This is a genomic window from Balneolaceae bacterium (assembly GCA_034521495.1).
Classification (GTDB): domain Bacteria; phylum Bacteroidota; class Rhodothermia; order Balneolales; family Balneolaceae; genus Rhodohalobacter.
In genome coordinates this window covers 1-91,055 of sequence record JAXHMK010000011.1, presented here as the reverse complement: position 1 = coordinate 91,055, position 91,055 = coordinate 1, and the positions used below count along the sequence as shown (strand labels likewise).

The 91,055-nt window shown below is 42.0% G+C and carries 84 protein-coding genes, 2 tRNA genes and 1 pseudogene; 35 read left to right on the top strand and 52 right to left on the bottom strand.

All coding sequences use genetic code 11. The features are described 5' to 3' along the window. From U5K72_13190 to U5K72_13180, 3 genes are all read right to left on the bottom strand, one after another. A partial coding sequence (locus U5K72_13190) for a TPM domain-containing protein (GenBank protein ID MDZ7719764.1) occupies window positions 1-742 on the bottom strand: 742 nt, incomplete at its 3' end. Further along, window positions 705-1,157, bottom strand: coding sequence for a TPM domain-containing protein (locus U5K72_13185; protein MDZ7719763.1), 453 nt, complete (start codon window positions 1,155-1,157; stop codon window positions 705-707). The genes U5K72_13185 and U5K72_13190, both read right to left, overlap by 38 nt. 12 nt (window positions 1,158-1,169) lie before the next feature. Then, complete coding sequence (locus tag U5K72_13180) at window positions 1,170-1,757, bottom strand: LemA family protein (GenBank protein MDZ7719762.1); 588 nt, start codon at window positions 1,755-1,757, stop codon at window positions 1,170-1,172. Between the two features lie 262 nt (window positions 1,758-2,019). Here U5K72_13180 and U5K72_13175 point away from each other — a divergent pair, with 262 nt between their 5' ends. Next, window positions 2,020-2,715: a YjjG family noncanonical pyrimidine nucleotidase gene (locus U5K72_13175; protein ID MDZ7719761.1), complete on the top strand. Its 696-nt coding sequence runs from the start codon at window positions 2,020-2,022 to the stop codon at window positions 2,713-2,715. On the opposite strand, the gene U5K72_13170 is transcribed toward U5K72_13175, so the two are convergent. The 9 genes from U5K72_13170 to U5K72_13130 form a co-directional block, all read right to left on the bottom strand. Next, window positions 2,716-3,384, bottom strand: a complete 669-nt coding sequence (locus tag U5K72_13170; GenBank protein ID MDZ7719760.1) for a sulfite exporter TauE/SafE family protein — start codon at window positions 3,382-3,384, stop codon at window positions 2,716-2,718. A 5-nt stretch (window positions 3,385-3,389) separates the two neighbouring features. Further along, a complete protein-coding gene (locus U5K72_13165) occupies window positions 3,390-3,839 on the bottom strand; it encodes a FixH family protein (protein ID MDZ7719759.1) in 450 nt (149 codons plus the stop codon). A gap of 4 nt (window positions 3,840-3,843) precedes the next feature. Further along, window positions 3,844-5,316, bottom strand: coding sequence for a cytochrome c oxidase accessory protein CcoG (gene ccoG, locus U5K72_13160; protein ID MDZ7719758.1), 1,473 nt, complete (start codon window positions 5,314-5,316; stop codon window positions 3,844-3,846). Between the two features lie 80 nt (window positions 5,317-5,396). Further along, on the bottom strand, window positions 5,397-6,002 hold the full coding sequence (locus tag U5K72_13155; protein ID MDZ7719757.1) for a cbb3-type cytochrome c oxidase N-terminal domain-containing protein: 606 nt from the start codon (window positions 6,000-6,002) through the stop codon (window positions 5,397-5,399). Continuing rightward, complete coding sequence (locus U5K72_13150; GenBank protein MDZ7719756.1) at window positions 5,999-6,187, bottom strand: cbb3-type cytochrome c oxidase subunit 3; 189 nt, start codon at window positions 6,185-6,187, stop codon at window positions 5,999-6,001. The genes U5K72_13155 and U5K72_13150 overlap by 4 nt, the downstream gene beginning before the upstream one ends. 3 nt (window positions 6,188-6,190) lie before the next feature. Then, window positions 6,191-8,389 (bottom strand): cytochrome-c oxidase, cbb3-type subunit I, encoded by a 2,199-nt coding sequence (gene ccoN / locus U5K72_13145; GenBank protein MDZ7719755.1) that lies wholly within the window; start codon window positions 8,387-8,389, stop codon window positions 6,191-6,193. After that, a complete protein-coding gene (gene ccoS / locus U5K72_13140; protein MDZ7719754.1) occupies window positions 8,389-8,559 on the bottom strand; it encodes a cbb3-type cytochrome oxidase assembly protein CcoS in 171 nt (56 codons plus the stop codon). The genes ccoN and ccoS overlap by 1 nt, the downstream gene beginning before the upstream one ends. A gap of 5 nt (window positions 8,560-8,564) precedes the next feature. Then, window positions 8,565-11,027 carry a heavy metal translocating P-type ATPase metal-binding domain-containing protein gene (locus U5K72_13135; protein MDZ7719753.1) on the bottom strand — a complete coding sequence of 821 codons (2,463 nt, stop codon included), beginning with the start codon at window positions 11,025-11,027 and terminating at the stop codon, window positions 8,565-8,567. After that, on the bottom strand, window positions 11,027-11,491 hold the full coding sequence (locus tag U5K72_13130; protein MDZ7719752.1) for an Rrf2 family transcriptional regulator: 465 nt from the start codon (window positions 11,489-11,491) through the stop codon (window positions 11,027-11,029). Before U5K72_13130 ends, U5K72_13135 begins: the two co-directional genes overlap by 1 nt. A gap of 224 nt (window positions 11,492-11,715) precedes the next feature. Between U5K72_13130 and purL the strand changes: the two genes are divergently transcribed. Beyond that, window positions 11,716-13,953 (top strand): phosphoribosylformylglycinamidine synthase subunit PurL, encoded by a 2,238-nt coding sequence (gene purL / locus U5K72_13125; protein MDZ7719751.1) that lies wholly within the window; start codon window positions 11,716-11,718, stop codon window positions 13,951-13,953. 7 nt (window positions 13,954-13,960) lie between these two features. On the opposite strand, the gene U5K72_13120 is transcribed toward purL, so the two are convergent. From U5K72_13120 to rocD, 5 genes are all read right to left on the bottom strand, one after another. Next, a complete protein-coding gene (locus U5K72_13120) occupies window positions 13,961-14,173 on the bottom strand; it encodes an AraC family transcriptional regulator (GenBank protein MDZ7719750.1) in 213 nt (70 codons plus the stop codon). A gap of 223 nt (window positions 14,174-14,396) precedes the next feature. Further along, complete coding sequence (locus tag U5K72_13115) at window positions 14,397-15,296, bottom strand: cytochrome c (GenBank protein ID MDZ7719749.1); 900 nt, start codon at window positions 15,294-15,296, stop codon at window positions 14,397-14,399. A 107-nt stretch (window positions 15,297-15,403) separates the two neighbouring features. After that, the gene (locus tag U5K72_13110; GenBank protein ID MDZ7719748.1) at window positions 15,404-15,790 is read right to left on the bottom strand and encodes a hypothetical protein; all 387 of its coding nucleotides are present in this window, start codon (window positions 15,788-15,790) and stop codon (window positions 15,404-15,406) included. Window positions 15,791-16,377: 587 nt separating this feature from the next. Beyond that, a complete protein-coding gene (lat, locus tag U5K72_13105) occupies window positions 16,378-17,703 on the bottom strand; it encodes an L-lysine 6-transaminase (protein MDZ7719747.1) in 1,326 nt (441 codons plus the stop codon). A 217-nt stretch (window positions 17,704-17,920) separates the two neighbouring features. Then, window positions 17,921-19,198, bottom strand: coding sequence for an ornithine--oxo-acid transaminase (gene rocD, locus U5K72_13100; protein ID MDZ7719746.1), 1,278 nt, complete (start codon window positions 19,196-19,198; stop codon window positions 17,921-17,923). 460 nt (window positions 19,199-19,658) lie between these two features. Here rocD and U5K72_13095 point away from each other — a divergent pair, with 460 nt between their 5' ends. From U5K72_13095 to U5K72_13060, 8 genes are all read left to right on the top strand, one after another. Further along, window positions 19,659-20,615: a sugar phosphate isomerase/epimerase family protein gene (locus tag U5K72_13095; GenBank protein ID MDZ7719745.1), complete on the top strand. Its 957-nt coding sequence runs from the start codon at window positions 19,659-19,661 to the stop codon at window positions 20,613-20,615. Window positions 20,616-20,728: 113 nt separating this feature from the next. Further along, a tRNA-Met gene (locus U5K72_13090) sits at window positions 20,729-20,801 on the top strand. A gap of 70 nt (window positions 20,802-20,871) precedes the next feature. Continuing rightward, window positions 20,872-21,135, top strand: coding sequence for a GIY-YIG nuclease family protein (locus U5K72_13085; protein ID MDZ7719744.1), 264 nt, complete (start codon window positions 20,872-20,874; stop codon window positions 21,133-21,135). A gap of 407 nt (window positions 21,136-21,542) precedes the next feature. Continuing rightward, complete coding sequence (locus tag U5K72_13080; protein ID MDZ7719743.1) at window positions 21,543-22,001, top strand: hypothetical protein; 459 nt, start codon at window positions 21,543-21,545, stop codon at window positions 21,999-22,001. Window positions 22,002-22,301: 300 nt separating this feature from the next. Further along, window positions 22,302-23,042 carry a hypothetical protein gene (locus U5K72_13075; GenBank protein MDZ7719742.1) on the top strand — a complete coding sequence of 247 codons (741 nt, stop codon included), beginning with the start codon at window positions 22,302-22,304 and terminating at the stop codon, window positions 23,040-23,042. A gap of 398 nt (window positions 23,043-23,440) precedes the next feature. Continuing rightward, window positions 23,441-23,905: a mobile mystery protein A gene (locus U5K72_13070; protein MDZ7719741.1), complete on the top strand. Its 465-nt coding sequence runs from the start codon at window positions 23,441-23,443 to the stop codon at window positions 23,903-23,905. Then, the gene (locus U5K72_13065; GenBank protein MDZ7719740.1) at window positions 23,906-24,487 is read left to right on the top strand and encodes a mobile mystery protein B; all 582 of its coding nucleotides are present in this window, start codon (window positions 23,906-23,908) and stop codon (window positions 24,485-24,487) included. 90 nt (window positions 24,488-24,577) lie between these two features. Continuing rightward, window positions 24,578-25,753 carry a hypothetical protein gene (locus tag U5K72_13060; protein MDZ7719739.1) on the top strand — a complete coding sequence of 392 codons (1,176 nt, stop codon included), beginning with the start codon at window positions 24,578-24,580 and terminating at the stop codon, window positions 25,751-25,753. 376 nt (window positions 25,754-26,129) lie between these two features. On the opposite strand, the gene U5K72_13055 is transcribed toward U5K72_13060, so the two are convergent. The 3 genes from U5K72_13055 to U5K72_13045 form a co-directional block, all read right to left on the bottom strand. Further along, on the bottom strand, window positions 26,130-26,738 hold the full coding sequence (locus tag U5K72_13055) for a DUF3365 domain-containing protein (protein MDZ7719738.1): 609 nt from the start codon (window positions 26,736-26,738) through the stop codon (window positions 26,130-26,132). A 207-nt stretch (window positions 26,739-26,945) separates the two neighbouring features. After that, window positions 26,946-27,824, bottom strand: a complete 879-nt coding sequence (locus tag U5K72_13050) for a TIM barrel protein (GenBank protein ID MDZ7719737.1) — start codon at window positions 27,822-27,824, stop codon at window positions 26,946-26,948. A gap of 292 nt (window positions 27,825-28,116) precedes the next feature. Next, window positions 28,117-31,143 carry a PVC-type heme-binding CxxCH protein gene (locus tag U5K72_13045; GenBank protein MDZ7719736.1) on the bottom strand — a complete coding sequence of 1,009 codons (3,027 nt, stop codon included), beginning with the start codon at window positions 31,141-31,143 and terminating at the stop codon, window positions 28,117-28,119. 212 nt (window positions 31,144-31,355) lie between these two features. On the opposite strand from U5K72_13045, the gene U5K72_13040 reads away from it, so the two are divergent. Continuing rightward, window positions 31,356-31,886, top strand: a complete 531-nt coding sequence (locus U5K72_13040; protein MDZ7719735.1) for a septal ring lytic transglycosylase RlpA family protein — start codon at window positions 31,356-31,358, stop codon at window positions 31,884-31,886. 648 nt (window positions 31,887-32,534) lie between these two features. On the opposite strand, the pseudogene U5K72_13035 reads toward U5K72_13040, so the two are convergent. After that, window positions 32,535-33,536, bottom strand: a pseudogene (locus U5K72_13035) (MBL fold metallo-hydrolase). Between the two features lie 275 nt (window positions 33,537-33,811). Between U5K72_13035 and U5K72_13030 the strand changes: the two are divergent. Next, window positions 33,812-34,081 carry a hypothetical protein gene (locus U5K72_13030; GenBank protein ID MDZ7719734.1) on the top strand — a complete coding sequence of 90 codons (270 nt, stop codon included), beginning with the start codon at window positions 33,812-33,814 and terminating at the stop codon, window positions 34,079-34,081. A gap of 54 nt (window positions 34,082-34,135) precedes the next feature. On the opposite strand, the gene U5K72_13025 is transcribed toward U5K72_13030, so the two are convergent. The 5 genes from U5K72_13025 to U5K72_13005 form a co-directional block, all read right to left on the bottom strand. Further along, a complete protein-coding gene (locus U5K72_13025) occupies window positions 34,136-36,118 on the bottom strand; it encodes an alpha/beta fold hydrolase (protein MDZ7719733.1) in 1,983 nt (660 codons plus the stop codon). 498 nt (window positions 36,119-36,616) lie between these two features. Further along, complete coding sequence (locus U5K72_13020; protein MDZ7719732.1) at window positions 36,617-37,687, bottom strand: serine hydrolase; 1,071 nt, start codon at window positions 37,685-37,687, stop codon at window positions 36,617-36,619. A gap of 93 nt (window positions 37,688-37,780) precedes the next feature. Beyond that, window positions 37,781-39,010 carry a pyridoxal phosphate-dependent aminotransferase family protein gene (locus U5K72_13015; GenBank protein MDZ7719731.1) on the bottom strand — a complete coding sequence of 410 codons (1,230 nt, stop codon included), beginning with the start codon at window positions 39,008-39,010 and terminating at the stop codon, window positions 37,781-37,783. 143 nt (window positions 39,011-39,153) lie between these two features. Further along, complete coding sequence (locus U5K72_13010; GenBank protein MDZ7719730.1) at window positions 39,154-40,071, bottom strand: aldo/keto reductase; 918 nt, start codon at window positions 40,069-40,071, stop codon at window positions 39,154-39,156. Next, window positions 40,068-41,369, bottom strand: a complete 1,302-nt coding sequence (locus U5K72_13005) for a choice-of-anchor B family protein (GenBank protein ID MDZ7719729.1) — start codon at window positions 41,367-41,369, stop codon at window positions 40,068-40,070. The genes U5K72_13010 and U5K72_13005 overlap by 4 nt, the downstream gene beginning before the upstream one ends. Before the next feature lie 117 nt (window positions 41,370-41,486). Between U5K72_13005 and U5K72_13000 the strand changes: the two genes are divergently transcribed. After that, on the top strand, window positions 41,487-41,687 hold the full coding sequence (locus U5K72_13000) for a hypothetical protein (GenBank protein MDZ7719728.1): 201 nt from the start codon (window positions 41,487-41,489) through the stop codon (window positions 41,685-41,687). 2 nt (window positions 41,688-41,689) lie between these two features. On the opposite strand, the gene U5K72_12995 is transcribed toward U5K72_13000, so the two are convergent. The 7 genes from U5K72_12995 to U5K72_12965 all read right to left on the bottom strand — a co-directional run bounded on the left by U5K72_12995 (window position 41,690) and on the right by U5K72_12965 (window position 48,428). Then, entirely contained in the window at window positions 41,690-42,586 is an 897-nt protein-coding gene (locus U5K72_12995; protein MDZ7719727.1) for a diacylglycerol kinase family protein, read from the bottom strand. Window positions 42,587-42,636: 50 nt separating this feature from the next. Continuing rightward, window positions 42,637-43,284: a DsbA family protein gene (locus U5K72_12990; GenBank protein MDZ7719726.1), complete on the bottom strand. Its 648-nt coding sequence runs from the start codon at window positions 43,282-43,284 to the stop codon at window positions 42,637-42,639. Beyond that, window positions 43,281-44,831 carry a cation:proton antiporter family protein gene (locus tag U5K72_12985; GenBank protein ID MDZ7719725.1) on the bottom strand — a complete coding sequence of 517 codons (1,551 nt, stop codon included), beginning with the start codon at window positions 44,829-44,831 and terminating at the stop codon, window positions 43,281-43,283. The genes U5K72_12990 and U5K72_12985 overlap by 4 nt, the downstream gene beginning before the upstream one ends. Before the next feature lie 455 nt (window positions 44,832-45,286). Then, window positions 45,287-45,814 carry a hypothetical protein gene (locus U5K72_12980; GenBank protein MDZ7719724.1) on the bottom strand — a complete coding sequence of 176 codons (528 nt, stop codon included), beginning with the start codon at window positions 45,812-45,814 and terminating at the stop codon, window positions 45,287-45,289. Window positions 45,815-46,116: 302 nt separating this feature from the next. After that, a complete protein-coding gene (locus U5K72_12975; GenBank protein MDZ7719723.1) occupies window positions 46,117-46,488 on the bottom strand; it encodes a hypothetical protein in 372 nt (123 codons plus the stop codon). 53 nt (window positions 46,489-46,541) lie between these two features. Further along, a complete protein-coding gene (locus U5K72_12970) occupies window positions 46,542-47,198 on the bottom strand; it encodes a dienelactone hydrolase family protein (GenBank protein MDZ7719722.1) in 657 nt (218 codons plus the stop codon). A 297-nt stretch (window positions 47,199-47,495) separates the two neighbouring features. Further along, complete coding sequence (locus U5K72_12965) at window positions 47,496-48,428, bottom strand: ring-cleaving dioxygenase (GenBank protein ID MDZ7719721.1); 933 nt, start codon at window positions 48,426-48,428, stop codon at window positions 47,496-47,498. Window positions 48,429-48,626: 198 nt separating this feature from the next. Between U5K72_12965 and U5K72_12960 the strand changes: the two genes are divergently transcribed. Together U5K72_12960 and U5K72_12955 are read left to right on the top strand one after the other, a co-directional pair. After that, on the top strand, window positions 48,627-49,859 hold the full coding sequence (locus U5K72_12960; GenBank protein MDZ7719720.1) for a M48 family metallopeptidase: 1,233 nt from the start codon (window positions 48,627-48,629) through the stop codon (window positions 49,857-49,859). Window positions 49,860-49,903: 44 nt separating this feature from the next. Further along, window positions 49,904-50,086: a hypothetical protein gene (locus tag U5K72_12955; protein ID MDZ7719719.1), complete on the top strand. Its 183-nt coding sequence runs from the start codon at window positions 49,904-49,906 to the stop codon at window positions 50,084-50,086. Window positions 50,087-50,467: 381 nt separating this feature from the next. Here U5K72_12955 and U5K72_12950 read toward each other — a convergent pair whose 3' ends face one another. Both U5K72_12950 and cutA read right to left on the bottom strand, forming a co-directional pair. Next, window positions 50,468-51,211, bottom strand: coding sequence for an enoyl-CoA hydratase/isomerase family protein (locus tag U5K72_12950; GenBank protein MDZ7719718.1), 744 nt, complete (start codon window positions 51,209-51,211; stop codon window positions 50,468-50,470). Window positions 51,212-51,213: 2 nt separating this feature from the next. Continuing rightward, the gene (gene cutA / locus U5K72_12945) at window positions 51,214-51,576 is read right to left on the bottom strand and encodes a divalent-cation tolerance protein CutA (protein ID MDZ7719717.1); all 363 of its coding nucleotides are present in this window, start codon (window positions 51,574-51,576) and stop codon (window positions 51,214-51,216) included. A gap of 196 nt (window positions 51,577-51,772) precedes the next feature. On the opposite strand from cutA, the gene U5K72_12940 reads away from it, so the two are divergent. From U5K72_12940 to U5K72_12920, 5 genes are all read left to right on the top strand, one after another. Beyond that, window positions 51,773-51,859, top strand: a tRNA-Leu gene (locus U5K72_12940). Window positions 51,860-51,898: 39 nt separating this feature from the next. Continuing rightward, complete coding sequence (gene tig / locus U5K72_12935) at window positions 51,899-53,206, top strand: trigger factor (GenBank protein ID MDZ7719716.1); 1,308 nt, start codon at window positions 51,899-51,901, stop codon at window positions 53,204-53,206. Between the two features lie 6 nt (window positions 53,207-53,212). Continuing rightward, window positions 53,213-53,857 (top strand): ATP-dependent Clp endopeptidase proteolytic subunit ClpP, encoded by a 645-nt coding sequence (gene clpP / locus U5K72_12930; protein ID MDZ7719715.1) that lies wholly within the window; start codon window positions 53,213-53,215, stop codon window positions 53,855-53,857. A gap of 136 nt (window positions 53,858-53,993) precedes the next feature. Then, window positions 53,994-55,247: an ATP-dependent Clp protease ATP-binding subunit ClpX gene (gene clpX / locus U5K72_12925; protein ID MDZ7719714.1), complete on the top strand. Its 1,254-nt coding sequence runs from the start codon at window positions 53,994-53,996 to the stop codon at window positions 55,245-55,247. Between the two features lie 82 nt (window positions 55,248-55,329). Then, window positions 55,330-56,610 carry a HAMP domain-containing sensor histidine kinase gene (locus U5K72_12920; protein ID MDZ7719713.1) on the top strand — a complete coding sequence of 427 codons (1,281 nt, stop codon included), beginning with the start codon at window positions 55,330-55,332 and terminating at the stop codon, window positions 56,608-56,610. On the opposite strand, the gene U5K72_12915 is transcribed toward U5K72_12920, so the two are convergent. The 5 genes from U5K72_12915 to aroC form a co-directional block, all read right to left on the bottom strand. Beyond that, window positions 56,607-57,182, bottom strand: a complete 576-nt coding sequence (locus U5K72_12915) for a sigma-70 family RNA polymerase sigma factor (GenBank protein ID MDZ7719712.1) — start codon at window positions 57,180-57,182, stop codon at window positions 56,607-56,609. The genes U5K72_12920 and U5K72_12915 overlap by 4 nt on opposite strands. A 182-nt stretch (window positions 57,183-57,364) precedes the next feature. Then, on the bottom strand, window positions 57,365-58,084 hold the full coding sequence (locus tag U5K72_12910; GenBank protein MDZ7719711.1) for a CPBP family intramembrane glutamic endopeptidase: 720 nt from the start codon (window positions 58,082-58,084) through the stop codon (window positions 57,365-57,367). Between the two features lie 2 nt (window positions 58,085-58,086). Beyond that, entirely contained in the window at window positions 58,087-59,262 is a 1,176-nt protein-coding gene (locus U5K72_12905) for a LysM peptidoglycan-binding domain-containing protein (protein ID MDZ7719710.1), read from the bottom strand. Further along, window positions 59,243-59,590 carry a tetratricopeptide repeat protein gene (locus tag U5K72_12900; protein ID MDZ7719709.1) on the bottom strand — a complete coding sequence of 116 codons (348 nt, stop codon included), beginning with the start codon at window positions 59,588-59,590 and terminating at the stop codon, window positions 59,243-59,245. Before U5K72_12900 ends, U5K72_12905 begins: the two co-directional genes overlap by 20 nt. Further along, window positions 59,580-60,761: a chorismate synthase gene (gene aroC, locus U5K72_12895; GenBank protein ID MDZ7719708.1), complete on the bottom strand. Its 1,182-nt coding sequence runs from the start codon at window positions 60,759-60,761 to the stop codon at window positions 59,580-59,582. The genes U5K72_12900 and aroC overlap by 11 nt, the downstream gene beginning before the upstream one ends. Window positions 60,762-61,039: 278 nt before the next feature. Here aroC and U5K72_12890 point away from each other — a divergent pair, with 278 nt between their 5' ends. The 6 genes from U5K72_12890 to U5K72_12865 all read left to right on the top strand — a co-directional run bounded on the left by U5K72_12890 (window position 61,040) and on the right by U5K72_12865 (window position 67,180). Continuing rightward, window positions 61,040-61,777 carry an ABC transporter permease gene (locus U5K72_12890; GenBank protein MDZ7719707.1) on the top strand — a complete coding sequence of 246 codons (738 nt, stop codon included), beginning with the start codon at window positions 61,040-61,042 and terminating at the stop codon, window positions 61,775-61,777. Beyond that, window positions 61,774-62,514 (top strand): ATP-binding cassette domain-containing protein, encoded by a 741-nt coding sequence (locus U5K72_12885; protein MDZ7719706.1) that lies wholly within the window; start codon window positions 61,774-61,776, stop codon window positions 62,512-62,514. Before U5K72_12890 ends, U5K72_12885 begins: the two co-directional genes overlap by 4 nt. 5 nt (window positions 62,515-62,519) lie before the next feature. Beyond that, window positions 62,520-63,449 carry an MlaD family protein gene (locus tag U5K72_12880; protein MDZ7719705.1) on the top strand — a complete coding sequence of 310 codons (930 nt, stop codon included), beginning with the start codon at window positions 62,520-62,522 and terminating at the stop codon, window positions 63,447-63,449. Window positions 63,450-63,591: 142 nt separating this feature from the next. Next, window positions 63,592-65,346, top strand: coding sequence for a peptidylprolyl isomerase (locus tag U5K72_12875; GenBank protein ID MDZ7719704.1), 1,755 nt, complete (start codon window positions 63,592-63,594; stop codon window positions 65,344-65,346). A 115-nt stretch (window positions 65,347-65,461) separates the two neighbouring features. Next, on the top strand, window positions 65,462-66,580 hold the full coding sequence (ribD, locus tag U5K72_12870; GenBank protein ID MDZ7719703.1) for a bifunctional diaminohydroxyphosphoribosylaminopyrimidine deaminase/5-amino-6-(5-phosphoribosylamino)uracil reductase RibD: 1,119 nt from the start codon (window positions 65,462-65,464) through the stop codon (window positions 66,578-66,580). 3 nt (window positions 66,581-66,583) lie between these two features. After that, a complete protein-coding gene (locus U5K72_12865) occupies window positions 66,584-67,180 on the top strand; it encodes a riboflavin synthase (protein ID MDZ7719702.1) in 597 nt (198 codons plus the stop codon). 128 nt (window positions 67,181-67,308) lie between these two features. On the opposite strand, the gene mce is transcribed toward U5K72_12865, so the two are convergent. Next, window positions 67,309-67,707 (bottom strand): methylmalonyl-CoA epimerase, encoded by a 399-nt coding sequence (gene mce / locus U5K72_12860; GenBank protein ID MDZ7719701.1) that lies wholly within the window; start codon window positions 67,705-67,707, stop codon window positions 67,309-67,311. Between the two features lie 219 nt (window positions 67,708-67,926). Here mce and U5K72_12855 point away from each other — a divergent pair, with 219 nt between their 5' ends. After that, on the top strand, window positions 67,927-68,727 hold the full coding sequence (locus U5K72_12855; GenBank protein ID MDZ7719700.1) for a carbon-nitrogen hydrolase family protein: 801 nt from the start codon (window positions 67,927-67,929) through the stop codon (window positions 68,725-68,727). Between the two features lie 49 nt (window positions 68,728-68,776). Here U5K72_12855 and U5K72_12850 read toward each other — a convergent pair whose 3' ends face one another. The 4 genes from U5K72_12850 to U5K72_12835 form a co-directional block, all read right to left on the bottom strand. Then, a complete protein-coding gene (locus U5K72_12850) occupies window positions 68,777-69,826 on the bottom strand; it encodes a tetratricopeptide repeat protein (GenBank protein ID MDZ7719699.1) in 1,050 nt (349 codons plus the stop codon). Between the two features lie 57 nt (window positions 69,827-69,883). Continuing rightward, a complete protein-coding gene (locus tag U5K72_12845) occupies window positions 69,884-70,039 on the bottom strand; it encodes a hypothetical protein (GenBank protein ID MDZ7719698.1) in 156 nt (51 codons plus the stop codon). Between the two features lie 600 nt (window positions 70,040-70,639). Further along, complete coding sequence (locus U5K72_12840; protein MDZ7719697.1) at window positions 70,640-70,780, bottom strand: hypothetical protein; 141 nt, start codon at window positions 70,778-70,780, stop codon at window positions 70,640-70,642. A 98-nt stretch (window positions 70,781-70,878) separates the two neighbouring features. Further along, window positions 70,879-71,955 carry a Gfo/Idh/MocA family oxidoreductase gene (locus tag U5K72_12835; GenBank protein ID MDZ7719696.1) on the bottom strand — a complete coding sequence of 359 codons (1,077 nt, stop codon included), beginning with the start codon at window positions 71,953-71,955 and terminating at the stop codon, window positions 70,879-70,881. A gap of 142 nt (window positions 71,956-72,097) precedes the next feature. Here U5K72_12835 and U5K72_12830 point away from each other — a divergent pair, with 142 nt between their 5' ends. Next, on the top strand, window positions 72,098-72,316 hold the full coding sequence (locus U5K72_12830; protein ID MDZ7719695.1) for a hypothetical protein: 219 nt from the start codon (window positions 72,098-72,100) through the stop codon (window positions 72,314-72,316). Window positions 72,317-72,456: 140 nt separating this feature from the next. Here U5K72_12830 and U5K72_12825 read toward each other — a convergent pair whose 3' ends face one another. From U5K72_12825 to U5K72_12795, 7 genes are all read right to left on the bottom strand, one after another. Then, window positions 72,457-73,503, bottom strand: a complete 1,047-nt coding sequence (locus tag U5K72_12825) for a VOC family protein (GenBank protein MDZ7719694.1) — start codon at window positions 73,501-73,503, stop codon at window positions 72,457-72,459. A gap of 74 nt (window positions 73,504-73,577) precedes the next feature. Further along, window positions 73,578-75,311, bottom strand: coding sequence for an ATP-dependent DNA ligase (locus U5K72_12820; GenBank protein MDZ7719693.1), 1,734 nt, complete (start codon window positions 75,309-75,311; stop codon window positions 73,578-73,580). 161 nt (window positions 75,312-75,472) lie between these two features. Continuing rightward, window positions 75,473-76,300, bottom strand: coding sequence for an ATP-binding cassette domain-containing protein (locus U5K72_12815; GenBank protein ID MDZ7719692.1), 828 nt, complete (start codon window positions 76,298-76,300; stop codon window positions 75,473-75,475). A 12-nt stretch (window positions 76,301-76,312) separates the two neighbouring features. After that, window positions 76,313-77,296 carry a hypothetical protein gene (locus U5K72_12810; GenBank protein MDZ7719691.1) on the bottom strand — a complete coding sequence of 328 codons (984 nt, stop codon included), beginning with the start codon at window positions 77,294-77,296 and terminating at the stop codon, window positions 76,313-76,315. A 43-nt stretch (window positions 77,297-77,339) separates the two neighbouring features. Next, entirely contained in the window at window positions 77,340-77,774 is a 435-nt protein-coding gene (locus U5K72_12805; protein ID MDZ7719690.1) for a hypothetical protein, read from the bottom strand. 158 nt (window positions 77,775-77,932) lie between these two features. Further along, window positions 77,933-78,877 (bottom strand): TerC family protein, encoded by a 945-nt coding sequence (locus U5K72_12800; GenBank protein ID MDZ7719689.1) that lies wholly within the window; start codon window positions 78,875-78,877, stop codon window positions 77,933-77,935. A gap of 280 nt (window positions 78,878-79,157) precedes the next feature. Continuing rightward, window positions 79,158-80,093 (bottom strand): LysR substrate-binding domain-containing protein, encoded by a 936-nt coding sequence (locus U5K72_12795; GenBank protein ID MDZ7719688.1) that lies wholly within the window; start codon window positions 80,091-80,093, stop codon window positions 79,158-79,160. A gap of 226 nt (window positions 80,094-80,319) precedes the next feature. Here U5K72_12795 and U5K72_12790 point away from each other — a divergent pair, with 226 nt between their 5' ends. The 7 genes from U5K72_12790 to U5K72_12760 all read left to right on the top strand — a co-directional run. Beyond that, window positions 80,320-80,601 (top strand): acylphosphatase, encoded by a 282-nt coding sequence (locus U5K72_12790; GenBank protein MDZ7719687.1) that lies wholly within the window; start codon window positions 80,320-80,322, stop codon window positions 80,599-80,601. After that, the gene (gene thpR / locus U5K72_12785; GenBank protein MDZ7719686.1) at window positions 80,598-81,125 is read left to right on the top strand and encodes an RNA 2',3'-cyclic phosphodiesterase; all 528 of its coding nucleotides are present in this window, start codon (window positions 80,598-80,600) and stop codon (window positions 81,123-81,125) included. The genes U5K72_12790 and thpR overlap by 4 nt, the downstream gene beginning before the upstream one ends. Before the next feature lie 138 nt (window positions 81,126-81,263). Further along, entirely contained in the window at window positions 81,264-82,016 is a 753-nt protein-coding gene (locus U5K72_12780; protein ID MDZ7719685.1) for an alpha/beta hydrolase, read from the top strand. Between the two features lie 175 nt (window positions 82,017-82,191). Then, entirely contained in the window at window positions 82,192-86,415 is a 4,224-nt protein-coding gene (gene dnaE / locus U5K72_12775) for a DNA polymerase III subunit alpha (protein ID MDZ7719684.1), read from the top strand. A gap of 132 nt (window positions 86,416-86,547) precedes the next feature. Then, window positions 86,548-86,874 carry a thioredoxin gene (gene trxA / locus U5K72_12770; GenBank protein MDZ7719683.1) on the top strand — a complete coding sequence of 109 codons (327 nt, stop codon included), beginning with the start codon at window positions 86,548-86,550 and terminating at the stop codon, window positions 86,872-86,874. 232 nt (window positions 86,875-87,106) lie between these two features. Next, the gene (locus U5K72_12765) at window positions 87,107-88,186 is read left to right on the top strand and encodes an efflux RND transporter periplasmic adaptor subunit (GenBank protein ID MDZ7719682.1); all 1,080 of its coding nucleotides are present in this window, start codon (window positions 87,107-87,109) and stop codon (window positions 88,184-88,186) included. Continuing rightward, window positions 88,183-91,055 (top strand): efflux RND transporter permease subunit (locus U5K72_12760; GenBank protein ID MDZ7719681.1); only part of this gene is annotated, 2,873 nt, incomplete at its 3' end. The genes U5K72_12765 and U5K72_12760, both read left to right, overlap by 4 nt.

Below are 91,055 nucleotides of genomic sequence, written 5' to 3'. Positions count from 1 at the left end.
CTCCGCCGCTGAAGCCGCCAAATCCTCCGCCGCCGGAGCTGCCACCACTGAATCCACCGCCACCCCAGACAACTCCGCCTGAGCCGAGTGTATGCCGGCTTCTTTTACCGCCTCCTCCGCCACCAGAACTTGCACGAACCAGTGTGTAGATAACGATGAAAATGATGATCAATACAATGAAGCTGAAATTACCGGAATCTTCGGTGGCTCTGTCAACAGCATCATATTCGCCGGCACCAAGCTGCATTAAAACGGTTGTTGCGCGTTGCAAACCGGTGTAGAAATTACCCTCCTGGAAATTGGGTCGCATGATCTCATCCACAATGCGCCCGGCCTGCAGATCGGTTATAGCACCTTCAAGGCCATAGCCAACTTCAATCTGCATCTCCCGTTCGTTGGGGGCCACTAAAATCAACACCCCATTTTGGCGATCGCCTTCCCACATTCGCCATTCATTAAAGATGGTGGTGGCAACTTCTTGACGCGGCAATCCCTGCAAGCTTTCTACGATGGCGATAGCAATTACGTTGGAGGTGGTATCGCGATAGGTTTGTAGTTTGCTTTCAAGATTTTGAACTTCTCGCTGCTCTAAAAGATTTGCGAAATCGTTCACATGCCCGGTCGGCGAAGGGAAATCCTGAGCAGAGATTGGTGTTGCAATGAGAAGTGTAAGAAGAACTATTTTTAGGCGGGTCAACATGGGTTTATTCATCATCCCTGTTATCCTTGTATGTAATTTCATTATCCAATTCATTAGGGTCGGCTCCGTCGCTTGGGAAGAATTTCTTTAATTTATCGCCGATATCCCTGACAACAGATTCGATGCCTTGCTCAAAATTTCCCTGTTTAAATTCACCGATCAGTTTATCGATTTCATCATGCCAAAAATTATCCTCGACCTGACGGCTGATCCCCTCATCACCAAAAATAGAAACTTTTCGATCTTTCGTGGCGATGTACAGAATCACCCCATTTCGGGCATCGGTTTCATGCATATCAAGCTTCCCGAAGATAGTTTTAGCACGCTCAACAGGATCTTTTTTACATTTGGCTTCGATATGGACCCGAATCTCACCGGTGGTGTACTCTTCGGCGTCGGCAATTGCCTTTACAATGTTCTCTTCGTCTTGCTCTGATAAAAATGTTCTGGCTGGCATAATCAGTTTTGTTTAATCAAATGAAACTTCCGGTGCATTTTCGGCACCCTCGGTGGCTTCAAAATAATATTTACGTTCAAAACCCAACATACCGGCAACTACGCTGGTAGGGAAACGCCTGAGTGAAGTATTGTACTGCTGTGCGGCTTGGTTGAACCGCATCCGTTCGGTGGCAATTCGGTTTTCCGTACCTTCCAGCTGGTTCTGAAGATCCCTGAAATTTTGTGTGGCTGTCAACTCAGGATAGCGTTCAACACTTACCAAGAGCCTGGAAAGTGCATTGCCAAGTTGTCCCTGAACTTGTTCAAATTGGCGTATCGTTGATTCATTACTCAACTGACTGGGGTCCACATTGATCGATGTGGCACGACTTCTTGCCTCAATTACATTGGTCAGAGTTTCTTGTTCAAAATTAGCGGCACCCTGAACGGTATTAACCAGGTTCGGAACTAAATCCGCTCGTCGCTGATATTGGTTTTCGACCTGTGCCCAGGCTTGGTTTACCTCCTCTTCCTGTTCAACCAGGCTGTTATTTACACTGATACCATACAGGGCAAGAAGAATGGCTACCCCGATTGCAATCCATACTTTTACATTCATAGAATTAAATTTTTTTGATGATTAAAAACGTCCCAAATATACGAAAGATCCCACAGAAGGGTTCAATTCCAATTATCCGGGAAACATTAATATCTTGTAAAGATGATCGAAGATAACATCAATATCAAAGAAATCCCTTTAGATTTTTTCTGATAATTGAGTGTATAACATGTATCATTAGGGATCTCACGATGACCGAATTATTGTTGAATACTATTATCCTAAACACACGTTAAATTACTTTTTAAAGAAACATCAGTAAATGAATCCAAAATTTGTATTTTTTGATCTTGATAACACACTTCTCAATCACGATTCAGCAGAGTCGGGTGCTCACAACGATCTGTATGAATCAACACCTGAACTCCGGAAAGTCTCGCTGGATGACTGGCTGAGTACTTATAAATCGATTAACCATAAGCTCTGGCTACAGTACCAGGAAGGTGAAATTGACCGGCATCAGCTTCAGCATTTGCGTTTTCATGATTCAATGGTTGAGCTTGAACTTCCGACGGATCGAAGCGAAGAGATCGGGACTGACTATATGGAGTTTTATCGAAATCACTGGAGTTGGGTGAATGGTGCAAAAGAGGCTTTGGACAGGGTTAGCAAGGATTATCCATTAGGGATTGTAACGAACGGGTTTCTTGAAACACAACAGATGAAAATTGATAAAATGGGTCTCGATCAATACACAAATCTTTTTGTGATTACGGAAGAGATCGGGGTGATGAAACCTCATCAAAGAGTGTTTGATGTTGCTACAGAGAGAGCAGGGGTTGATCGCGAATCAATTTTGTATGTAGGTGATTCGTACACATCAGATATTATCGGCGGAAGGAATGCCGGTTGGACAACGGCTTGGTTTACGGCTTTGAATGGGGATATTGAAGAGGGGCAAACGGCCGATTTTATCTTTGATAATTTTGATGAACTATTGAAACAGATGGACCTTTAGCTATCCGTGCATCATCATGTGTCCACCGCTCATCATGGAGTATCCTCGCCAAATGAGTATCAACCCGATGATGATAGCAAAATAGGTAGAAAATGGCCGTAACTTAGATCGCAGTTTAGGTGTGATAAATCCGGGAGCCATATTCAGCATTAACATCACTGGCAGAGTCCCCAATCCAAATAAAGCCATATAAGCGGCACTGTGAAAAATGGATGATGTGATTAAAGCTGCAGCCAACGCGGTAACAACAAATCCACAAGGCAGGAACCCATTTAATAATCCAATAAAAAAAGACGAAAAATTGGATTTTGCTTTATAGAGTCCGGAAATAGTTTTGGTAAGCTTTTGGGTAAAAGTAGTGTACAAAGAATTTACTTTACCGGGCAGTTTTATATGCGGGAAAAGAGCAAACACAATGATTAAAACTCCAAGAGTGATGGACAGAATGTGTTGATAACCGGCAATGGTTGCCCCCATTCCCAAAAGTCCAAAGATGGCTCCAATGCCTGCATATGTAAAAATACGGCCAAAGTTATATAAAACTCCCCTTAAGAAGAGAGCCTCCGGAGATCGGTTATCCCCCGGAATGGCCAGGGCAATGGGGCCGCACATGCCAACGCAGTGGAAGCTGCCCAGCAGGCCTAATGTAAATCCGGTCCAGAGTTCCATAGCAGTTAAATGAATATATTTTTCTCTTCAAGATAGGTAAGCGAATCAGCTTCCCATTCAACAGATAATCTCCAGCGCCCTTTTTCAAAATCACCCACCGGAATGGTTTGTAGTCCTTCTGTATTCAGGCTCAGATTATATTTTTTATCCAGGTTTGGGTTATTGGGGCGATAAAAGGTGATGTTGCCGGAAAGGGAGTCGCCAAGAACCTCATCGGGAAAAATTAGTTTGATGGAGGTGGTTCCTTCGTCAAATAGAACAATCACAGGATTCTCAAGATTTGCTGCCCGAGTCTTGTTATCAATGGTTTCCTGGTATTTTACACCCTCTTCATAATGATTATTTGAAACGAGGTAAAAATCAAGCGAGATGATGTAACTAACAACACTGAGTGTAGCAATTATAAAAAGGGTGACGGCCAAAAAAATTCCGTTTCCCCAGTTAAACTTTTTCATAAGCTTACTGACTACTATTATTATTCGAGGGACCTAAAAATCCCGATGTTATTGTTTCAATTTTCTCGCCATTTGAATAAACCCCAAAGGTAAGTTCTGTTTGTGCCCCGGAAAGATTTTGTTCTGAGAGTTTGATTAATAAGCGGCCTTCCGCCGAATTTTGTGCTGGAACACTTTCTACATCTCCAAGCGAGACGACCTCACCTTCAGGATGCTCCAGTTTGAGTTCAAAACTGATATCTTCGAACGTTTTATTCAGAACTTTCAGGTTATAAATATTACTGTACATATTATCAGGAAGTTCCTGGTATAATGTGCCGGGTTCCCTGAGAATGGTTGTCTCCGTATCAGGCCGGAGAGTGAGCATGGTTACAAATGTAATTAAGAGAATCAGCAAAATACTGGAGTAGCCTGCTACGCGCGGAGTCAGAATTTTTTGCTTTTCATCCCGTATAGCATTTTCAGAGGAGTAGCGAATTAAGCCGCGAGGTTTATTGATTTTCTCCATGACATCATCACAGGCATCAATACAGGCAGTACAGTGCACACATTCGAGCTGGGTTCCATTTCTGATGTCAATTCCCATCGGGCAAACTTTTACGCATTGATAGCAATCAATGCAATCTCCAAACGATTCATCTGCACTGAACCCTAAATCTTCGAGGGTGGCTTTACGGTTTTTAAGTTTGTATCGGTCCTTTACACTGGCTCGTGTTTCTCCGCGTTTGTAATCATACATTACATTTATAGAGTTATTGTCCAGCATCACGGATTGCATCCGTCCATAGGGACAAACAAAATGACAAACCTGCTCCCTCATAAAGGCAAATACACCGTAGAAAACCCCGCTGAATACAATCATCGCAGAAAGGCCGGCCAGATGTTCGGATGGGGGATCTGTTATTATCTGAAATAGCTGATCTTTCCCGATGATATACGCCAGGAAGAGATTCGAAATCACAAAAGCCATTGCGAAGAAAACGCCGTGTTTTGTAGTCTTTTTCCAGATCTTTTCAAAATTCCAGGGCTTTCTGTTGAGCCGGATTTGAGCAGCTGCATCTCCTTCAATCCAATATTCAATCCGCCTGAAAACCATCTCCATAAAAATGGTTTGAGGACAGGCCCAGCCACAGAAAAGTCTTCCAAAAATAGCCGTAAATACAACGATAAAAAGAATGAATGCCAGCATGCCAAAAACCAACAAATGCAAATCCTGAGGCCAAAAGGCAACACCAAATATGATAAACTTACGGTTCAGTATGTCAATTAATAACAGAGGATTCCCGTTGATGGTGATAAAAGGGCCTGCGAAGAAAAAAGCCAGCAATAGAACTGCCACAAAGTTACGTGCTTTATAGTATCTGCCGCTTGGCTTTTTAGGATAGATCCAGTTCCGTTTACCCTCTTCATTTACAGTCGAGAGATGATCACGGAACTGTTTCTTATTGATTCTTTTGTCTTCTTCTATGGATGCCATGATCTGTAGCTCTTGATTTAGATCTCTACAACAGTAATAAACGAATATTTATTGCAGTAACTTTCGTTTTAAAACTTCTTTTATTCAATAGTACAAGGTTCTGCCCGGTCCATCTCAGGAGCCTTAGCACCTGAAGGTTCAGTTCCCTGGAGAGATGCAACATAGCTGATTAAACTTTGCACTTGTTCATTAGGCAGAGGAGTGCCGTTCCCATAGGGCAGCATTCCTCTGTCAGGAAATCCCTGGGAGATACTATTGGCTATCTCTTGGGGTGAACAACCATGAATCCAAAGATTATCGGTAAGATTAGGGCCTACGAGCCCCTCTCCGTTATTCCCGTGGCAGGTAAAACAGAGATTTGTAGAGCTCATGTAGATCTCCTTTCCTTCGGCAATTCGCTCTTCATCATCGAGATAGGCCCATGTAAAGTTGGCTGCTTCTTCAGAGGGTGCGCCACCGGCCTCGTCCAGATTATACTGTTCTTCGGCCGCTGCCATTTCCATTTCATATAGCTCTTCTTGTGATGGGCCACCCAGCATATAGTAATATACCATGTATCCGGCTCCCCAGGCTATGGTAAAGTAAAACAGCCAGAGCCACCAACCAGGCATGTGGTTATCAAGTTCTTTGATTCCGTCGTACTCATGATCGAGTAGCAGATCCTTCTCGTCGTCTAATACTTTCATTGATCCGATTGATTATAGTTCATCTTGTCGTCTTCCAGGGGAAGTTGTGCTGCATCATCCCAGTAATGTTTTCCCTTTTTGATCAGGTAAATCACCATGATTACAAAAAAGGTAAAAAACAGGATCAGCGAGATACTTGGATAGATTCCAATATCTTCAATTGCGCGTAATACATTTTTATACATGGCTTACTTCTCCTGTTGTGTTTTATAGTTCGCCTGAAGCTGATTGCTTGAAGGAAGATCTTCCCAGGGGTTGTTCTCTCCCTTAATGTCGATACCCAGCCGTTGCATATATGCAATTATGGCAATGATTTTCGAATCAGATGTGATCTGTATTCCATCAATCTCATCGAACCCATTTTCGCGAAGTCCCTGTGTGATCTGTTCAGCTTGAGCTTCAAGATCCCGGATGGCAATATCTTCATACCCTTCAGCGTAGGGTACTCCCACAGTTCTTAAAGCATTAATTCGGTTTGGAATACTTTCTTTATCCATATCCTGAGTATATAACCAGGTATAGGCCGGCATAATGGAACCGGGAGATGTGGATGTTGGATCGTACATATGCCGTACGTGCCATGAATCGGGATATTTACCGCCGATTCGATGAAGGTCGGGACCGGTACGTTTCGAGCCCCAAAGGAATGGGTGATCGTACACAAACTCTCCCGCTTTTGAATATTCACCATATCGTTCGGTTTCAGAACGGAAGGGGCGTATCATCTGAGAGTGGCAGTTGTTACATCCTTCAGCGATGTAGATGTCGCGTCCCTCAATTTCCAGTGGTGTATAAGGCTTCACGCTTTCAATAGTCGGAACATTCGATTCAACCAATGTAGTTGGCACATATTCGATAATTCCTCCAATCAGGATAACCACCAGTACAATCGCTGAGAATTGCACGGGACGAGATTCCAGGCGCCTGTGCCAAGATTCATTGTGTCCCTCTGCAGGATTAATCATAGGTTGTGCTTCGTCCGCTTGCAGCTTCACAAGTGATCCCTGCCGTGAGGTCTTAAAGATGTTGTAACTGCCAATGACCGCGCCGATAATAAAGAGAGTCCCGCCGACTGCCCGGAGAGCATACATCGGGATGATCTGGGTTACAGTTTCAAGAAAGTTAGGATACTGAAGAAGTCCTTCAGTAGTGAACTCTTTCCACATCAAACTTTGTGTAATACCGCCCCAGTACATGGGAATTACATAAAAGATGGCTCCAAGCGTAGCAAACCAAAAGTGAACGTTTGCCAATTTTATTGAGTAGAGCTTGGTCTTATAAATCTTCGGTGTGATGTAATAGAGCATTGCAAAAGTGAGACCACCATTCCAAAGCAGTGCGCCATTATGTACGTGGCCAATAATGTAATCGGAATAATGTGCAACGGCATTTACATTAGCAAGAGAGAGCATCGGCCCCTCAAACGTTACCATACCGTATGCGGTTACTCCGACAACTAAAAATTTCAATACGGGATCTTCCCGAACCCGGTCCCATGCTCCACGCAGGGTTAACAACCCATTTAACATACCACCCCAGCTTGGCGCGATCAGCATGATACTGAATACGGTTCCCAGCGCCTGAGCCCATCCCGGAAGAGATGTATACAACAAGTGATGAGGACCCGCCCAGATATAGATAAAGATCAGCGACCAGAAGTGAACGATGGATAAACGATAGGAGAAAATCGGGCGATTTGCCGCTTTGGGAATGAAATAGTACATGATTCCCAGGAAGGGAGTGGTCAGGAAGAACGCAACGGCATTATGGCCATACCACCACTGTACCAAAGCATCCTGCACCCCGGCATAAATAGGATAACTCTTCAGAAGTGTAGCGGGTACTTCAAAAGAGTTAACAATATGAAGAACGGCAACGGTGACGAATGTAGCAATGTAAAACCAAATGGCTACATAAATGTGCTTTTCACGACGCTTCATGATCGTCATGATCATGTTCACACCGAATGCAACCCAGATCAAAGCAATAGCAATATCAATGGGCCATTCCAGCTCAGCATATTCTTTGCTTGTGTTGAACCCAAAGGGAAGGGTTAACACAGCAGAGGTAATAATTGCCTGCCAGCCCCAGAAGTGGATCTTGCTGAGTGTTTCATTCCACATGGGTGTTTTACAAAGTCGTGGAAGTGAATAATAAACTCCGTAGAAAATGGCATTACCGGCAAAAGCAAAGATTACTGCATTGGTATGCAGGGGGCGAAGCCGCCCGTAAGAAAGCTCCGGTATAAAGCCGAGAAACTCCGGAAATATTAATTTTAGTGCGATTGTAAGTCCAACGATAAATCCGATCATCCCCCAAAGGAGAGTGGCTATCCCAAATTTTCGGACTATCTCGTTATCGTAATGAAAGGTATCTAATGATGACATTACTCATCCCGATTTTTGTTGTTAGTTGTTTGTTTTTGTTCAGAATTCTTTTCGTCGAAAAGTATTCGTATGGAGGGAGTGTATTGGTCATCGAACTGACCGCTCCGTACTGCCCAGAAAAAAAGCAGCAGGAATACAATTGCGACGAATAAACTGAAACCGATAAGCATAAAAATTACTTCCATATGGCAAGGTCCAGTTTGTTTGCTTTATAGCGAGTCGTTAAAAATGTAAAAACCATCACGCTGACAGAGCTAAGCGGCATTAAAATCGCCGCAACTAATGGCGACAAATGACCGGTTATAGCAAATCCCAGTCCAATGGTATTATACAATAGTGATAGCACAAAACTTGCAATAATGATGTTCATACAAGCCTGCGAAAATGAGATAAACTCACTCAATTTCTTTAATGAATCACCCTCTAAAATGGCATCACAGGCAGGGGAGAAGGAGCTGATATCATCGGAAAGAGCAATTCCAAAATCACTCTGTTTCAGAGCTCCTGCATCATTTAAGCCGTCCCCGACCATTACAATTTTTTGATTATCCTTCTGTAATTGGTTGATAAATTCCAGTTTCTCCTCAGGAGATTTATTAAAAAGAAGTGATTCCTGCATTCCAAAAAGTCCGGCAAATTCATCACGCTGACTTTCATTATCACCAGAGATCAGGAACGTTTGAAATTTACTCTTCATAGACTTTAGCAGACTGGCAATTCCATCCCGAAGTCCGGCTTTGAAACAGAAATAGCCAAAATACTTGCCATCAATTGCAAGGTGTGCGGTGGTGCCATCGAACTCAGGTATCGGAATATCCGAAATGGATATATTCGTCTGTTCTGAAATAAATTTTCGTGAACCGATGCAGATCATGCTGTTATCAAATGCAGCAAAAATTCCCTTGCCGGATGCCTCAAAAAAACTATCGGGTTGGGTTGTATCTTTAATTTCATCGATCAGGGACTCAACAATTCTTCGGCTTACAGGGTGAATGGATTGTTGGCACGCAGAAAGAATGTTTCTTTTTTGCTCTTCTGAGAGTTCATCGCCTTTATATTCAATTTTTTTATCCTGCCTGTTGGTCAGTGTCCCGGTTTTATCGAACACAACAGAGGTAGCTTTAGACAGGTTTTCCAACAGCAGATGATTCTTCACAAACAGGCCATTCATCGACAGGATATTCAGGGCAGAACCAAGTGTGAATGGGGTAGAAAGCGCGAGTGCACAGGGACACGCAATAATCAAAACGGCGGTAAAAACGGATAAGGCCATCTCCATCCCCGCAGCCGAAAGCCAGTACATCCCGGCAAGTGCAGATATTCCCAAAACCGAAACCGTAAAATAGGGGCTGATACGATCTGCAAAACTGGTAAGCTTCAGTTCCTTATCTGTATTGGTGAACGCTTCATGATTCCAAAGTTTAGTCAGATAACTGTTTTCAACCTCTTCTTCAGTTCGAAGAGCTGCGGATGTTCCCGTAAGACGAGCACCGGCAAATACTGTTTCCCCTTTATTTACTTGCTGAGGATCGGATTCTCCCGTAATAAAGCTGTAATCAACAAAGGCTTTTTCAGAGAGGAGCACAGAATCGCAGGGAACCAACTCCTGATTTCGTAAGCGAATTTCAAAACCGGGTTTTAATTTATCCAGGGAGACAGATTTTTCGGTTCCGAATGAATCAATTGAGTTAACTGCAATCGGCAGATACGATCTATAATCACGATCGAATGAGAGGCGATTGAATGTTTTCTTTTGAATGAGTTTTCCAATCAGCAGAAAGAATATCAGCCCGGTAAAAGAGTCCATATATCCTGTTCCAATGCCGGTCACAATCTCATATACACTTCTGCTGAACAGAGCCACAATACCAATCGAAATAGGCACATCGAGATTGACTCCGCGCTGACTCAATGCCGCAAATGCTGACTTCAGATAATCAATACTGCTGTACAACAAAACCGGCAGGGCCAGGATGATATTGAGTGCGCCGAAGAAAATCTGAAAATTATTTCCCACTCCACTGCCGGAAAGATCCAAATAATCAGGAAAGCTGAACAACATGATATTGCCAAAAGCAAAACCGGCAACCCCCAGCTTTAACCATAACGATCGGTTTTGATGAGATTTGGATGTTTTTGCATCCAGTTTGTCGAGCCGAATTTCAGGCTCATAGCCAATGGTAGTGAGTTGCTCAACAACATTTCTGAGAGATGTATCTTCCGTATCAATGAGAAGTGAAAGTTCTCTTCTCATAAAGTTTACCGTTGTTTGAAGGACACCCTCATCCAGTTTTTGTAAATTTTCAAGCAGCCATACACAAGAGGTACAGTGAATATTTGGAATGTAGAGTGTAACGGATAGCTGTGTCTTGTTTTGAAAATCGGATATGCGTTCTATCACTTCCTGATCTTCGAGGTAATCAAACCGGGCCCGTTCTTTTGAAGATTTTAAATTAACTCCGGGATGAGATTCCAGGTCGTAATAACTGCAAAGTCCACTTTTGTCCAATATCTGGTAAGCTGTCTTGCATCCGGTACAGCAGAAATACTTGTCCTCTAACTGTATAGAAGGCTCTTTGCATAATTCTCCGCAGTGAAAGCAAAGATCTCTCGATAAGGTCGATTTCGCTTCTTTCATCAGTTTAAAGACGGAACTCCATTTGAAAATTGCAAACGAAGATCGAACCAAACTTGAGTCATTTTGCCGTCAATTTCTTTGAAGGTTGTATCCTGTAGCCATTGCTCAATTTTCTTTCGTTCTTCAGACCAGAATTCATGAAAAGGACAGGGCTCAATTTTTCCGCATCCATCTATTCCCATAAAGCACCTGTCAAAAAACTCGGTGCCGTCAATTGCGGCGATAACATCCAACATACTGATCTCTTCAATCGGTTTTGCCAAATAGACACCTCCATTAATTCCTCTTCTGGAATTTAAAATACCAGGTTCTTTCAATTTGGCTAAAATCTGAGAGAGATAAGCCGTGGGGCAATCAAGTGATTTGGATAGATACGAGGCAGAAACAGCACCCTCTTCAGTATGTTTTGAGATCGCAATAATGGCTGAAATGGCATATTGAGCACCCTGAGAAATGAGTCTCATAAAGTAAATCGAATTTACATATCTATATTCTAATATCGAGGTTAGATTTTAAGCTGATTTTAAATTACAATCAATATGAAGTTAAATTTTAGATGGAGTCTAAACTGGATAAAAAATCCACCTCAGAAGATTTTAAAATAGAGTGTATCCGGTTAGAGGCTTTTCTCAAATAATCGTACCTTTTAGCTTCTACAAATCAATACGAATCAATCACTCCTATAAGAATGTCGAACACAACTGTTCAGGAACCTGAAGTTAACCTTGAATTAGCCATAGATCACGGACTTACAGAAGATGAGTTCGAGATGATCAAAGATTTTCTCGGCCGTACTCCCAACTTTACTGAATTGGGAGTGTATTCCGTAATGTGGAGCGAGCACTGCTCCTACAAAAACTCCATTCTTGAGATCAAAAAACTTCCAAATGAGGGCGACCAGCTTTTGGTGGGGGCAGGCGAAGAGAATGCCGGGTTGGTAGACATTGGCGATGGGCTGGCTTGTGCGTTCAAGATTGAAAGCCATAATCACCCATCTGCCATTGAACCGTATGAGGGCGCTGCAACAGGAGTAGGCGGAATCCACAGGGATATTTTTACAATGGGTGCACGTCCCGTGGCATCACTCAACTCGCTGCGGTTTGGAGATATGGAGAACCCGCGAGTTCGGTATCTGCTGGATGGAGTGGTTCGCGGAATTTCTGATTATGGAAACTCATTTGGAATCCCGATGGTTGCCGGCGAAATTTATTTCGATGAAGCCTATGAAGGGAATCCGCTTGTAAATGCCATGAGTGTTGGAATTGTGAAAGTGGGTGAAACAGCCTCGGCCATATCAAAAGGAATTGGAAATCCAGTATTGATTGTAGGCTCCAGTACAGGCCGGGATGGAATTCACGGAGCAACATTTGCTTCGGAGGATATCAGTGAAGAGAGTGAAGCTAAACGGCCAAGTGTTCAGGTGGGCGATCCTTTCACAGAGAAATTATTGCTCGAAGCAAGTCTCGAAGCCCTGAAAACGGGTGCGATTGTGGGAATGCAGGATATGGGAGCTGCCGGAATTGCCTGCTCCTCCTCAGAAATGACAGCCAAAGGCGGAGAGGGAATGAAAATGGATCTCGACAAAATTCCTATGCGCGAAGATGGCATGACCTCTTACGAAATTCTGCTAAGCGAAAGCCAGGAACGAATGTTGATTGTAGCTGAAAAGGGCCGGGAACAAGAAATTATTGATGTTTATGAGAAGTGGGATCTGAATGCCGTGGTTTGCGGAGAAGTTGTTGAAGGCGACCGCGTAACCTATTGGAAAGACGGCGAGATTAAAGCAGATATGCCAGCCGATTCCCTGGTACTCGGCGGTGGTGCTCCTCAGTATGTACGGGAGACTAAAAAGCCTGATTATCTCGATAAGGTTCAAAATTTTGATATCGATACTCTCCAGCATTCAGAAGATTATAAATCAATTTTGTTAGATCTGTTGAATGCTCCCAATATTGCTTCTAAACGATGGGTTCATGAGCAGTACGATACAACGGTTCGGACCAATACGGTCAATGCTCCCGGTGCCTCAGATTCTGGGTTGATAAGACTCAAGGGCTCCAAAAAAGGGCTGGCCGTGAAGACAGATTGCAACGGCCGCTATGTTTATCTCAATCCCCGAAAAGGCGGAAAAATTGCGGTTGCCGAGTCAGCCCGTAATGTGGTTTGCAGTGGGGCAAAACCGGTAGCAATTACAAACTGTCTCAATTTTGGCAATCCCTACAAACCCGAAGTGTACTGGACATTCAAAGAGGCACTGGGTGGAATGGGGGATGCATGCCGACGGTTAAATACACCGGTAACAGGTGGAAATGTGAGTTTATATAATGAAAATCCCAAAGGTGCTATTTTCCCGACTCCTGTAATTGGAATGCTGGGAATTGTTGAGGATGTGGAGAAACACAGGATGACGCCCGGTTTTAAAAACGACGGCGACGCTATTCTCTATATCGGGTCAGAACGGAAAGGGCTTGGAGGGAGTGAATACCTGAATACGATCCATCATCTCGCCACCGGTGATGCCCCCGATATTGACCTGGATTTTGAAGCAACTCTCCAGGAAACACTTTTAGAGGCTATCAAGTCCGGTAAACTGTCAGCGGTTCATGATATTTCCGATGGTGGTTTGGCAATTACACTGGCTGAGATGTCCATTTTTGGAGATAAAGGAGCTGAGGTTTCTATTGAATCTTTTTCAGGTTCTAAACATGAAATACTGTTTAGTGAAGCCCAGTCGGGAGTTGTGATCTCTTGTGATCCTGAAAATGTTGAGAAGGTATTAGCTCATTTTGAAGAAGCCAGTATTCCGGCTTTTAAAATCGGTACAGTTGGCGGATCTGAGCTGAAAATCAATGATATTCTTTCCGTTGAGATCTCGGCGATGAGCACTAAATATGAAGGAGCTATTCCCGAAGCGATGAAAGGGTAGATCTAATTTACAGATGAGCTCTTTTATTGGTGATGGCCAACGCAGCTAATTTGGGCATAGTAAACTTTTTCTCGATAAAGTCAGTGGGTGTTGTGCCGGTTATTTTCTTGAAGTCACGAATCATGTGGCTTTGGTCGAAGTAGCCCATCTCATAGGAACTTTCCGTTAAATTCATGGGCGAAAAGAGAACCCGATTCAATAGAAAATTAAATTGAATCACACATGCGTACTCTTTGTAATCTATTCTTAATAAGATTTTTTTCGTGAACTAATTCAAACAAATTTGGTTTGATTTGGTTTTGACAACGTAGAGTCTTGTCAATATTGGAGTGATAGACTTCCGAAGTCTCCCGAACCGTTGCTAAAGTTAACTCCTTATTATAATAATGGAAGTATTCATCTTGTTCTGAAAGACTTCGGAAGTCTCACAAAATGAAGAAAAATTATCTTGTACCTGTTTCTTTTTCGGGGAGAGATCGCAGGTAAGTGTAGAGGCCTTCCAGTTCCTCTTCCGTCATTGCACCCAGCATTTGCCAGGGCATGTATGGCTGAGTTAGCTCCAGGCCTTCAGGTGTTACCCCGCTCTCCATGGTTGTTTTAAAATCATTGAATGTCCAGTTTCCAAGATTTCCGGCCGGTGTAATATTCGGAGCTTCAGGCCAGTCTGGCGGAACTCCCGGAATGGCGCCTCCTGCAAATCCCTCTCCGTGGCATCCTGTACAGGTAACGGCCAGGTATTCACCCATTTCAAGAGGTGTGCGGTTGTCCTCAGGTTCGGGTATCGGTTTGCTGTGATCGATCATTTTTGCAGGTACAAGGTGCATGCCGCCATACATATAGAGAAAACGTGCTGCCATACCTACTTCTGTTGCAGGTTGTACATTATCAACAGGTTCAACACTTCTGATGTATGATATCAAAGCTGAAAGATCACGCCGGTCAATCGGATTGTACTCATGAGACGGCATGAAGATAGCCGGTGTTCCGTCTTTGTTAACTCCGTGCCGAATCGCCCGGACCATATCTTCATTCGTATATTCACTTCCGATACCACCCTCGCCGGTTGTAAGATTTGTTGCAATTAACAATCCGATAGCCGGATCGTCAATAAAAACCTGTCCGCCCAAACCTTCTCCGTGGCACTCAATGCAACCACGTATGGTAGCCACATGTTCGCCATGAGTAATAACCGAAGAGTCTGCTGATACTTCAACAGTTTCAGCTTCTATCTGGTAGGTTTCATTGAAATGCCGTTCTGTAATAAAGTATGTAACGGCAATAAAAATGAGCAACAGTGCAGCAATTGCTCCTAATACAATCCCAATCCATTTTAGAATCTTCATAAGTCTCTTTCCCCCAATTGTTTATTATTCCGAGTAAACCAAGTACTTAAAAAGATAGTAGCAACAAGAATTTAAAGATACAAGGGTCTGCTTATGTAAGAATAAATTTAGATGGAATCTATGTAACCTTCGTTTGCCAACATTTTTCCAGTTTCATTATACGCCTCTTTTTCTTCGGGAGCCCAGGTTCCAAGGCCATCTACATAGCGATTGTACATGCAAAAAGCGGCGGTAATCAATACAGTATCATGGATTTCTCGGTCTGTAGCCCCTTCCTCTTTAGCTGCTTTAATATCCTCATCTGTTACTTTATTTCCGAGAATTTGAACCTTTTTAGCGATGTGTAAGAAGCTTTCGAAGTTTTGGGGAGATTTCCGTTTGCTGAAAATTCTTTTTGATATCATCCAGAAGATCGAGGTTCCCATCCAGGTGATGTGCGGCAGCAGCCCCGTGGGAGGAGTGGCAAAAATGACATTCGTTTTGATAGGATACATACGATGCAATCATCTCTCGCTCCGCAGAAGTTAGAGTGGAGGGGCCCCGTAAAAGTTTTTCAGCCAATTCGTTAAGAGGTTTAGCAGTATCAGGCCGGTAATTCATAAGGCCAACGATTCCGGGTAAATTATTATTCAGTTCTATAAAAGCCATAGATCGTTACTTGTTTGTGACATGTTATTTACAAGCAAAAGTAACAACTTTATTTTTTCTTAAACAAGTAGAATGTGGGGGGAGTAGTGAGATTGTGGAAAATCATTGTTAATAAAGTGAAGCATTCTCAGGAACTCTCAATGTTTGGAAATTGCCATCCCCAAACCTCCTTTCGTCTGGACATAAATTTGGTATAGAAAAAGGAGGTCCTTCCTCATTTTGATACAAAAGTGCTTACATAATTCGCCTGCCTCGCTTCTTACTCAAATGATTTCTGTCATTTAGGCTCAGTCGGTTTTTTTGTGTCAGGGTCGAAGAATCTCAATTCTATTGTAAAAAACGTAGTCACATGTTTTTTTTAAAGAGGTGTCCATAAGATAGAAAGGTTCGGGATTTCGCTGCTTCTCAATGACAAAATTAGGTATCTGAAATCTTACTGTAGAACGGATTCTAAGCTTTTTTTCAGGATATGCATACACTCGTCAATTTGCTCTTTTTGAATAGTGAGAGGCGGGCGGAAGCGTATCGTTTTTGTACCGCAGCCAAGAATCATAAGGTGGTTATTCAGGCACTCTTTTTTCAGTGAATCACGGGCTTCAGTATCCGGCAGATCAATTGCGCAAAACAATCCTTTTCCGCGGGGATTGTTCAGCACTTCGTACTCCTTTGCCAAATCGTTTAGTTGCTGATGCAGATAGTTTCCGGTAGTTAATGCGTTCTCCACAAGATTATCCTCTTCAATCACTTTAAGAATCCGTTCGAAACGAACCATATCTACCAAATTTCCGCCCCATGTAGAGTTGATTCGGGAGGATACATGAAAGACATTTGTATCAATATCATCCACCCGATTGGTTGCCAGTATTCCGCAAACCTGGGCTTTCTTACCAAAAGCAAGAATATCTGGTTGTACATAGTATTCGTGGGCCCAAAATTTTCCAGTTAAACCTACACCTGTTTGCACTTCATCATAGATCAGGAGAGCCTCAAATTCATCAGCCAGGTCTCTCAGGCCCTGGTGAAACTCTTTTCGGAAATGATTATCGCCACCTTCTCCCTGGATCGGTTCCAAAATAATGCAGGCAATTTCATCAGGATCTGTTTCGAAATATCTTCGGGCCTTGCTTAAAGCAATCTCTTCTTTCTCCTGTACAATCGCCTGCCTTGTTTCATTCAGCGGATATTCTAATGAGGGACTCGGTATTCGCGGCCAGTTAAACTTGGGAAAATATTTTACTTTATCGGGATTTGTATTGGTAAGAGACATCGTATAGCCGCTACGCCCGTGAAAGGCTTTTTCAAGGTGCAGTACTTTATGTCCCTTCTCCTTAGTGTATCCCTTTTTAAAATTCTTTTGAACTTTCCAGTCGAAGGCCACTTTTAATGCATTTTCAACAGCCAGTGCTCCGCCGGAAACAAAAAAAGCATACGGCATAGTATCGGGTATGCCTATCCGGGAAAATGTATCTACAAAATTTGCCATCTCTTCCGTATAGATATCGGAATTGGACGGCTTGTTTACAGCCACTTGACCAAGCTTTCGAACAAAATCGGGATCCCCGGCCAGTCGATCGTGATTCATTCCAAGTGGATTTGAGGCGAAAAACGTAAAAAAATCAAGGTATTCAGTTCCTGTAACCGAATCGTGAAGATAGGCCCCCTTGCTTTTATGAAGGTCAAGTACCATATCGAATCCATCTGCCAGAATATGTTCTTGCAAGACAGACCGTACATTTTTGGGGTCGATTTGATGTTCCATTCTTCAATACCAAATTTAATTCTCTTTTGAGCACCTGCAGAAAGAATAAGAAACTACGCCGCCAATTGGCAACGTTTAAGAAGACAAAATCTGATGAGATCCGGTGGTCTTAGCGTTGCCCTCTTAACTGGTTCAGGTTTGCCCCGTAGGGATCTCTTCGAGGTAACCTGGACCATCAATTTGTAAAAGTTGCAAACTTGTGCCAGTTGTGTTTAGATCAGGCTTGCTTTTGCCCGGCAAATTCAAGTATTGTTTTTTTGATGATATCTACGCACTCCTGAAGTTGTTCCCTCGTGATAACCAGCGGCGGAGCGAACCGGATAATATTACCGTGTGTAGGTTTGGCAAGCAGCCCGTTTTCTTTTAACTGAACACAGATATCCCAGGCGGTTGAGCTGTCCGGGCTGTCGTTGATCTCAATTGCATTCAGAAGGCCTTTTCCCCGAACTTCTTTAATCAGATCGCACTCTTCCTTCAGTTCATTCATTTGATCTCTGAAAAAGTTGCCAAGCTTATAGGCGTTGGTCATCAGATCCTCATCCTCAACCACTTTTAGGGCTTCTACAGCTACGCGTGCCGCCAGTGGATTTCCGCCAAATGTAGAACCGTGCTGCCCGGGTTTGATCACGTCCATAATCTCTTTATCAGCCAATACTGCTGATACAGGATACACACCTCCCGAAAGAGCTTTGCCAAGAATCAGAATATCCGGCTTTATATAAGTTGACGGTTGTCGCTCACAGTGCCCTTTGCACGTGCAATTCCCGCAAACGGCCAACAGGCTTCCGGTTCGTGCAATGCCGGTTTGAATTTCATCTGCAATAAAAAGCACATTATTCGCTTCACAAAGTGATTTCGCCTTTTTTATGTAGTCGTCATCTGGAACCATTACACCAGCCTCCCCCTGGATCGGCTCAACCAGGAAACCGGCAACACTTTCATCCTGCAATGCCGACTCCAGTTGTTCCAGGTTATTGTACTCTACTTTTGGAAAGCCGGGGCTGTAGGGCCCAAAATTAGTGTTGGCATCAGGGTTATTTGAAAATGAGATGATGGTGGTGGTTCGCCCGTGAAAGTTGTTACTGCAAACCACAATTTTTGCACTGTTAGGCGCAATTCCCTTCACTTCGTATCCCCATTTTCGGCAGATTTTAATTGCCGTTTCTACAGCCTCTGCACCCGTATTCATAGGAAGAATCTTATCGAACCCGAACATGTCTGTGGTATATTTTTCAAACTCACCAAGACGGTTGTTGTAGAAAGCACGAGAGGTGAGTGTGAGTGTATCTGCCTGGTCTTTAAGAGCGGCTATAATTCTGGGATGACAATGTCCCTGGTTAACAGCCGAGTAGGCGGAAAGAAAATCGAAATACTGATTACCCTCAGGATCCCACACATATACACCACGTCCTTTTGCAAGTACAACCGGCAGGGGATGGTAATTATGAGCTCCGTAATTCTCTTCGAGAGTAATGGCTTCTTTTGAAGAAATCATTAGTAAATATGCATGAATGAGTAATAACAAGCTTTAAAGATACTAATTTCAAATGCAGTGTTCGATACTAATTTTAAGTTTCTTTTGATGGTAAATTTTTTCTTTTATGTAGGTCAATTGCGAGGGAGTGAAGTGACTGCGGCAATCCACGAACGCAATGTGATCACAATGAAAGTTTAGACCAGCAAATATTTTTCGATTAGTTTATACATTTTCCAATGGATCTATATCTATTACCGTCATGCTTACAGCTGACGGTGAAACAGAAAAGTACCTGACAAAGAAGGCTTTAGCCGCATATTTCTGTGATGGTGTGCCCTCGAAAGCCATTTTATCTTGTATTTTAGCTATCGCTTTTGCCAGGACGTACAGATTAAAACTGACGGTAATAAATGCAGCCCAACTTCATTGTTACATTTTTTCACTACATTTCTGTGACTTTTAATCAAACATCAGCCCTATGACAAAGCATAACCGAAGATCATTTCTGAAAAAATCATTACTTGCACTTCCGGCCGTCGGATTGATTCCCGGTGTTTCTAAAAGTAAATCCAACCAAACAGCCTCCCGGGTAAGGAGAAATCCAATTGGAGTATCCACATACTCATTCTGGCGATTTGACGGGCCCAAAGAGGAGACGCCGATTGAATACTGTATTGACCAGGCAGCGGCGATGGGCTTTGACGGAATTGAACTTCTGTTAATCCAAATGGAATCTGAGGAAAACAGCTACCTGCAGAAGTTAAAGCAACAAGCGTTTCATGCAGGGTTAGATTTGATGGGATTCTCCACACACCAGGGATTTGTATATCCCGATAAAGAAAAGCGACAAGAAGAGGTTGAAAAAACGATCCATCAAATTGAGCTGGCTTACAAACTCGGTATACCCACTATGAGATTAAATACGGGCCGATGGGGTACCATTGACTCGTTTGATGAGTTGATGGCCAACAAAGGAATTGAACCCGTGCTTGAAGGGTATACGGAAGATGAAGGATTTGAATGGGTGATTGATGCAATTGAACAGTGTATTCCAACCGCCGAGAAGTGCGGTGTCACCCTCGGACTGGAGAATCACTGGGGACTGGGACGAACTGCAGAAGGCGTGCTTCGGATTATAAATGCAATTGATTCGCCTTGGCTCAGAGCCACCACAGATACCGGTAATTTTCTTGAGCGCTCCCACGAACAACTGGAGATGATGGCTCCAGAAACCGTATTGATCCAGGCGAAAACCTACTACGGCGGCGGAACGTGGTACACGCTGGATATCGACTACGACCGTGTGGCAGATATCTTCCACGAAGCGGGCTATGAGGGGTATGTCTCAATCGAATTTGAAGGGAAGGAAGATCCCATGACCGCCATCTCCAAAAGCCTCGAACGCATCCGCGAAGCGTTTACCTGGGAGGCATAATTCACGGCGCTGTAAGAATGCAGAAAAGAGCGATTTATCCAGAAAAATATATTTCCTTTTGATTGCATTCGAATCAGAAACCCCTTAACTTAAAAGTCTTATTGAAAACAGATCGCGGGGTGGAGCAGCTGGTAGCTCGTCGGGCTCATAACCCGAAGGTCGTAGGTTCAAATCCTACCCCCGCCACTATTAGAGAAGGCTCAATTGCTCAAAGCAGTTGGGCCTTTTTTTTATTCTATAAACTAATCATCATGGGATCACGGATTATACTGTTTATACGCTTTACTCACCAGACTACGATAAAATATACATTGGACGTTCCGGGAATTTTGACCAGAGATTGATTTCTCATAACGAAAAAGGTAAAAAGGGATGGACCGTAAAATACCGTCCCTGGAAAGTGGTGTTTACCGAGAACTATGAAACGAAGAAAGAGGCGATAAAACGGGAGAAACAACTAAAATCTTCTCGTGGCCGAGCCTATGTTTGGGAGAAGGTTAAGGAGAAATTTAAGAGGTAGCTCGTCGGGCTCTTATCCGTCGGCTGACGGACGTAGGTTTGAATCCTACCCCAGCCACTATTAGAAAGGGTTTAAAACTAATATTTACAAATCTTTAAACCCTTTTTTATTTCCCTCCTGTAAAACTATTGTGAAACAAAGTCGCAATTTCCCTCTGAATTTAGAGTAAAATATTTCATAATTGTAGTTGGATTTTTTCTGTTAACTATCAATAACCACAGAGTATTTCACATTTATAAGCATTTGGTCTGTTTCCTTATAAGTGAAAGAAATAAGATTAATTCTGTTCTGATCTTTCGTGTGTGAACTGTCATCAAAAAACATTTTCGCAATAAATTATTCATATATAATTTAAATGTGTTTTATTTCAAGAAAGCAAAATCTAATCACAAAACGGAAGTAGTGAAATGACTAAGCAAAGAGTAGCGGGTAATGCAGTTATCTTTTTGGGTGCACTTATAATTATTTATGGCATTTACATCGAACTTTTTGATCACGATGAATTGAATTTAACAAATAGTAGTAGCGTTACGAATGAAACTATTACATGTTTGGATGTATCAGAAGAAACAATTGAATGGATTGAGCTTGAATTAATTGAAGGTGTAGCTTTAGAAAATGTAAAAGCAGTGAAATCCAATGATTTTAGGAGTGTGTATTTTATCAGTGGGTTTTTAGTTGGAGGTGAATTAAGTGGAGATGATATTGGTACATTTACGCAACAGAATATAACTGACACAGGATTGGTTTATGCTATAAGTAGAGAAGCAAAAAGATACTCAAATTGGTTAGAAGGAGATGGTGAACGTGTTACTACACAAAATCATGGTTATAGTGAATCTCGGAATTGTATAAGTGGTAGCTAAATTTAAACTTCAGTGTTATACAAAAGTTAGTTTTTGGTTCTTTAAATATGTGCCAAAACAGCAATCCCATACACTTTTTTTGTCGTGCAATTTCTGAACAATATTGAAATCTATTCTTAAAAAAATAATCTAAATCCTAAGGAAATAACGAAGTTTATAGCTGAAATCCGGTGTTCCCTTATAAACTTTCCCGTAACGCTTTAGGCATATGAGTGGGTATAAATCGTAAATAATCGACTCTTTTTTGGTTTTCTAAAAGTCTTAAATGGAGTTTATAATAGAGTAAACTGAAATTTTTAATTGATTTCTGATATGCCAAATAGAGCTATTAGATTCGGTGTTACAAATGGTCCTTATAGATCAAGTACTTGGAAATGTTGGTCAAGGACAGGTACGGGTAAGCATGATGTTTATTTAACATGTAGAGCTTTAAGAGGAGCTTTGAAGTTAAGCCTTCATCAATCAGGTAATTGGCACTTAGGTTTTGATAGAAATTTTTTAGAAAAAGAAGCACCTGATAGTAGTTCTCTATATGAAGATCGATTTGTACAAAAATGGAGAAAACCAGATAATATTGCGCCGGGGATACATTTACCATTCCGTATAATTATTCCTAATTCAGCCGTAACAATACCATATAAAAGAAAGGATTTAAAAAAGAGTCTTCATCTTATATCTACAGCAGAAGACAAGGCAGCGATAGAAGTTCTTCTCTTCATAACAGAAAAGGATGTCAAAACAAGTAATTGGCCTGGCAAAAACTCTATGTCAACCAAGTTAATTGACTCATTTGAAATTGAAAATGAGAGTACTGTTTGGTTTGTTTATCACGAAATTGAAATGCCAGAACTTACCAATCTAAATTTTAATTCAAATAATGCTACTCAATTCAAATCTGCTTTAGAGAAAAGAGATGGAGAAAGGAATCTCAGGACCATAATATTTGGAAAGAATGAAAAAGATAGGTCGAGATACGCAATGGAATTAAAGATAGATTCAGTAAAACCTTCACTATTTGGGGAAGGTGAAAAAGAAAATTGAGTGAACCTATTTTAGATATGATATCAACAAAATCAAGAACCAAAAATCGACAGTTCTATCAGCGGTTGAGCCATTTCTTTAATACACTCCTATTTAGATTTATCTCGTTAAAACCCACTAAAAATTTTAAAATCCTGATCTAATCTTCAACCTATTCATGCATAGCATAGTAAACACGGAATTCAAATCGAGATTATTATGCTGGCTTCAACCATTTTTTTAATTAGGAGAGCATGTTTTGGAGGGGTAAGAGCACAAGTAAGATTCGGATGGCTATTTCAAGGCAGGGTGTATTCATTATTCTGTTTTATGATGATATAAATATCATTGAAATGATATAAAAATATGATATATTTATCATCAATAAAGAAATATTTGATGATATAAACATCATTATTATGGATTATTGGGATAATAAACTGATTAGAAAACAACTTGATAAGAAGCTAAGTCAACTAAAGCCTCTTCTAAATCTTCCCGTTCCTAAAGAGGGGTGGATTAGAACTATTCGCAAGGCTCTGGGCATGACTACATACGATTTGGCTAATGAGGTTGGAGTAGATCAATCAAGGATTTCACGCATTGAAGCCTCTGAAGCCAAAGGAGAGATTAAGCTTTCTACTTTGGAGAAAGTAGCGGATTCGTTAGGGGTGAAGTTCGTTTACGGGTTCGTGCCGAAACAAGACCTCGAAGACATTGTCCGCGAACAAGCCAAAAAAATTGCAAAAAAACGATTAGACCGGGTAGATCACTCCATGAAATTGGAACTACAGGGTCTTTCAGATAAAGAAAAGGAAGAAGAACTCAATGACCTGATCGAAAAAATTTTGGTGGAAGAGCCAAAAAATTTTTGGGATAAGTAGATGTTTGATTACCCGGAAGGTGCAACGCCGATTGATGAGGATGAGAAAGACGATTTACTGATTCCTCATATAACCACATTGGAAGAACTCAATGAATGGGAGCAGAGAAATATTACCGATGCGTACAGTTGGTTAGACAGTACAAGGCGGAAAGATATTTTAAGTGAAGATTTTATTCGCACACTTCACAAAAAAATGTTTGGTAAAGTTTGGCGTTGGGCTGGTAATTACCGTCAAAGTGATAAAAATATTGGGGTAGATTGGCCGAAAATCTCAATTAATCTTCGAAAATTATTGGACGATGTTAGATATTGGATAGATCACGGAACATATCCGGCAGATGAGATTGCATCTCGGTTTCATCACAGGTTAGTACAAATTCATCTGTTTCCAAATGGAAATGGCAGGCATGCGAGAGTTCTTACTGACTTTTTGCTTGAAAGAGTATTTGAGGAAGAGCCATTTACCTGGGGTTCTGGAAATTTAATGGAGGATAATAAAATAAGAGACAAATATATTGAAGCACTCAGAGCAGCTGACCAGCATAATTATAAACCTCTCCTAAAGTTCGTTCGAAGTTAAAGTTATCATCTCTTCAAAAGATGATGATCCAATCTCCCACCAAATAGTGCATAGCATAGTATATCACGGAATTTTAAAACCGAAACTACTATGCTGGCTCCAATCAACATTTTCTTCTCGTTAATCGAACGTATTGATTATTGCTCACTAATTTTTTCAGTGCTGTTTTGTACCGCAATCTCTTGCAGTACAAAAAGCACGCCTTCCTATCAATTAACTACATCCTCAATTCCGGCGGAAGGCGGATCTGTCAGTCCGGCATCGGGCGAGTTTGACGAGGGGGATGACGTTCAACTCCAGGCCACCGCCAACGAAAACTGGGTGTTTGACGGATGGGAGGGAGATCAGACCGGAACGCAAAACCCGTTGACGGTGACGATGGATTCGGATAAATCAATCAACGCTCGTTTTGTAAAAAGACAGTACCCGCTGACGATCAATGTGCAAGGGGAAGGTTCTGTAAGTGAATCAATCGTTCAAACAAAAATGACGGATTATGAACACGGTACGGTTGTAGAACTACAGGCCAATTCGGATATGGGATATAATTTTGCAAGATGGGAGGGAGCTATCGAAAGCACGGATAATCCTGTACAGATAACGGTTGATGGCCCGAAAGAGGTTACCGTTGTGTTTGAGCCAAGTGAATTTAATGTGCAGGTGCGTTCTGAGGGTCCGGGTACTGTATCTGTTGAACCCGAAAAAGAGATCTATACTTATAATGAAACAGTACAGTTTACTGCTATGCCGAACTCAAACAATGAGTTTCTTGGCTGGTTCAATGAATCAGGTTCTTTTGAAATGCTTGAAGCTGAGTTTGAATATCAAATTACCGAAGATCTGGATATTGCAGCCTATTTTAGTTCCGTTGAAGATGCTTTTGTTTTTGAGACAGTTGAGATTGTAGTGGAAGACGGGCTGGTAGTTCAGGTAGGAATGAATATTACCAACTTTCTTCTCGGAAAAATAACGTTGATAGAGACCACAGTGCTTGATGAAAATGACAGTGAATATGGAGTTTTTGATTTTGAAGGTTTTGATCCATTGGAAGCAAGAACCCGGTATCCATTTCAGGGCAGTTTCCAGGGTGAAACCACAGATGAGGAGACGTTCAAAGAGTGGTCGTTAGTGTGGGAGTTTGAGTACGAGGGCAGCACATACACAAAAACCCATGTGATAGGAGAGCCAAGCGGCAGCGCTAAAGACCGGACATTTCCAATTGAGCATGTTGGAACCGCAACGTCAATTCAACTGAATATCAAATAAGAATATAATAGAGAGAGGTTTATAAATGGCCTGGCAGCGTGTATGAGCGACATCTCCCGGGCCATATAACCTAGTGGAAATGGCCCAAGTTATCTCGAAGAGATCCCTACGGGGCAAACTCGCGCCAATTGTGTAGGCACAAGCGGGACGCTTGCGCCATCTAAGAGAACCAACCGGCAATGCAAAAGATCACTCAAATTCGCTGAAACAAATTGAGATCAATCCGGCGCTTCAAATAAATATCCAATGAAAGAATAAAGAGAGGGGTTGAAGCTTGACCTGGCAGCGGCATGAACGACACCAGTCAGGTTAAACAACCTGCGTTTGAGAGTATAAGTTTCGGAGCGAATCAGAACCAATACAACATATTCTGATTTTAATCTGTCTGCTCCTCCATTTCCACAACCCAGATACCCCGTAACTCACCAATATCATAACCAGTAGCCTGATCATCCGGATATAGAGTTTTAATCTTTTCGAGAGTAGCGTTGTCAATTTGTGAACTCTCTTTTCCATGACATTGCATACATAATTGATTGGTGATAATGGGATAATAACCAGTCACTTTTTTATTAATATATTGTATGGATGGAGAAACTTCTTTACCCTCACTGAGATCTAATTTGGCTGATCGGATGTATTCCAACTCGAATTTGTTTGCTAAATTATCGGGGTTTCTTGGTTGATCTGTCACTCTTTTTATGTGTGCTTCTAATGCTACAGACATGCTATCGGTGATTGGGATCGCTTGAATATTACAAAACTCAAGGGCGCCTTCAGTTCCTTTTTCCTGGATGGCTCCGACTAAATTAGATGCCAACTCTTTTTGGGCTGCTCCAACGAACTCACTGCCTCTTTTTTCATAAGTGGAGATCTCATCCGCGCTTAAGGTTTTTTGTGATCTTGATTCTTTGTTTTGACATCCAAAAAAAGAAACTGTGATTATTACCGAAAGGAATAGAACTCTGATGAATTCAGCATTCATATATGTAAACTCTCCGATTATTCATGTTTATGAAAAAAAGCTGTAATCAATTAATACAAAATTATGATAAGAATAATCTTTGAATACTAATGTAGGGGAATGCCTGAAAATAATGTTTATTCATGATAGGGAAGCACAAGCGAAATGCTTGTACCATATTAGAATCCCTGAATCTTTAAACTTGCATCCTGAATCCTGCGCCCTGCCTCACACATCACAAATCTCAACACCTGATTCCAGTGCCGCAATCTTATCATCCCAGGTTGGTATAAACTCCTGGCCGATAAATCCGTCATAACCAGTTTCTACAATAGCTTCGATGATGGCAGGATAATAGAGTTCCTGGGTATCATCAATCTCATTTCGTCCGGGCACACCACCGGTATGATAGTGAGCGATATACTCGTAATTCTCGCGAATGGTGCGAATCACATCGCCTTCCATAATCTGCATGTGGTAGATATCGTACAGCAGTTTGAAGTTATCGGAGCCAACACGATCCACAAGCTCTACGCCCCAGGGAGTACGATCACACATATAATCTTCATGGTCGATTTTACTATTCAGTAACTCCATGCAGACCGTAACGCCATGCTGTTCGGCAGTGCTCATTAATTTCTTCAAACCGGCTGCACAATTTTCAAGTCCGGTTTCATCGTCCATTCCGTTTCGGTTCCCGGAAAAACAGATGATCTTGTCCAATCCGGCCTCTGCTACCTGCGGAATCACCTCTTCATAGCTGGCCAGTAGTTCATCATGCAGAGCGGGATCATTAAAGCCCTCCTCAATTCCATTTCCGGCTCCCCAGGGCATGGCACAGGTCAGGCCATGTTCCTGTACGGTTGCCCACTCATCGGGCCCGATTAGCTCGATAGAGTGCATCCCTAAATCGCTGACCGCTTTGGCGAATTCATCCAGCGGAATATCATTATAGCACCATTTGCAGACAGAGTGCTTCACTCGTCCTTTCAGGTCTTGTGGTAGTGAATTGTTCATATTTTCAAGGCTTCCGAGCCATCCAGCCAGCGCAGTTGAACCGGCAGCAGCTCCAATTTTTGTTAAGGCATCTCGTCGTGTTATGGTCATGATTTTGTTTTTTATGATTAACTCCCCTCTTGAGAGGGGATAGATAGCGTAGCGTTAAGCGAAGCTATCAGGGGTGTGTTTCGCATGTGTATGTGTACAGGATTCAACACACCCCGAGTTCATTCGCTAAACGCTCATTTCACTTTCCCCTTCGAAGGGGAATTATTCAAGTGCTGTTACTTCTGAGTAAAGGAGACTTCCGAAGTCTTTCGAATCTGTCTCAAATACTTCGTAACAATTTAAATGATTTAGATTTTAACAAAAGTGCTAAAGACTTCGGAAGTCTTTCCTCCTATTCCAAAGTCGTTAAATATTCCACAAGATCCACCAATTCCTGCTGACTCATCTGCGCGTGCAGGTTCTCCGGCATGAGGGATTGCTCCATCTGTTCCCGGCTTGCTATTTCTGATTTATTGATTGTGGTGGTATATCCACCGGACATCAGCAGAGTCAGTTCCGGACCGGTTTCGCTCTGGATGATTCCAGCCATTTGAGATCCGTCGTTCATCGTCAAAATATATCCTTCATATCCAAAATTAATTCCCGCATTGGGATTCAGAATCGCATCATATAAACCCTCTTTTGGAAGTTTTGAGCCAATTTCTGTTAACGCCGGGCCAAAATTAATTCCCTCGCCATTCACCTGGTGGCAGATCTGGCAGGATCGGGCGTAAACTTCCCGTCCGTTTTGCGGATCGCCCTCCATGGATACAAGTTCGGTAATGGGGGGCAGATCACTTTCGGCTGCAGTTTCACCAATTAAATCATTTCCTACTTTTTGTACATCTCCACGCCATGAATCGGAGAGTGCCTGTCCAACCGCAAATTTTAACGGCTCCGGAATTTCGTCGTTGTTCACCATCTCAAAAAGCTGCTGCTCGCCGCCCCAGCCTGAGCCAAAAGCCAGTACGGCACTTTGCCGTATTTCGAGATTGTTTTCCTCATTCATCATAAACTCGCGGAGTATTTGAAGTGAACGGGAAGATTGTGCATATCCAAGCACTTCAATCACCGTTTTTTGTCTCTGCGTATCATCTGCCTGTAAAACGGATTTGATCATTTCTTCCCCATTATTTTGAAGCGATACATTTGCTGCACGAATTCCAAGGCTGCTATCCGGGTAGGTAGCCATGAGGCGGAGCAGTTCGTTGTGACGGGTTTCCAGTTCAAACTTTTCAACCAGGTCAAGATAATCTTGTGTACCCTGAACGGTTACCAGAGTCTCATCAAGTTTTTCTTTCACGATGGGAGATTCCAATGCAGAAGAATTGAGATGATTCAGTGCCAGCAATTGAATCTGATCCTGACTGGGCAGATCCGTTTGTAGTAGACTGATCAACTCCTCTTGCTTTGCTGATGAGGAATGAAAATCGAACGCACGGAAATAGCGGAGTTTATCATCCAGTTCTGTCTCAGGATCTTTGATCAATTCACTCAACATCGGGATAGCCGCCTCTGCGCGCGACCGCCAAATAATATCTCGTCCGCCAGGCGTATTCCAGTTGCCTTCAACTTCATTCAGCCATGCATCAAAAAATGAGTCCCACTGCGTGGCCGCTCCAATTCCGAGGGCTTCCAGGTACCATCGATCATTACCATCGTGTTGTGCTGCAAGTTGAGCCCACAATTCTGCCGCTTCCGGTGAGTCATTTCTGTGAAGGGCAATCGCAAGTTCACGCCGAACCTGGGGCGAGGGGTCATCAGACAACTGTTCTATATAAGGAGTAATATCAACATCCAACTGGCGGGCAGCCCGAAATCCTGTGATTCGAATATCTTCATTATCATCCTGCAGTGCCTCATCAATATATTCAGTTCCGTTTGATTCCAGTTTGCTCAATAACCAAAGTGCCCTGGCCCGGTATCGTTGATTGTCTGACTCCCAAAGTTCAGCCAAAACTTCCTCCGCTTCTGCATCCCATTCGTGAAGCTTTAACCATGCACGTGCCCGCAGATTCAAGTTGGGATTTTTCAATGCTTCGACAGCACCTTCTGGCGAACTCAAATCAAATTCAGGAATTTCATAAGGAACATCTTCAGGAGCAATTCGGAAAATTCGTCCGCGTTGCTGATCGCCCATTCGGTGGCCGCCCACTCCGGGATCGTACCAATCAGCTACAAAGATAGAACCGTCAGGTGCCACCGTCACATCCGAGGGACGAAACCACTGGTCTTTCTCGCCTTCAAGAATATTTTCAATGGTGGCCGTATATCCCGCACCATCTTTTTCGGTGGGATACGAACGAATGATATTTGGACCTGCATCTGCATGTATCATCTCATTTTGAAAAATTTCAGGCAGCAGATCGCCTTCATACACAACAATCCCGGTTGGAGAGCCCGCGCCGGTATGTAACAGATTGGGAACCACACCCGGGCTGTTTTGATACCAGTGGCGCGAGGGAATATCCTCGGGGATATTGGTTCGGCGTGCCCGCCATCCGGCACCAGTCATCTCATCGGTATAGCCGTAATTTCCATACTCCATTACAAAATTGATGCGAACGCTTTGGTTGCCATCGTCGTCATTGTCTGATTGCCAGAGAGTGCCGTAGGAATCGAGGGCGACTTCGTAATTATTTCTGAAATTGTACCCCAAGACCTCGAATTCAGAACCGTCCAAATTGCTTCGAAAAACCAATCCTTTTCGAAATGGATGTCCATCCGTTCTGACTTCATTCCCAAAAATATCTTTGACAATATTTCCCTCTGCATCCTTAATCACGTTGCCCTGGTCCCCCATATTGAAGTAGAGTTTGCCATCCGGCCCAAAAATTGATGCGTGAACACCATGATCATGCTGAACACCTTCAATTCCACTAAACAGAACTTCTTTCTCATCGGCTTTGTCATCTCCGTCTGTATCGGTAAAAATAAAAATGTGCGGACTTCGGGAAACAAATACCCGGTTATCCAGCACCATAATTCCAAGTGCAGAATTAATATCGTTTCCCTGGTAAAATACCTTACTGGTGTCGGCCTTGCTGTCGCCGTCGGTGTCTTCCAGAATCACAATTCGGTCGCCCTCTTCTCTGATTGGATTTTCCGGGTTGAGCTCCGACCGGTAGTTATATCCTTCCGTAACCCACACGCGGCCCTCTGCATCTACATCCATGTTGGTGGGATTGACCAGCATATCTTCTGCGGCAAAAAGAGTAGTTTCCAGTCCATCGCGTGTTTCTAATCCGGCGAGAGCATATTCTGCACTTCGTTTTTGTTCATCGGTCAGTTCGCTGTAATCTGGTGTTTCGTCTTGCGAACATCCCGGGATGGCGATGAGAATTGCAACTATTACCATCCATATCTGTATATCCTTCATACTTACCCAAGTAATTTTATCCGGTACTATTTATTTTTGATAGACAACACCGATAATGTAAATGAAAAACTTTTATTCGCAAAAGAGGATTCAGGAAGCAGTTAACAGTAGACAATCATCAATAACCAGATGACTTTCAGGTATGATAATCTTAATTTTCTCTAACAATGAAACAAACCTGACTCTCAGTATTCCCGTTATACCAATCTCTCATGCATAGATATCTGAAGGGATTCTTATTAGTTGCTTTTATTTTTCTTGGATTTGATAAAATGGCATTTTCGCAGTCTGAAACCGGACTTGCAAGCTGGTACGGCCCCGGATTGCATACTAATACAACTGCCGGAGGGGAGGTTTTTGATATGAATGAGCTCACGGCCGCTCACCCAACATTACCGTTTGATACGCGAGTGAGAGTTACAAATCTGAAAAACAAGAAGTCGGTTATCGTACGGATTAACGACCGCGGACCATTTATCAAAAAGAGAATTATTGACATTTCAATGGAGGCAGCCCGCCGGCTTGAGATTATTGATTCCGGGATTGCCAAAGTAAGTGTTGAGGTTGTGAATGATGAGATAGCTGAACATTCACTGCCTGGGATCTCCCGCGACTCCAGTCCAATAAAAAGAACTGAGATTCCACTTGAAATGCTGCATTCGATTCTTCGTGAGGCATTTCCAATCAATGAACTGAAGCGTGATTTTTCTGATATTGCTTTCGGGGAAAATCGTCAGTTCTGAACGCCCGGTTTACGAAACAGAATAGTGTCAAGTCAATGATGCAATGTCGGTCGAAATCTGTCAGCACCTACTGTCTCGACGGGATCCCTATTGGGGATCTGACAGCATTGGCCTCGGAAAATCGCCATATGTTCATCCTTTTCAAAAGATACGTTGCAGACGGAAAGCTTGGAATACTTACAGATGATCCTATCGTGTGAACACATCTTTTCAAATCAAGTGATATCAGACTCAATTTACTGCAGGTTTTGTTAAATGAATAATGGTGGCGCATGCGGCTAACGCTCCAGCTGCTGAGTCGAGATTTGACAACCAGTTGACTAAAGTCAAGCTGGCAATAGAGGACTGTGTTTGGAATTACCGTCATGCTTCAGCTGACCGGCGCGGATAGCTCCACCAAATCGGTGGCTTTAGCCGACATTCATTACCACAATTTAAATTACTATTGGTATTGTATGAATGTATCGCCTTAATAGCTATACATACATTCAGTTTGACTACATTTTATGTCAAATAATTTGCTGTCTGAAATGCTTTGAGAAAACGGGACCAGAAAAACACGGGCACCGGGAATGCTGTCAGGTCTTCACACAACTGACAGGTATGAGTTGGCATAACAATAGACTCTGCTTTTAAAATGGGAATGATCTACTGAAGCATAAACGTATCCCCCTCCGTTAAGAGTTTGAAATTAACCCCGGCATTTTCCGGTTTTTTCATCGCTTTAGTAAAATCATTCACCGGTTCTTCCATTCCGTCATCGGCAAGTGGAAACGTACCAAAATGCATTCCAAAACTGATCTCTGCATTCACATCTTTATGAATCTGGATCGCTTCTTCAGGATTGACGTGAATCGGACTCATAAACCATTCAGGTTTATACGCACCAATGGGAATTAATCCAACGGTGATGTTTTCAAACCTTTCACCAATCTCCTGAAAGAACGCACCGTAACCAGTATCTCCGGCGAAGTACACATTTCCCGAATTTGTCTCCAAAACATAGCCGGACCAAAGTGTTTTATTCCTGTCAAACAGTCCGCGTGATGAAAAGTGTTGAGCAGGAACCGATGTGACTATTCACGGATTCTGAAGCGGACTGATCCTCCCACCAGTCCAAGGAAGCTGTTGTATTAGAAATGCCTTGTTGATTTAAGTACAAGATCAACCCCAAGCGGTACGATGAAACTCGGGTGCATATTGAGCATTGAGTTTCTTAAGAGTTTCAATGTCCAGATGATCGTAGTGGTTATGGCTGATCAGTACGAGGTCAATCTCCGGGAGATCTTCGAATTTTAAGCCGGGCGGACGCATCCGTTTGGGGCCCGCGAAACTCAGCGGGCTTACCCTGTCACTCCACACCGGATCAGTGAGGATATTCAATCCGCCGGTTTGAATGAGAAAAGTGGCGTGATTCACATAAGTAATCGCCAGAGAATTTGTAACTCTGGAGGCGGGCTTTTCAGCGAAACTTACATCCTCTTCTGTTAGTTCTGTCCATTCGCCCTCATCGCGATTAAAGGACCATTTTAAAAGATCAATAAAACCTTTGGCTTCAACATCTTCGAGATTTTCGAAAGTTGTTCCGTTGAAATGGCCGGAGTTTGGTCCGTTATAAACAGGGGCGGAAAACCACCATCCCAAAAACATTATTCCTAAAGCAATAAAGATGAGGATGCTGAGTATCCAGAGCATTAATTTTTTCACCAGAATTTGAACAATTGTTTAAAAATTTGAAATAGAATAATAAGGTTTTTATCAGACTGATAAAGAATAAGAGGAAGAGTAAAATTACAAAGATCCTGAGTTACAATTTTTTACCAGATCTTCAGCATTTATCGAATTTTGCAGGGATCTTTTAAACTGGTTATAATTTGTTGGGTACTTTTTTGGGTTCAAGCAAGAGATAAATAAATCTAATTACGATGGCTGATATGAATGATCTGGATCAATGGGCAATTGAAGCTTTACATGATCTCGGTGGAAAAGCTTCTATGATGGAGGTTGCAAAACAGACCTGGAGAAATCATAAGAAGGAATTGCACGATTCTGGCAAACATTTCAGGAGCTGGCAATATGATTTTACCTGGATTGGCAAGCGCCTGAGAGACCAGGGAATTATTGATTCTGAAGAATCAGGCTCTGAAAGTGTTTGGATTCTTAACGAAAAGTATCCGTCAAAGCAGGGTGACTGAGTGCACAAGCGGGACGCTTGCGCCATCCACCTCTCACTTTTCACTTTTGCCCTTTCACTCCTTCAACTCCTCCTCAAAAAACTCAAAAATTCTTCTATACTCATCGTACCATGAATCGGCATCCTGGAAGCTGTGTGCTTCGTTGGGGTAGACCATCAGGTCGAACTCCTGGTGCCCGGATTCTATAAGTTCCTGCACATATTGCATGGCATCCTGGAATCCAACGTTGTCATCTTCCAGTCCGTGGAGAAGCAGAACCGGGTGTTCCAATTCATCGGCATAGGTGAGGGGAGAGCTCCGGTCGTAGTGTTCAGGGACCTCTTCGGGATCACCCAGTCGCGGAAGCGTGTACCAGGGATTGGCATAGTAGTAATTTCTCCAATTGGTTACTTTACGGAGTGCGGCTCCGGCATCAAATCGTTCGGGGGCAGCGGTGAGAGCATAGAGCGCCATAAATCCGCCGTAGCTGCCGCCATAAATTCCAACTCTGTCCAGATCTAACGCTCCATTGGTGTGCTCCTCAGCCCAATCGAGCCCGTCTACGATATCGTGCGTTTCATACTTGCCCATCCAGTTGGTTACATCTTCGCGAAAATCGCGCCCATACCCCAGGCTGTGCCGATAATCCACTTCCAGTACAATGTACCCATGCTTGTTCAGCAACTGGTTGAACATATACTCGCGCCAATAGTTCTGCGACCAGCCTTGATACACATTTTGAAGCGATCCTGCACCGTGAACAAAAACAACAACCGGATACTCCTGACTCTCATCATAATCTTGGGGATAGAGAAGTGAAGCCGAAATTTCTGTCTCTCCATCACGGCCCGTAAACCGAACATACTCCTCACGCTGCCAGTCGTAATCATAAAAACTGTCGGGGACTGAATTTGTCAGTTGGATCTCTTCATCAGGATTTTCCAGGTTGAGCCGATACAGATCGTACGGACGGTTGAAGAATGTTTTGGCATAAATCAGGTTAGATCGGTCTGGCGTGAGTTCAAATTGATAGCGGTAGGCGGTTTCTTCGGTCAGTTGTTCAACATCGTTGTCATCAACATCTAAGCTGTAGATCTGGCGGACGCCATAATCTTCTTCATTGCTCGCAAATAGGATCGTTTCCTCATCAACCCAGCTTGCCCAGGGTACATAATAATCACCAGAGGTATGTTGTGTGAGGTTTGATCCGTCTGCATGTACCGTGTAGATGTGATTCCAGCCATCCTGCTCAGACAAAAAGAAAAGCTGATCGCCTTCCGGCGCAAATTGCATATCTCGTTCCCGTTCGCTAATCCAGCCGTCGGTTGAATCCTCAAATACAATGGTTTTTGAACGTTCCTGAAGATCGTGAACGAAAATCTTGCGATGTTTCAGCGGCGGATCTGCCCAGTCGATGCCTACATATCGACCGTTGTGAGATGTACTGACGGACGACCAATGCTTGCCGGTGACGAGTGTGTCAAGGGCCGTTGTATCAAACGAAGCTACGAAAATGGATACCTCAGGGATTCCACGCTGCTCTTCACCCGGTTCAACAAATTTATCAACATATTCGGGGAAATAAAGGGTTCGGGTATCTGAATAATCAGCCTGACCAACAATCAACTGATCATTCCCGGCCCACTCGTAAATTGAAAAATTTGGGGCTTCGTTTTCCTTCTTTGTGATCTGCTGAATGGCCGGTGAATTTACATTTGTAACCCACACATTACCGTCCATAACAAACGCAAGTTTCTGGCTGTCGGGTGACCAGTTTAATTCCGATTCATCCTCCAGCGATTGTACGATGAGTTCTTCATTTGATCCATCCACATTTGCAACATAAATGTCATCATCTTTTGTATAGGCTATTTTTGATCCATCAGGTGAATGGACGGGCTCATAAACTTCTTCATCGTCCACATCTTTAAGATTGTTGCCGTTCCAATCCACTGAATATAAACTGGTTTCGTAGTAGGATGAATCATTCCACTCAAAAAAGATTTTGGATTGATCTCCCGAAACGAAATCGAATTCAGGCCGGATACCCGGAATCATCGGTTCGAGAAAGATTTTTTTGAGGGTGAGATCAGTTGGGACATTTTGAGAAAAAACATCCTGGGATATAAAACCAAGAAGAAGGATCAAACAGAATAAAAAACGCCGCATGAGATATTGATTAAATTGTTGGAGTGATCGGATCGATGTGTGTGAGACATTGTATTTTTAGTGCTGGTAATATGCTCAGAAACGGAAAATTACATTTTGCCTATTGCAATAGATTGTAGTAGTAAGAAAAAATACAATGTCTTCGACTGATTTAATTTGTTGACACGATAACGGGATTCTGAGTTTGAATCAAGCGATTTAAGAGGATACATTCCTGAGATCCGCGAAGTTTTCGAAGAGTTCGCGAATCTTTAGCCCGAACTTTTCAGGATGGTAGCGAGAGAATTTATTAGAAGCGGAGCTTCCGGGAGTGCGTCCCGAAGCAGAGCATCGGAACGAGTAAGAATTAAGAAATTTCGATATTCGTTATTCCTTGTTCAGTATTCTTTATTCTAAAGAAGTTTGATCCACTCCCTCCATCAGTCTCGAAAAGAACTCCTCATCGGTAAAGACACCGATTAACCCAAAGCGTACGATCACGAGATTCAGAGAGGGAATTACATATAATTTCTGCCCTAAAAAACCTGACATCATAAAAAGATCATCCGGCATCAGATCCGATATCATCTTATCAGTGTTCTGGTTTTTCGCGTGTTCAGGAATATTGTTCACCGATCTTTTCTGTTGACCAACAGGTGTATTCAGCCAGAATGTAATTCCATAGCCGGGTTCGGCATCACTTGGTGTTAATAGTTCATTCAGGAGATCTTCGGAAATGATTTTGGTGCCGTTTAATGTGCCGCCATTCATCAACATGATTCCAATTTGGAGCCAGTCAAGTGCAGGATATCGAGCTCCGTAAGCCAAATTGGGATAGAAAAAGTCCATATTGTTCCAATTGCCGCGTACAAGCCCCAATGGAGTGAAAACATTTTTATCGAGGTATTCGATTGGATCAATTCCCAGTACTTCTATAAAAATCCATGAAAAGATATAAAACGGGGTGGGGCCATAGGTAAACGTGGAACCTCGTTCGAACTCCATATCGGCGCCCAGCCACTCTTCGGCGGTTTGGACGGTTCCGGCCGATGGGGTTTCAATTCCGGATGTGAGGTTCAAAAGCTGACGAATGGTAATATTTCCGCGTTCACTGTCGGGATCCCAATCGGGGATGAGTTCGCCAAGAGTGGTTTCAAAGGTGAAAAGCTCATTTTCAACACCGATCGCGGCCAGCATTCCGGCAAAACTTTTTGAACCGCTGAACAACGGATGCAATTGTTGTCCATCGAAGTTGGATCTATACTCTTCAAGTAAAATGTTACCATTGTGCCAAATAACAAGAGCCTGCCCCTTGGGATCGCCATTTTCGTTTTCCATTGCGTAGGTGCGGGCGGCTTCGAGGTTTTCGGTTGGTATAATACTATCCTCAACTTCAGAACTGGTGGAAGATGAGTCGCACCCCGGCAGCAGGATAAGCCCAAAAAGAAAAGTTGTGTAAAGTAAGAAGCGGAGTCTCATAAGCAGAAAAAAAATGTCTCTGTCGATTGCAAATTAGTGTTAGAATCAACAGAGACAATGTTTAATAAAGTGCTAAAAACTTCTGCTGTTGAATCAGGCAGAAATTTTTTCGCTCACGTTCTGAAATACAATTGGTTTGATCGCTTCAAACGCATTAAGCGTTTTATCGATATGCTTATCTGTGTGTGATGCCATCGGGATCAGCCGAATCAAAACCATGCCGCGCGGAACCACCGGGTAGGCAACACCACTGACAAATACGCCGTGTTTTTCCCGAAGTTCACGCATAATTGTGGTACAAAGTTCGGTACTTCCTTCTGTAAGAACGGGTGTAACGGGACTCTCAGACGGTAATACATTGTAACCAATATCTCTCAATCCATTTCGAAGTCTCAGAGTGTTTTCCCAAAGTTTTTCTCTCCACTGGGGATTTTCTCTGATCAGCTTAATACGTTTTCGGGCCGATTCAACAATAGCCAGCGGCAGTGATTTGGCAAAAATCTGGCTCCGGGTGTTTGCTTTCAAAAATTCTACAACGCGCGGTTCGGTCGCTACAAAAGCACCGATTAACGCAACTGATTTTGCAAAAGTACCAAAGTAGATATCAACTCCATCCTGAACACCTAAATGTGTTCCGGTACCCGATCCATCTTCACCGAGGGTGCCAAGGCCGTGTGCATCATCCACAAGCAGACGGAAATCGTATTTTTCTTTCAGAGCAATGATCTCTTTTAGTTTCCCGAGATCGCCGGTCATTCCAAAAACTCCTTCGGTAACCACCAGGATAGAAGAGTTTTCCTTAGCCCTGGATGCTGCCCGTTTCAGTTGTTTCTCGAGACTTTCAATATCATTGTGTTTATAAACGGATTTATCACTCATAGCGAGCTGCTTCCCGTCCACAATACAAGCATGGCTCAATTCATCATAAATCAAGAAATCATTGCGATCAACCAGTCCGTGTATTACGCTCATAATTCCCTGGTATCCGTAGTTAAGTAACAGGGCATGAGGTTTATGAACAAAATCAGCCAGTTCTTTTTCCAGCGCTTCGTGTTGATCGGAGTTGCCGGTCATAAGCCGGGCTCCCATTGGTACACTGAACGTGTGTTTTTTGGCTGCCTGATGATCGACTTCGTGAATGTCTGGATTGGCACCGATGCCTAAATAATCGTTAATACTCCAAACGACAACATCTTTACCATTAAATTTCATTTTGGGCCCCAAAGGTCCTTCAAGTTTGGGGAATGTATAATAGCCGTATCCGTCTGATGTGAATTCCCCTAAAGGACTTGGACGGTTTTCCAGCTTTTTAAATAGATCCATAAAGAGATTTAAGCTAAATTTTTATACTGGTAATATTTACTGAAACAGTACTATATTTATCTTTTGTTGAACTTTTCAAAAGTAAGGAAATTGGCAAGCATGTCAAAAGTTATAAGAGAGTTGTGTAGATTAAAATATGATACTTAAGGCACCGGTTCTCCCTGTGATGCTTCAAGCATTCGGAACCAATCCTGGCGCTCGAGTTTTATGTTTAAGGCTTTTGAGGCTTTTTTGATGCGCTTTTTCTTGCCGGTTCCAAGAACAACAAGTGGATTACCGGGGAGCCGCAGATACCAGGCTAATGCAAGCTGATCGAATTCGATGTTGTACTTTTTGCAAAGTTTATCCCCGGTTTTTTTAATTCTTTTGATCCGTTTAGTGTTATCCGTGAAGAGCTTCCCGCCTGCAAATGGCGACCAAAGCATAGGAGAGATATTGAGTTCCTGGCATTGATCGAACGTGCCGTCGTAAATAGCATCAAGATGAAGCAGTGAACATTCAACCTGATTGGTGACGAGAGGAATATCTAACTTACTTTGAAGAAGTTTAAACTGCGATGTTGTGAAGTTTGAAACACCCACATATTTAATTTTTTCCTCGTCAAGCAGCTTCATGAAAATATCTGCCATTTCTGAAGCGTCCATCAAAGGATCCGGGCGGTGGATGAGTATCAAATCCAGGTATTCTGTATTCAATTGTTGAAGGGAATTTTCAACAGAGGTTCGAATATGTTCTGCTGTTGTGTTATAGTGCTGAAGTTTATATTGTGGCCGACTTTCAACCGGCAGGCAAATTCCACACTTCGATACAATCTCTATCTCTTCCCGCAGATCGGGCCGTTCTTTCAACGCTTTGCCAAAAATACCTTCATTTTGATAGTCCCCATAAATATCAGCATGGTCCATAGTAGTAATGCCAACTTCCAGGCAAGTTTCAATAAAATCGATCAGCTCGGTAGTGGAGATGTTCCACTCGTTCAGTCGCCAAAATCCGGCTGCAAGTTTAGAAAATTCAGGTCCGTTATGGTGTAGATTTATTCGGTTTGATTCTGTTTGTGTCATGGTTGAAATTTTAAAATGAAAAGTCCCTGGTTAATATCGCTTACGATAATTTTGTCGCCCAAAAGCCACGGGTATACTGACCAAAGTCCGCCAAAAGTAACAGACTCATTTTGGGGTGTTGTATCAAAATAGGCTACTTCAGAAATGTTTGCGGGAGTTGGATCAGATATATCCAGAACTCTAAGGCCGGCAGTATAATTTGCCTGGTACATAAAATCATCTTTAATGTAGAGATTGTGATCGATACCGGGAGTGCTGTGCTGATAATGTCCAATCATTTCAGGTTGATCTAAATCCTGCAAGTCCCAAACATAGGTTCGGGTATTGGTGTGATTGTATCGTTCATCCAACTCATCATTCATAAAAAAGTATCGCTGATCTTCAGACAGCCAGCCCTGGTGAATATAACTTGAGCCGGGATAGGTCTCCATTGAAATTGTGGCTGGATCATTTTTATCCGTTACATCAGATATCAAAAAAACTTCCTCGCTGGAATTAAAACATATCTCTTTGCCTTGATAATCTGCATCAGGACCGGAATAGATAACGCACTGAGTGTCGTGAATATAACCGCTCGTTGTAAATCCGCCGGCGTTTTCATCCACATAACATCCTGCAAATTTGGGTTGATGGGGAAAGGAGATCTCAATCATATGCAAACCACCTTGCTCTGCACATAGTACACCTGTAGTGCTGCCGGTAACATAGAGATATTCACTATTTTCGTTGACAAAAATATTATGAGCATTCCCAAACTCAGTATATCTGCCATATTCGGAAAATTCGACCGGTGGATTTTCAACTTCCCGAAGCAGGGTCAAATCAAAAAATTGAAGTCCGTAGCTGGCCTGTTCACTCACAATATAGAGTGTATTCTTATGTACTTTCATATCACGCCAGGCAGAGTTTTCCTTCAGGCCGTCACCGTCATCGTGAGCCTGGAATGTAATAGACTTTTCAGTGGAGGTATTTGGCTCAGGAATAAATCCGATGACCTCAGGATCTGATGGATCTGTTACATCTACAATATCAACGCCGTTATTTAATCCAACGATGGCGTACTCTTTACCAGTTTCCGGGTCGATCCATCCCCAGATATCACTTAACAGTTCCCCGGAGAGTTGAGAGGTATCAACATGGGCATAAAGACTTACATTGTTACAGGGAAAACCATCTGAAAATCCATTGGTACAAGGAGTGTAAGAGGGCTTTTCGGGTGAAGTATTCGACTGGCAGCTTACTATGAGGAGTGTTGATAAAACGCTTAAAACAACGAAATAACGAAACATTTTAGCCATAAAATCCGTTATAAATAATGTGCGGCTTTGAAGAGTAAGCGTTAAAACTTGATTTAACGAGAACTTCTGCCATTTTAGAAGAACCAACCATCAACCTCTAATATACAAACAAATATTATGTCTGATTCCGATATTGAGATGTACGAAGAAATGATTGAGAATCCTACCAAACACCAGATGAAAGCCATTCGGCATGCTCGTGAAAGAGCCTGTATTGACGCCATGAAATCATCTTCCTCAAAAAATCCACACAACAAAGGATCTAATCTTGCCGGTTTGTGGAATTACGTTTATGAAGAGTATTATCAAATTCAGTAGTTCTATGGAGTTATCACCCGTAAGGCTTTTTTTGCAACGGTAAATTTTAAATGACGGATGTCTGTTCCAAGATGTTCACCATCCCTGTGAACGGCAACCGGGGCCGAACTCGAAAGTTCAATACTTTCAGTCCTGAACGTTTTTATTCCTTTCATCCAGGGTGCGGGTCCCCACCTAAACCTCAACAGATATGCAATAAGAAACAGAACGGAAACCTTTTTTATTGTTAATATATCCAGCTTTCCATCTCCCATATCAGCATTCGGGGCAACAAAGAAGTTTCCCCCTTCCCATTTTCCGTTGCAGATCGTTGCCATCATGAATTTACCGTTCTCTGAGAACTCTTTTGATTGAATAGTTATATGAGATCCCCGGAAATTCAAAATTGCCTTTAAAGCTCCCAAATAATATTGCATTCGCCCTTTAATCCAGGATATCTGATCTGCATAATAATTTGCCCATCCATCTATGCCCATGCCAATTGTATTTGCACACCACCCCTCGGCATCTCCTTCATATCGTATTAAGTCAATGGTTGAGATATTTTGTTGATGGATAATTTCAAGACATTCGGGAAGGGGTTTATTGAGTCCGATTGATTTCACAAAATCATTTCCTGAACCAATTGGCAGCACACCTAAAACGGTATCGGTTTGAGCAAGTCCGTTTACGATTTGGCTGATAGTTCCATCTCCGCCGCAAGCAACAATTACATCAAAAAATTTTGATTTTAATTGGGCAAGATCAATCAGTGATTCCCCTTTGTCAGCAATCACGATCTCGTAATTTTTCCAGAATGATGACGCCTTCTGTCGAAGCCAGTCAACATGCTGAAGGGAGCGGTTTCGATTGGCCGCAGGATTGAAAATAAAGCAAATGCGAGTGTCTTGATTTTGCATACCGCATACTACATCAAAAGAGATGTATTTAAAAGTGCTTTACGTTAAGCTTAATCCTGAACTTTTTTAATGTTGTTCAACAGGTGATGTAAATGAGATTCAAGAATATCAAATGGACGATAACCGCGGGACATTACGCCAATCTCATCACCGATATGAAGAAGAAGCGTTGGAAAGGCAGTTGCTTCATTTTTAGCACACCATTCAAACTGCTCGGTTGTTTTTTGTTTGATTTCTTCCGACTCGTATAGAGATTTTGCTTTTTCCAAATCGACAGAGTGTTGAGTAAGCAGGTCAGCAAATGTATCCCATTCATTCATGTTTTTTCCATCAACAAAAAATGCTTCATGCAAAGTGCCGGCGAATTTTAGTGACTCATCCGGTTTTATTTCATTAACTACATTTTGAATTCTGCATGAAGGCTCAGAATTATAGAAATATGACCCCTCTTCAGCCAGAAGTTTAAAGTTTTCACCGAACTGAACGCCTGTTGTATCTTCAACCCGTTTCAGTGCATTTAAGATATAATCGTAGCCTTCGCTTATTTTTTGAGCATTTTCGCCCGTTGCTAAACCACCCGGTATCACTTTCACATATAATTCATCCTCAAAACGCTCTTTCAATTTTTTCATGATGGGGTGAAATCCAAAGCACCATCCGCAAAGTGGATCAAAAGTATAAATCAGAGTCGGTTTCATATTGAAGCTTTTTTGTTGTTTGCAATTTCAGCACTGAACTCAGCCAATCGTTCCCCCGCTTCTTTAATGGGAATGGAAACGGCACTGGCCCCGGCTTCCTGCATAATTTTTGCCTCTTCTTCGCGCATGGTTAATACATAAATCAAACCATCAAAACCGATAGCCCGAAGAGTTTTGGTGGCATTAACTTTTACTGTTTCGTTTCCCATTGCAATCATAACGGAATTTATGTTGCTTAGGTCCAGATTTAGCCACAAATCACTATCCTGTATATCACCATAAACAACACGCCTGCCATCGGCAAGGTTTCGCTCAATTCTTTCAGGGTCAATATCCATACCTACAACAGGTTTTCCATCGGTTTTCAATTTATCATAAGCAGCTCGCCCGGCATTACCCATTCCAACAATCAGAAATTCTGCTGATCCCAAAGACACTGTTTCGTGTTCCGGGTGCTTGCCTTCCTGTTCAAACTTCATCAGGAAATCGTGCCATAAGTTCCAAAGTTTCTCTTCTTTTATGCTGATTGGCGAGTTCAATGCATAGGAAACAGCAGTAGTTAAACCCAAAATAACCAATGTCTCAGATGAAAAAACACCGGTGGATACAGCAACAGCCCCGGCAATAAGAGTAAATTCACTATAAGAGGTTAGTGAAACAGTAGCCAGAAAACTGGTTCGACCACGCAACCTGAACCGTGTAAATAATAAATAAAAAAGAATAGATTTTAGAGGTAATAGAACGATCAAAATTCCTAAGAAATAGTAACCGCTGGTTTCAGGAAATCCCGTAAGACCCACTTCAAGAAAAAAACCAACCAGAAAGGCCTCTTTTATTCCCCACATCTTTTTGCCAATTTTATCGGCTCTTTCATCAGAAGCTATCAACATTCCGGTGGCAAGAGCCCCAAGCTCTCCTGAAAGATGAAAAGCATCAAAAAGCGCCGCTCCCCCCAGGGCAAGAGCAAGACCGAGGAGCATCCAGATTTCATCCTCCCGAATCTCACTTAGAATGTTAAGCAATAGTGGCCGGAGAACCGGAAGCGCAAGTAGGGATAGTGCCCATAAAGATGGAATTCCTCCGCCCATATAGGCAATTAGTGCAATGGCTACAAGATCCTGAACGATAAGAATCCCGATAGCAGTTCTCCCGTAAAATGCTCCAAGTTCATTTCTTCGTTCAAGATTTTTTGCTGTTAATACAGTACTTGAAAAACCGAGAGTAACAGCAATAATGACAGCCGCTTCAATTCCAAGTCCAAAAAAAATGGCTACAGGAGTAAAAATAAGGGTAGAGAAGAGTAGATGTATAAGGCTCACTCCTAAAATATCAAACCGAAGAATATTCTTGAGTCGGATGTGCAAACCAACGGTAAACAACAAAAAAAGCACTCCAAGATGTGAAATCTCGTGGAGCATATCGCCTGCCTCATAACCTGCAATTGACAATATTAAACCGGCCAGGAGAAATCCAACCAGTGGGGGAAGTTTAACCTTCGATACACCAAAGCCGAATAAAAAAGCGACGCCTACCCAAATTATGTCCATCTACAAAAAATTTCTTCTTCAAATTTAAATAGAGAAGGTACCAATTGTTTTAGAGTGATACACGCCAGCTTAAAAGAGAAGTTACCCCGAAATTTTAAGTTTAAGTATGCTAAAGTATTAAATAACAGCAGTTTAATACATTTAACAAGTGGAAATGGGATTTTGGGAAAATAACCGACCTTGAATAGTTGGCGGGAAAAAGGACAACGAGTGAACCGTGAGAAGAATCCTTTCATACCGGCGAGGAGCGAAATTTAAGGGCTGAAAGCCTGATGGACCATTGAAAGGATTCCACGGTGAACTCGTGTCCGCCGCCAAGTATTCACAGTCTTGATTTTTCGTTCTTTTGTATCAAGACAAAAGGACATACAACATGCAATAAGTTTACACTTACAAAAATGGGGTAAGTCCTCAGCTTAAAAATCCCAGGACTTTTTTAAGCCTTGGGATTATAATTAGGACTTCGGAATCCTGTAACTGTGTTCTGAAGTTGAATTCAGCAGAGGCCGAATGGAACGGGCTAATTTATTAGCGATTGATATTTCGTAACTCAGTGTTCGTCCGTTATTATTATTATAAACTTCCAGTGATGTAGCGCTTTTCCCCGATTCGCGATAGTGAAATAGGAGATCAATATTGGTGAGAATACGTTTATTTCCGCTTACACTGCGAACCGTTTTCGTACCATTCGACACTTTGCATTTTTGAACTTTCGAAAGATCAACAACCTTTTTTTGATCCTTGTTCTCACTTTGATTCAGGTACACAAGCTTTTTACATTTTTTGTCAATTCCCAACGCATAATGGTCGCTCCAAATCTCAGTATTGGTAAGAGTGAGATTCTCTTTTTGTGCATACTGCGTCAGTTCATTGTTTAATCTCTTTTCTTTTATTTTTTCTGATATTTGATACCAGGTAATCGGCACAAAAAAGGTAGCCAATGCAAGGATTCCAATAATCAGAGAGGGTAAATCTACTTTCATTTTCGAAATATTTTTATTGATTAGATACACTCAGGTCGTATAAACAGATCCTTTGGGATGTAGTTGCAGCACGCCTCAATACAAAGAATTTGGAATCGAAACCACAGTTTCTGGGCGGCGTCTGGACCAAAGTTCTATCCAGCCTGATATAGCTATCCGCAACTATGATAGCCCCGAATTCGGGATATTTCGACAGATCGCTACATACGTATTTCAGGATGGGTTGGCCCCGAGTGTATGTTAGATTGTTTTAAGAGAGAAACTCTGAAATTGAGTTTCAGACAGATCTAAGATGAAGTGAATTAAAAGTAGAAATAGAAAGGGTAAAGTAATTCGCCAATAGTGGGGCTGATATCAATATCTCTGGCGGTAGAAAGATATAATGCAGATATCGCTTCAAGAGAAGATTCCCGGGCTGCTTCGGCCTCTAAATGATCATTGGAATCTTCTTCAGAATTGGTATTCGAATAGAGATTGAATAGTGAAGAGCTACTATTAAAATCAATTAAATCCCATAAAATGTGGCTTGTAATTCCTGAGTAAGCAGGAATATTTGATTCCTGTGGATGCTGAAAAAAGGGTGCTTCCCCGGATGAGTTTTGAATCTGCCCGAAAGTTGCCAGAACAACGGCTGCAGCCAGAAACCAAGAACTAAATTTTGAAAAATTACTCATGAACAAATATACAAATTTTATAAGCTATAAACGCTTTTAGCTTAACGATGTTATTAAGATTTGAGAATTTTTTTGATCTGTTCGATCTCGTCTTGATTAACCGTATGTCCCATTCCGGGATAGATTTTCTTGGTTATATGAGCACCCAGTTTTTTTAGTACTTCCACCGATTCATCCACTCGTTCAACGGGAATATGCGGATCAACATCTGAGCACCCAACGAAATAGGGAGTACCGGCCAAGTCGCCCTTATATTTTTCTTTTTCAACTGATTTACCGATCAGCCCACCGCTTAAGGCGATCAAGCCACCATATTTTGCAGGATGGCGTGCCACAAATTCAGTAGATAAACACGCTCCCTGAGAAAATCCAAGCAAAACAATTTTTTCTTTAGGAATGCCTTCGTTTTCCAAATCAGAAATGATATCAAAAATTAGCTGAAGGCCGGATGACAAACCCGGTTCGTTTTGTTCAGTGGGTTGAAGAAAGGAATATGGATACCATGTAAATTGATTGGCTTGAGGTGCCCGGTAGTGGATCTTTCCGGTGTCAAACTCATTGGATAGAGTGATAATGCTTTGTGCAGATGCTCCACGCCCATGAATCATAATCATGGCCAGGTCGGCTTCACCCGGCGAGATACCATGAGTTACGATATTTGAATTTTGATGAGGTCCTTCAAATGGTTTTTCTGAATTTGCTCTGAACATAATATGTACAACGGATCGCTGACCCGTTACCTCCTAAACTTAATTAAAATGTGTCTTGTAGATTTGTATGATCAAAAAATTGATTTGTCAATGATATACATTTAAAGATCCAGATAAATTGTCCGGCGTATGTACAACGGGCAGCCCCGAATTGAGTCGGGACAGGCTTTGCCCGTTACCCAATAACGTCATAACGATGAATCTATGGATGAAGTTATCCATTGTAACTCAATACTCCACTTCTATCATGTATCTGAAACAAAGGCTGTATGGCCGGACAGGCTGTCCGGCGTACATTTAAGGCTCCAAGGACACCAGATTGCTTTCAATCTCCTCCCGGTGTTTCTCATACCAGGGTGGGAGTTTTAGTTCCGTTCCAAGATTTTCCAACTCTTCATCCTTTGTAAAGCCGGGAATATCCGTTGCAATTTCAAACAAAACCCCTCCCGGCTCCCGGAAATAGACGGATCGAAAATATTGACGATCCTGAACCGGTGTGGGATTGAATCCCAACTCTTTCAGCTTTTTGCGCCATGCAAGTTGTGTGTCATCATCGGGAACCCGAAACGCGATATGGTGAACCGATCCACGGCCAAATACACCATTCAGATTTTCTTGTTTGAGATCGATGACCGCTCCCAGGTGGTTTTCAGGTTCAGATAAAAACCGCGTTGTATCAGATTCTTCACCGGATTTTTTCCAGCCAAATTCTTGCAGTAATTCGGCCGTTCGTCCCACATCAGCGAGAGAAAGTGTTGTACCGTAAAAACCGCGAATTGCATATCCATTGGGAATATCATCTGTTTCATTTGGCTTGACCTGATCCACTTTTTCAGATTCCACAATCTCAATTGTCATCCCTTCGATATCCTTCGCTCGAATTCCCAAATCACCAAAGCGATCAATATCACCCAGTATTTCAACATCCTGTTTTTTGAAGTGATCTCGCCAAAAACCGATAGAACCTCTCGGAACTGCATACGATACAACCGTTGCTTCACCCGATTTTGGTACGCCCTGCGGTACCCCTTGCCACGGAAAAAATGTGATGGAACTGCCGGGAGTGGCTTCGTAATTCCCGTAATACAGATGATAGGTGCCCGGATCATCAAAATTGATGGTTTTTTTTGTGAACCGAAGTCCTAAAACCCGGGTATAAAAATCGTAATTCACCTCGGGCGGACCCGAAACGGCTGTGATATGATGCAATCCTTTAATTTTATCTGCCATAACTTTTCTGTTTAATGATGTAGGTGAATAATAACTAAAATATCAGATCAATAGTTTAATATTAAATTAAATAGACTTATGAATCATCGAATCAAAAAAACAGCACAGCCAAATATGTTGGTGTGACGTGATTTTTGTACCTTTGAGATCGAAATTCAATAGTCAACAAAAGAAGTAATTTTTACCTGAGAACTGTCTATGAATATTTTTACAGTCATTATTTTAACCGCAATTTTGGTCGATTTTGTACTCGAAATTGTATCCGATCGGCTTAATTTGAAAGCCTTGTCTAAAGAGTTGCCAGATGAATTTGAAGATGTTTACGATGAGGAAACCTATGCCAAGTCGCAGGAGTACACTCGTGTAAATACAAAATTTGGTTTTTTTACCGGTACATTTGATCTGGTACTGCTCCTTGTGTTCTGGTTTGCCGGGGGATTCAACTGGCTGGATCAGTGGGCGAGAGGCTTTGATTTTGGAGTGATCATCACCGGATTGATTTTTATAGGCGTGTTGGTTTTAGCAAAAACAATTATTTCACTTCCATTTAGCATCTATTCTACATTCGTGATTGAAGAGCGGTTTGGTTTCAACAAAACCACTCCAAAAACATTTGCAATGGATCGGATTAAAGGATTACTGCTGTCAGTTGTAATTGGTGCACCGCTTTTGGCGGGTATCATCGCCTTTTTTGAATATGGCGGAAGCTGGGCGTGGGTCTACGCCTGGCTGGTTGTTACAGCTTTTACTCTGATCATGCAGTACATCGCTCCCACTTGGATTATGCCGCTTTTCAACAAATTTGAACCGCTGGAGGATGAAGAACTTCGCGAGGCGATCGAAAATTATGCCGATAAAGTTGATTTTCCCCTGCAGGAAATTTTTGTGATGGACGGTTCAAAACGATCTTCTAAATCGAACGCATTTTTTACAGGGTTTGGCAAGAACAAACGCATCGCTCTTTATGATACGTTGATCGAAAATCACACGAAAGAGGAGTTGGTGGCGGTTCTGGCACATGAAATTGGCCACTACAAGAAGAAGCATATTGTAAAGAATATGGCGATCAGTATTCTTCACACCGGAATTATGTTTGCTTTGCTTTCGATCTTTCTGCAAGTACCGGCACTTTTTGAAGCATTTTATATGGAAGAGATGAGCGTCTATGCTGGTCTTCTCTTTTTTGGGATGCTCTATTCGCCCATTGAAACTATTTTGGGGATTGGCATGCAAAAATTAAGCAGAGTTCATGAGTATGAAGCGGACCATTTTGCATCAACAACTCTCAAAAATTCAGAAGAGATGGTGAATGTGCTGAAGAAACTATCAAAAGATAATTTAAGCAATCTCACACCGCATCCTTTTTATGTGTTTCTGAATTATTCCCATCCGCCGGTGTTGAAGAGAATTCGGGCGATCAGAGCGATTTAAAGATTGTTTTGTATATTAGTGATAGATTTTAAAAAACGAATGAAATGGTACAAGTAATAAAAAGATCAGAATCGAAGGAATCGGCCAAAAAGAAGCTGAAGAAAAGAAAAAAATCCGATAAAAAAGGATTTGATGCTGATAAATACTGTGGCATTATTGACTGGGATATCGATCCAATAGAATATCAAAGAGAAGCCCGAAGAGAGCGATTTGAATCTTATCATTGACACAAATATTGTTATCTATCATGCTAATGGTGATCGAGTTCTCTCTGAATATTTAAAGGGAAATCACATTCATCTGTCAGTTATTTCAGAGATGGAGCTACTTTCTTATTCACGAATGTAAGAGGAAGAAGAACAACGGTTAAAGGAATATTTAGATGCTGTAACCATTATTGGATTTACAGATCAGCTAAAACACAGAGCCATTCAATTACGGCGTAACAATGGTATATAATTGTTAGATGCTATTATAGCTGCCACGTCAATCGAATATGGATATAAGCTATTTACTGCAGATGTTGATTTTCAGAAAATAAAAGATTTTGATTTTGTGTTATACCAGCAATAGATGTATTACTTGGTTAGGAGTGTTTAAAGCCGTTATCAAGATTTTTTATTTTCTTTTCGATTTAAAAATTTCTCAACCCGTTTCAAATGTTCTTCACTCTCCCAAAAGGTACTGAACGGTTCAATCTCATCTTCAGATTTCCGAAGATCTTTTCTTTTAATGTACTCGATAAATTTCCGATCATTTTTAATGAGAGATTTTTTCAGGCGGGCGAGTTTCTCGTCGTATTCATCTTCATCAAAAACATCTTGAATCAAGCCGGATTGAAGAGCTGTTTTTGCGTCAATCACTTTTTGGGAAGCCAGCCAGTAGAGCGCTTGGTTCCTGCCAACAACTTCAGTCAGTTTGGTAATACCGCCCCAGCCTGGTGGCAGATAAAATTTGCCCTGGGTAAATCCAATGGTGGCTGTGGACACAGCGATTCGAAAATCGAAAGCCAACATCGTTTCCCATCCGCCCCCATATGCCGGGCCATTGACGGCTGCAAGCGTCCAGCAAGGAAGGTTCTCAATACGCTTAAGAATGGAAATCATTCGGCGGGTCATCTTTTTTGCGCCTTCAGCATCTTTAATTTGATGAAATTCACGGAGATCCCCACCAGAGATGAAACTGTTACCCGAACCAGTGAGTGTAAAAACTCGCAATTCATTATCTTTTTCAATCTCATCCAGCAGGGATTCGAGCTGATCCATTACATTAAAATTGATCGCATTCATCGCTCCGGGGCGATGAATTTTGACTTCGGTAATGAACGGCTCTTTTTTGATTATTAATGACATGGTCAGTCAGTTCGCAGGTCTTCATCCTGGGGCAGGGGTTTGCGAACAGAGTCCCGAATCCAGTTCAGGTATTCCGGGTTGCCCTCCTGTTCGGCAATATTCAGGCTGATTACACATGGAACCTCATATGAGTGAAGCTCTTTAATACGGCGGGTTAGCTTTCCAACATTATTGTAGCTGGTTTTTAAAATCAATATACACTCGCTGCTGGTTTCAATTTTGCCTTTCCAGTGATAGATGGATTCCATACCATCAATAATATTAGCACAGGCTGCGAGTTTTTCATCAACAATGGTAGAACCAATTTTTTTGGCTTCATTGCGATTCTTGGTTGTTACGTAAACTAAGCGGAGATTTCTGAACATGAGTTAATGAGCAGTTTATGTATTTATATTAGATTACAAAATATCAAAAAAATAGGGATGTAATTTCTGGAAGTGCAAAGGATAGCAGAAGAAATTCTTCAATACTTAAAAACGTTTCTAATATAATTGAATAGTTGAAACCACAAATGAAAAACCGTATTTTATCAGGCTCTGATATAAATTTATTGGAATATAAGCGAGAGTGGCGGAATTGGTAGACGCGCCAGATTTAGGATCTGGTACTCTAAACAGTGTGGGGGTTCGAGTCCCCCCTCTCGTACCAACTCAATCCAAATATTTAAAAAACATTTAGGTAACACAAGTGGAACTATCCGTTGAGGAACTCACCTCCGTAGACAAAGAAATAACAATCAAGGCGAATCGGGAAGACTTGTCTGAAAAATTTGATAAGGCTTATAAAAAGTATAAATCACAAATTCAGATGCCGGGTTTTCGGCCTGGCAGAGTGCCAATCGGTCTTATAAAGAAACGTTTTGGGAAAGAGATCGAGATGGAAGAGATCAACAGTTATGTTGAGGAGGTGTACGAAAATGAGATTGTGCCTGAGCACGAACCGGTAGGTGAGACCCAAATGCTGAACATGAGCTGGGAAAATGATGAGCTTGAAGTAATTTTTAAGATAGGGGCAAAACCTGAGTTTGAGCTTAAAGATCTGCAGGAAATTACCATCGATAAGATGGTACACGATGTAACGGATGAAGAAGTTGAAGAAGAGATCGAAAGAACTCTTCAGCGCCAGGGGAATTGGGAAGAAGTTGATGACGAGATTACTGAAGAAAGCCGTGTAACCGTTGATGCAGTCTCATTAGATGAAGATGGAAATCCTATAGAAGGCGAAAAGGATGAAGACCAAAAGCTGGATCTTCGGCAGGATGCGGCCGCCGACTTCCGGGAGCATCTTGTTGGGCACAAAGCAGGTGATGTTGTAGAGATGGAACTTGGTGAAGATGAAGATGTTGACCGTTTTGAACTGCATGTGAAGAAGGTTGAAATTAACCACGAAGCAGAACTGACGGATGAACTTGCAAAGGAACAGTCCAACGGGCAGGCTAAAAATGTGGATGAGTTTAAGAGCTACATTAAAAGCCAAATGCAGGATTATTACGATCAGTCATCTGATGATATGTTCCGTCAGGATGCGGTTCAGGCCATGTCCGAAGCCCATGAATTTGAAGTCCCTGAGGTAATGCTGGAACAGGTTAAAAATAATTTTGTTGAGTACGCCAAGCAGCAGTCCGGGGGCGAGTTGCCACCTGATTTTGATGTTGAGGAGTACAAAGAGAAAATGAGTGACCAGGCACTGCAGGAAGCAAAATGGGCGTTTATCAGTAAAAAACTCCAGGAAAAGTTCGATGATATTGAGATCAAACCGGAAGATATTGATGAATATATTGCAGTTGAAGCTGCTAAGTATGGAGCCACGGCTGAACAGTTAAAGAGTTATTATGCTCAGAATCCGGGACAACTTGAAAACCTCCGAAACAGCATCAGAGAAAATAAAGTTTTTGATAAATTGAGTGAAGAAGTTACTATCAATGAACTCTCGAAGGATGAATTTCGTAAAAAGAGAGAAGAGGAAAACGAAAAGAATCAAATTCCACAGGTATAAATTTTTATGAATTACAAACAACCCCTTTTTGAATTACCCGAAATGAGTGATATTACACAAGTGCAGAATAACCTGGTTCCCATGGTGGTGGAAACAACCAACCGGGGTGAGCGAGCATATGACATATATTCGCGTCTATTAAAAGACCGTATTGTAATTTTAGGTACTCCCGTGAATGATGCCGTTGCAAGTTCTATTGTAGCACAACTGCTCTTTTTGGATTCGCAGGATACTGAAAAAGATATTAATCTTTACATCAACAGTCCCGGTGGTGTTGTTTCTGCCGGAATGGCTATCTATGATACAATGCAGTTCGTAAAAAGTGATGTAGCCACAACTTGTGTAGGTATGGCCGCATCCATGGGTGCTCTTCTGCTTACTGCCGGAACAAAAGGTAAACGCCATGCACTTCCACACTCACGTGTAATGATTCATCAGCCGTTGGGCGGAGTTCAGGGACAGGCCAGCGATATAGAAATTGAAGCTCAGGAGATTGTACGCCTTAAGAAAGAGTTAAGTAGTATTTTGGCAGAACATACCGGCCAGTCAATTGACAGGGTTATTGAAGATTCGGACCGGAACAAATGGATGTCATCGGACGAAGCAAAAGATTATGGTTTGATTGACGCCGTTATGAGACGTAACGAATAGCAATAATACTTAATTTAAATTCTGATTTTTACATTTTTTTCATTCTACCTATCATTAGGAGATGATTGCAACTCTTAAATTTATTCTGAATAATAGCAGAGATTGCATATTTTTAAAGCAATAAACACGACCAAATATGAGTAAAAAGAAAGATAACGACTCGGTCTATTGCTCTTTTTGCGGGCGATCCAGCCATGATGTGAATTCTATGGTGGCGGGACCGGATGTATACATTTGTAATCACTGTGTTGAAGATGCATCCAGCATCATTCAGAGTGATCTCTCATCACTTGCAAGACGACGCGAAAAACAATACAAGCCAATTCTTAAGCCTGTTGAGATTAAAAACAGGCTGGACGAATATGTCATTGGTCAGGAGGGAGCCAAAAAAACTCTCTCTGTTGCTGTTTATAATCATTACAAAAGAATTTCAAAAAGTTCTGAAATTCAGATTGATGATACCATCATCGAGAAAAGTAATATTATGCTTTTGGGGCCTACAGGCTCGGGTAAAACTCTTCTTGCACGAACTCTCGCCAACATTATTGATGTTCCCATTACCATTGCCGATGCCACAGTTCTGACCGAAGCCGGTTATGTGGGAGAAGATGTGGAGAGTATGCTCAGTAATTTATTGCAAGCTGCCGATTATGATGTTGAACGGGCACGCCGCGGAATTGTATATATCGACGAAATTGATAAAGTATCGCGTAAAAGTGATAATCCATCTATAACCAGAGATGTGTCGGGCGAAGGCGTACAACAGGCGCTACTGAAAATTCTTGAAGGTACGACTGCTAATATTCCACCCAAAGGCGGACGTAAACACCCTGAACAGAGCTTTATTCAACTGGATACCTCAGAAATACTCTTTATTTGCGGTGGTGCATTCAGCGGTTTGGAAGAAGTGATAGCCCGCCGTCTCTCAACAAGTGCTATGGGTTTCCATTCTCAAGACCAGAATAAGTTTGATAAGGATGACCCAAAAATATTTACACATGTAGAGCCCGAAGATCTGCAGAAATTTGGATTGATTCCTGAACTGATCGGCCGGTTGCCTGTTATTTGTGGTCTTGAGGAGCTATCTGATGAAGCGATGATTGAGATTTTACTCAAGCCTAAAAATGCAATTACTAAGCAATACAAGAAGTTGTTTAATATGGAAGATGTTGAGCTTGAGTTCGAAGAGGAAGCACTCGAAGCAATTGTAGAAAAAGCACGTAAGAGAAAAACTGGTGCCCGGGGATTGCGGTCCATTCTTGAGGAATCCATGCTGGAGATTATGTTTGTGATTCCTTCCATGAAAAATGTAAAACGGTGCATTATTACACGCGAAACTGTTGAGAAAAAAGCACCTCCGATTTACGAAAAACATAAGGCGACCGCTTAACCATTCAGGCACAATGTATTAACGTTGTGTTTTTTATACAGTTTTTGGCAATAAAGCTCCGTCTTTTTAATCGGGCTCAACCATGAATACACTACTACCATCCAGCCGGATAAAGATTATTCTTGTTTCCTTTCTGATTCTTTTGGCTGGTGCCTCTTTTGTGTACAACCAGGTTCTTATCAACAAAATTATGGAACAGGAGAGAAAGAGTGTAGAGCTTTGGGCAAAAGCATTCGAATTCAATTATGATCCTGTTCACCTGGAGGTTAGCACAACATTAAATCGGGTAGCAGATATGTTGAGTATGTATCCGAATGTGCCCGACAGCCTGGCAAGAATGATTCGTTCTGCAGAGGCCGCAAGATTTACAGAGGATTTTGTTACACAAGAGATCATCACTCCGCCAGACCTATTTAATATCCCGGTAATTGTAATGGATGAGTCCGGTTTTGTAGTCCATTATCGATTTATTGAAAATGAAGATACAGATTTGGAATCTCTGGCTGAGGGTTTTGCTGAACATCATGAACCGATTACCATTACATTTGGAGAAGATAACCAGATGCAAAACCAGTATGTGTATTACGGCGAAAGTCCCACGGTCCGTTATCTTCGGTTTTTCCCTTATGTACAATTTGGAATTTTAGCCCTTCTTCTTGGAGTTGGGTATATCACCTACAAAAGTATTACACGTTCGGAGCAATCGAACTTATGGGTAGGTATGACCAAAGAGGCCGCCCATCAATTGGGCACTCCTCTGTCAAGTATTTATGGTTGGCTGCAGCTTTTGAAAGATAAAAACCAAAATGATGAAGAGAGTCTGTCTATTGCCTACGAGATTGAAAATGATGTGACTCGGTTAAAAGGGATTGCTGAACGGTTCAATAAAATTGGATCGCAACCGGAGTTGAAAATGGTTCACCCCGAACCGATTATTGATGAAGTAATCTCATATATGAAACGTCGTTTACCATCTCTCGGAAAATCTATTGATGTACGAAAAAGTATTAATACGGATGAGAAAGCACATTTAAACCCTGAACTGTTTCAATGGGCCGTTGAAAATCTGATTAAAAACTCTATGGATGCCATTAAAGAAACTGTAACAGATGCTTATGTGGCAATTACGGTAGAAAAAGATGGAGACCAGATGGTAATTGATGTTGAAGATTCAGGATCAGGAATCGACAGGAAATATCTCAAAGAGGTGTTTAAACCTGGTTATAGCACAAAGAAAAGGGGATGGGGACTTGGATTAAGCCTGACGAAACGGATTATTGAAGAATATCACAAAGGAAAAATATTTATATATAAAACTGAGATCAATAAGGGAACAGTTATCCGGATTATACTGCCTATTTAATCATCAGCGTATCCTCGGTTTGCAGCGTAATCCATCAATTCAGCTTTCAGCAGATTTCTGCCTCTGTGCAATCGGGATCGAATAGTACCGATTGGAACATCCAGCATGTTGGCAATCTCTTCGTAAGTAAAATCTTCTACATCGCAGAGAAGAACCACAGTTCGAAAATCTTCCGGAATATTATCAAGTGCATTGGAGAGTTCATCATCTATGAGCTCTCTAAACATTTTGTCTTCAAGATCCGAGGTGTCTGTTCGCTCCGCCCGGATTGTCTCGTAAAATGTAGAAACTTCATCGTAATCAACCTGTTGAGGTTTTTTAGATTTTTTCCTGTAGTTGTTGATGTACGAGTTTTTTAAAATTCGAAAGAGCCAGGCTTTTGCATTCGTACCTTTCTCGTAGCTGCTAAAGAAGCGATAAGCTTTAACGATCGTATCTTGCACAAGATCTTCAGCATCATTCGGATCAGAAGTTAACCGCAATCCGAAGTTGTATAATGCATCCAGATGAGGAATAATCTCTTCGTTAAAATCTTCCTGTTTTTTTAATTCTTTTTTTGTGAGTTCTGCCATCCCTTTATTTTTTTGTCAGAACAGTGCTTTTAATTATTAATTAATTATGCTGATCTATCAATTTTTGCAGTCAAAATTTAAGATACCAAAATCAAATTAACTAATTGATAGAATTGATTGGGTATGTAAATTTTTTTTACACCTACTACTAACTTGAATGAATAATTAATTCGTTCCTTACTTTACATTTGTGAAATTACAAAAATATCATAAAGTGCATGAGTCCAGGCTGCAATCCCAAATCCTCTTATAACATAAATAAGATTTAGTGCTAAGCCAAATAAGAACCTGAACAAAAACGACCCAAGTGTAAAAAAATCACCGTATTGGCCGATATAATGAACTCCGCTAAATATGAATGCAGCAATAAGTATTGAAAAAGCATACGCAGTTGTCTTTTTTGAGAAAAAATTCATAAAAAAAAGTGATAAACCACCCACTAAAATCACCCTGAAAAACAACTCTTCATAAAGGCCTGCACCCAAAGAGAGAGCAAACAACTGAACGTTATTAAGCGTACCGGCACTTTCGGACAGATTCATCGTTAAAATTGTATCAAGCAATCCAACAATTAAAACGGTAATCAAAACCGCATAAACTGCTGATTCAAGGAGCATCGAAATAAAGTATGTTGACCGAAGATGAGGAAGTTCAGACCGTTTCCGGTACAAAACCACAGCACCGATAAAAGCAGCAATTAAAAGTGTTGCTGAGATTGCATTCATTCCCAGGAATTGAAAGAACGATTTAAACAGAACATCCACAGAGATTCGTACTGTTTGATCCGGTGGCTGAGATATCCAAATCAACAGTTCGTAAAGCATCAAAAGAGGAATGGAGATCAGGTAACTGTATAATATTCCTTTGGTTTGATCCAGGTATGAACGCGACTTTCGTAGCACCTTTAATTATCGAGGTAAATAGTTACTACCGGTTGTTCAATACTTGAAAAGTCAAGCATTTCAAAAGCTTTGTGTGATAATTTTAACCCTTCTCCTGAATGCCGGTCATTAACCTGGACGAATACTCCCTTGCCATTGGATGGATTCTCAATAAAAATAATGTTACCAAGAGCCATATTAGAATGAGCAGCAGACAGTTGTTCAGGGTTATATAACTCACCACTGGTTGTGGGTGAGGCTTTATCACTTTCTGAATAACTCATTACCGGAACAGTTCCGAGATCTTCGAGATTCGCATCCGGGAGATATGGATTGTCGAAATGTCGGGTGGGAGGAAGAAGTACAGTAATCTGCTGTCCGGCTGAAATATTATCTGCACTCATGCCCCGGTTCAGAGCCTCAAACTCTTCACGGGTCATATTAAATTTGTCAAGAACTGACTCTGTATTTTCATTTCTCTGAACCCGGTAAGTTGTAAATTTACCCTGTGGTGTGGAGTTTTCTGCACCTTCTGCAACCGATGGAGCCGTTTGTATTTTTTTTACGGTAATACGCTGGCCGACCCGAAGCATATCATCCTGAAGATTGTTGATTTGACGAAGTTCAGTGATGGTCATATCGTGTTGGCGGGCAATGCCATAAAGTGTATCCCCGCTTTTTACGGTATAAGTTTCGCTTTCAGCCGCTGATTCGGAATACTGCTCTACGACAGAGGTTCGCTCTTCTTCATCCATCTCTTCAAGATCATCGATTGAGGGTTGCTGTTGAGCATTCTCCTGCTGAGGATAGATAATTAGTTCGGTGCCCGCTTCAAGATTGGTATTTTCTAAGTTGTTCCACTCCTGGATTTCGGCAATCGTTACATTGTACTGCCGTGAAATACCAAACAGCGATTCACCTGCTTGTACTTTATGCAGTATTCGTTCATCGTTGGCGTGAGGTACCACAATGAGTACCTGGCCGGGTTGGAGTTCATTTGATTGCAGCTTATTCCACTCTTTTAACTGGCCAACGGACAGATCATATTGCTGAGAGATACTAAAAAGCGTTTCCCCTTGTTGCACGGTATGTTTTTGTTCGGTCTGTTGAGCACGGATTGATTCAGAAAAACCTGATACAAGTAAGATGCATAAAATAAGAGAGGGGAGGACAGTTTTTTTAAGAGATAGAATCATCATTCAGTTCGGTGTTAATAGATTCAAGGGCTTCTTTTAATTCAAGGGCCGTTCGTTCATTATTTTGTTTTTTTGCAACTTCAAGGCCGTCGAGAAACGTTTGTTGAGCATCATCAAGACGACCGGTTCGCTCATAAAGCTTGCCGAGATGATAATAAACGCCCAAATAATCGGGATCTTGCTTTAAAATTGATTCAAATAATACCTTTGCTTTTGATACGCCATCTTTCTTAAGCAGTTCCAGTGCCAATGCAAATTTAGTAAACGAATCGTCTGGATTCTCTTTCAATGAAGAGGCAAGGTCCCGGATCTTTTGTCTGCTATTTTTCATGAGGATAACGTTCCAGAATTTCAGACATAGAGTCGCCGCCGAATTTTTCCAGGATAGCATTCGTAATCACGGGTGCTATTACACTCTCTGCAACTACAACTGCACGTGGAAGAGCACAAACATCGGATCGTTCGTAGCGAGTGTCTTGTTCCTCTTTTGTTACAACGTCGGCAGTTTTCAGGGGTTTTATCATCGTAGGTATCGGCTTCATCACTCCACGCAAAATGATTGGCATTCCGGTTGTCATACCGCCTTCAAAGCCTCCCAGCCGGTTCGTTCTGCGTTTGAAGGATCCATCTTCGTAGATGATTTCATCGTGTACATTGTGGCCGTGTGTTTTACCTGCATCGAAGCCGAGTCCTATTTCAACACCTTTCATTGCCTGAGTGCTCATAATGGCCTGGGCCAGCTGACCGTCGAGTTTGCGATCCCAGTGAACATGACTGCCAAGGCCTGCGGGTAAACCGGTCACAACAATTTCATATATACCTCCAAGCGAGGTCCCCTCTTTTCTTTTAATTTTGATCTCCTCGCGCATCTGATGGCTAAGTTCATCATCCAGGCAGCGAACATCCGATTCGTCAGCGGTTTTATAGATCGTTTCTGCACCATTTTCGGCAAGTGGATCTGCAATTTTTCGTACGGATTCCCATCCGCTGTAACCAATAGAGCCTAACTGGATCACGTGGCCGCCGATCTCTATCCCGAGCTCCTTTAAAAACTTTCTTGCCACTGAGCAGCAGGCAACACGCATAGCCGTTTCCCGGGCACTGGATCGTTCAATCACGGGGCGGATATCATCAAACCGATATTTTTGGAGTCCCACAAGATCAGCATGGCCGGGCCTTGGCAGTGTTATTTTTTCAACATCACCGCGTTCACCGGTTTTGGCCATCACTTTTGGCCAATTGCTATCGTCTTTTTCATAGGCGCGGTTCACCATTGAAAGCGCAATAGGAGCCCCCATAGTTTTCGAAAATCGAACACCGGATTGTATATCTGCATGGTCTTTTTCGAATGCCATACGTCCACCGCGCCCGTACCCCTTTTGGCGGCGGACAAGGTGTTGTTCAATATAATCTTCTGTAATTTCAAGGCCGGCGGGAACGCCTTCAACAATTCCTGTGAGACCGGGACCGTGAGATTCGCCTGCTGTGTAATATCGGATCATTAAATAATGGTGTCTGTTTTAAAAAACGTAAGTTAACAAAGAGTGGCGGGAAAAATAAGAGTTATACCAACGATCTGCTTGATTCATCTTGCCAAATAAAGAAGTAGATTTGTCGGATCAAAAAATCTTCACTTTGCAAAAACCTTTTGTAGTTTTATACCGTTGTGATTGCTACTTAATGTAAGCCACATTTTGGAAAAAACTTTTGTAATATTAGCGGGCTAAAATCCCCAAAAAAGTATCACAAAAAAAATAAATTTCTACGAAAAATACGCTGCATGCGTGTATTTAAAGAATTAGGAAAATACAGTTCCCTGCTATACCAGGGACTTCGTTCTTCTACGGAGTTTAGTACCTACCGCAAAAACCTGTTTCAGGAATTAGTGAAGGTGGGCTACGATTCTGTACCAATTATTATACTGGTTGGGGTGTTTACCGGTTCGGTAATGACACTTCAGTCTGCCTACCAGCTTGATTCGGCATTTATTCCGCTTTCTACCATTGGAGCCATTGTATCACAATCTATTTTAATTGAATTGGCCGCTGTAATTTCAGGTCTGGTTCTTGCCGGAAAGGTGGGAGCGAGGGTTGCTACGGAACTGGGAACAATGCGTGTAAGCGAACAGATTGATGCTTTGGAATCTATGGGATTTAACTCTGTTTCATTTTTAGTAGTTCCACGAGTGTTGGCAGGTATTTTAATGTTTCCTGTTATTTACGTTGTAGCCAGTGTTTGTGGGTTAGCAGGTGGTGTTGCAGCAGGATATTTTTCAGGGCAGGTTCCCCCGGCTGATTTTCTTGAAGGTGCGCGGATGTATTTCTACCCCTGGGATGTTGCATTTGGAGTCGTGAAATCATTTGTTTTTGGTTTTATTATAACATCTATCGCCTGTTACAAAGGTTATTTTGCAACCGGCGGCGCTGAAGGTGTGGGAAACAGTACAACACAGGCAACCGTATTAGGCTGTATTTATATTCTATTGGCTGACTTTATTTTAGCTGCATTGTTACTATGATCGATATCAAAAATCTTAAAAAAAGTTTCGGTGACCTCTTGGTCTGGCAGGATGTATCTTTCAGTATTGAAGAGGGCGAGATCACTGCTATAATCGGTCGGTCCGGATGCGGAAAATCCGTACTTTTGAAACATATTAATGCCCTTTTAGAGCCGGATACAGGAGAGGTTATTATCGACGGAAAGAATATTTTTGAACTCGATTATGTTGATAAAAGAAAACTTCGCCAGAAATTTGGTGTACTATTCCAGGGATCGGCATTGTTTGATTCTATAAATACGTTTGAAAATGTGGCATTTCCACTTCGATATTTTACAAATCAAACCGAAGAAGAAATTAATGAGAATGTAATGCGGGCTTTGGGATATGTAAATCTCGAAAGTGCAGCGCAGCAGGAAACAGCAGAACTATCAGGTGGTATGAGAAAACGCGTAGGCCTTGCCAGGGCTATTATCCTGGAACCCAAGTATATTATGTATGATGAGCCAACTTCAGGTCTCGATCCGCAAACGGCTGATGAAATTAATGAGTTGATTCTGGAGATGGCAAACCAGTTTGATGTTACTTCCATTGTGGTTACCCACGATATGCACAGCGTTCTTGAAGTAGCCGATAAAGTTGCATTTTTGGATCAACAGGAGCTAAGTTGGCATGGTACAATTGAAGAGATGAAAAATAGTAACCAGAAAAACCTGGTCGATTTCATTACAGCCAGTGAACATCAAGTTAAACATTAAAAAGGATGAATTTGAGTAACGAAGCTAAAGTAGGAATAACCGTTTTCCTGGCTGTGATTGTAGCCATTATTGGATTTCGATTCATGCGGGACGTACCAATTTTCGGTACATCCCTAACGATCAGCAGTACATTTGAGAAAGCGGATGGAATTAGCAATGGAAGCCTTGTGTACATTAAAGGTGTTCGTGTAGGATCGGTAAATTCAGTACAATTGACGCCGGAAAGCAACGTGCGTGTGGGAATGAGTATTGATACAAATATTAATATTCCGGAGGATTCCCGGGCGAATCTCACTTCACTTGGCATTGTAGAGGGCAAATCGATTGTAATAGAACTTGGCAGTTCCTCGCGAATGCTGGAAAGCGGAGATGAAATTGCCGGAACTTACGCTCAGACCATGATGGAAACGTTAGGTGCACAGGGAGAACAGCTTGGGTCGGATGTTTCGAACTCCATAAACGAATTGAACCAGTTTCTGCGTCAGTTAAATAAAACTGTAGATGATGAAACACGGGGTAAACTCGATGAAACGTTGAACAACCTCTTGGAATCTTCAGACAGAGTGGCCAATCTTCTGGAAGAAAAACAGGGTGATATAGACAAAGCGATTGAATCTGGAAGTCGTGTTATCAGTCAGCTGGATACGCTCACAACCAACAATCGCCCAAAAGTTGATAGCCTGATGACGTCGATTGAAGAGAATGTCAGGCAGCTTTCTGTAGTGCGCGAAGAGCTGGAAGTGGCTTCAGGCAGTCTCAATCAACTCCTGGACAAATTGAATCGCGGAGAAGGCACTATGGGTAAACTTATTAACGATCCCTCTGTATATGACAACATCGATTCTCTGACTGTTGAACTAAACAAACTTGTAAAAGGGATTAACGAAGACCCTGGAAAATATTTAAAACACATGAGTATCATTGAGGTGTTTTAAAATCCTCCCATAAACAACGAGAGCCAATACCAATTCGTTGTGCTTCGTGTAGAGTTATTGTATATTTTGAGGCTATAAAACAATCGCATATTTAACAATTAAACAGATTTTTTGAGGTTCCCTTATGGGTGTAATGGAAAAAATGAGAAACAGTACAGCCTCCATTCTTTGGATACTGATATTCTCATTTGGAATTTTATGGGTGTTGGCAGATACCCAGGTATTTGATGCTATGACAGTTGGACCGAGATCACTTGGCAGTGTAAATGGCCAGGAGATCTCTCTGAATGAGTACAATCAGCGGGTAAATTATTACACCGAACAATACAGTCAGCGAACCGGTGGTTCAGTTACTCCGGAAATGAGAGCTAATTACGAAAATCAGGCGTGGGAAGACCTCGTAGCGGCTGAGCTGATTCAGCAGAAGATGAATGAGATTGGTATAACTGTAACTGATAATGAGTTGCTTGAGATGGTAACGGGAGATAATCCAGCCCCATTTATCCGCCAGCGATTCCAGGCAGAAGATGGTTCGATAGACAGGGTTGCACTTCGTGCAGCAATTGAGTCTCCTGAAAACAGCGAGGCGTGGATTCAGGTGGAACAGCAATTGCGTGATACGCGACGCCAGCAAAAAATGAGCAGATATATCTCATCAGGGCTGAAAGTAAACTCGCTTGAAATTAAGAATGAGTATATCAAAGAAAACTCATATGCTAATATCCGATATCTTCGATTCCCCTATGCTGATATTCCGGCAGAAGAGATCACGGCAACGGAAGAGGAATTACGAGCTTTCTATCAAGACAACCAGGATCGTTTTCAGCGGGAAGAAACCTACCAATTCAGGTATGTAAGTTGGGATAAAACACCAACAGCGCAGGATACAACCAATATTGTAAACGAGGTAGCAGACCTGCGAGCTGCATTTTCGAATGCTCAGGACGATTCGCTCTTCCTGGACAGATATGGTTCATCGGTTGATTATACAGGAGCATATGTTCCGGCCGATGAGATTCGGGAAGAATATCAGCCTGTGGTGGATCTGGAAGTTGGAGAAGTGTCTGACGTAGTTATGATTAACGGTAATCCGCATCTATTTAAAAAAGTGGATCAACGCGGAAATGAAATTAAATTTGGTGTGCTTTCCTACCCGGTTGTGGCCGATCCGATTGCAACTATCGACCGGCTTGCAGAACAAGCAAGTGAGTTTGAGTTTTACGCATCCTCGGAAGGGTTTATAGAGGAAGCTGAGCGAAGAAGCCTGGAGGTACAGGAAGCAAGGGCATCGAAAGGGAGTGCATTCATCCCCGGAATAGGACAAAGCCAAAAAACACTTCGGGTGTTGGAAAATCTTTCAAGTAATGAGATTTCTGATCCGATTGAAACGAATGATTATTTCCTGGTCGTTCAGATGATTCAAAAGACTGCGGCGGGCCCCCGTCCATTCTCCGAAGTTCGAAGCCAGGTCGAAAACATTGTGGTCGACAACAAGCGGAAGGATAGGATGCTTGAACGGGTTCAGGAGTTGTATCAAAGCAATTCCGGACTTGAAGCAATTGCCGCAGCGTCTGATAAAGAGATCCAAGAAGCACAAGATCTGCGAATGGCAGCAACCCGAATTCCCGATGCCGGACGTGAAGTGGGCGTTATCGGTAAGATTTTCGGTATGGAACAGGGCGATCTGTCGGATCCTTTTCAAGGTGAAAATGGAGTCTATGTTCTGGAGGTTACCGAACTCTCTATGGCAGACCCCGAAAATATGACGGATACACAACGTCAACAGATTCAGAGCCGTCTTGAACAGCAGAAATTTATGATGTTTAACCAGGTATTTTTGGATCAGCTTAAAGCAGAAGCCGATATTGTAGACAACAGACGAGAGATGCTTCAGTAAAAAGCCAAAATTATTATAATTTAAAGATAGGGTAAGGGAAATCTCTTACCCTTTTTTATTTTTAAGAAGGTGTTACTTCATTTGTAATTCATCCAGCCTTTAAAGCTCAGAAACTTTGACAGCAAAACAAGACAAAATTTGGATGCAGCGCGCTCTCAGTCTTGCTGAGAAAGGGAGGGGATATGTATCTCCAAACCCGATGGTTGGTTGTGTTATTGTTTCGGAAGATGGCGATGTAATAGGTGAAGGATACCACGAACGGTATGGGCAGGCACACGCAGAAGTAAATGCGATAAATCGTGTTGAGGATTCTGATAAGTTAAAAAATGCTACCGTTTATGTAACGCTTGAACCCTGTTCACATCAAGGGAAAACCCCGCCCTGTGCAGATATGCTGGCCAAGAAACCGATTAAACGCGTTGTTGTAGCTATGAAGGATCCGTCCGAAAAAGTGAACGGCCGTGGGTTGGATCAGCTTCGAAAAAACGGTATTGAAGTGGATACAGGAATTCTACAAAAAGAAGCCAGGGAACTCAATGAAAGCTGGCTGCACTATATAGAGTTCAACCGGCCTTTTGTAACGCTGAAAATTGCCCAAACTGCAGATGGATATATTGCGGCTCCAAACGGTGATTCAAAGTGGATTAGTTCGAAAAAATCACGTGAGCAGGTTCATATTTGGCGCAGCCAGAATGATGCGGTGATGGTTGGCCGTAATACGGCCCTGCATGATAATCCATCACTTACAGTTCGATTGGTAGAAGGGCGGCAGCCAAAGCGAGTGGTTATTGACGGACCGTTTGAATTGCCAAAAAATCTGAATTTATTTTCAGATCAGTTTGAAGAGAAAACGATTGTCATCACGCATAACATAGAAAAATCACAAACGGAAGCCGACCCGATGCTTAAAATGTTTCAAAGCAATTATTTTCGGGGTGAGATTATTCATGTAAAAGAAGTACAGGGTCATTCGCGATTAAAGGAGGGAATGAGAAAACTGGCTGAACATGGAATTACATCCTTACTTGTGGAAGGCGGTCAGCAGCTTTCTTCAGCACTTTTAAAAAAAGGATTAGTGGATCGTCTGCAGCTTTTTATTGCGCCGAAACTATTGGGTGGCGGCACAAAATCTATTGTCAGCCTGGATATTAACAGAATGGAAGATATCGTACCCTTCCGAGACTTTACCTGGCGGCAGTCGGGACAGGATATTTTATTAACAGCAAATCTTTGAATTATGTTTACAGGAATTATTGAAGAGTTAGGTACCATCAATAAAATAACGGAGATGGATGGTGCAAAAGAGCTTTCTATAGAAGCTCCTTTTGTGTCGGAAGTCCATGTGGATGAAAGCATTGCGGTGAATGGCGTTTGCCTGACCGTCGTTTCTTTTGATGAAAAATCATTTAACGTACAATGTGTGAATGAAACACTCAGAAAAACTAATCTTGGTGATTTGATAAAGGGAGATCCCGTCAATCTCGAACGATCGCTTACGCTTGAAAAAGCAATTGAAGGTCATATAGTCCAGGGCCACGTAGATACGGTTGGAACCGTTACAAAAGTGGATGAAAAGGGAGCTGATAAGCTTCTTACTTTCACATTTCCGAAAGAATACACCGACTATATAGTTGGCCGCGGAAGTATTGCGATAGATGGTATTAGTATGACTGTTGCCCGTGAAAGTGAAAATTCGTGTACGGTTGCGGTTATTCCTTATACCTGGGAGAATACCAATTTCAAAATAAGAAAAGCGGGCGACCACATGAATCTGGAGTTCGATATTTTTGGAAAATATATTCTTAAATACCTAAAAAGCAGGGAAGAGGGGTAGTCATTTTCAGACACGAGCGGATACTTCTGTTTTAAGTATGGCGCAAGCGTCCATGGTCAACGACGAAGCCTTTGGCGTAGTAGACTCTCTTGTGCCATACGCCAATTATAACAGATTGTCGAACTCAATTATTTAACAGACTCGCAAAGCTCCACTAAAACACCATTACTACTTTTTGGGTGCATAAAAACGATCTTTTTGTTGTCAGCACCGGGTTTAGGCAGGTCACTGAGCAGAGTAAACCCTTCATTTTTCAGGCGTTTTATTTCAGCTTCAACATCATCCACTTCAAAAGCCACATGATGCATTCCTTCGCCTCTCTTTTCAATATATTTGGTGATTACAGACTCGGGATCGGTCGCACCGAGCAATTCCACTTTTGATTCTCCGGTTTGAAGAAAAGCTGTCTCTACTTTCTGGCTTTCTACAACTTCCCTCTTGTAGCAAGATGTCTGTAAAAGCGTTTCATACGTTTCAACAGCTGAGTCCAGATCTTTAACAGCAATACCAATATGATCGATGTGCATTTTCTTCCTCTTTGATTATTATTAAAAAAGTTTGAGTGCCCTGTAAGAGTACTACCAAAAAGTAGAAGTTCACAGAATCGCGGAATTTTGATTCCGAACTCTTACAGGTTCTCTTGTGTAAACTATTCAGACCCCGGATGAGTGTCAATAGATTTGTAAATTATTGAGTGTTATAAGACTCTCTCAATTTTTCGCCAACGAAAATAAACAAATTTGATTATGAAAGTTTCAGCCCTACAACTCAACAGCCAACCGGATCTTGAACAGAACATGAAAGCCGTGTATAAGTCTCTGAAAAAGGCAGTTGATAACGGAACCGACTTGGTAGCTCTGCCTGAAAATTTTGCATTCATGGGAGATGAGAAACAGAGATTGGAGCAGGCTGATAAAATTTCTGAGAAGGTTGAGAATTTGCTGGTTGAATGGGCTAAAGAGTTCGAAATCTATCTGCTTGGAGGCGGCTACCCTGTGCCGGCAGAAGATGGAAAAGTGTTTAACAGGGCAAAGTTAATCAATCCAAAAGGGGAGACGATTGCGGTGTATAACAAAATCCATCTGTTTGATGTGGAGCTTTCAGATAAAGAAACATATCGGGAATCGGATATGGTGCAGGCCGGGAAAGATTTGGTGGTTGCAGATCTCCCAGAATTTGGTATGAAAACCGGGTTATCGATCTGTTATGATGTTCGATTTCCTGAACTTTACCGGGAGATGGCAAAACAGGGAGCGCATCTGCTTTTTGTTCCCTCAGCGTTTACCCGGCCGACTGGGAAAGCGCATTGGAAAACTCTTCTAAAAGCACGAGCGATCGAAAACAGTGCGTTTGTAGTAGCGCCCGCCCAAACCGGGAAACATGGAGAAAAAAGAGAAACCTACGGTCACGCAATGATTATCGATCCCTGGGGAAAAGTTCTTGATGATGCCGGTGAAGAATCCGGAATGGCAACGGCAACATTGGATTTAGAATATTTGAAAGAAGTCAGGAAAAAACTACCGTCGCTGGAGCACCGGGTGTTGTGAACAAGTACCCGTCAGACCGCTTTGAGCGGTCAGACGGGTAAGGACACCATTAGTTATCACTAAAATAATTATCAAAATCCCTTAAAATCTTTTTAGATGATGATGTATGAATCTTCCCTTTAATTTTATCAATCTCTTTTAAGATTTCTTCCCGGGTTTCCCTGTTTATCTGTTCTACAGTTACATCACTATCAAAATTATCGAATGCACCAATAAAATCTTCACTTACCGGCAGATTGTTTAATTCATTGAGCAGACCAAAAACTTCGTTGATTTCTGTGGCTACTGTTGGATGTGTAAATATATAATCCAGCAGTTGCAGCGGTTCCACCTCATTAAACCAATAATTTCCCATCATCATATAATAATCTCCGGCAACATCAATTCCGTTAAAATTTGATGACTCAAAAACATCATATGGTATCATGGGCGATTTTAACCGAAGCATTTCAGAAACGTAGATGTTTTCCAGAAATCCAAGTCTGAACTGCGTAATGGCATCCCACCGTTTATTTTGTTTTGCCAGTACCAGGGCATAGCTATAGCGATTGGGCGGATATTGATCTGCACTCTTCTTTAAATAATCTTCAGCTTCTTCCAGTTGCCCGTTTTTTATGTAAAGATCGCCAATCAAATAGCGTATACCCTGGTTGTCGTTTGGGTTGTATTTCAATATTAATTCCGCATTATTTATAGCTTTCTCATGATTGTCGTTTCGGTCGAGCGTAAGAACCAGTTCGTGCAACAATCTTAAAAAAGGCCTGTTATCATTGAATCCCCAGGGAATTTCCCCGTCAAAATCTGAAGGTATTCCACTTTTGTAATACTCAATACCCCGATTCAGAATCGCTTCATCCTCTCCGATTCTGTTCTCCTGCCGTGCAATATCAGCCAGAATAAAGTAGGAGTCTATATATGAGGGATTTTGTTTGATGATTTTTTCAAGTATTTGCTTGGCTTTGCCAAACTCCATTTCGAAATACATCTCCTCCGCCTCCAAAATCAAATCATCTGTTTCCTCATCAACCGGAGATAGTTGGAACGCTCCTATTTCTTTGGGTTCTTCGCTAAGAATTTCAAACTCAGGTATAATGTGCATGGATTTTAAATTTGTATATGATTTCTTTTAAATCCTCTCTTGATAACTCCGTCTATACTAACTTGACCATTTATCGATCAGGTTTTTGATGTCTTCATTGGAAACAACTTTTCCCTTCTCTGATTGTTGAATTCCCTCTTCAACTTTTTCAATGAAGATTAAATGATCGATTAACTCATCAATTGTAAAGGAGTCGGGATGGTTTTTGGTCATTTTTTATTAACGGTCAAGTATAAGCATAGTGCGGATTTCGGAACGTTTTCATCTGTATCCATAAGAGCAAGCTGGAATATTCAGAATTTAGAATCAGTTATAGAACGAGAAGAATGATAAACTCTTAGGATATCTACCTTGATTGATCAGAGACTATTTTATAAAAGTTTCGCTTTTCGGGTAGTTGTAAGCCCGAAAATTTAGTCGATCTCGCAACAAGAGTTTAATCCATCTTTCTTTTACTGAGTCATTATTTAACAAGGTCCACGATTAGTTCTTTGCTCTTAAGTAATTTAATGGCTTTCTTGTTCATTTCTTTTGATGGATATCCCTGGTTCTAATACGGCTAAATTCTTACCAAGAAATCTTAATATCCTGGTCTTTTATACGTCTATTGACGGTTATCAATGATATCTTTGAGTCTTCGGCTTTCTAATGAAATATCTCTATTGACAATCTTCTCTTGATAACTCCGTCCAAACTAACTTGACCATTTATCAATTAAGTCTTTTTATATCCTCACTTGAAACAACTTTTAAATCATCTCGATTGTTAGAATCCGTCTAGACTATTTTCATATCAACTCTGTTGATTAAATCATCATTTTTCAACTTCTTCGCATTGAATTTGAATTCCTTCCTCAACTTTTTCAATAAAAATTAACTGATCGATTAACTCATCAATTGTAAACGAGTCTGGAAGATTTTCAATCGTCTTTTTTACTTTGTTCTTTGTTAACATAGTCAGGATTTTTGTTGAATATACTCAATTTACTGCTGAAAAAAGTTTGATAAGCTGAAGTTTTAATAAAGCCAACCGCAGCGAAGAAAATGGGATATCTATTCCAACTCCACAGCCCTTCCGGTCTTCACCGACTCATCGCTCGCCAATACAATCTTCAGCGTATGAACCACCTCTCTCAAGTGATCTGACAGATCCAAATCTTCTTTGATCGCTTTCAGAAAATACTCCTGCTCGAAGTAGCAAAGTTCATCGTGGCTCGCTTCGTCCGGCGCATCAATGATTTCATCTTCTTTTGTTAGCTTACCATTCTGATCTTTTTCGGAATGATGTAGTCGGAATTTATTTACGGAGGTATGAGATCCAATGTCAGCTGAAGAACCGCGCGGCAGATCGAATGTGTTTTTACTGATGCTCACACTTCCGTTTGGACCAATAATATCCTTCACAAAATAAGCCTGCTCGCTCATCATGGGTCCCCAGCCGGATTCATACCAACCTACTGATCCATCATCAAACCGAACCTGCAGCTGACCGTAATTGTACTGATCTTCGGCAATTTCATCACTCAAACGTGCGCCAATTGCGTGTACGCTGATCGGCTTGGCTTTGGTCATCTGGCACATTACGTCTACGTAATGAACGCCGCAATCCACGATGGGAGACATCGCTTCCATGATATTCTTATGAACGTTCCATTCATCACCCGTACTCTGCTGGTTCAGGTTCATGCGCATCACCAAAGGTTTGCCAAGTCCTTCGGCCAGTTCAATAAATTTCTTCCAGCCGGGATGATGTCTCAGGATATATCCAACCACCACTTTTTTGTCAGCTTTCTCAGCAGCTGCAACAATTGCCTCGGCATCTTCAACGGTTTCGGAAATTGGTTTTTCTACAAAAACGTGTGCTCCCGCTTCCAAAGATTTGATGGTATACTCTGCGTGAGTTGTGGGATAGGTACTGATACAAACCGCATCGGGAGAGGTTTTGGCGAGGGCGTCGTCAAAGTTATCGAACAATGGGAGGCCACCCAGTTCATCGGAGAGTTTCTTTTTACTGTCGCCCCGGCTGACGAGTCCTACAATATTAAAATCATCCAGTTTATGATATGCGCGGGCATGAGAGGTCCCCATGTTTCCGCATCCTACAACCAGTACGTTAATTTTATCAGGCATAATTCTCGGTTTTCTCTTTTGTTGATTTGACTGCGATAATAGCAGGATAGACGGAAAGGTGCAAAGGGATTGTACGCCGGACAGCTTGTCCGGCCTCACAAACACCGAAGCCACCTGAGAAAGGGAAATACAGATACCGAATATGGTTCTCAGCCAGAATTTGACAGACCGCGGCGGAACGATGAACAGTAGTAACTGGCAGGCTACCCGTTGTACAAGTAAGAGGCTGTCCAAAAAGGATGTGAAAGAAATCAATATTCTCATTTTTGTCATACCGGACTCCGATCCGGTATCTCCAAACATAGTTAAAGAGTGGAGATTCTGTCCCAAGGACTCCTTTGGAGAATCGAGTTCAGAATGACATCCTTTTTGGAACGCCTCACCTCCTAACTATGAAACAGTGCTATTCGAGGTGTTGGTTATCTTGCGTTTGTTTGCACCGCACCACGAATTGAAGTGCAATTTATGTCTTGTAGTAACGGGCAAGCTGCCCGTTGTACATTAACCCCTCACGCGGTTAAAACTCATCGTTTTCAGCATCCAGTCGGGCAGAGGTTTTTTGTGTTTGCGTTTTTTTAGGTTGATAAACCATCCCCATTTTTTAAAAATCGGGAGTTTATGAGCTTCTACAAACTCTATAAGGGTTCCGTCGGGATCTTCAATGTATGAAAATTGTCCTGCGGCTTCGCCCATATCAAAGGAGGAAGAGCTGTCTACTGTAAAAGGATAGCCGAGATCAATACACTTCTCTTTAAGCAGATCCATGTTATTCACATCAAAACAGAGATGGATGAAACCTGGGTCTCCCCAGTAGCGGTCTCCATAAATTTTTCTGGGTTCCCTGTCCAAAACCTGGATTAGTTCAATATCAATATGACCAAACAGACGGCTGAATGCGCCTTCATCTTTCTGTTTTTTTCTCAATAAAAGTCGTCTGTAAGAGTGTTGTTCATCAAGGTTTTCAAATGTTCCGGATTCATCATAAATGATCTCATTAAAGCCAAGTGCCATCGTGTATAAAGGTAAAACAGCATCAATGTCACTTACCCCAATAATTGCGCCGCAAACACCACCGGTACAATGAGATCCTTCTTTAAACCAGGAGTTTCCGTTTACAACCTGAAACAAGTTTCCATAGGGATCTTTAGTCCAAAAAGTAAGTTCTTTATTGGGTAGTTTATAGAGCTCAGAAAGTGTTTTATTACCAAGCGTTTTGAATCTCTGATGGGCTTTTTGAACATCCTTTGTTTTTATTTTTACAGCATTGATTCCAAGGTCTCCCAATTGAATATCAAAATTACACTCAACCGGTTTTCTGCTTTTATACTGCCAAATTTCAAAGCCACCTCCTCCGCACATATTTAATGCTAAGACAGCCCTCCTTGAATGTGCATCCCCTCCGGTATAACGCGTCATTAGTTCTGCCCGGGCAACGTCATCAAACACGGGTACGTCAGTCCCAAAAAATTTACGATACCAGGCCCATGCTTCATCTATATCTGTTACACCGATGCCTATTTGTTGAATTCCGGTAATGAGTTGCTTCATTCTGAATGCTTGAGCGTTACTGAACCAATTATTTTATCTCCAAAAAGGGAGATTTCTTTAATTCAAGCAATAATTTAAGTTTGATTAGATGAAGTTGAAAATGAAAAAGATGGATTTTCTTTTTGTGAAAGAGGTTCATTTTCAATCTTTTGTTGATAGAATTGTTCAACATCATGCAGGGTATTCACATCAGCAGGCCCCAAATCCCAGCGGATCGCTTTGAACCTGGGAAGCCGTAAGGTGTACCCGGCTTTTGTTCGTTTATTAACCTGGATATCATCAAACTCAATCTCCACAACCAGTTCGGGAATTAAGCCAAGAGTTGGCCCATATCGTTCAACCGTTAGCTCTTTTACTTTTTGATTGATTTTTTTGAGTTCGGCATCGGTGTAACCACCATACGCTTTTCCGATTGGGATAAATTCCTCCTCATATCTTTCATCCTCTTTAACCGAAATTCCAAGAGTAAAATCTGAATAAGTTCCACCCCGTTTCCCGCTGCCGGCGTGTGCGTACATAATAACTGTATCAAATGAGCCACCCGGTTTTTTTACCTTTAGCCAGGATTTACGCCGCTGCCCGTATTCATATTTGCTCTCTTTATGTTTTAACATCAATCCCTCATTGCCATGTTTAAGAGCTCGTTGAAACAGATGTTCAATATCAGCATCATCCGAAATTTCAAATTGATTGGATGTTGGGAGATGATACTTTTCAGATAATTCTTCCAACAACGCTCGCCGTTCGGGTAGTATCAAATCAAAAATGGGTGTTCCATCTGTGAAGAGCAGATCGTATGCAATGAACAACACCGGGTATTTTTTGAGGATTTTCTTACCTGGTTTTTTAATACCCATCCGTTTTTGAAGCAGTTGAAACGGCAGGATGGTGTCGTCTTTATACACACAAATTTCTCCATCAAAAACTGTTGGCGGAAGTTTTCTTTCTCTGAAAAAAGAGATGATATCGGGAAAAGAACGAGTGATATCATTCAGATCCCGCGAGAAAATCTTGATCTCATCTCCGTCCAGATGCACCTGAGCACGCATGCCATCGAACTTTTCCTCAGCAATATATTCCTCAATATTATCAACGGCACGGCTTTCAATGGGTGAGGCCAGCATAAAGGAGAGTGGATGAAATAGCTTAAACTGTGCCTTTTCAAGTTGATTGTGCTTAGCCAGAATAGCAGTTTTCCCGATGCTTCCCGTAATCATATGAGCATATCGAACATCTTCACGATCCTGTTGAAACGCTTTGGCAATGGAGGAAACCACACTGCGTGTTTCAAACCCAATTCGCAGCGAACCCTGACTCAACATTCGAATAAAGTATTTAATCTCCACCGGTGTCATTCGCTGCCAGGTTTCCCAGAGAATTTTCTCTTTATCTGCCCGGGATGATACTGCATAAAGCCGGTCAAAAATTTCATCAACCTGCTCAAGAGATAGATTTTTCGGCTCTCTTTTCGCAATAGCTTCGGGAATGTTGTTCATCAATCGTTCAATTGCCTCAGAGCTGCTGCCGGTGGCCGTTCGGCAGGGTTTAAAAACGAGGTCGTAATCAATCTCACAAAATTTTGCGGCGGCCAATCCGCTGGTACGGCTCCCGACCGATGCGCGTTTCCCACTCACCTCTTCAAAGGCTCCCTCGGCAGTAAATTGCGTAGCAAGATGCAGGTTTCGGTCTGATTTTAGCTGACGCAGATACTCTGCAAAAATTTGAATTTTAGAATTCGTACTCCGGGTTTCACGAATTGTCTGGATAACTTTGCAAAGCGTATAAAAGTTGAAGTTTTTAGCAATCATTTTCCTGAGATTAAAAAAACATTTCAGCCAATCTGACCCACCCTAAATCCCTCCCTATTCCGCCAAACTTCGGCGAAACAAGGAGGGACTTTTGGCAGGGGGGATGGGTCCAAAAAAGGTAAAATACCAGTATCCATTGTATTCAAAAGATCTCTTATGCATCAATCAACATGAACTTTATAGAGGCCGTTATTTCCATTCAGTTTTACCGGATGATCATAAATTTCACTCACATTCTTCGAAGTTAGTATTTCCTTTTTGGATCCGTCAAACGCTTTTTGTCCATTCTTCAGAAGAACGACTCGTTCAATTTCAGGAATGACTTCTTCAATGTGATGAGTAACCAGGATCAGCGTTGTTCCGCTCTGCACCACTTTTCGAATCTGCTCCATAAAATTGTGTCTTGCTACAAAATCCAGTGCGGTAGTGGGCTCATCGAGTATCAGAACCTCAGGTCTTGTGATGAGCGCCCTGGAAATGAGTACCCGGCGAACCTCTCCGGTTGACATCTCGTTGAGCATTTTATCCGCCAGGTGGTCAGCTTCCATCAATAAAAGAGCCTCATTTGCCTTTTCAAGCATTGAGTTGGTTATGGTTTGATGCGGAAAAAGGCGAAGGCTCGAGAAGAAGCCTGTTATTGCAACATCACGGCCCGAAATTTGTCCATCCTTCGTGTTATGGAGAAAATCATTTTGCAGATCACTTGAGACAATGCTCAGCTTTGACCGTAATTTCTCCAGTACCCAATGATCGTTGCCAAACATCCGAACCGGTGCTGAACCTTCCTTATTGGCCAGTGGATAAATCTCTTGCGTAATAAGTTTTATGAAAGTTGATTTTCCGGAGCCATTCGGACCAATAATCGCTGTATGTTCATTCAGGTGTATCTTTATTGAAAGTTGATCCAGAATATTGATTCCATCGCGCCGTACTGTAGCGTTGTTCATCTCCAGAATTGGAGGTAGGCTTTGATCTTCTTTTTCGTTCATAGAGTGAATTTTTTAATCATCTTCGTTTATCTCGATATCAATATGGCCGGCATCGATATTTTCTTCTGCAAGATAGTGCTTAACCACCGCAGGATTTGGTGTGTGAGTGATATAGGCCTTATTTGGATTTAGCTGCTTACAAAATTTAATCAACTCAAAAAAATCAAGATGATCTGAAAGGGCAATCAGTTTATCGACCGTAAGTTGAGTTCGTCTCGATTCATTTGAAGCCCATCCCGAACAGTACGCAATTCGTTTTTTGGATACGTTTGATGCAAATCCATTTGACAACGCTGAGGAGGGACAGATCAGGATATTTCCTTTACACGTCTCACGATCGTAGGCTTGATATCTTCCAAGATCAATGCCATTCTCTTCATAAACCGGACACATTTTGTAGCCGGCTCCGTGTATCATAACCGAATGATCTAATGGTGCGAGCAGGTGCATGATCTCCTGTGCTTTTCCGAGATTGTATGCCAGGAAAACCGGTGTGTAATTTTCAGCGAGAGTATTTGATGCAAAATTGCGAATCTCTTCAGCAAGTTCATCAGTGGTTTTCCAGCGATAAACAGGCAGGCTGAAAGTTGCTTCGGTGACTAAAATATCAACCTGATCGGGAGCTTCAAATCCTTCCGAAGCGGGGGAGGGTGGTGTTTTGAAATCACCGGTATAGAGGAGTGATTCTTTATCTGATTCGAGGTAGATCATCGCTGATCCCAAAATATGGCCGGCGGGATAAATTTTGGCCCGGAATCGATCTGATTCAATCAGCTCTCCAAAATCAAGTGCATGACCCTCTCCATTAAATCCTCTTTTCCGCATCAAGTCGATGGTAGCTTTAGATGAGTACACCTTCGATGAACGGTTACGGGGCATGTGATCGGCGTGAGCGTGGCTCACAAAAACGTACTCCGCATCCGGATGGTGACCATCCACGGCCACTTTCAGATCAGGAAAATAAAGTCCTTGATATCCAGCTTTTTGAAATTTCATAATTTGTATGACCTTGCCGTACTTAACTGAGGCTGAGAAATTTTTACGTTGAACTCGTTCGCTCTATCAAAACATAACATAGCAGGAACAGAATAATTCCGAGAGAGATCAGATTGGCAGCTACAAAACGAATCTTCCTGTCCAGATCACCGACATTTTTGATAATCGCTTGAGAGGTTTGAGTCCACATTACTAAAAGCTGTCCCAGCATAAAAACAATCAACAGAGACCAGATCGAGAAAAAAAGTTCGATCCACGAAAATGGATAAAATGACAATACGAGGCATGGAATCGTAAAAAGAAGAAAATATTTTAAAACTTTTCGCCATAAGGCGGGTGGTTTATCCTCACTCGCAGTGTTTATAAGATACTCTTTCACGATATCGGTTTTTATCAGAAGATAAATCCCAAAGCTTACCAGCAGTGCTCCGAGAGCAATATAGTAAGCCATAAACCACTGTGTTGAAAAGTATTCCATAGATTTAAAACAAATTTGTATGGGTCATTGAGTAGAAGAACGAAGTGAAAAAGCGGTAATTTTCTGCCTTTATTTGAATTTATAAAATGCCGCTCTTTCCATCGGCTGACGGATTGCCCGTAATGGCTATTACATTTATGAGTTTCATTAAAGGCATTTTATTGCAAATCATCTTCCGGTACCTCAAGTTCTTCCTCCTTAGGGTATTTGATAGAAAAGATCACAGAAATCGTTAGAGTCACAACAATTACACCAAGAGTAAAAAGCGTTGGGATATGGATGAAACTTTCGATCAACATCTTCACTCCAATAAACACAAGAATAAAAGCCAGCCCATAGTGCAGATAGTGGAACAGACGCATCACTCCGGAAAGTGCGAAGTAAAGTGCCCGAAGGCCGAGGATAGCGAATGCGTTAGCACTGTAGATTAAAAAGGTATCACGGGTGATAGCCATGATTGCGGGAATGGAGTCGAGTGCAAAAATAATATCTGTAGTTTCAATCACAACAAGCACCACAAACATAGGTGTGGCGATAATTCGTTTGCCGCGTTTGATGATGAAATCCGGTCCGTGAAAGTTTTTGGTAATGGGAATAAAACGGCGTACCAATTTAAGAATCGGGTTCTTTTCCGGGTGGATCTCTTTGTCTTTTTCCAGGCCAAGTTTAATACCTGTAAAAATCAGAAATGCACCGAACACATAAATAATCCAGTGGAACTGTTCCAACAATGCAACGCCCACCATGATAAACAGGAGTCGAAAAACAAGAGCGCCAAAAATTCCCCAAAAAAGTACTTTATGCTGGTAAATAGAATCCACACCGAAGTAGGTAAAAATCAACAGGAAGACAAAGATATTATCGACGCTGAGAGATTTTTCAATCAAGTAACCCGTAAAATAATCGAGTGAGGATTGTGGGTCCATGAAAAAGTAGAGCCCAATGCCAAAAACAACAGCCATAGCTATCCAGATTCCGGTCCAGATAAGGCTTTCCCTGATGCTGATTTCGTGAGGTTTGCGGTTGAAGACTTTCAGGTCAACAATCAGCATTGTCAGGATAAAGGCATTAAATAAAATCCAAAGGGTAAGACTGTGGTCCATTAAATTTTTGGGGTCGTAATTTCAAAAGAGAGAAAGGTACGGGATTTTGATTTGAGGATTAAATTTATGATTCGATCAGTTGTCGAGTAGATCTCTTTTTTGAAGATTCATCGGATGAATGTTTGGATGTAGTTTTAAAATAATTGGTAAATATTCTCATCCGATGAATGAATCGGTGTGTGATTCTCCCGCCGAGAAAATCCTTACAATAAGCACGAACGAGATGCCTGCCCGCTATCTTTTTGATGTGATGGCGCAAGCGTCCCGCTTGTGACAATGACTATTCAATCAACACTCGTTTCTCAGTTGTTTTCAATGCTTTTGGAATCGAGCTGCAGATCGATTCTTTAAACGCCCCGATAATGGTCTGTTTGAGATGTTTCCGGCCAAAAATGAGGCGCAGTTTACGGGATGGAACAGGATCCTGGAACTCTTTGATGACGGCATTGGCGCAGTTGCTGTCGAACTCCTGAACGGCTGTCCATGGGAGTAGAGTCATGCCAAAGTTTTGTTCTACAAGGCGTTTTAATGTCTCCAGGTTTCCACTCTTAAATTCAATTGGGGAGTGATTGTTTTTCTTGGTGGTTTCCTTACAAAGCTTAACTGCCTGGTCTCTAAAGCAGTGACCCTCGTTTAATAACCAGATATTGGTTTGATCCAGGTCATCAACCGAAAGTTTTTCTTTTTCATTAAGAGGGTGATTGTGGGACAGATATCCAAGAAACGGCTCGACAAAAAGATCTTCTGTATAGATAAAACTTTGATCGGTGGGTGTGGCTATGATGCCGGCATCCAACTGGTCATTACCAAGTTGTTCTATCACTTCCTGGGTTAAAAGTTCTTCAAATACCAGATTTACCTGGGGATATTTCTTCAGAAATGATCGAAGAAATAACGGAACTAAATAAGGTGCAACTGTTGGAATGATTCCCACCTTGAATGTACCCTTCAACTCGTTTTCTTTGAAATTGGCAATATCTGATAGTTGTTTCGACTCCTTTAAAATCGTTTTAGCCTGATCAATGATTTTTTCACCAATTTCAGTTGGAATGACGGGCGATTTTGACCGGTCGAAAATGGTGATGCCGAGTTCATCCTCCAGTTTGTGAATCTGCATGCTGAGCGTAGGCTGGGTAACAAAACTTTTTTCAGCTGCCGTAGCAAAATGCCGGTATTTATCAACGGCAACAATGTATGAGAGTTGTGTAAGTGTCATTGGTTAAAAGGTGTAGTCCGTTATGGAATTTGTTAGTTGTCTTACCTGTGGATAAAATGTACGAAATTGAGGGCAAACATAAACCAATGGTGCATTAGTCAAGATTATGATTGAATTTTTAAGACACCAAAATATTTATATAAACAAGTAAGAAAACTATTTTTGATTGTTGTTCAGTATTTATTGCAGGTTTAAGCAAATTATCAAAGAAATAATAGATTTTACAATGGAGACGACAAGTAAACATTTAATAATTTCAGGGCGGGTACAAGGCGTTGGGTTCCGTTATTTTACATACAAAACGGCCAAAAAATTAAATATTAAGGGATGGGTAAAAAATTTACAGGATGGAACCGTTGAAACCGTGTTCACAGGCTCTCCCGAAAATGTTTATAACATGATGGAAGAGTTAAAAGAGGGACCGGCAAGTGCAAAAGTGCAAAATGTTGAAGAGGTAGAACTGACAACGGATACAGATAACTTTAACGATTTTACCATCCGCCGATGAGACTTTTTGTTTCTATCGATTTTCCTGAAAGCATTTTGAAAACAATTCAATCCTGGATTCCCGAACAAGCGGGGTGGAAGAAAACATCTCTGCACCAGATGCATCTGACATTGGTTTTTTTGGGTGATTGTTCAGCACAAGAGAAAGACGAGATTCATAAAATATTGTCAGAAATAGAATTTACTCCATTTGATATGGTAATTGAAGGTTTGGGAGCATTTCCGAATGAATCGGCACCGAGAATTATATGGGCGGGTGTACAGCATTGCGAAGAATTAATAAATTTACAACAGAGTATTTCGGATTCGCTAAAAGACTATATCAAATCAAAACATTCTGATTCTTACATTCCCCATATCACGCTGGCTCGGAAAAAATCGAACAAAGGAATCAATTATGATCTGAAACAGATGCTTCGAAAAGAAACAGAGAAATTAGTTGTTGAGGTGGAGTCTTTCCAGCTAAAACAGAGTATTTTGAAGTCGTCCGGAAGTGAACATATTGTTCTTCTAAGCTATTCATAAAGATTTGTTAGATTCTATTTTCCTAATGAAATGTAGATGAGATATCTAAAAGCAATGATTTCACTATTAGCTACACTTGCAGGGGGGTATATTCTACTCCTTTTATTCATGTATCTATTTCAAAACAAACTTCTTTTTTTGCCCTCGTCAGATTTTTTAATCACTCCGCAAAAAGCAGGACTTCAGGCTGAAGATATTTGGGTTGAGACGGATGACGGCGAACAACTTCACGGCTGGTTTTTCCCAGACAATTCTACAGAATATATAGTGGTTCTTTCTCATGGGAATGCAGGGAACATCAGTAACCGGATTGATATCGCTAAGTTTCTGCAAGAAATGGGACTCGCCGTTTTGATTTACGATTATCGTGGATATGGACAAAGTTCGGGAAAACCCAGTGAGGAGGGATTATATAGTGATATTGAGGCGGTTGTAAATTACCTGCAAACAGAAAAGGGATACTCAGAGAAGCAGATGATTATGTATGGACGATCGATGGGCGGAGCGGTGGCAGCTTACGCAGCTGCTAAATTTAACGCAGGAGGCTTGGTGATGGATTCTGCTTTTAAAAACTTGAAAGCAATGGTGAGCGACCTCTACCCATTTGTACCGGCTTTTTTGGCTGCATACGAATTTCCTGCGGAGCATTACCTCCGACAACTTTCGGGCATTCCGGTGATGATTATGCACAGCCCAAATGATAGCATTGTGGATATTTCTCACGGAAAATCTTTGTTTGGGACTGCAAAGGAGCCGAAAACATTTGTTGAGTTAAGAGGCGGCCATAATGATAATTTTCATGCATCAGTGGATATACACAGAAAAAATTGGCGAGAGTTTTTGCAGCTTGTTGATAAGCAGATAAAACCGAAAATACAGAAAAATAAATGAGTTTCATGCTATTCATCGGATGAGTAAATTTGCTAATATTCTGGTTTTTTACCGTTCACACTCATCCGATGAACCTCTCGAAATTTCCTGATTATAATTCTTCTTTTCCCTTCTCGCTTAGTATATTTTAAAGCAGTTCCAGCTTCCTCATAATCCACTAAAAGAGAACCGTTCTATGTACCTGATTTTTGACACTGAAACAACCGGCCTTCCTGATAATTATTCAGCTCCGCTGACCGATTTCGACAACTGGCCGCGCTGTGTTCAGCTTGCCTGGCAGGTGCATGATGAAACCGGGAAACTGATCTCAAAAGGAAATTATATCGTTAAGCCCGATGGGTTTACAATCCCATTCAACTCTGAGAAAATTCACGGTATTTCAACCGGACGTGCAGAGAAGGAGGGGATTCCACTTGCCGATGTAATGGATGCTTTTGATGAGGATGTAGAAAATAGCACGTTCATTGTTGGCCACAACCTGGAGTTCGATCTCAATATTATGGGATCTGAATATCTGCGAATGGAACGGGAGAATCCGCTCACCGAAAAAATCCATATCGATACCAAGGATGACGCCACTGAATACTGCGCTATTCCGGGCGGGCGTGGCCGATACAAATGGCCGACGTTGTCGGAGTTGCACGATAAACTTTTTGATATAGGCTTTGAGGAAGCTCATAATGCAGCCGCTGATGTGGATGCCACAGCAAGAGCCTTTCTCGAATTGGTGAGAATCGGGGTTATTCAGCCAACGTTTCCCGCAGAACCGGGCTCAATTCCGCCAAACCCGTCAAAACTGATTGATCCCAACCATTACATGCCAAAGGTTGAAGATTTGAAACGGCGTGGTGTTACGGGTGAGGAAGAGGAAGCTTCATCAATTATCGATCTGCAGCAAGATCAAACCGGCCCGCAGGTAGATTCAGCATTTGTACATCTTCACAACCACTCCAAATATTCGGTTTTGCAAGCCGCATCGGGAGTGAAGGATTTGGTGAAGAAAGCCAAGGAGGATGGAATGCCGGCGGTGGCTCTGACTGATCTCGGAAATATGTATGGTGTCTTCCATTTTGTGAAGGCGGCAAAAGCCGCAGGAATTAAACCGATTATTGGTCTGGAAGCTTATTTTGTTGAGGACCGGCATGAGAAAAAGTTTACCCGTGATCGAAAAGACAAACGTTTCCGGCAGGTATTCCTGGCAAAAGATCGGGAGGGATATGAAAATCTCGCGGAGATGTGTTCACTCGGATTCATTGAAGGATATTATTACAAGTTTCCACGAATTGACCGCGAGTTAGTTCAGAAATACAGAAAGGGATTAATTGCAACCACGGGGGGAATTGGCGGGGAAGTACCTGACCTGATTTTGAACCGGGGTGAAGAGGTGGCTGAGGAGGCGTTGAAATGGTGGCACGATCTGTTTGGAGATGATCTGTATATCGAACTGATGCGTCACGGTTTGGAAGAGGAAGAGCGTGTGAATGGCATCTTGCTGGAGTTTGCTGAGAAGTACGACATTAAAGTAATTGCCTCCAACAACACCTTCTATATGGAGGAAGATGATTCGAAAGCTCACGATGCGCTGCTTTGTATAGATAACAACGAATCGATCTCTACACCGATTGGTAAAGGAAGAGAGAAACGATACGGATTCCCGAATGACGAGTTTTATTTCAAAACGCAGCAGGAGATGAAATCTCTTTTTGCGGATGTTCCCGAGGCGATCACCAATACAGTTGAGGTTGCCGATAAGGTGGAAATGATTGATCTGGACCGTGAAGTGATTCTCCCTCATTTTTCACTGCCGGATTCTTTTGAAACGGAAGATGAATACCTGCGCCATTTGACACTTGAAGGAGCCAAGGAGAGATATCCCGAGATTAATGATGAGGTTCTGGACCGAATTGATCTCGAACTGAAGATTATCGGAGAGATGGGATTTGCCGGTTACTTTTTGATTGTACAGGATTTTATTGCGGCTGCGAAAGAGATGAGTGTTTATGTAGGACCGGGACGTGGTTCTGCCGCCGGTTCTGTGGTGGCTTATTGTACGGGGATTACCAATATCGATCCGCTTGAATACGATCTTCTTTTTGAGCGATTCCTGAATCCCGAACGTGTGTCCATGCCCGATATCGATATCGATTTTGATGATGATGGCCGTCAAAAAGTGATCGACTATGTAGTGGATAAATATGGCAAAGCCCAGGTTGCACATATCATTACATTTGGTACAATGGCAGCTCGTTCATCCGTGCGTGATGTAGCTCGTGTACTGGATCTTCCGCTGTCTGATGCAGACCGGCTTGCCAAACTTGTTCCTGAAACCATTGGGATCTCTCTTGAAGAGGCCTTCCAGGGAGTGAAAGAGTTGAAGGAGATCAAAGAATCGGAATCCCTTGAGGGCCGGACGCTTCAAATGGCCGAAACTCTTGAAGGGTCCGTGCGAAATACCGGGATTCATGCGGCGGGAGTTATTATTGCCCCGGATAAACTCACAAAATATATCCCGATTTGTACGGCCAAGGATGTGGATCTCTACGTTACCCAGTTCGACGGCAAAGTAATTGAAGATGCCGGGATGCTGAAGATGGATTTTCTCGGTTTGAAGACACTTTCGATCCTGAAAACAGCCATTCATTTTGTAAAAGAGAATCATGGAGATGAGTATGATCTCGATGATATACCGCTGGATGATGAAAAGACTTTCCGAATGTTCCAAAAAGGGGCTACGGTGGGTGTGTTTCAGTTTGAATCGGATGGTATGCGGAGATATCTCAAGCAATTAAAACCATCGAGTATCAACGATTTAATTGCTATGAACGCATTGTACCGGCCCGGCCCTATGCAGTTCATTCCGGATTATATCAAACGGAAGCATGGCGAGGAGAAAGTGGTATATGATCATGAAGACCTGGTGGATATCCTGGAACCGACCTATGGTATCATGATCTACCAGGAGCAGATTATGAAGGTGGCACAGCGAATGGGCGGTTATACACTGGGTGAAGCGGATGTGTTGCGGCGAATTATGGGTAAGAAGCAGCCTGAACTATTGCCTCCTGAAGAAGAAAAATTCGTTGGCCGGGCTATCGAAAAAGGTTATGAGAAGGACACTGCCAAAAAAGTGTTCGACAAGATGGCGATGTTTGCGGGTTACGGATTTAACAAATCGCACTCGGCGGCATATTCGGTTGTGGCGTATCAAACCATGTATTTCAAGGCGAACTATACTGCCGAGTACATGGCGGCGGTGCTGAGCCACAACATGGGCGATATCAAAAAAGTGAGTTTCTTTATCGAAGAGTGTCAGAGAATTGGAATACCTGTTGATCCGCCCAATATTAATACTGCCGAGGGAAAGTTCGTGGCGAAAGATGGACGCGTGCAATATGGTTTACTGGCTATCAAGGGTGTGGGATCCGGTGCAATTGAACAAATTGTTAAAAACAGAAATGAGAAAGGTGAGTTCAGAACTATTTTTGATTTTTCATCCCGTATTGATACTCGTGTATGCAATAAGAAAACATTGGAAAGTTTGGCACAAGCCGGCGCGTTTGATACACTTCACGAAAACCGGGCTCAGCTTTTGGCAAGTATTGAAGATGTGCTGAGTTATGCATCACGAAAACAGGAAGAGGAAAGGCTCAATCAAGTCAGCTTGTTTGGTGATGGATCATCCGGCAGTGGTTTTGTTCAGGAACCAAAACTGAGGGATCGTCCGCCCTGGACAAATATCGAGCGTCTCAACAAAGAGCGGGAATTAATTGGTTTTTATTTAAGCGGACATCCGTTAGACCGATACAAAGAAGATACAGAACTTTTTGCGAGCCACACGTTGTCAGTAGATGAACTATCTGATTTGAACGATCGTGACAAAGTGAAAGTAGTGGCAATTATTACGGCTGTGAAAAGAATTACTGATAAAAAAGGCCGGCCCATGGCATTTATTCAGGTAGAAGACCTGCATGGAAGTGTTGAGGTGTTGGTATTTAGCGAAGTGTACGACAGACACCAGGGACTTATTGCCCCGGATACTGTTCTTCTGATTGAAGGGACGATCTCTCTGCGTGACAGTCAACCCAAAATTATTGCAAATAGTCTTGAACGCATTGAAAACCTGCGGGAGAAATTTCAGAGTCAGTTACAATTGAATATTAAATTGGATACCTCGGAAATTTCTGAGGATGATCTTCATGAAATGGCCACACTTTTTGACAGTAATACAGGCGAAACACCCGTGAAACTTCAGATAAAATCAGATCATGCCAGCAAGCCGATTCGAATGAACGTAAGAAAATATGTTGTGGACCCATCTAACGAACTGTTAAAAGGATTGCGAAATGTTGTTGGACAGGAGTCTGTTTATTTAATGAACAATAATCAAAAGACTCACTGATAATATATTGAGCATTATACAGTCGAGATATTAATAAGATTTTGCAATCAGATTGATAACTATTTGATATATGGTTATTGAATTTAATTTTACGATCTTTAATCGAATTGATAAAAAAACAAACGTATTATTATGAGTAAACCACTTGAATTAACAGACAGCAATTTTGCTGATGAAGTAGAAAGCTCCGATTCGCCAGTACTTGTAGACTTTTGGGCCGAATGGTGCGGGCCATGCCGAATGGTCGGGCCGATTGTAGAGGAGCTTGCCGGAGAGTACGAAGGTAAAGCGAAAGTTGGCAAAGTAAATGTAGATAATAACCCGGAAGTTTCTGTGAAGTATGGAATCAGAAGTATTCCGGCTCTGCTGATTTTTAAAGATGGCGAAGTTGTAGACCAGATTGTGGGTGCAGTACCTAAAACCCAAATTAAGAAACAACTCGACTCGCAAATTGCGTAATTACATCCAACTAAATTAGTAAAGGTAGTTTTTGAATTGCCTTTACTGTGAATTTTATATTGGATAGAGATTAAAAGCGATGAACTCATCATTCATCGCTTTTTTTAATTGCTATATCAATGTTATTCACAACATAATTTTACATTGAAAACATTCTTTATTGAGAACTATGTTTTAAATTTTGGTGTTTTCAGACATTATAAATGCAAATCGTAGTTAAACAGATATTTTTTTGAAAAGAGTAGTTACAATAATCATTGTTCTTGTGGTGATTGGGGGATTGTCGTACCCCAAAGTTAAACCATTATTGAGTTCATCCGCAGAGGGACAGAACTCTTCAAATTCCAGTGCCAACAGCCTTTTAGAAGTCGAGGCTGTAGAGGTGGATTATGAGACCATCGACGATGAAATTTTTTCAAGCGGTACGATCCAGGCAAATCAAGTGGTAGAGCTCAGTGTGGAAGCTTCCGGAATTGTTATGGACATCTATTTTGAGGAAGGTCGTGAAGTTCAGGAAGGAGAGTTATTGTTGAAAATCAATGACAGCGAACTTCAGGCTCAGAAACAGCGTGCTGAATTCCGGCTGACTTTGGCTGAGCAGCGCGAAGACCGACAACGACGATTACTGGAACGAGGCGGTATCAGTCAGGAGGATTATGATGCCACGCTGAACGAAGTAAATGTGCTTCGGTCTGAAATACAGTTAATCAACGCTCAGATCGACAAGACAGAAATCCGTGCTCCATTCTCTGGTGTTATTGGACTTAAATATGTAAGCGTTGGTTCCTATATAGGCCCGAATACACGCATTGCTTCATTGCAGGAGGTCGATCCTATTAAGATCGATTTCTCCGTTCCCGAGCGATATATCTCCCGGGTTACTGTGGGTGATGAGATCAAATTTAACGTACAGGGAGTTGATTCAACATTTACCGGAGAAGTTTACGCCATTGAACCCCGCATTAATACCGAAACGCGTACTCTTCAAATTAGAGCAATTAGTGAAAATTCCGAACAGCTTTTGTATCCCGGTGCTTTTGCAAACATCACTCTGATATTGGATAAAATTGACGATGCTCTGATGGTTCCAAGTATCTCCATCATACCGGGATTAAACTCACAAAAAGTTTTTGTAGTGAATGACGGGATCGTGGAGGAAAGAATTATTCGGTCTGGTATTAGAAATAGTGAAAAAGTACAGGTGGTTGAAGGTCTGCAACAGGGAGATATTATATTGACAACCGGCCTTCTGCAGGTTCGGACCGGAATGGAAGTAAATATTACCGAAATTACTAAATCCACAGAGATATGAGTTTATCCTCACTAAGTATTCGCCGGCCTGTTCTGGCGTCGGTGATGTCTATCGTCATTATTCTATTCGGTGTGATATCGTTTTTCTATCTCGGCGTAAGGGAATATCCCTCGGTCGACCCCCCGATTGTAACGGTATCGAGCAGCTATGTGGGTGCAAATGCAGAGGTGATTGAATCGCAGATTACGGAACCTCTTGAAGAATCGGTTAACGGAATTGCGGGTATTCGAACGCTGACATCTGTAAGCCGGGAAGGGCGAAGTACCATCACTGTTGAGTTTGATCTGGAAGTGGATCTTGAAACGGCTGCAAATGATGTACGAGACCGGGTTTCTCGTGCTCAGGGCCAACTGCCGGCGGATGCCGATCCTCCAACTGTTACCAAAGCGGATGCGGATCGTACCCCCATAGTTTTTTTGAATGTAGACAGTGATCGCCGGGATCTGTTGGATCTTTCAGCTATTGCAGATAATATTTTCAAAGAGCAGCTTCAAACCATTCCCGGTGTTAGTTCAATTCAAATTTGGGGAGATAAAGAATATTCGATGCGTCTGTGGATGGATCCGCTGAAGCTTTCGGCTTATGGTGTAACTCCTTTGGATGTGCAAGCTGCACTGGAACGCGAAAATGTGGAATTGCCATCAGGTAGAATTGAGGGACAGTCTACCGAACTGTCTGTTCGAACAATGGGCCGGCTGGAAACAGCAGAAGAGTTCAATAACCTAATTATCCGCGAAGAGGAGGGGCGGAAAGTTCGCTTCAGAGATATTGGTACAGCCGAATTAGGTGCACTCAATGAGCGCACAGTTTTAAAACGAAATGGTGTGCCGATGGTTGGAGTTGTAGCCATGCCCCAGCCGGGATCCAACCAGTTGGATATTGCCGAAGAGTTTTTTAATCGGGTTGAACGAATTGAACGCGATCTCCCGGAAGATATCAGTCTTGCTGTCGGTTTTGATACAAGTGAGTATATTCAGCAATCTGTGGATGAGGTTGAACAAACCATCTTTTTGGCCCTTCTTCTTGTAATTGCGGTTATTTTTCTCTTTTTGAGAGACTGGAGAACAACTCTGATTCCAATCATCGTAATTCCTATCGCCCTGATTGGTGCATTCTTCGTGATGTATGTGGCAGGTTTTTCGATTAATGTACTCACGATGCTGGCTATCGTTCTTGCGATTGGTATAGTTGTGGATGATGCCATTGTGGTACTCGAAAATATCTATGCCAAGATGGAGCAGGGTTTACCAACGGTAGAAGCAGGTATTATCGGTTCGAAAGAGATCTTTTTTGCAGTAATTGCCACATCCCTTGCATTGGTTTCTGTATTTCTGCCGATCCTTTTTCTTGGTGGAACTACCGGTCGTCTTTTTAGAGAGTTTGGTGTTGTAATTGCGGGTGCAGTTATTATATCCTCGTTTGTAGCATTAACATTGACCCCAATGCTGGCAACTAAAATTTTGTCGCAGGGAGCCAACAAGAATCGGTTTTATAAAATGACGGAGCCGTTTTTCATCAGGATAAATAACATATATAAAAATTCACTGGCGTCTTTTATGAAAGTGCGCTGGATGGCATTTGTTATTTTAGCTGCTGCTTTCGGAATTATTGCACTTTTTTATGTAAACATTCCAAAAGAACTGGCTCCGCTTGAAGACAGGGGACAGCTGCGAATTTTTGCTACAGCTCCCGAAGGTGCTTCTTTCGAGTATATGGACAATTATGTGGACCGTATGATTAAAGTTGTCGAGGAAAATGTGCCCGAATTAGCTGCTATCAATACTGTTACATCGCCGGGCTTTGGGGCTTCCTCATCTACAAATTCTGCCTTTGGATTTTTAACACTGGTGGATAAAAGTGAGCGCGACCGGTCTCAACAGGAGATTGCCGACCAGCTTTCTTCGTTGATGACAGATTTATCGGGAGCCCAGACATTTGTTTCTCAACCACAATCTATCGGGAACCGCCGCGGGGGATTACCTGTACAGTATGTACTTCAGGCTCAAAATTTGTCTTCATTGGAAGAGGTTATTCCTGATTTTCTCCAGGCTGCAAATAATCACCCGGCATTTAACTTTGCCGAGGTAGATTTGAAATTTAATCAACCTGAAATTCAGTTGAGTATTGACCGCGACCGTGCCAGAGTATTGGGAGTTTCTGTTCGTGATATAGCCAGAACGTTGCAATTGTCACTTTCAGGAAGTCGGTTTGGGTATTTTATCATCGACGGAAAACAATATGAAGTAATTGGCCAGATGGAACGGCAATATCGGAATGAACCGATTGATCTGAGAACCATTTCCGTTCGAAGTTCAACAGGCGAGCAGATACAGCTTGATAACCTCGTAACTTTAACTGAGACAAGTGCACCCCCACAACTTTACCGATTTAACCGGTTTAACTCTGCAACTGTTTCAGCAGCACTCTCACCAGGCTACACTATTGGCGATGGAATTGATGCTATGAACGAAATTTCTGCGGAAGTTTTACCAAGTACATTTATAACAGATTTAAGTGGCCCCTCAAGAGATTTTGCGGAGAGTGCGGCCAGTTTGAACTTTATATTTGGGTTGGCACTTGTATTGATCTACCTGGTACTTGCAGCACAGTTTGAGAGTTTTCGTGATCCGTTTATTATCCTGTTTACCGTACCCCTTGCAATTTTTGGTACACTTTTATCACTCTGGTATTTCAATCAAACCCTGAACATATTCAGCCAGATTGGGGCTATTATGTTGATTGGACTGATTGCTAAAAACGGAATTTTGATTATTGAGTTTGCCAACCAACGGCAGGAACAGGGGATGGGAGTGATGGATGCAATTATGGACGCAGCTGCCGTTCGATTCCGCCCTATTTTAATGACTAC

Coding starts and splice junctions, on each gene's coding strand:
- lat (MDZ7719747.1), bottom strand. CDS start 17,703: ATGGAACATCAAATCGACCCCAAAAATGTACGGTCTGTCTTGCAAGAA.
- U5K72_13130 (MDZ7719752.1), bottom strand. CDS start 11,491: ATGAGACTCATTTCTCAGGGTGCTCAATATGCCATTTCAGCCATTATT.
- ccoS (MDZ7719754.1), bottom strand. CDS start 8,559: ATGCTTATCGGTTTCAGTTTATTCGTCGCAATTGTATTCCTGCTGCTT.
- U5K72_13000 (MDZ7719728.1), top strand. CDS start 41,487: ATGTCTGATTCCGATATTGAGATGTACGAAGAAATGATTGAGAATCCT.
- U5K72_13170 (MDZ7719760.1), bottom strand. CDS start 3,384: ATGGAACTCTGGACCGGATTTACATTAGGCCTGCTGGGCAGCTTCCAC.
- U5K72_12825 (MDZ7719694.1), bottom strand. CDS start 73,503: ATGAAGCAACTCATTACCGGAATTCAACAAATAGGCATCGGTGTAACA.
- U5K72_12875 (MDZ7719704.1), top strand. CDS start 63,592: ATGAGAAACAGTACAGCCTCCATTCTTTGGATACTGATATTCTCATTT.
- U5K72_12905 (MDZ7719710.1), bottom strand. CDS start 59,262: ATGATGATTCTATCTCTTAAAAAAACTGTCCTCCCCTCTCTTATTTTA.
- U5K72_13045 (MDZ7719736.1), bottom strand. CDS start 31,143: ATGAAGGATATACAGATATGGATGGTAATAGTTGCAATTCTCATCGCC.
- U5K72_13115 (MDZ7719749.1), bottom strand. CDS start 15,296: ATGAAGATTCTAAAATGGATTGGGATTGTATTAGGAGCAATTGCTGCA.
- U5K72_13095 (MDZ7719745.1), top strand. CDS start 19,659: ATGACAAAGCATAACCGAAGATCATTTCTGAAAAAATCATTACTTGCA.
- U5K72_12815 (MDZ7719692.1), bottom strand. CDS start 76,300: ATGAACGAAAAAGAAGATCAAAGCCTACCTCCAATTCTGGAGATGAAC.
- U5K72_13180 (MDZ7719762.1), bottom strand. CDS start 1,757: ATGAATGTAAAAGTATGGATTGCAATCGGGGTAGCCATTCTTCTTGCC.
- U5K72_12985 (MDZ7719725.1), bottom strand. CDS start 44,831: ATGGACATAATTTGGGTAGGCGTCGCTTTTTTATTCGGCTTTGGTGTA.
- U5K72_13010 (MDZ7719730.1), bottom strand. CDS start 40,071: ATGACACAAACAGAATCAAACCGAATAAATCTACACCATAACGGACCT.
- U5K72_13165 (MDZ7719759.1), bottom strand. CDS start 3,839: ATGAAAAAGTTTAACTGGGGAAACGGAATTTTTTTGGCCGTCACCCTT.
- U5K72_13135 (MDZ7719753.1), bottom strand. CDS start 11,027: ATGAAAGAAGCGAAATCGACCTTATCGAGAGATCTTTGCTTTCACTGC.
- clpP (MDZ7719715.1), top strand. CDS start 53,213: ATGAATTACAAACAACCCCTTTTTGAATTACCCGAAATGAGTGATATT.
- U5K72_12965 (MDZ7719721.1), bottom strand. CDS start 48,428: ATGGCAGATAAAATTAAAGGATTGCATCATATCACAGCCGTTTCGGGT.
- U5K72_12975 (MDZ7719723.1), bottom strand. CDS start 46,488: ATGAGTAATTTTTCAAAATTTAGTTCTTGGTTTCTGGCTGCAGCCGTT.
- U5K72_12810 (MDZ7719691.1), bottom strand. CDS start 77,296: ATGAAATTTCAAAAAGCTGGATATCAAGGACTTTATTTTCCTGATCTG.
- ccoN (MDZ7719755.1), bottom strand. CDS start 8,389: ATGTCATCATTAGATACCTTTCATTACGATAACGAGATAGTCCGAAAA.
- U5K72_12880 (MDZ7719705.1), top strand. CDS start 62,520: ATGAATTTGAGTAACGAAGCTAAAGTAGGAATAACCGTTTTCCTGGCT.
- purL (MDZ7719751.1), top strand. CDS start 11,716: ATGTCGAACACAACTGTTCAGGAACCTGAAGTTAACCTTGAATTAGCC.
- U5K72_13185 (MDZ7719763.1), bottom strand. CDS start 1,157: ATGCCAGCCAGAACATTTTTATCAGAGCAAGACGAAGAGAACATTGTA.
- U5K72_13005 (MDZ7719729.1), bottom strand. CDS start 41,369: ATGGCTAAAATGTTTCGTTATTTCGTTGTTTTAAGCGTTTTATCAACA.
- U5K72_12790 (MDZ7719687.1), top strand. CDS start 80,320: ATGGAGACGACAAGTAAACATTTAATAATTTCAGGGCGGGTACAAGGC.
- U5K72_12970 (MDZ7719722.1), bottom strand. CDS start 47,198: ATGTTCAGAGCAAATTCAGAAAAACCATTTGAAGGACCTCATCAAAAT.
- U5K72_12805 (MDZ7719690.1), bottom strand. CDS start 77,774: ATGGAATACTTTTCAACACAGTGGTTTATGGCTTACTATATTGCTCTC.
- U5K72_12890 (MDZ7719707.1), top strand. CDS start 61,040: ATGCGTGTATTTAAAGAATTAGGAAAATACAGTTCCCTGCTATACCAG.
- U5K72_12915 (MDZ7719712.1), bottom strand. CDS start 57,182: ATGGCAGAACTCACAAAAAAAGAATTAAAAAAACAGGAAGATTTTAAC.
- U5K72_13155 (MDZ7719757.1), bottom strand. CDS start 6,002: ATGAAAGTATTAGACGACGAGAAGGATCTGCTACTCGATCATGAGTAC.
- U5K72_13015 (MDZ7719731.1), bottom strand. CDS start 39,010: ATGGATCTATTTAAAAAGCTGGAAAACCGTCCAAGTCCTTTAGGGGAA.
- rocD (MDZ7719746.1), bottom strand. CDS start 19,198: ATGATTTCTTCAAAAGAAGCCATTACTCTCGAAGAGAATTACGGAGCT.
- ccoG (MDZ7719758.1), bottom strand. CDS start 5,316: ATGGCATCCATAGAAGAAGACAAAAGAATCAATAAGAAACAGTTCCGT.
- thpR (MDZ7719686.1), top strand. CDS start 80,598: ATGAGACTTTTTGTTTCTATCGATTTTCCTGAAAGCATTTTGAAAACA.
- U5K72_12855 (MDZ7719700.1), top strand. CDS start 67,927: ATGAAAGTTTCAGCCCTACAACTCAACAGCCAACCGGATCTTGAACAG.
- U5K72_13150 (MDZ7719756.1), bottom strand. CDS start 6,187: ATGTATAAAAATGTATTACGCGCAATTGAAGATATTGGAATCTATCCA.
- U5K72_12960 (MDZ7719720.1), top strand. CDS start 48,627: ATGAATATTTTTACAGTCATTATTTTAACCGCAATTTTGGTCGATTTT.
- U5K72_12955 (MDZ7719719.1), top strand. CDS start 49,904: ATGGTACAAGTAATAAAAAGATCAGAATCGAAGGAATCGGCCAAAAAG.
- U5K72_12990 (MDZ7719726.1), bottom strand. CDS start 43,284: ATGAAACCGACTCTGATTTATACTTTTGATCCACTTTGCGGATGGTGC.
- dnaE (MDZ7719684.1), top strand. CDS start 82,192: ATGTACCTGATTTTTGACACTGAAACAACCGGCCTTCCTGATAATTAT.
- U5K72_12900 (MDZ7719709.1), bottom strand. CDS start 59,590: ATGAAAAATAGCAGACAAAAGATCCGGGACCTTGCCTCTTCATTGAAA.
- U5K72_13080 (MDZ7719743.1), top strand. CDS start 21,543: ATGACTAAGCAAAGAGTAGCGGGTAATGCAGTTATCTTTTTGGGTGCA.
- U5K72_12980 (MDZ7719724.1), bottom strand. CDS start 45,814: ATGAAAGTAGATTTACCCTCTCTGATTATTGGAATCCTTGCATTGGCT.
- U5K72_12995 (MDZ7719727.1), bottom strand. CDS start 42,586: ATGCAAAATCAAGACACTCGCATTTGCTTTATTTTCAATCCTGCGGCC.
- aroC (MDZ7719708.1), bottom strand. CDS start 60,761: ATGATCCGATATTACACAGCAGGCGAATCTCACGGTCCCGGTCTCACA.
- U5K72_13025 (MDZ7719733.1), bottom strand. CDS start 36,118: ATGATTCCGGGTATCCGGCCTGAATTCGATTTCGTTTCGGGAGATCAA.
- cutA (MDZ7719717.1), bottom strand. CDS start 51,576: ATGTTCAGAAATCTCCGCTTAGTTTACGTAACAACCAAGAATCGCAAT.
- U5K72_12950 (MDZ7719718.1), bottom strand. CDS start 51,211: ATGTCATTAATAATCAAAAAAGAGCCGTTCATTACCGAAGTCAAAATT.
- U5K72_12845 (MDZ7719698.1), bottom strand. CDS start 70,039: ATGACCAAAAACCATCCCGACTCCTTTACAATTGATGAGTTAATCGAT.
- U5K72_12850 (MDZ7719699.1), bottom strand. CDS start 69,826: ATGCACATTATACCTGAGTTTGAAATTCTTAGCGAAGAACCCAAAGAA.
- U5K72_13040 (MDZ7719735.1), top strand. CDS start 31,356: ATGCATAGATATCTGAAGGGATTCTTATTAGTTGCTTTTATTTTTCTT.
- U5K72_13175 (MDZ7719761.1), top strand. CDS start 2,020: ATGAATCCAAAATTTGTATTTTTTGATCTTGATAACACACTTCTCAAT.
- U5K72_13050 (MDZ7719737.1), bottom strand. CDS start 27,824: ATGACCATAACACGACGAGATGCCTTAACAAAAATTGGAGCTGCTGCC.
- trxA (MDZ7719683.1), top strand. CDS start 86,548: ATGAGTAAACCACTTGAATTAACAGACAGCAATTTTGCTGATGAAGTA.
- U5K72_12795 (MDZ7719688.1), bottom strand. CDS start 80,093: ATGACACTTACACAACTCTCATACATTGTTGCCGTTGATAAATACCGG.
- U5K72_12835 (MDZ7719696.1), bottom strand. CDS start 71,955: ATGCCTGATAAAATTAACGTACTGGTTGTAGGATGCGGAAACATGGGG.
- clpX (MDZ7719714.1), top strand. CDS start 53,994: ATGAGTAAAAAGAAAGATAACGACTCGGTCTATTGCTCTTTTTGCGGG.
- U5K72_12830 (MDZ7719695.1), top strand. CDS start 72,098: ATGGTTCTCAGCCAGAATTTGACAGACCGCGGCGGAACGATGAACAGT.
- U5K72_12840 (MDZ7719697.1), bottom strand. CDS start 70,780: ATGTTAACAAAGAACAAAGTAAAAAAGACGATTGAAAATCTTCCAGAC.
- U5K72_13020 (MDZ7719732.1), bottom strand. CDS start 37,687: ATGAGACTCCGCTTCTTACTTTACACAACTTTTCTTTTTGGGCTTATC.
- U5K72_13070 (MDZ7719741.1), top strand. CDS start 23,441: ATGGATTATTGGGATAATAAACTGATTAGAAAACAACTTGATAAGAAG.
- U5K72_13110 (MDZ7719748.1), bottom strand. CDS start 15,790: ATGTATCCTATCAAAACGAATGTCATTTTTGCCACTCCTCCCACGGGG.
- U5K72_12800 (MDZ7719689.1), bottom strand. CDS start 78,877: ATGGACCACAGTCTTACCCTTTGGATTTTATTTAATGCCTTTATCCTG.
- U5K72_12885 (MDZ7719706.1), top strand. CDS start 61,774: ATGATCGATATCAAAAATCTTAAAAAAAGTTTCGGTGACCTCTTGGTC.
- U5K72_13060 (MDZ7719739.1), top strand. CDS start 24,578: ATGCTGGCTCCAATCAACATTTTCTTCTCGTTAATCGAACGTATTGAT.
- U5K72_12820 (MDZ7719693.1), bottom strand. CDS start 75,311: ATGATTGCTAAAAACTTCAACTTTTATACGCTTTGCAAAGTTATCCAG.
- U5K72_13055 (MDZ7719738.1), bottom strand. CDS start 26,738: ATGAATGCTGAATTCATCAGAGTTCTATTCCTTTCGGTAATAATCACA.
- U5K72_13065 (MDZ7719740.1), top strand. CDS start 23,906: ATGTTTGATTACCCGGAAGGTGCAACGCCGATTGATGAGGATGAGAAA.
- U5K72_12865 (MDZ7719702.1), top strand. CDS start 66,584: ATGTTTACAGGAATTATTGAAGAGTTAGGTACCATCAATAAAATAACG.
- mce (MDZ7719701.1), bottom strand. CDS start 67,707: ATGCACATCGATCATATTGGTATTGCTGTTAAAGATCTGGACTCAGCT.
- U5K72_13030 (MDZ7719734.1), top strand. CDS start 33,812: ATGGCTGATATGAATGATCTGGATCAATGGGCAATTGAAGCTTTACAT.
- U5K72_12920 (MDZ7719713.1), top strand. CDS start 55,330: ATGAATACACTACTACCATCCAGCCGGATAAAGATTATTCTTGTTTCC.